Consider the following 113,830-nt stretch of genomic DNA (forward strand, 5'->3'; position numbering starts at 1 on the left):
GCCCGCAATTGGTTGTCAACTACAAAGAGGCGGTAGTCGCTTCCTTCATAATGCCTTTCAACAATATACGGCTTGTCTTCCTCATTGAGGCATTTCTGCACAGCATTCAGCTCATCCCAGCTGCTGATGCCTGTTGCCACACCCTGCCCCTGCCTTCCATGAAGGGGCTTGATTACAAGCGGGAAGCCGACCCTCACTGCAGCTTCAGTTATCCCTTCCAATGTTTCGGCCACTTCCCCTTCTGGTACAGGAATGCCGCTTCCACGAAGCATTTCCTTGGTCATTTCCTTATCACAGGAGGCCTCGACAGCCAAATAAGAGGTCTGGCTCGTAATGGTTGCCTGTACATATTTTTGTTTAGAGCCTGTCCCAAGCCTTAGGAAGCTGTTTTTCCCCACACGTTCAACAGGAATTTTACGTGCTGCAGCGGCCAGATAAATCGACTCTGTGCTCGGGCCAAGCTTATTCTTGTAAAATAAGTCGGCGATCTTCTCAACATAGTGTTTTACCGAAAAGCCTTCCTCGCCCCTGAGGATTTTTTCAGCAATCTCTTTTGCTGACTGAAAGGCGTACAAACCTGATTCCGGCTCTTTGTATTCAAAGGCAATAAAATAGATGCCCTTTTTCCCGCTTGTGATTGTTTTTCCATACTTCACTTCGATGCCTGCCAGGGACTGAAGCTCAAGGGCTATATGCTCCAGTACATGGCCCATCCATGTCCCCTCGCGGAGGCGCTCTGCAAAAGCGCCTTTGTATCCCCTTGAGCAGGTATGCTCCCCGAGTGACGGAATGGCCTCCAGCAGAATGTCAGCGAAAAAGGGAAGCTTATTGGTGGGCTGGAACTCCAGCTCTTCGAGATCGATTTCCACCCACATCATCGGTTTATAGCTGAAATAATTAGGACCCTGCAAATATCGTATGCGCTTTACGTTCATCTTTGTCCCTCTTCCCCATTAAGAAGTAATTTTCTATTGCCCAAATCAAATCTGTATCCGCCGGTCAAAGTGTGCAGCTTAAAATCAGACAGCGTCAGTTCCTCGCTTCCGTTGCTTGAAACAGCGGAATTGACGAACTCCCCTTCCTTTCCATCAAAGACGAACACCTGATGCTCGCCGAAGACTTCAAACTGTCCATTTCTGACGAGGATGGCCGTATTTTCATCAATGCCTATCCCCATCAAATCTGTGTTTTCCGCAATGGCTCCCAAAAGCCTGCCAAACCGGGCCCTTTGGGAGAAGTGCTGATCGATGACCAGGTTTTGGAGAAAACCGAAGCCTTCTCCCAATTCTACCTGCAGGACATCATCTGCCGCTTTTGTCTGGGACGACACGATCATAACTTTCCCCATAATGGAGGCGCCTGCACTCGTCCCGGCAATGGGCATCCCCTTTTTCCAGCTGTTATGTAATGCTTCGTATACCTTTGAACCAAGAATCAGTTCTGCCAGCCTGCCCTGGTCGCCGCCAGTGATAAAAACAGCTGCAAGGCTCTCTATCCTCCGGGCAATTTCCTCCGAATCCGCGTCAGCCCGTGAAGAGATGTCAAGGCAGATCACTTCACCAGCTCCAAGCCTGTTCAGAACCTCTATATATTCACGGCTCACTTCATCAGGGATCCGGGATGCAGTAGGCAGGACCCCGATCGGGCCTGTCCTTGCAGCCGAAATCTCCACAAATTTCTTCAGAATCTCAACTTCATTGCACTTCTCTTCGTTGCCTCCAATGATCAATAAATCCCCAGTCTGCATTCTTTCACCTTTTCCCGTCATGTTTTTGAAGTGATAATGATTTTTAAGACCCTTCTTTGACCCCTGCCTGAACCTCACCCTTCCAGTTTTTTCATTAAATCCCAAGCTTCTATACCCCTGTACGAACCTATATGAAACCGCATCCATTAAAATTTTACAAAATAAAAAAACAGCCCTTTGCAGGGGCCGTTTTCATTCAGATCAATGTATTGCGGTCTTCCATCTGCGGCGGCTCCTCCATCCATCCATTCTTGGCCATGATTCTTCCTCCATCATGTCCATATGTATAGATATCCTTGGCCAGGGCTGCCATTTTCAAAGGCAGGTCATTTCGGAGACTAAAGGCAGTTCCTATCGCATTGCTTCCAAGTCCAAAGCTGCACAAAAGGCTGGTGCAATACAGCATGAGCTTATCAGTGAAAGGGCCTTCAGTCGAAGAGGTCGGATACCCTGCCGAAGTGGATGGGACCTGTATATCGCTATCTGTCAGCTTCTGCCCAAATTCAACAATGATTTTCTGGGAGAGGTCTTTTCCTTTATTGAAATACTCCCTCACTTCCTGCTTCTTTGCAGTCTGTGCAAATCCAGTGATCATTTGCATCCCGGTCACATTGCTCTCAATGGCATGATATAGATGCGCGACTTCAACTGTGTTCAGGGATCTTTTGTTGCCAAAAAGGTCGTTTCCCTTCATATACCCAGTTCCCTCGGCCATTTCGACATCCTTGGGCATTGTAACGGAAGGCGGACGCGGCAGAAGACCCTTCTTGAGCAGGAACTGCGTAAAGTGCTGATAAAATTCCTGTGTAATCTGTGAAAGGTTTCTGTATAAGGTGATGATATCCTCTCTGTACGCCATGCTGAGATGGAGCGTATGCAGCCCCATGCTGATTTCCTTCATCAGCCTCAAAAAATGAATATCAAAATAAGGCTGATACAGAACCGGGGCATCGGGATTGACATCCTGAGAGGTAAAACCTTTAGGGACGACTGCACCATCTTCTTCAAAAATACGCTCAATCCTTTCTTTATAAGGGGTTACCTGAACCAATAAAGACTGCAGCAGTTCCTTTCCTTCCGGATCCCCGGCATTTTTAATAAAATACGGCAGCATATGAATTATCATTGACTTTTGCTGATATGTCATCCATAAAGTACCTAATTCAGAAGATGAGATTGCCGGCTTGTTTCCCATGAGACCACTCCTTTTATATTGCCTGCATAATAGAATATCGTCTCCAAAAGTCTTTCATGGGATTCACCTTCAAAAAATAAAAGCTGCCTCCGCGGGGCAGCCTGTTTGCCTTATTCAGATTCTTCCTCAGTGCCTTCTTCGGTTTCTGTATCTGCATCTTCATTCTGCTCTGTGTCTGTTTCAGTATCTTCATCTTCTGTACCGCTGCATCCTGTAACTGCCATTGATAGTGTTAGAGCAGCAAACAGCATCAAAAACCATTTTTTCATCTTTTATTCCTCCTCTTTTTTAATGAACCGGTTACAAGCTTATCTTACAAAATTAAAAAAGAAATAAAATAGGATTTGCAGGTTTTTTACCTCTCTTAACCATTTCTTATCCTCGCCTTATAAAATTTACCAAATTTTTAAGAAAAGACTCCTGCCATAGCCCCTTTACTTGCGCCCGAACATGCCAAACTATTCAATGATCCCCGTACCCATGATTTTCGAATCTGCTTTTACTTTAATGTCGATATCAGGATAAATTTCATTCCATCTTTCCCACTCATCCTTCTCAACATGGCTGGCTCTGTAAGCAAGCCCAAACCCCATAGGATCTAGAGACTTCTCCTGAAACTTTTTCAGCAAGTCTTTCACTATCCGTTCAATCTCCTTCTCAAGAAGCTGATTATAAACCTCAAGCTCCTTCTCCGATAGATCGCTTCTTGACTCTTCGATCGTACCTTTAACTGAAATGCCTACTTCCACGGCAGCTTCATTTCCAGATTCAGCAATCTTTATATCAGATTTATAATTGTCGATGGAAACCACGAAAAATTTATCCTTCTCTTTAACAGTAATCTGCTGTTTTTCAAATTCGTGCTTGAGGGCATTAAAAGTTTTTGTCTCGTTCTTTGAAAGCCTTAGTACACGTTTATGATTCATAAATATATCAGCCTGGTTAATTTCAAGAAGGCCGTTTTTCACTTTGACCACCGGGAGCACCGGGCTGATCCCCTTGCTCTTGCTTTCCCTGTAAAACTGGAACAAATACTTGGAAATGGTATAAGGAGACTCAGAACCCTGCAGATCAAAGGAGAGAAAAAGTGTATTGGATGCCAGCCTTTCAGAAGGGGGCTTAATTTTCATCACCTCTTCAGCAGTCGGCTTGCCAATCGCTATCCAGGCTATTTTTTGGATGTCCCTTCTTCTGTAGAACCAATCCATTTCCCTTTTGATGCTGGCATCTGTCAATTGGTCACCAAGCAGGATCACCTTCAGATGCCCAAAGTCAAGTTCCTTATCGACTCTTGATTTGATGATTCTTATCGCCTCTGATATCGTTTCAGAAGTTTCTGTTACAACCACAAAGCGGCTGTCATCCGACCTTGTGTCTGCCGTGGGGATGGCAAGCTTCAATGATACTTTGATCAGATCCCCTCCTTCCTCGGACTTATCTATTCCCATTGTCACAACAAAAAACCGATTATCTATATCCTTGAATCCGCAGCCTCCAACAAACACTAAGAGAACGAAAACAGCCGGCAGCAGCCATTTCTTCATTTGTTTTTCCTCCTGGAGAGCAATATAAACAGGACAACCATAATGTACTCGCTCGGCATGCGGATGTTCATCCACCATATTGTAAAGACAGACATATTCTCTTCATTGACAAGAAAAACGCCAATAAAAAACAATGCAGCAAACAGCATCAGCGGAAAATTTGTTAAAAGTGCACCCAGTTTAGTTTTATTCTTATGCATTTTAAGCAGGAAGACACTTTTAACCAGTGCCTGGGCTACATGCCAGTGAACCACAACATTCATCAGCGAGATTCCTATGTAGATCAGGATGAAAATGTAGAATGCCCTTTCAACAAAGGCTAGCTCCATTCTGACTGCATCAGCACTCGACAGCCAGGGATATTCCAGATCGCCCACTCCTTCAAACCCAAAAGTGCCAATTGGAACGAAGTACGTGGTTGCTAGCACTGCTGCTCCTGCAGGCAGGGTCAGCAGAAAGAAGCGCGGCTTTACCTTCCCCTTCATGACTACATTGAAGATGACTAAATTTGCGTATCCGGAAAAGACATATGTTGCAGCAGATACTGACTTCCAGGTCGGCATTTGCCACAGGTGTGTCGCTCCCTCTTTAATGTCCAGCCAGCTCAGCGATCCGCTGAGATAAATTTTAACAAGAAGCAGCACAGCAAGCGGCCCGTTCAGAATGAGGATGATTTCCAGGAGGTACAGCACCTTTTCTGGCTTAGAAGAAGCCGCCCATACAACAAATAGCAGAAAGAAAAGCGCTATCTGCCATTTCTCCATGTCAGGATTGATAAATCTTTCTGTAATGTCCGTAAAAGCGTAAAGTGTGATGAGGCCAGATGCCAGCCAAATGACGGCCAGATATAGGATAAGCGGCTTCCCTGCCCAGCCGGGGATGAAAGAGTTCTTTAGAATCTGCGGCAGACTTTTTCCTTCAAATCTGCCCATTGCCCTTGAAAAGAAATAAGCTCCGATCACGCCAAGAGGCAAAGCAACCGCCATGGACATCACCGCTCCGCCAGTACGTTCCTCAATCAGCATCTTTGGAACAAAAACGATGATATTGGCAAGCATATTTAACAAAATCAGATAATAAAAATAACGGCTAGTCATTCGGACCTCCTCGCTTCTACTGTTTGCTGCCTTCGCCAAAAAACATTTTCAGATACGGCTTTCCGAAGCTGTCCAATCGTACGAGGAATAGAAGCAGGCCCATCAGGCCAATCACCAGGCCAATCATGCCGGTCATGGCAGCCAAAAGAAGGATGACATATTTCATGACCCTCATCGAGAAGCTCATTTCATTGATTGGAATCACAAAATTGGAAATGGCCACAGCTGAGACGATGATAATCATGATGTTGGACACCAGCCCTGCCTCTGTTGCAGCCTGTCCCAGAATCAATCCTCCAACCGTCGTTGCTGTCGAGCCGATCGATTTAGGGAGCCTGATGGATGCTTCTGTCAGCAGCTCCATCATAATCAGCATGAACAGCACCTCCAGATAGGAGGGATAAGGGACTGATGACCGGCTCCCCGCAATTCCCAGTGCAAGCTGGACCTGGAAGACTTCAGGGTTATAAGAAGTAATGGCCACGTAAAGTCCAGGGAGCAGCAGACTTATAAACAGGCCCAGATACCGCAGGGTGATCAGAAATCTAGAAACCCAATAAGGCTGATACAGGTCTTCCATAGAGCTCATAAAGTCGAAAAAAACGGCCGGCAGAATCAGGCCGAAAGGAGATCCTTCAATAAGGATGACTATCTTTCCCTGTGCAAGATTAAGGGCTATGCGATCAGTCCTCTCAGTGATCATGAACACAGGAAAGAGCGTTTTTTCCCGCGGCGTCAGCATTCTATGGATTTCCCCTGCTGACTGGACGATTTTCTGTGAAGCTTTGATGCTTTCTATTTTATCTTTTACCCCCTGCAGGATGTCTGCCTCAATCTTTTCCTTGTCATAGAGAAGCAGAAGGCCCAGCCCGGAAACAGAACCTATTTCATTTTCTTCCACCGTCAGGCTTGTCTTATGATAGCGGTGGCGGATGATATTTAGATTTGTACCCAGGTCTTCGCTCAATGCAGTCTGTGGTCCCTGGATGGTTGTTTCGACTGTTGCGTCCTTGACTCCCTGGCTTATATATTTCTTTAGCTGCAGAACATAAAAAGTTTCCCTGAATAAGAGGATCGCCGAGCCCCTCATCAAATCCTTCAGAGCCTGCCCTCTGTCCTCAAGCTCACTGATACCGGACAGTGAACAAATATATTTTTTATATCCTGTTTCATCCTGCAGCTGGAAAAAAGGCTTTACAAGCTGCTCCTGGATTTTGTCAGTATCGCATATACTTTTTATATAAAATAAATAGACAGAAAAACTCGCCCCTTTTAGCTCCTGAACGGCTGTATCTGATGCATGGCCAGCCTTCTCCTTTAAAAAACGGAGGAGCTCTTCCCTTTTATTGCCGCCCTTGAACATCTCTTCACCAACTTACTTAAGAAATATCCACTATTGTCCCACTGCAAGGAAAATTCATGCAGAAAAAGCCTTTCAAAAAAAAACAGGATTTTTTTTCGATCATTATTGACCAACAGAGAAAAAGGTTATATAATAAATAACGTTGTCCCAGTAGCTCAGCAGGATAGAGCAACAGTTTCCTAAACTGTAGGTCGGGAGTTCGAATCTCTTCTGGGACGTATATAGTGAAAATGCCCGCTGCATATGCAGCGGGCATTTTTTATTGCTACTGAAAAAAAATCAGCCTGTTCGTTCTGAGGAAATATATCATTTTGCACCCCTCCCCCTCCCGTCAGCTGCACATTGAAATTCTCCTCCCGGTTTTTCACTTCTGAAAAAGGGTAATGTACTATTACACAATCATCAAGGAGGTTATATTCATGGCTGAAACAAATAAACACCAGGACAATGACTCAATTGAACAGGAAAAGAAGAAAGAACACAACAAAGATATCGAACCGCAAAGAGAAGGATCCAAAACAGAAAAGAACCAAAAATAATCTCGTATAAGAGGTGATTTCGCATGGCAGGCGAAAAAGACGGAAAATACGAACAGCAGGATATGGACAACCCTGAACAATTTAAAACCGACAAAGAAAGCATCTACGATAAATTCAAGGAAGAGCAGAATGTTGATACCATTCCTCTTGAGGACTTAAAGCAGGAGCAGCACGAGGAGAAGATGGGGAGGAACACGAAAGATAATTCCTCCAGTGAAGAAAAGTATAATGCAGACTTCGAAACGATTGATAAAGATAAAATAGGAGGGGATTCTTATGACTAATAATGATGTGAAAGAAAAAGTGCTTAAAATCTTGGAAGATAATAAAATAGGAACGCTTGCGACTGTAAAAAGCAATAAGCCGCATACACGCTATATGACATTTTTCAATGATGAGCTGAAGCTTTATACTGCAACAAGCAAAGAGACCGATAAAACGGAAGAAATTGAAGAAAATCCGAATGTGCATATACTTATCGGATATGATGGCGAAGGGCTGGGAGATGCTTATCTCGAGATCGAAGGAAGGGCCTCTGTAAATGCTTCTGAAGAGCTTAAGGAAAAGGTCTGGAATGATCATTTAAAGCCATGGTTTGACGGTCCGAATGACCCGAATTATATCGTCCTTGAAATACAGCCGACAGACGTCAGGGTAATGAACAGCAAAGACAGCTCTTTTGAAACTCTAGAATTATAATCTAATGAAATAGAAAGCAGGCAGCTATGCTGCCTGCTTTCTGTTTTCATTTAAATGCTTCCCATCCAATAACAGTCTCAAAATCTTCATAACGCGGCAAATAATAATCCGCGCCAGGTGTAGTATTCTGGAAAAGGCAGGTCCTGATGCCCAGCTCCTTCGCCGGAAGAATATCGAGTTCCCTGTCACCGATGGCAAGATCAATGCTGTTTTTGCCATGCAGATATTCATAAGAAGCTTTATGCGGCTTCCTGGGATATCCATCATCTCCGGCGACAAGATCGGCAAATAAAGAGGACATATTGTGATGCTCCAGGATGGCCAGCACATCCTCCCTCTCTTTATGTGTCATGATGACATTGCACCCGGCCCTTTTCAGCACATCCTTCACTCCTGGAAATGGCTGAAGATCCTGCGGCTTCAGACTTCTTGCCATCTTTCTTATATAGGAAATCTGCTCTTCCTTCAGGTTGTAATGGGTAAAGGCATGGGTAAAAGAAATCTTTAATTGAGACAGGATCTCTTCATGTTCTGCCTCTTCTCCCAGCACATCCTTCAGAATCCGTGTATAAGCGGGATATGTATCAAAAAGTGTACCGTCAAAGTCCCATAGAATATTCATTACTGCTCCTTTCCGGCTATTGCTTTGCTGCCGGCATTGATTATATTCATAATCTGCTCAATCGGCTTTGGCCTGGAGAAGTAGAAGCCCTGCGCCTCATCACATCCGATTTCCATCAGGAATGACAGCTGCTCCGGGGTTTCAACGCCCTCGGCAGTGATTTGCATGCCAAGATGCTTGCCCATCGATACAATGGAAGCGACCAAAGCTTTATTATGTTCATCACTTTCCATCTGCTGAATAAAGGTTTTGTCTATTTTAAGCCGCTGGATCTGCAGCTCCTGGAGGTTGCTCAGCGAATTATATCCTGTCCCGAAATCATCGACGCTCAGCATCAGCCCAAGGTCAAGCAGCTGCATAAAAGCATCCCCTGCCGAATAGGCATCATTCATGGCCACCCTTTCTGTTATTTCAAGCTCAAGGAACTTCGGATCCAGGCCGGTTTCGTTTAAGATGCCCGAGACAGTTTCCACAATATCTTTTTGCAGGAGCTGCTTGATCGAGAAATTCACAGAAATGATATATTGCCTGCCATATTTTTCGTTAATAGCGGAAATTTCTCTGCACGCCTGCCGCAGGACCCAGCTCCCTATCTCGGATATGGAGCCTGATTCCTCAGCTATCGGGATAAATTCAGCCGGGGGAATAAAGCCGATTGAAGGATGCTTCCATCTCAGAAGCGCTTCAAATCCATTCACTGATTGATCGGATACTCTGATCTTCGGCTGAAAGTGTACCTCCAATTCATCCCGCACCAGTGCATGCTTTAAATCTTCTTTTAACGTCATCTTGCGGATGATGCTCTCATCCAGCTCAAGCGTAAAGATAAAATATGTATTTCTCCCTTTATCTTTGGAATTGTACATAGCTATATCCGCCTTTTTCATGATGTCATTAACATCTTTCCCATGCGTTGGATATAAGGCTATCCCGATGCTTGTTGTAATCACAATCTCGTGTTCAAGAATCTGGACAGGCTCTACAACCTTTTCAATCAGATCTGCTGAAAAATCATCCAGCTGCAGATTTTCCTTAACTGGCTTCAAAATGATGAACTCATCACCGCCAAGCCTGCCCACAATATCCTCGCTGCCACAATTCTCTTTCAGCCTGGATGCAATTTTTTTGAGCAGATCATCACCGATATTATGGCCGAGAAGATCATTGACATGCTTGAAATGATCCAGATCGATAAAAACAACCGCAAACTGGATATCCTCTGCCATCCACTCCTCAATCGACTGCATGACCTTTCTCCTGTTTGGAAGCCCCGTCAATGTATCGTGATAGGCAAGGTGATTAAGGTGTTTATTGCTTTCAACCAATTCCTGTTCTTTCCGGTTATACTGCTTCTCCCCGTAAACTGTCGTCACACCGAGGAGCAGCAGGATGGAGAGCACTTCTGTAAAAAATAAGCTGTTATCCCCGCTGCTGTTCAAACTCCTGATAATCTCAATGGTGCTCCCTACAAATGTATAAGCTAGCAGCAGCGCTCCAAAGGAGAGAAACCAGAAAGGCACTTTTAGCTTATTGAATACTTTATCAATATAAATCTGCTGCACAAACCGGAAGCATAGGAACAATGAAATAATGAAGAATAAGCTGGCAATGAGAATATGCTCAGTGCTGACAACTAATGAAGGATTTATTTTTCTGACAAAATAAACATCTATGCCAATTGTCAATCCAACAAAGAAAACACACAGCACCAGATTCTTGAGCGACATTTCCCGGTCATCTTTAACTCCAGCAAATTGAAAAAGAACCATATAAACAGCGAACTGGCACAGAAAAATCGCCAGGCTATTCAGTGTGAATGCATCTGCAGGTTCGATAAATCCGTAAATGCTTAATAAGGTCATCAGTTGCAGCCATACATAAAAGGAGCTGGATAGCGGAAGAAGCAATGTCTGGGAGTACTTTTGTTTTTGATAGATATATCTGCTTCCCAGGAAAACGGAAGAAAAAAAGATAAAAGCCAGCAGCACCATGGCGGCCGCAGAAATAATGTAGCTATTCACAATGATGTCCACCTGTCCTAGTCTATTATTATCAGGAAAAAATTACTATATACCTATGATTATATTACTATCCCTCCCCTTATAGTGTCAAAAAACAGTATGCGGAGTACTGAGAATGAAAGAAGCATCCCAGCGGCTGAGGATGCTTTTCTGACAGTCTATTTTTCTGCTGAATATTGTTCAGGCAGATTGTCGATTTCCCTTGAAAGACTTCCAGTTAAAATATAGAAATACATTTGGAAGTCAGCCCGAAGCGACCAGAGTGGATGTCCAAAAGTTGCCGGCTTATTTCCTTCAATAAAGAAATGGGAGAACCAGGCAAACCCATAAGCAATGACCGGCGCCAGAATGATAAACCAGACATTTAAATAAATGATGGCAAGAGCAATACAGATATATACAAAAGTAGTGCCGATGAAATGCCATGTCCTAGTGGATTTTTTGCTGTGCTGCGAAAGGTAAAAAGGCCAGAACTCATTATAATTCTTAAACTCTTTCATAAATTCACCTCATTTCTGTTTCCGGAAGGCAAAGAAACTCAGATAACCGGCTCCCAATCAGCCTGATTGCATGGTTTCCTTCTTCCGGGCTTGAGAGACCTTCGATCAGGACGGCAGCATATAAAACATCCCGGCCTGAAGCAAAGATGGCGCAATCATGCTCTATTCCAGGCAGCTCCCCGGTTTTATTGGCAATCTTCAGCTCCTTGCATGCAAGGGCCGGCAGCTTTTCTCTGAATTGCTGCGCTTCCATTATATCTAGCATCTTGCTGCGGTTCTTTTCGGAAAATAATTCACCATCTTTTATTGCTCTCAGGCATTTAACCATATCCGCGGCAGTGGTAAAATTGTCAATACCTTTTGCTGCGGCTTCAAAGTCCATCATTTTTCTGCCCAGTACAGTTGTTTGAAGACCCAGTCCATGCATTCTATCATTAATATTTTTCTTGCCCAGCAATTTTATCAGCAGATTGGCAGCTGTATTGTCTGAGACTATAATCATCAAGGTTATACAGTCCAGAATGCTTAGGGAAGCTGTTACTGAAAGAGATTGAATGATACCGGCCCCTCCGGCCTTTTCAATCCCGCCAATACGCACCTGCTCATTGAGATCCAGGACGCCCTCCTCTGCCTGAAAGAAAGCTTCCATCATGATCGGGATTTTGATGAGGCTGGCTGCAGGATATTTCCGCCCGCTGTTCATATGGATTGCCCTCTCACCGTACTCTACTGCCAGACTGGCATTACCCGGACATTGTCTGAGGATATCAGCCAGCCTCTTTTCAAGTTGATTGATATTTTCAGAGAGCAGCCCGGTCATTTAGATGCTGCTGCCTGGGAGCTGTTATGATTTCCGGTCAGATTGGGATCGTATAAATGGCAGGCAACAAACCTTGATTTCTCCGCTTCCTGCCAGACAGGCGTCTTTTCTGCACAAATATCCATGCTGTGAGGGCATCTGGTCCGGAACACACAGCCGCTTGGAGGGTCGATCGGGCTTGGCAGCTCGCCTTGGAGGATGATTCTTTCCCTTTGATCCTCAACATCCGGATCAGGGATCGGAATGGCTGAAAGCAAAGCCCGTGTATATGGATGAAGCGGATTACGGTACAATTCCTTACTGGTTGTGAGCTCCATCATATGCCCCAGGTACATGACGCCGATCCGGTCGCTTATCTGCTTGACCATTGACAGGTCATGGGCGATGAATAAGTATGTCAGCCCTTTTTCCTTCTGAAGCTTTTTGAGCAGGTTCACCACCTGGGCCTGGACCGAAACGTCCAGTGCTGATATCGGTTCATCCGCTATAATGAATTCAGGCTCCAGGGCGAGGGCCCTCGCAATGCCGATCCTCTGTCTCTGTCCCCCGCTGAATTCATGCGGATACCGCCCGGCATGCTCTCTATTAAGTCCGACATCCTCCAGAAGCTGATAGATTTTTTCCATCCGCTCCTGTTTATTCCGGAATAAGCCATGGACTTCCATCGGCTCGGCAATGATTTCACTTACTGTTGATCTGGGATTGAGTGAAGCATAGGGATCCTGGAAAATCATCTGCATCTGCTTGTGGAAAGAGAAGCGCTCCCTGTTTGTCATGCTGTGGACATTTTTCCCATTGAAGATGACTTCTCCATCTGTACTATCGTAAAGCCCGATAATCGTCCTGCCGGCAGTCGATTTTCCGCATCCTGATTCACCGACAATTCCGAGGGTTTCTCCCTTTTTTATATCAAAGGAAATGCCGTCAACTGCTTTTAACACCTCTCCTTTTCCAAGCGTAAAATGTTTTTTGAGATTCTTTACCTCAAGTATGCTGTCCGGCATCGTCAATCTTCCCCCTCCTGCCAATAACGGCGTGCTGCGCATAGTTCCTTTTCATAGATGGTGTCTTTAAGCGGGATAATTTCGATCGTTTTGCCTGTATTCGGCGAATGGAGCAATTTTCCGTTTCCATAGAAGATTCCCACATGATGGATGCTGCCCCTGCCTTCCTGGTAAGCAAAAAACAGCAGGTCGCCCGGCTGGATCTCAGCAAGGTCCACTTTCTTGCCACTTTGTGCCTGATCATGGGCATCCCTTGGGATGATATAGCCGTTTGCCCTGCACATATTATAGCTGAATCCAGAGCAGTCATAACCCCAGCTGCTCATCCCTCCCCAAAGGTAAGGCAAGCCAAGGAAGCGCTCACCTTCGGAAACGATTCCCGCTCCATTCCCCTTCCTCCTTGCTTCCAAAGAAGGATGAAGGATAACATCCTCCTGCCGAAGAAGTCCGTACCCTTCAGGGATTCTAACTTTAAGCCACTCATCAGATTTTTCAACAGCAGGAAGGACAGTTTCAAAGCTAAGTTCCATTAAAGGCTTCTCTTCCTCTGAATACAAAACAGCTTTTTTCGAACTGATAGATGCAACAGGGCCTTTTTTGATATTCCATTCATTCAGCTTCATCAGCTGGCTTTTTGGCATCCAGCCAGGATAGCCTCTTTCATTTTTTCCTGAAGGCTGGCTAAGGATTATGACGCTCGCCCAAGGTCCCTCTTCTTCCAGCAGGATAACCTCCTGGCCAAACAGTGCCTGGGTCTGGATTCTGTTTTCATTGCAAAGCGCGAGGCTAGTTTCATATGTCAGGCCAGCCAGCCATCCCTCTATATCCGGCCAGCTGGAAATTGCTTTTCCATCTATTTCCCTGGCAGATTCAGGTGAGGTCCAAACTGTCGCCACCGGTACATTTACCAGCCATTTATGCTGAATTCCCACTTGAAATTCCTCCTTCTGAATACACTTGCCTGATGCCAAGCCCTGCCGCATCAGGGAAAGTGATTTTCCTTCCGCTGTAGCTGATGCCGCCTTCTACCATATCTTTGGCCAGCATAAGGGGGGCATCAAAATCAAAGCGGGTGATATTTTTTTTGCTTGCAGCAAAATGGGCAGCGGCACTGATGCCTATTTTTGTTTCAATCATGCTTCCCACCATGCATTCGACACCGCAGGTTTCAGCCAGCTGGTTGATTGCCTGGGCCTGGAAAATCCCCCCTGCCTTCATTAATTTGATATTGATCAGATCCGCACTCCTCGTACATAGCACCTGGAGCGCCTGCTTCGGGCTGAACACACTTTCATCTGCCATGATGAGAGTTTCAACGGAATCGGTCACTTGTTTAAGCCCTTCGATATCGTCTGCGGGAACCGGCTGTTCGACCAGCTCAATGTCGAGTAGGCTGTCTTCCATTTTCCTGATGGCCCTGACTGCATCCTTTGCCTGCCATCCCTGATTCGCATCAAGCCTGATTTTCACCTTGTTGCCGACACGCCTTCTGATTTCCTTTATTCGGCTGATGTCTGTCATGATATCATCTTTTCCGACCTTAACCTTCAGTACATTGAATCCCTGATCTATATAGGAAGCAGCATCATCGCCCATTTCTTCGGGATTATTCACACTCACTGTATAGTCAGTCTCGATTTCATTTTTCGCGCCGCCAAGGAATTGATACAGCGGCAGCCTGCAATGCTTGGAAAGGCAGTCATATAGAGCCATATCCACCGCAGCTTTTGCACTTGAATTCCCGACCATCAATGTCTTTATTGCCTGGAAAATAGTTTCATAGTTCAGAAGGCTTTTACCGACAAGATATGGCTTGAACACATGGTGGATGGCCGATTCGATGCTCATGAGGCTGTCCCCGGTGATGACGACTGTAGGAGGAGCTTCTCCCCAGCCTTCAATGCCGTTGTCGCATGTGATTTTAATGACCACAGATTCCGCTGTAGTCACAGTCCTTAAGGCAGTCTTAAACGGCTTGATCAATGGGATGGCAACCCTGAAGGTCTCAATTCGCTCAATATTCATCCTTGCACCTCTTTAGCGTACGCCGCTTTCGACATACAATTGTTTTTCCGCTGTATCCAGCACCGCATCCGCTCCGAGCGGAACAGAGAAGTGAGGCGAGCAATGTCCGATCTTAAATCCTTTCATGGCCGGCCTGCCCGCTTTAATCAGATAGTAATCAATAACTTCATCAAGAGATAAGCTGAGCTCGCGCTGCGGTTCACATTTGTTAAAGTCCCCCACGACAATGCCTGCTGCTTCAGATAATTTGCCTGCCATCAGCAGCTGATTCAGCATCCGGTCGACTGAGCGCGGTTCTTCATTGATATCCTCGATCAGCAGCAGCTTCCCTTTCATATCAATCTCAAAAGAAGTTCCAAGCGTACTTGCGATCAAGCATAGATTGCCTCCAGTCAGGGGACCTTCTGCTCTTCCTTCCACTACTGCTGTCAAAGGTGAAATCTCTTCAGTGTATAAGGAATCTGCAGGCTTGAAAAGCTGGCTGAAATATTGTTTGGACAATGGGTGGACGTCCTCCTTCCCGATATCGGAAGCAAGCATCGGACCGTGAAAGGTAATAAGCCCGGTTTTCTGCCTTACGCTCGTGTGAAGGAAGGTGATATCACTGTAGCCCCAGAATATTTTGGGATTTGCCTTAATAAGGCCATAATCCAGGTCACCTGCAATTCTGGCAGTTCCGTATCCCCCGCCTGCACAAAAGACCGCTTTAATCTCTTTGTCTTCGAACATATCATGCAGATCCTCGAGCCTCTCTTTGTCTGTGCCAGCCAGGTAGCCATTTAGTTTCCTGACAGATTTCCCTTCTCTGACTTCCAATCCCAGCTCTTTAAGAAAATTAATGCCCCTATCAAGGCTTTTGAGGTCAGGCGGGCTGGCCGGTGAAACTACACCGACAGCATCCCCTTTTTTCAAATGTCCCGGCTTTATTTTCATATCATATGCCCCTTTCCATATGCGCTGCCGTTTGCCAGTTAAAAAGGGATGTTCAGCAGAACACCCCTTTTCAATGCTATTCTTTGTCAGCCCATTTTAATTCCAGATATCCGACTGGGTGGCGGACGATACCTGATACAGCTTCATTTTGGAGATATACCTGGTTATAGAAATGCAGTGAGAAAATAGGCGACTCATTATAAAGGATTTTTTCTGCTTCGTACATCATGTCATAGCGTTTCGCTTCATCAGCTTCATTTTTTGCGGATTGAATCAGCTTATCGAAATCGGCATTGCTCCAGCCGGTCCGGTTCATCGAGTGGCCGGTCTGGAAGTTCTCAAGGAAGTTGATCGGGTCAGCATAATCAGCCAGGAAAGAGCTTCTGGAAAGCTGCAGGTTCAGCGCCTTCTGTTCAGTCGCGAACACGTTTGCTTCCATATTTGCAAGCTTTACATCGACCCCAAGATTTTCTTTAAGCATCTGCTGAAGGGCTTCTGCAATTTTTTTATGCACATCATTCGTGCTGTATGTCAGAGTCACTTCAGGAAGCTCGCTGTAGCCTTCCTCTTCCATTCCCTTCTTCAGCAGCTCTTTTGCCTGTGCGGCATCAGTTTTGACCAGGTCCCCGTTCACTTCGCGGAAATCATTCCCGGACGGATCCTTAAAGCCTGGAGGAACAAATCCATAAGCAGGCTGCTCCTGATTCTTGGTTACAAATTCAACGATTTGCTCCTGATCCACCGCCATTGCAAAAGCTTTTCTGATGTTCACATTCTGGAATGGCTCCTTATTCACATTAAAGCGGTAGAAATATTGGCCGGCCTGATCTTCAACCTGGACCTTGCCTTCTTCAAAGAGCTGCTCGCTAAGGTCTGCCGGTACATCTGAAGTGTCCAGCTCCCCTTTTTGATACATCTGGTATTCGGTATTCGTGTCATTCACCATCGCCCAGTGCACTTTATCCAGTTTGACATTTTCCGCATCCCAATACTCTTCATTTTTCTCCATGACCATATTTGTGTCATGCTCCCATTCTGTCAGCTTGAACGGGCCATTTCCTACAAAGGTGTCAGCTTCTGCAAACCATTCCGGATTTTCAGTCGCTGTTTTTTCGTTGACCGGGAAAAATGCCGGATTGGCGATGATGTTTAAAAAGTAAGCCTGCGGGCTAGTCAAAGTCACTTCGAATGTTTTATCATCGACAGCTTTTACGTTCACTTCATCAGCCGATCCTTCACCAGTATTAAAGGCTTCGCCGCCTTCAATGAAATAGCCGAGGAAAGCTGCCGGCGAACCTGTATTCGGATCAAGCAGGCGTTTCCAGGCAAAAACAAAATCCCCTGCTGTGACATCATCCCCGTTAGACCATTTTGCATTATCACGTATATGGAATGTGTATGTCTTGCCATCTTCAGAAACATCCCACTTCTCTGCCGCGGCAGGTTCTGCTTCATGCTCCTTGCCGAGCCTTGTCAGGCCTTCCATGATATTATTAAGCGAGTTCCAGGAAACGGCATCAAAACCGATTGGAGGGTCAAAGGATGTTGGTTCTACACCATTATTTAAGTAAAGCACCTTTTCACTTCCGCTATCCCCACTATCTTTGCCCTCATCTGAAGGTTCGCTTCCTGTATCCGAATTGGCTGTACAGGCTGCCATGACGAATACAAGCGACATTGCCAGAAACAACATGAAAAATTTTTTCATTTTTCTCCCCCTCATTCTATTTTCATCTATCAATGCAGTTTCTTGAAAACCTGCATCTGGATAATTCCGCCGGCGTTCCGGGCAAGCCGGAACGCCGGCGGTGCTATCTTACACGGACCAGCATTTTTTTAGCGCGCTCATCCTGCAGCCAGCAGTCCACATGATGCTCACTGCTTAAACGGCTTTCAAACGGATAGACTTTTTCACAAACTTCCATTGCATAATCACATCTTGCTGCAAAAGGACAGCCCTGCGGCGGTGCGAACAAATCAGGGGGGGATCCAGGTATCGGCACAAGCTCCCCTTCTTCAGAATCAAGGCGCGGCACCGAGTTCAGCAGCCCTACTGTATAAGGATGCTGAGGACTATAGAAAATCTCCCTTCTTGTGCCTGCCTCAACGATCTTCCCGGCATACATAACTGCGACACGGTCAGCTACCTGCGCAACCACGCCAAGGTCATGGGTGATCAATATAATGGATACACCTGTCTTTTGCTGGATTTCCTTGAACAAATCAAGTATCTGTGCCTGAATGGTTACATCCAGGGCGGTCGTCGGCTCATCCGCAATCAATATTTCCGGCTCGCAGACAAGGGCCATCGCAATGACTATTCTCTGCCTCATGCCGCCGCTGAATTGGTGTGGGTATTGCCTGAGCCTTGACTCAGGACTGGGTATCCCCACCAGTTTAAGCATCTCCAAAGCCTTTTTCTTAGCCTGGTCTTTGGAAACGGACTGATGCTGCCGGATTCCTTCTATAATCTGTTCCCCAACTGTAATGGTCGGATTAAGAGCTGTCATGGGATCCTGAAAGATCATGGATATGTCCGCCCCCCGGATCTTGCGCATCTCTGACTCTTTCAGCCGGGTCAGGTCCCGGCCATTGAACAGGATCGACCCCTCTGCGATTCTTCCGGGCGGGGAAGGTATCAGCTTCATGATGCTCTGGGAAGTGACGCTTTTGCCGCTTCCGGATTCGCCGACTATAGCCAGGGTTTCCCCTTTGTATAAATCAAATTCCACCCCGCGGACTGCTTTTACCTCTCCGCCATAGGTGGAAAAGGACACATGCAAATTTTTGATTTCCAATACTTTTTCCATCATGGCTCTACCTCCTCAGCTTTGGATCCAGTGCATCCTGCAGGCCGTCCCCGAGAACATTAAAAGCAAACATCGTCATGGAGATGAAAAAGGCAGGAAAGAACAGCCTCCACCAATGGCCGGAAAGGATAGTAGACAGCCCGTCATTGGCCATTACTCCCCAGCTGGCAAACGGTGCTTGGATTCCCAGGCCAAGAAAGCTCAGGAAAGCTTCTGCAAATATGGCCGACGGCACGGTCAGCGTGAGCTGTACGATGATCGGGCCCATTGTATTAGGCAGGAGATTCTTTCTGATGATCCTCGATGTCTTTGTTCCAAAGGTTTTGGATGCCAGTATAAATTCATAATTTTTGATTTGCATGACCTGTCCCCTGACAATCCGGGCCATTCCAATCCAGCCTGTAACTGACAAGGCGACAATGATGGTCGTCAGGCCAGGGCCCATTACGACTGCAAGAAGAATAACAACCAGCAGATATGGCAGGCCGTACAGGACTTCAATGATCCGCATCATCAGGTTGTCTGCCCTGCCTCCTTTATAGCCGGCAATGCCTCCATAGATGACTCCGATCATAAAATCCAGCAGGGCCGCAATCACCGCTACGAACAGTGAGACCCTGGCGCCATACCAGGTTCTTGTGAACACATCCCGCCCCAATTCATCTGTGCCGAACCAGTGGCTGGAGGATGGAGGGAGATTCTGTTCGGTCAGCTTAGAGCTTTCGACCGAATGGGGTGAAATGACCGGTCCAAAAATAGCCATAAAGAGCAGAAAGATGAGAAATACGAGTCCGGCCATTGCCAGCTTGTTGCGCGACAGCCGCCTCCACGAATCCTGCCAGTAGGAAAGGCTTGGCCTCACTACTGCCTCAGCTTCCCCCTCTTCTTTCGAACGGGGCGTAAACCACTCATCAGGAATTTCCGGGGAAACGCTGCGCTCCTGCTGTTTTCGCAATTCCATTATCGTCCCTCCCTTTTACTCAGCTTAATGCGGGGATCGAGTACGCCATAGGCGAAATCCACCAGAAACAGCATGAAGATAAGTACGGCGCTGTAAAAAACGGTTGTTCCCATGATGACGGGATAGTCCCGGTTTCCGATGCTTTCAATAAAATACTTGCCCATCCCCGGTATGGCAAAGATCTTCTCGATGACAAAGGTGCCGGTCAAAATGCTAGCCGCCATGGTGCCAAGCACCGTGACAACAGGAAGCAATGCGTTTCTCAGTGCATGTTTGAACACGATTTTTACCGGGGTAAGTCCCTTTGCCTTGGCCGTCCTGATATAATCCTGGGTCAGCACTTCGAGCATGCTTGCCCTTGTCAGCCTTGCAATGATTGCCATCGGGCCGGTTGCGAGAGCCAGTGTCGGGAGAATCATATGCCTCCAGCTGGTCCATGTAGCTGCGGGAAGCAGGTCCCAATTGACAGCAACCTGCTGGATCAGCAGCGTTGCCAGAACAAAGTTGGGAACTGATATGCCAAGCACAGCGATGGTCATCGCCAGATAGTCAATGAATCCGTTATGCCTGAGTGCTGCGATGATGCCAAGCACGATCCCCGAAAAGACTGCCAGGAGCAATGTCCACATCCCAAGTTCAAATGACACCGGAAAGCCCCTGCTCAGCATGTCATTGACTGTCTGTGACGACTTTTTGATAGAAGGTCCGAAATCCAGCGTTATAAGCGACTTCAGGTAAGTTGCATATTGGACAGGAAGCGGTTCATCCAGATGATAATAGGCCTCCAGGTTCTTCTGGACAGCTTCGCTCGTCGCCCTTTCTTCGTTGAAAGGAGAACCAGGGATGCTGTGCATCAGGAAAAAGGTAAGCGTGATGATCAGCCATAGTGTAACAAGCATCGATAAAAGTCTTTTGAGTATATAACTATTCATCCCGGCCACTTCCTAACAAAATGCCGTTCTCATGGCCAGCTCGGTCATGACCAGCATAGCCTGGTATGCTTCCAGAATATTTTTTGCCTGGAACCGGACAGTTGTCGTTCCTTTTTCTATTTCCGTACCAGGCATAAGCCCTGCCCATTCTGCCTGGCCGTAGTTTGCAAATTCAATCCTCAGGAGAGGGGCATCCGGCGGGACAAGCGGTTTAACCTTTTCCCTGTTTTCGATAGCAGCGGCGGTTTTTTCTTTCAAAAGCATTCCGGCCTTAGCCGGTGTGAGGGTTTTTACAGCCGAACGGGAAATGGTCTGTTTTACAACGGCTGTCGTTACATTCGGAATAAGCTCTTCGGCTTCTTTGGCCGCCCTGTCATCGCCTGCAACCATGATCACCGGTACTCCAAAATGGCCTGCCACATATGCGTTGAATCCCAGCTCCCCGACTGCTGTGTCATTTATGTATATATTCCGGACACCGAATATCATGGTGTGAGACATTACACCTTCCATGGATGCCCGTGCATGATAGCCAGCGAATATAGCACCTGAGAATTCAGAATTCAAGCCCTGGACCATGCTGAAAGGCTTAACATCCCCTGTGATCAGCTGGGTTTCCGGGTGCATCCTCTCAACAAGAAGGTTATTCATTTTGGAATGGCTGTCATTCACCAGCACCTCAGTAGCACCGCGGTCAAAAGCTTCTGAAACTATAAAATTTGCTTCGTCTGTCATAATGATGCGGCTTCTTTCGTAATTATGCCTGGAAGAATCAACATGGGTATAATCAGATAGCCCGGTTATGCCTTCCATATCAACCGATAGATATATTTTCATAGACTCTCCACACTTTCAAATATTTTGAATTTTCTTACTATTATAGCGGATAAATTACTATATTTCAATAGCGTTATGAATAGAACTTAGGCTATTAAAAAAATCCAGCTGCCAGAGAGAGTCTCTAACAGCTGGATTTTATCTGGGTTCAGCAGAAAAAGCAGCTATACATTTAAATTTATTCCGGCTATTTGCTTGTACTTTATGCTGGCATTCTTAAAAGCAACCATCAGCGCTTTCTGGGAAGAACCAAAATACCGCGCTTCTATTTCAGAAAGGATGCCTTCTTCCTCCAGCATGGATTTCCCTGCAAACAATGACTTAACAAACAGGGAAGTCAGCCCAATTGTTGAAGAGCATTCTGCATCTTCAATCTTATGTGTGTCCCTGTCAATGACGAGTGCAATGAAAAAACCATTGTATTTCTGCATGATCGGATTATTGGAGGATGTCTTGCTGTCTCCAATAATATACACTGTGCTGTCCTGATACATATTGCCCTCCTGCGGCGCGGGGATATTATATGAGGCATTTATGCGGGAACATAAATATTCATTATAATGCACACGCCCTTATGGAAATTGTAATATAACAGAGACTGCTTTGACAATTATTTTTATGGATTTTTCTAAATTTTTTATCTATTCAAGCTTCAATAGTTATTAGAAAGGACCAAAAAGTCCCTTCATCTGTATCTTTCCTCCTTAAACGGATCGGCGGTCATGGAGTAGCCAAGCTCCTCCCAGAAGCCTTCTTCATCGTCTTTCATAAAACGGATGCCGGATACCCATTTTGAGCCTTTCCACAAATAGAAAGAGGCTGGAGGTATGAATCTCAGCGGGTAGCCATGCTTAGGGGATATTTCCTGCCATTCATGGTTTTCATCCTTCCATCTGTATACAAACAGGGCGTCATTGCCTAGAAGGTCCCCCAGAGGCAGGTTTGCAGAGTAGCCAAAACGGTCCCCGTTATAATACCCGTATATCTTTATATATTTGACATCTTCCTTGATATTGACCAGCTGCAGCAGTTCCCTTAAAGCGATGCCTTCAAACCTGGTCCCAAACTTGGACCAGGTAGTCACACAATGCATATCAATGCTGGACACCGTTTTTGGCAGCATCATCATTTCAGCATATGACAGGGAAACCTCCTCTTCTACCTCTCCAAAGAGCCTGAAATCCCAAGAAGCTTCATCAAATTCATAAACATCGCCCTGGTGGAGAACAGGCCATTTTTCAGTTTCAAATTGCCCTGGCGGCAGCACCCGCTTCACTGTCATCATCCTTTACAATTATATTTTCATTAAGAATAACCTTTGCAGCTTCCTCCCGCAAGAAATCCCCTTTACCAATCACTTTTTCAGGCAGTCCTCCCCGCAAATACCCAATGGGATATAAGCCTGGCCAGCGGGATTTTTCCGGTTTAAATCATAATATTTTGAGAGACTAATTACTGCTGATAAAATAGACATGAGCTGATGAACTGCAGCAGCCGCCATTCCAGAAGAAAGAAGTGACAATATGTCTGAGAATAAAAAGTTAAGCGATATTAAATATTCTGTACTTGATCTTTCACCTATCAATGAAGGCAGTACAGCAGCGGTTTCATTGAAGAATACTCTGGACCTCGCACAGCATGCCGAAAAATGGGGCTATACGCGCTATTGGCTTGCAGAGCATCATAATATGGCAGGGATCGCCAGCTCTGCTACTTCTGTTGTGATCGGACATGTCGCCGGGGGAACCTCTAGCATCAGGGTTGGTTCCGGCGGAATTATGCTTCCGAACCATGCACCGCTTGTCATAGCAGAGCAGTTCGGTACATTGGAATCTCTTTATCCGGGCAGAATCGACCTTGGTCTCGGGCGTGCGCCGGGCACTGACCAGCTAACAGCACATGCATTGCGCAGGGACCGCGGAAACGATGGACAGGATTTCCCTGAACAGCTTGAAGAACTCCGGGAGTATTTTGAAGCAGAGTCGCCGGCTGAAAGGAAAAGAGTAAGAGCCATTCCAGGCGAAGGCTTGAATATACCGATCTGGCTTTTGGGCTCAAGCGGCTTCAGCGCCAGGCTCTCTGCCCAGCTGGGACTGCCTTTTGCGTTTGCCAGCCACTTCTCTCCTGATAATACCCTGCCTGCCCTTCAGCTTTACCGAAGCCATTTTACGCCATCAGATGAACTATCTGAGCCTTATGCAATGGTAGGGGTCAATGTGATTGCCGCTGATACACAGGAAGAAGCTGAAAGGCTCGCCACTAGCATGCAGCAGCAGTTCCTTAATTTGATCCGCAATACACCAGGTGCCCTGAAGCCGCCTGTCGACAACATGGATGAACTATGGAGTGAATACGAAAAGGCTCTGCTGCAGCAGCAGCTTGGCTCATCCATTATTGGCGATGCAGAAACGGTGCAGAAGAAGCTGCAGGAATTCCTGGACAAAACTCAGGCTAATGAATTCATGGTCAACGCCCAAATTTATGATCACAAAGCCCGCTTGCGGTCATTTGAAATTGTTAGTGAGATCATGAAAAAACAGTAAACAAAAAGGGCTGCCGATAAATCTCGGCAGCCCTTTTTTGCTTCTATACTAAATATCATCAAAAAAAGATGCGTGGCATTATACTGCCACGCATCCTTCAGTATGATCTGAGAGGGATTCGAACCCCCGACCCCTTCCCTGTCAAGGAAGTATTCTCCCGCTGAACTATCAGATCGTGTCTTAACTACATATTTAATTATATTCATTTTCGGGGCAAAGTCAATACTATTTCAGATATTTTTTCGTTTTAATATATTTTTTATTTTGCGGTTTGGAGAACGTCTCCATTGCCTAAAGAGGCATGTGACAGTTCCCCTTAACCAATTTGTTAAATATGAATCCTCACCCGATGTCCATTCACGCTTCCTTTTTTAAAAATAAACGAACCCCCGCAGCAGCTGCTGCCAAACAGTAAGCCACTATAATCAGACTGTCTTTTAGCAATGGTGCCAGTTTAGCCGCAATGTCCCCCTGGCTTAGATAACTCAGCGCCCTCATGACAGGGGGCAGCAGCCAGAGGAACCAGGAAGCTCCCTTCCACTCATCTGCAGCTGATTCTGCTGCTAATGAAGCTGTAAGTATGAGAACAGCGGCCAGCCAGGCATACCTTTTATCCGCGTTCAGTCCACCAGAGAAAAGCATTGATACAAGCAGGCCCAGAATCGCCAGCATAATATGGGCATAGAAAGCCAGCAGGTAAAAAGAAATCTCCATTTCCAATCTAAAGCTTCCTGTGATCACAGGAAAGTAGATAGCAAATATCATGAGCGGCAGGGAGGAGACAAACACAGCAGCCGCCTTGCCAGCAAGGTATTTCTTTTTGCTGCCCAGGTGTGACATAAGGATAAACTTTTCCTGTTCCTGATCCAAGGAAAAGAAAAGCATGCCCAGCCAGGCTGTACACAAATATAAAGCAATCGATGAGACCGCGTAGCTGCTAAGGACGGGTGCCCCTTCGTAGGTGTACAATACGAAAATCCAGACCAGGTAAACAGTATACGGAGGCAGGAATCTGTAAGATCTGATTACACTTCTGAGCTGATACTGAAGGAAAGCCATCAAAGCGCTCCCCCCCTTTCTATCACTTCAACAATTGAACAGCCAGAATCAAGAAGGCTTTTTAGAAGGACGTCTGATGCCGAAGCTGCTTCTTTAATAATAAACAGGTTATGGTCCAATTGGCTATACTGAACAGCTGGCAACTCTTTTAGGATTGAAATATGCGGGACTAGGGCTTTTATGTATTTTACGGCTTCTGCAACATTATTAACATCAGATACAACAGAACCATTTTCCAATTCAATCACCCTGTCCGCCGCCTCTCTGACAAGGAAGTTTTCATGAGCAGTAAAAGCAATGGCCATTTTTCCTTTAAGGCCTGGAAGGTACCTGAGGAATGCCTGCTGGGCTTCCTCGTCCAGACCGGTCAATGGCTCATCCAGGAGGAGAACATCCGGCTGCAGCAGAAGGGCCTGGATAATCCCAGCCTTCTGCATCGTTCCCTTAGAACAATTCTTCAAGGGAGTTTCCAGAAACCCTTCTGCATTGAATAACTCAGCATAATATTCAATCTCTTCCTCAAGCTCTGACTTCGTTCGGCCTCCCATTCTTCCTGCAGACAAAAGAAACTCTCTCATCCTGAACCGATTTTGATCAGGGAAATGTTCAGGAACAAACCCGATCTTCTTGGTCCTCCTTTTTACGCTTCCGGCAGTAGGTTCAAAAAAACCTGCCATCAGTTTCAATAAGGTGCTTTTCCCAGAGCCATTGTGCCCGATTATAGCTGCCCGTTCACCCTCATCCAGCTTTAAATTAATATTAGTGAGAATCATCTTCCCTTTTATGTTTTTCTCTGCCTCAATTAATTCAATCATATGCTTATTCATAGCAATCCCCTAGTCGATTTTCTTTAAAGCAAGCACCGATATATCAAGTGACTCTAAAATGTAAAAAAATGAAAAAAAGTTAAGCCTCATACTTGAAAAAGAACATCTGTTCGCATATAATAAAAATACAAGAAATGAAAGCCCTAGGATGGCTTAATGGGAGGAAAACTAAATGAAAGGCATTTTATACAGATCAATGGAAAAAAATATGGCTATACAGGTAATCTATCTTTCAGCCAAGAACAAGCTGACACAAAGGAAGATTTTAGTAAAGGATATAAATGGGACTACCGTTCTTGCCTATTGCTTCACAAGAAGGCAAATGAGAATCTTCAAGCTCGAAAACATTCTTTCGCTCATGCCGGAAAAAGAGCAGACATACCGTAAAATCAGCTAATTTCAATATTTGTATTGGGATTAGCTCTTCTGCTTTGGCCACCTATATTTCTCCCCCGCCCCACTCGATTTGCAATCAAGCTATGTTAATATTCAAAAATCTTCCTACACATCCATATTATCACAATTTTAATCATTCAAAAAAGGAGCCCGATTGGACTCCCTTTGTAATTCAGCCTGCAGTCTGCGGCTTTAGTGAATCATCCCTTTTAATAACGAACTGAAGGATGATAAGAGCTGCAAATAATGCAAGGCCGACAATATCTGTGTACCCTTCCGGATAAATGAGGCATAATCCGCCGACAATTCCGATTATGCGTTCAAACCACATTAATCTTCTGAACCAGTAGCCGATTACCCCTGCCCCAATTGCCATCATTCCTGCCAAAGCGGTAAAGACCACCCAAATCAGATAATACCAAGTAGTATCTATCATTAGTAATTCAGGTGACAGAACGAACATATATGGAATGATGAAGGCCGCGATTGCCAGCTTCGCCGAATTGACGCCTGTCTTGATTGGCTCTCCTCCGGAAACCCCTGCAGCAGCAAAAGCTGCAAGCGCAACAGGCGGTGTGATATCGGCAATGATGCCAAAATAAAAAACAAACAAGTGAGCCGATAAATCAGGCACGCCAAGCAAAATGATGGCCGGTGCCGCAATCGTAGACGTGATAACATAGTTCGCAGTTGTCGGTGAACCCATTCCCAGAACGATTGCAGCCACCATGGTCAGCATAAGCGTCGGTATTAAAGCACCGCCGGCCAGATCAAGCAGTCCATTTGCCAGCTTCAGCCCCAGCCCTGTCTTGGTTACCACCCCGACGATAATGCCGGCAGCTGCGGTTGCAGCGGCTACACCAAGGGCAGTTCTTGCACCGTCAACGAGCGCGTCAATAGCATCTTTAAAATTAATCCTGGTTTCTTTTTTGATAGCGCTGACTGCTATTGTAATGAGGATAGACCAGAGAGCGGCCCTAATTACACTCATACCGCTCATAAGCAGGACGACCACTGCCAGGATAGGCAGCAGCAGATAGATTTTGCTCAGCACTTCTTTGCGGTTTGGCATTTCTTCTTTCTTCAGGCCCCTGAGCCCTATTCTTTTCGCTTCAAAGTGGGTCATGATCCATATCCCCGTGAAATAAAGAAGGGCAGGAATCGCTGCTGCTTTGGCAATATCCCAGTAGGTGATGCCTCCGCCAATGAATTCGACCATCAGGAAGGCCGCAGCCCCCATGATTGGCGGCATCAGCTGTCCGCCTGTAGAAGCTGCTGCCTCAACCGCTCCGGCAAATTCCTTCTTGTATCCAAGCTTTTTCATCATCGGGATTGTAAAAGAACCTGAAGTTACCACATTGGCAACTGAGCTCCCGCTGATCGTACCCTGAAGTGCACTGGAGAAGATCGCTACCTTCGCAGGCCCGCCTGTCCTTTTTCCGGCAATGCTGACAGCCAGATCATTGAAATATTGCCCCACACCCGTTTTTACCAGGAACGACCCGAACAGCAGGAACAGGAAAATGAAGGTGGCAGAAACTCCGAGGGGCGTACCCAATATCCCTTCGGTTGTAAAGAACATCGTCTGCACCAGCCTTTGGAGATCCAAGCCTCTGTGCGCAAGGAATCCGGGCATATAAGGACCGTATAAGGCATACGCAAGAAAAAGGGCAGCAATGATGGTTATAGGAAGCCCGACTGCCCTCCTGGTTGCCTCAAGGACAAGGATGATTGCTGTAAGTCCAATATAAAAATCAAGATCAGTCAAACGGCCGACCCTCATAACGATTTCATCAATCATAAGCGGCCAGTATGCCCCTACTGCAACCGCAGCAATGGCAAGGATTAAATCATACCAAGCTACCTTATGCTTTTTTCCCCTGTCCTTTTTCCTCGCCGGGAAAAGAAGAAAAATAAGCGCAAGTGCAAATCCCAAGTGGATGGAACGCTGTAGCTGCGCCGTCAATACACCGAATATTCCAGTGTAAAGCTGAAATAGGGAGAAGGACAGCAAGCCTAAAAAGACAATCCATCCCAGCACTCCCTTCAGCTTTCGCGTCCCCGCTTCGGGATCATATTTTTCGAGCAGCTCCTGCTGCTGTTCCTGAGTCAGTGTTTCTCCTTTATTGCTCAAGGATATTCACTCCTTCCAACTGCTGGTAAATGTTTATTTTATCAATTGTAAATCTTACCCATGTTCCCGGCTCGATAAAACCTGCCATAGGATACTCGGTTCCGTTATATACAATTCTATGATTTGCCCTCACCTTGCCTGTCCGCATATCAAAATGAGGGAATATCCTATTCATATTCCGGATATAGTATTTCCCGTCCTTTTGTTCAAATACCTCACCTGCGGAAGCGTTGTCAGGCATGCCGATCGCAAAATCTTCATACATAAGCTCGTATTGCCGGATCTTCAAATCCTTTGTTGGTTTATAGCTCTCTACCACATCTGAAAGATGGATTGAATGGGTATATTTTATTTTAAAAATTTCTTCCTCGGTGAAAGGGATATAGGCAAGCACTTTGCCTGTATTTTGGTATTGAATTACAAGTGCTTTTTTGTAAGGGATAAAGATAATAATTGCAATGGCAGCAATTAAGAGGGGAAGCAGCAATAATGCTCTCTTCAATCTAGTTCGTTTTTTCATCAGGACCCCCTGTTAGAAAATGGGATGAAGGCCAACACCTTCACCTGGCCCATCTCTCATTGGGCTAAGGCTGACTTAAACTTCAGGTCCTCTTAAAGAGAATTGACCGGCGCGGTAACCTGTTCAGGTTTGCGGCGCCGGCCAGGGTGAAGCCATTTAGAAAAATCAGCAGACTATTCGGCTTTTACGCCTTTTTCGTCAAAATACTTCTGAGCTCCCGGGTGCACATCGATGCCTACCCCATTAAGAGCACTTTCAGCTGTAATCAATTTGCCTTTTGCGTGTGTGATCTTGTCTGTGTTTTCAAAGATAGCCTTAGTAATGTCGTAAACCGTATCTTCAGACAGGTCATTTGCCACGACAAGCATCGCCTGTACAGCAACAGTTGCTACTGCATCAGAGAGTCCGTAAGTTCCAGATGGGACTTCATCCTGGATATAATAAGGGTACTTCTCAATCAGAGCATCAATTTTGTCTTGTTCGATAGGAACAATGACAACTTCTTCAGTTGCTGAAAGACCTTCAACAGCACCAGTAGGAGTTCCGGCAGTTACGAAAGCCGCATCGATAGTTCCATCCTGGATACCTGCAGTAGACTCGTCAAAAGAAAGATCCTGCTTGTCGATGTCATCAAATGTCATCCCATGCACTTCAAGGATCTGTTCTGCATTCGGGTTCGTGCCTGAACCTGGAGCACCGACAGAAACCTTCTTGCCTTTCAAATCCTCAACAGATTTGATGCCGGATTTAGCTGTAGTGACGATTTGAATCGTTTCAGGATAAAGCGTTCCGATAGCGCTGACATTGTCAACAGCAGAACCTTCAAACATCAGCTTTCCATCTTTTGCATATGAGGCAATATCAGTTTGTGAAAAAGCAATTTCAGCATTTCCATCCTTAAGCGTATTCATGTTCTCGGCAGAAGCGCCTGATGTTTCAGCATTGGCCTGGATGCCGGTTTCATCGGAAATGATATCCGCAAATGCGCCTCCAAGCGGGAAGTATGTACCGCCGGTTCCACCGGTAACGATGCTGAGGAATTTAGGCTTTTCTGATCCGCCTTCCCCTCCATTGTCTGAACCGCCTTCATCTGAATTGCCGCCGCAGGCAGCAAGAATCATAGAAAGCGCCAGCAGCAATGCTGCTGAAAGTAGAAAACTTTTTCTTTTCATAGAATTTCCCCCTCTGTTTTTATTTAGAATTTCTCAAGTTTATTTTAACATAAACTTTTGCACAATTGTCAATTACCATCCCCTGGTCGGTCCTAAAACCAATAGCGGGGCGGTTATGCCGGCAAGGAAAACTGTCTTTGCCTTCAATGTTGAAGAGTTATTAATATTCACGGATTAAAATTGGATTTATTATCCAATAATAACATATTACTGCAATAGGCTGAACCAATAAGGTGCACAGATTGGGCAATTCTTAAATTCTTATGTTAGAATTCCTTTTAAAAGGCTTACAAAGCTGTTAATGGAGGTCTGGAATGGAAATTCAAAAAGGAACGATAAAAGAAATCTCTTTTCAGAGCAGGGAGCTGGGAGAAGAGCTGGATATACTTATCTATCTTCCTCCCTCTTATTCTCCTCTTTATAAATATTCCCTTCTCATTGCCCAGGATGGAAAGGATTATTTCCAAATGGGACGGGCAGGACGGGCAGCGGACGAGCTCCTTCACAAAAGAGAAATAGAAAACGTTATCATTGTGGGCATCCCTTATAAAAATGTGCATGACCGCAGAAGCAAATATCATCCGGAGGGAGATAAACACAGGGCGTACATACGATTCCTGGCACATGAGCTCGTGCCTTACCTTGATGCAGAATTCCCTACTTATCAAATGGGGCAGGGCCGCATTTTGGCCGGAGACTCACTTGGCGCTTCAGTCTCGCTCCTGGCTTCGCTGGAATATCCGCATACATTCGGGAAAACAATCCTTCAATCTCCTTATGTGGACGAAAGCATCCTTAAAGCTGCCCGGAGCTTTCCAACCCCCGGCCTGCTGAATATCTATCATGTAATCGGCACGCAAGAGACAGAAGTAAAAACGACTAAAGGAGAAATAGAAGACTTCCTTACACCAAATAGAAGTCTCTCATCCATATTATCTGAGAGAGGTTTTCAATACTTCTACGACGAATTCGAAGGCAATCATACCTGGAAATACTGGCAGCCGGACTTTAAAAGAGCTTTGAAGCACATGCTTTAAGAAAAGCGGAGGCGACTGTTCTATCGAGGAACGTGGACTAAGTACGCCGCGTCCTGCGGCAACGCCCTCAAGCACAAGACGCATTAGCAAAAAAGGCGTCCTCAGCCTTCAATCCTAAGACATTTTATTGATTTTCAAAAACAATCGGCCTTAAAAAAGCACCTGTTATATCATTGAAGTCGGAAAATTTGTTATAATAGATAAACAAATCTTATATATGTGCTTATCATTTTTATCAATGGAGGTATTCAGGATGAAATATGGAATAGTTATATTTCCTGCAAAGAAACTTCAAGATCTGGCCAATTCCTATCGGAAGCGCTATGATCCGCATTATGCTCTTATTCCCCCGCACTTGACACTGAAAGGTGCTTTTGAGGCAACTGATGAGCAGGCTGAATCGCTTTCCGAAAAGCTTCATAAAGCAGCTGAGAATGCTAGGCCTTTTAATATGAAGGTCAATAAGTTCAGCTCTTTTCAACCGGTCAACAACGTGATTTACCTTAAGGTTGAACCAGATGATTACCTGGATGCACTCCACACGGAAATCAATCAAATATTTCCCGGGGGCGAAAATCAGGAATATGCATTTGTTCCCCATATTACAGTCGGGCAAAAGCTCTCGGATGACGAGCATTCCGATGTCTTCGGCTCACTCCGCATGGAGCGTGTCAACTATGAGGAAACAATCGACCGCTTCCATCTGCTCTATCAGCTGGAAAACGGTTCTTGGACAGTATATGAAACATTTCGTTTTGGAAAGGAATTTTAAATCGTGATCGTAAAAAAAGCAGTTGAACAGCAAGAGATTGAAGATGTATATAATATCAGGCGAATCGTCTTTATAGACGAACAGCAGGTCCCAGAAGAAGAAGAGTATGATGAGTTCGAAAAGGAAGCCGTCCATATCATTCTCTACGATGACAGCCACCTCCCGGCAGCAGCCGGAAGGTACAGAGTCGTAGATGGGGTCGGGAAGGCTGAAAGGATTTGCGTCCTCAAAGATTCCCGCAAAATTGGGGCTGGCAAGGCTGTCATGGATAAAATCGAAGAGCTTGCCAGAGAGCAGGAACTTCCTGCTGTTAAGCTGAATGCCCAGACACAGGCCATCCCTTTTTACAGCAAACTGGGCTATGAAGTGGTCTCTGAGGAATTTACGGATGCTGGCATCCCTCACCGCACAATGAAAAAGTACTTATAAAAACCCGGGCGCCCTTATTTCAGGGCGCCTTTCCTATTGAAAAATACTCTTCCCAGTCAATAATTTCCTCCATGTCCGTACATACTATGAAAATAATAAGGACGAAAAGGAGTTATAGCCATGGAATATCTGCATATTTTCGCAGAGCTGGTTGTGGGTTTTGCCGCCCTTTTTTTAATCACTAAGTTCCTGGGCAAAACACAGATCACCCAAATCACAACCTTTGACTTTGTTTCAGCCCTTGTTTTGGGAGAACTGGTGGGAAATGCATTATTTGATAAGGAGATCGGCCTGGGGCAAATCCTGTTTGCCGTCTTCTTATGGGGAGTATTGATTTATTTCACTGAGTATTTGACACAGAGATATAAAAGAATGCGCCGTTTTTTAGAGGGAGAACCATCGATCGTCATTAAAAAGGGGAAGATTGTATACGACTCTTTAAAGAAGAATCACCTTGACATCAATCAGCTGCAGCATCTATTGAGGTCCAAGGATATTTTTTCAATACGCGAATGCGAGTATGCGATACTTGAAACAGATGGGACAGTAAGCGTGCTTAAGAAACCGGAATACAGCTCCCCTGCAGCCAAGGATTTCAAAATCCAGCTGCAGCCGGAAGAGCTTCCAGTCACCCTGGTGCTTGACGGTGAAATTGTCACCGATAATCTGCATATGATCCATTGGGATGAAAGCAGGCTTCAAACCGAACTGAAGGGATGGGGAGCTAAAACGGTCAAAGATGTGCTTTACGCTGAATGGAAAAAGGGAGAGCCCCTGCATGTGCAGACCTTCTAGGCTCTCCCTTTCTTTACGTCCCTTAAATTGATTCGCTGAATAGTGTCCCTTTACCTGTCATGTCCCCGTACACTCTTTCAACAGTCCGTTCATTTACCTTCCTCGCCGGCTTTTCCTCCGAGTATCGGGTCTCAGCAGGACGCGAAAATTGAAACAGCTGCTCCGGCTGGAACCATTGTGTGTCATTTTCCACTCTGTTCACCCTTGAAACTGGATAAAGCCGGAACGGGTCCTGCTTTTTATCCAAGTCCCTCACAGCATACTGATTGTATTGATAATGATTGAAAGGCACGATATACCCCATTGTCCATTCCTCCATTTCAAGGTCTTTTCCAGACTTTGCCGAAAATGTATATTTTCCTTCCTATACCCCTTGGCCCGCGTGATAAACTGAGGAAACTCCTTTTTTTAAATCACTTGTTTTGTTATGATAGACTTCGCCGGCTTCGGCATGTTTACGGGTATAAAATATTTATTTTTTCCAGGTGGAAACCCAGGTTTATGGGTATTCAATACATAATAGATGAACTAGAAAAACGGGGATGACTTTTCATGAAAACTGCTGTTTACCGGCAACAGACTATTAATATAGATAACTACAGCCGCGAAGAATTCCAAAAAATCTATGATGAAGGAAAGAAGGGCAATCTTTTCTGTCCTGCCTGCGGAGAGCGGGTGAGGATGTACTTGGGGATACAGGCTTCCCCCCACTTCTACCATCTTCACTCCAATGCTGAATGCCAGGATGCAGAGGAGACATTGAACGAGGTGAAAAAAGAGCCGGTTGAAGCGGAAATCTCCGCCGGCGGGTTCAGGCTGCCTAAATCGAGGACGATCACTGCTGAGACAATGCCTCCTCCTGTGTTCCAGGAAGCTTCATTTGTAAAAACAGGTGCCCCTTTCCAGTCTATGCCTCTTAAAAACAAAGCTGCCAGCGGATACCTGAAGGATCTCGCAGACAATGGATTCCAACTGGATGCTGCACAATCTGCTGCTGTATCTCATATCGACGGACCCCTGCTTGTTCTGGCCGGGGCAGGCAGCGGAAAGACGAGGGTTTTAACCACCCGTACTGCTTATATGCTCCAAGAGCTGAGAATAGACCCAAAATCCATCATGCTGGTTACTTTCACAGCTAAAGCTGCTGCTGAAATGAAAAGAAGGCTGATTGACTATCCAGGCATAAAGTCTGCCCAGGCACAGCAGCTCCTTGCCGGCACCTTCCACAGTATTTTTTACCGCATCCTCTCCTTTCATGACAGAGAAGGATGGAACTCTCAAAAGCTGCTAAAAAAAGAATGGCAGCGGGAGCAGATTTTAAAAGGGGCTGCAAAAGAGCTGAAAATCGATGAAAAGGACTTTGCTTTCGATCTGGCTCTGCAGAAAATCGGTTTCTGGAAGAACTCTCTTATTCTTCCACAGGACACAAAACCTGCAACTGATTGGGACAAAACGGTTACAGAATTATACAGGCTCTATGAAGAATATAAAGAGATTCACAGGCTCTTCGATTTTGATGATATGCTTCTTGGCTGTTACCGTCTTTTCCAGGAGCATCCCCATATTCTGGAGTCTTATCAAAACCGCTTTCACTATTTCCTTATTGATGAATTCCAGGATATCAATAAAGTCCAGTATGAGCTGATTAAGATGCTTTCCGCAAAAAGTAATAATTTTTGTGCAGTCGGAGATGATGATCAGTCTATTTATGCGTTCCGGGGAAGCGACCCTCGGTATCTGCTCGAATTTGATAAAGATTTCCCGGCTGCCAGCATCGTTGTGCTTGATCAGAACTACCGTTCCGCACATGAAATCGTGTCTGCGGCCAACAGCATCATTGTCAAAAACAAGCAGCGGCGCGACAAAAAGATGAAAGCCCAGTATTCAAAAGCAAGGAAGCCTCTACTCTTTTTCCCGCTTGATGAGGAAGAAGAAGCGACGATGATCGTGACCGATATCCAGGAGAAGATTTCCCAGGGCGGAAGTCCAGGGGAATTTGCGGTATTATTCAGGACCCACGCAGGGATGAGGGCCATTTTTGAAAGGCTGGCCAATTCCAGCCTGCCATTCAGGATTGACCAGGATGCTGAATCATTTTACGATCGTTATTTAGTGAGGACCCTCCTGGCTTTCTTAAAATTGGCTCTTGATGAGGATAGCCAGGAATCCATCAAAAATATCCTCCCTGCACTCTTCCTGAAGCAATCTGTACTGCAGGACTTGAAAGCAGAAAGCATACTGACCGACAGGACTCTTCTCGAGTGCCTTGCTGATGTGAAAACAGGATTTGCTTTTCAGGAGAAAAAGCTGGCAAGGGCTGTCCCATCGATTCGTTCCATCAAGTCGAAGAGTCCTGCAGCTGCCATTGATATGATAGAAAAAGAACTCGGATTCAATGACTTTCTTAAAAAACGCGGGCTGGAAGGCTCCAGTATGGAAAAAGGCTCAGATGATATTCGCGATTTAAAGGTTGCTGCCCACAATTTTGAGAGCATAGCAGAATTTCTTGAGCATGCCGAGCATATGCGCGCCATGAATAAAGAAATGAAAAAGCCCGGCAATATAAGGGACAATAGCATAACACTCAGTACGATTCACCGCTCAAAAGGCCTTGAATATAAGACTGTTTATATTATCGGGGCTGTTGACGGGAGCATCCCCCATGACTTCGCCCTTGAAGCTTACAGGAATGGGGACCCTGACCCGATGGAAGAGGAAAGAAGGCTATTATATGTAGCGGTTACACGGGCACAGGAGGAGCTGTTCATATCTGTCCCGCAGAAAAGGCGGGGCAAAAAGGCGAGGCCTTCCAGGTTTCTTGAGCCGGTAAGGAGCTAAAATGGCATAAGAAGGCAAAGAAGGACTTGGCACGCTCCAAGTCCTTTTCTGCAGATTATTTTTTATTGATCATCTGGCTGATTGTATTGAAATCCAGCTGTTTGCCGTCCGCGACGATGGATTGTACAATTTTATCTTCTGTTGCTTTTGGGACCGGCTTGTTGGCAATTTGGGATACCCTGCGGATTACGCTGCGGACAGTTTTTTCATCCTTGAAATTTGCATTCTGCAAAGAATTCGCCAGCTCCAGAATATCTTTCATATTAACGCCTGTTTTCTTCTCGATATTTTTAAAGAATCCATTATCCATGCTGAATTCAAGCCTCCTTCTTAAACTACTTTATATAGTATGAAGGAGGGCTGAAAAGGTGAAATGAATAAGAAGAAAAGCCTAAAAATTTGCCTTCAGCCGGTTTTAAGGCGTTAAAATCAGTTTGCCGCTCGTTTTCCTCCCCTGCATCTGTTCATGAACAAATGGAGCTTCCTCCAGGGGATAAATTCCGCCGACCGTCAGCTTCAATTTACCTTCTGCCAGGTAGCCGAGCAGTTCCTTCATGCTTGTATGAAGAAGCTCCGGCATTTTCATGATTTGCGGGAGGAAGAATCCAATCACAGACTGGTTCCGTGCCATCAGTGAGGATGGGTACATTCTGTATTGCTCTCCGCTTGCCACGCCATAGACGACAACCCTTCCAAACGGTGCGAGACACTTCATGGTTTTAGCGAAAACCTCTCCCCCGGCCATTTCAAGTGCCAGATCGGCCCCCTTGCCCTCTGTTGCTTCCCTTACTTTCTCCTCCCATCCGCTTTCTGTATAGTCCACCAGAACGTCAGCCCCCATATCCCCGGCCAGTCTGAGTTTTTGCTCTGAGCTGGCTGTCGCGATAATCTTTCCAGCGCCAAATATCCTGGCAAGCTGGACTGCCAGTGTTCCCACACCTCCAGCAGCTGCATGGACAAGAACATTTTCTCCTTTTTGAAGCCTCCCCATTGTCTTTAAAATGTGATAAGCGCTCAGTCCCTGGAGGGGCAGTGCCGCTGCCTCATGGAAGTCAAGTCCTTCCGGAATGGGAATGAGCCCCCTGCTGTCGGCAATGGCAAATTCCGAATATCCGCCGGATTCTATCAGTGCCACTACCCTGGTGCCCGGCACTATATCCGCCTTTTCTCCAACTGCCTTAACCACTCCAGCCACTTCCGCACCAGGAATGAAGGGGAGGGGGGTTTTTACTACATACTGGCCCTCTCTCCTTGCTGTATCGGCATAGTTAACGCCAATCGAGCGGATTTGAATCAGCACCTCATGTCCTCTTGGCTCTGGAACGTCCATTTCAACAAGCTTCAGGACATCAGGTCCTCCATATTCCTTTAACTGAATTGCCTTCATATAAGTTCCCCTCACTTTCCCTGGAATTGCGGCTTCCGTTTTTCTTTGAATGCTGCAATTCCCTCTAAATGATCTTCTGTTCCGGCCATCATCGTCTGGATAAGGCGTTCTTGGTCCAATACCCCCTCAAGTGTAGAGGCATGGGCGCCATCAATCAGCTTCTTCATCATCCCATATGCTTTGACGGGTCCTGATGCCAGCTTTTCTGCCACAGCCAACGCTTCTTCTCTCAGCTCCGTGCCAGGTACAATTCTGCTGACAATCCCCATCTGCAGCAGCCTGTCCGCAGGTATCGCTTCAGCCGTAAAGAAAAACTCCTTTGCAAGATGAGGCCCGATCAGCCGCGGCAGGAAAAATGATCCCCCTCCATCTGAAATAAGCCCCACTTGTGAAAAACTCATCGTAAAGCGGCTGTCATCTGCAGCAATGATCAAATCACATGCGAGTGCGAGATTGAAGCCAGCTCCTGCTGCGAATCCATGAACAGCAGCAATGACAGGCTTGCTGGCGGCTTTTATGCTTAAAATGCACTCATTGAGTTTCCCGATATGTTCATAGATTTCTGCCGGACCTGCCTGCCCCATTGTTTTTACGTCTCCGCCTGCAGAGAAAGATCTGCCTGCGCCGGATAAGACAATTGCTTTAATATCCTCATCCTGATCAGCCTGGCGGAATGCTTTAGTCAGGCCGGTAATCATTTCACTGCTGAAAGCATTCAGGCTGTCCGGTCTGTTCAGCGTTAAAAGCAGAACACTGGCTTTTTTTTCAGAAAGCAGGTGCTGATTATCCATATTCTCTCCCCCAATCGGTTATATAAGGTTTGGACATGAGAAAACCTCAATCGGCATGCACAGCCGGTCCCCATTGCAAAGCTCCTCAAGTTTTCTGCTGCTTCTAGCATACATAGCGGGTTGCTTGATAAATTCTTTCAGCAATTCTCCGGTTCCGGCTGAAGCCTCCCCCATTCAGCTCTATTCTTCTGAATCCTTTTTCAACAGCGGAGGCCAGTTTTTTTACATCTTCCCGTAATGCCAGTTCCGAAGAAAGGGTCCTGAAGGCTTTCTCACATTCCCACAATGCCTCTTCCAGATAAGATCTGGCCAGGTCAATTTTTTGTAAGGATGCTTCTTCCCCGGCTTTATTGATGCTTTTATATGTCCTGTAGACTGCCGACTCGGCCGCATATAAGGATATCGCCATATCAGAAAGCTTCATCAGCGTTTCCTGTTCCTCCGAAATCTGCTGGCCGTGAACCTGCAGGGCCAGGCCTGCTGCAAGCAGAAACGCATGTCTCATCAGGGAGACTGCCTCCCGCTCCATAGCCAGGACTCCATTAAGAGATGCAGGCTGCAGGATGGCGGATGCCGCTTCTTCGGTCAGCTCCCTGAAATCCACTTCTCCCTTTGCAGCTTTCTTAAACAAGCCTGCCGGAATGAGCAGCCGGTTGATTTCATTTGTGCCTTCAAAGATCCGGTTAATTCTGGAGTCCCTGTATATTTGTTCGATGCCATATTCTTTTATGAATCCGGCGCCCCCATAAAGCTGCAATGTTTCGTCTGCTGCATAATCAAGGGTTTCCGATCCAAATACCTTACAGACAGCACATTCTGAGGCATACTCGCTCATCCTCTTCCCTGCAAGGCGGGAATCAGGGCTGTCCCATACATCGCCCAGCGCCTCTTCAAGCAGTCCTGCTGTTCTGTATTGCATAGATTCAGAAGCATAGATCCTCGCTGCCATTTTTCCCACTTTTTCTTTTGTCGCATGGAAGTCAGCGATCTTTCGTCCAAACTGCCTCCGCTCCTGTGTATATTGTGCTGCTTTCTTCAGACTGTATTTGGCAGCTCCCATGCAGGCCGACCCTAGATTGAAGCGGCCCAAATTGAGGACGTTCAGGGCGATTACATGGCCTTTCCCCTGCTCCCCGAGCATATTTTCAGCAGGCACCTCGCAATCTTCCAAGATGACAGACCTGGTTGATGAACCTTTGATGCCCATTTTGTTTTCTTCAGGCCCCAGAACCAGGCCCGGAAAATCCTTTTCTAAGATAAAGGCAGTAAAATCCTTTCCATCAACCTTTGCATAAACGATGAAGGTATCTGAAAAAGCCGCATTAGTGATATAAAGCTTCGTCCCGTTCAGAATATAATGCGTCCCCGCTTCATTGAGGCGCGCCACAGTCTGGGAGGAAAGGGCGTCAGATCCTGCATTCGGCTCTGTCAGGCAATAGGCGCCGATATATTCTCCGGACGCCATCTTAGGCAGATATTTATTTTTTTGCTCTTCGGTTCCAAAATAGGTGATCGGCAGGGTGGCAATGCAAGTATGGTTGGAATGGGCCACACCATAGCCGCTTGAGGCTCCGATATTTTCACCTACAATACCTTTAGTGATCTTATCCAATCCAAGCCCGCCGTACTGTTCAGGAATGCTGTGTGCCAGCAGTCCGAGATCCCCGGCTTTCTTCAGCAGCTCCTTCACCAGCCCGAAATCCTGGCTCTCGATTTCTTCCTTTAAAGGGGCCACTTCCTGCTCAATGAACTGCCTTGCTGAAGTGCCGATCATTTTGTGTTCTTCAGTAAAATCTTCTGGTGTAAACAATTGGCCTTCATCTATCTCCGATAACAGAAACCCGGAGCCCATGTTTTTTGTTTTTGCCATGCTGTTCACTCCTCCTTTTTTTTAAAAAATGCCTTCCTATTTACACCTTTGCTGCCGAGATGAGTCCATTCTTATAAACTGGGACAATATGAATACTGTCTAAGCCGGCCGCAAAGGTAAGTTCATCACTGTGGCCATGGCGGGCCAGAAGGCCGCCGACATATGAATTTCCCAAGACTTCCTCGGCATTGTCCCGCTTTGTCTGAAAGAAGAGCAATGCCGCCAGAGCTGCATCCGTCAGCTCATAAGACTTCCTGCCTGTTTTTTGGAGGCAGTCAATCAAATGTCCTGCTCCATAGAAATCCTCAAGGCTGAATTCCCCTGAATTTCCTGCACAGATGATGACAATGGTGGGATCCCCATCTTCTTCACTGATCGCTTCCGCCACTGCAAAGTTATTTAATAGAGACGAAGCATATACCTTTTTTGCTGCATCTGCCTTTGCAAGGGCAACTGTCCCGTTGGTAGTTGCAAGGATCAGCGTCTTTCCGCTCACCTGCCGCCTAAGAACCTTCGGACTTGGATAAACAAAGCCTGCGACAGGTTGTGCGTCAGATTCCCCGGCAAGAAGCATCCCGCCGGAATCATCCTCGTCAAATCGGACTTTCGCTATTTCACAGCTTTCTGCCGGGATGACATGGGCCGCTCCGTCCTTTAATGCCGAAGTGATGCTTGTGGTTGCAAGCAGGATATCCAGCACAACAGCTATTTTGCTGCCTTCCCGCAGTTTCTGTTCATTGATTTCTTCTTTTTTCAGCAGCAGATGAATCTTGCCCATAGATGCCTCCCGGTAAAATACTGACTTGCATTTCTGTTATGCCTTTTCATAGGCAATACTTGAGCTGTGCTGGATAAGGCTTCTGACAAACCTGTCAAACTGGGAAAATCGCTTATCGGCTGTCTGCCCTTTTTTATAGCGGTAATAGATTTGCTGGCAGATGACAGCAAGCTTAAAGTAAGCGAAGGTCAGGTAGAAGTTCATGCCGCTTATATCCCTTCCGCTTCGCTTTGCATACGCTTCCATAAATTCCTTCCTGGAATAAAAGCCCTTCAAGGCAGTTACTGGCGGCTTGCCCAGACCATATTTCAGCAGATCTGGGTCGTCCTCCTGAATCCAATAGCTCATGGCAGCCCCCAGGTCCGCAAGCGGGTCCCCAACCGTAGACATTTCCCAGTCGAACAGTCCTGTCATAGCTTCCAGTTTATGATCAAACATGCTGTTGTTCAGCTTATAGTCATAATGGATGATGCTATGGCCGCTCTCGGAAGGGATGTTTGCCGACAGCCATTTGATGAGCGCCGCTGCCTCTTTGATTTCCTCGGTCTTCGCTTTCTCGAAACGGCTGATCCATCCCTGGACCTGTCTCTCCATGAACCCTTCAGGACGGCTGATTTTTTCAAGGCCTGTATCCCGGTAAGGAAGAGAATGCAGCTCGGACAGCTTTTCGACCATGGTTTGTGACAGATGCTGGCAAAGCTCCACGGAAGGGGTGATATGCCCGGGAAACTCTGTATCCAATACAATCCCATTCTTTCTTTCCATCAGGAAGAATGGACTTCCGATGATGCTGTCGTCCCCCGTATAGATGAGTGGCTTGGGTGCTGGAGAGAACATGCTGTTCAGTTCCTTCAGTATGATGAATTCACGTTCCATATCATGGGCTTTGGCAGCCACAGGGCCAAGGGGCGGACGTCTCAGGACTGCTTCCCAATCCCCCGACCTCAGCTGGTAGGTTAAATTGGAATGACCGGCTGAAAATTGAAGGACTTCAAGAGGCCCGCCCGGGAATAAGTCCACATTGCTCTCCAGGAATCTGACAAGGCTGTCCAAATCCAGCTCTTCTCCTTTTCTTACCATTATTGTGTCTTTGCCGGCAGGCATGTACAGCGCCTCCTTTTTTAAATTTTCAAATTATTATTCTCGTGTAAATATCCTTTGAGCCCTTCCCTCAGGTCCTCCGGCAAGGAGCTGCTCTGCTGTGCTTCAAAGTCAAAATATACGATGACAGCATTTCCTTTGGCTATAGGCTCTTTTGTTTTCGCACAAAGGATTTCATGCTCCAGCTGAAAGCTCTTATTTCCTATTTTAGAAACATAAGTTGTGATGGCCAGTTTTTGATTGAAATAGCCCTGATTCAGAAAATCGCATTTAGTGGAAGCAAGGATGAAGCTCCACTTCCTGGTATCCATGCTGTAGCCAAGCGATTCGAAGAACTCTATCCTGGCTTCCTCCAAGTAAACGAAGTAACTTGTGTTATTCACATGGCCAAGGGCATCAGTTTCACAAAAACGGACTTTGACCTGCGTTTCCTGCATGGGGCATCCTCCCTTAGCGGTGCTTGAACTCCGCTTTTCTTTTTTCGATGAAAGCCTTGACTCCTTCTTTTATATCCTCCGTGCGGAACACCTCTTCAAACAGGCGGGCTTCAAGCTTTACGCCTTCTTCTAAAGTCCTGTCGAGACCTCCATCCACTGCCTGCTTGATTCTGGAAAGCGCCTGCAGTGAATGGCCGGCTATCTTGGCTGCAAGCTCTCTTGCACTTTGCATGCCCTCCCCCGAAGCTGCGACCTTATTGACAAGGCCGATCCTTGCAGCCTCTTCCGCTGAAACAGGCTCACCAGTATACATCAGTTCTTTGGCCTTTGCTTCACCAATCAGCCGGGGCAGCCTCTGGGTTCCTCCGCCGCCGGGAAAAAGGCCCAGCTTTATTTCCGGAAGGCCGATTTGAGCATGCTCCTCCGCGATCCTGATATCACATGCAAGGGCTAGCTCGCATCCTCCGCCGAACGTAAGGCCATTCAGGACAGCGATGACAGGCTTCGGGAATTGATCTATGCTGTTCAGCACTTCATGCGTAGACATTACCTCATCAATCATGCGGGGATTGCTCATCATCTCCGGAAATTCTTTAATGTCAGCACCTGCAACAAATGCTTTGTCTCCAGATCCAGTGAGAAGGACAGCCACCACCCCGTCATTGGTTCTAAGAGATTCAAAGGCTTCGCCCAGCTCCTGAAATACCTTTTTGCTCAGCACATTAAGCGGCGGATTCATGATTGTCAGTACAGCAGTTTTGTTTTCAAGATGAATATGCACATAATTTCCCATCAGCGCACCGCTCCCTCTTTCCCATACTCATACCAGCCTTTTCCTGTCTTTCTGCCCAGGTGGCCTTCCTTTACTTTTTCTTCAATACAGGCAGCAGGCTTATCCAGCGGATCACCCGTTTCTGCATACCGCTGCTCCATCACATAATAGCCGACATCAATTCCTGACAAGTCCATCAGCTCAAAGGGGCCGATCGGATGGTTAAGCGCCTTTCTGCAGATGATGTCAATATCCTTGTAGTCTGCAATGCCCTGTTCATATAATTGGACCGCTTCACGCTGCAGGGCCCCAAGAATACGGTTGGCGACAAACCCGGAAATCTCTTTTTTCAGGAGGACAGCAGTACGGTTGATGGCGTTGCAGACTTCCATCGCTGTCTCAGCCGTTTCTTCAGAAGTCCGGCTGCTCATGACAACCTCTACGCAATCCATTACAAGCGGCGGAAAGAAGAAATGCATATTGACTGTCTTTTCCGGCCTGTCTGCCGCATCGGCCAGCAGGCTGTTGACAATGGTTGAGCTGTTCGTCGCAAATATGGCATGCGGCGGCGCCATTTCCTCAAGCATTGAAAATACTTCTCTCTTGACCTCGAGCTTTTCAACGACCGCCTCAATGATAAAATCGGCAGACTTTACAGCTCCCCCAAAATCAGATGTGCAGCGGAGCCTGCTGAATGCAGCCTCTATCTGTTCTGATGGCAGTTTCCCTTTGGCTGCCCATTTATCCATAATTCCGCGGAGCTTTTCCTGAGCCTGATCCAATGCTTTTTCCTGCATGTCATGCAGGGTGGTTTCAAATCCTCCCAATGCACAGAGCATGGCGATTTGGTGGCCCATCTGTCCTGCACCAACCACGGTAATATTTTTCACTGTCAAAGCCATCAGCATTTCCCCCTTTTAATATCACTATCAGGTATACCATCCAGCTTGCAGGAAAGAGTCAGTTTCCTTTCCTGATTTAATTGGTGATTCCGTTCAAAACCATATCCGTGAATATGCGCGCCACTTCATAATCCGGGACGCTTCCGTTCGGGCTGAACCACTGGTAGCTCCAGTTAGCGGCACCCAGAATGCCGAATGTAATGATTGAGGCATTAAGATCCTCCCTGAACTCCCCGTTCCTGATGCCTTCTGCTATCAGCGCTTCAATATTGGTCCTGAACCGGTCCCTCTTCGGGATAATCTGGCCCAGCCTCTCTTCACTCAGATTCCTGATTTCCCTGAAAAACACTTTGGCGCTTGCCCCCTGATTTTCGATGCTTCCGATCAGCATGGCGACAACATCATACAATTTACCTTTACAATCGGCATTGCTGTTTTTGAGGATTTTTTCCTGCTGTGACAGAAGATCATCTATATAACGGAGGTGTATATCCATCAGCAGTTCTTCCTTGCTTGAAAAATAATAATAGAAGGTTCCTTTGGTCACTCCGATTGAATCGACTATATCCTGGATTGATGTCTCGCTGAACCCTTTTTTGTCAAATAAGCGGATGCTTTGTTCTGTTATTTTTTCCTTCATAATGATGTCCTCTCAATCTTTGAATATCGCCAGGAATTATACCATGAATTGGATGTCTCTTTCTAAGAATGCCCATCGGAAAGCCTTTTTTCAGCATAGGAGTGCCATGTAAACAACCTGTCTTAACGCCGGCCTGTTCCCGCTTCCTCCCGCAATGCTCTGCGGAGTATTTTTCCAACACTTGTTTTCGGGAGTGCATCCCTGAATTCAATGATGCCCGGCACCTTATACGCAGCCATATTGGCGCGGCAAAATTCCATGATTTCCTTTTCGTCCGCCAGTTTGCCCGATTTTAGGACGATGACTGCTTTCACATCTTCTCCCCTGTACGCGTCAGGAACGCCGATCACCACCGCCTCCTGGACGGCAGGGTGCTCATAGAGCACTTCTTCTATATCGCGCGGATAGATGTTATAGCCGCTCGCGATGATCATATCTTTTTTCCTGTCGACGATGTATAGGTATCCTTCTTCATCAACCCTTGCAATGTCCCCTGTATAAAGCCAGCCGTCCCGCAGCGCATGTGCCGTCTCCTCAGGCATATTCCAATAGCCCTTCATCACCTGCGGCCCCTTTATGATCACTTCTCCAAGCTCACCGGCAGGGACTTCCTGGCTTCCTGATGCCAAATCCACTATTTTATAGTCAGTTGAAGGAAAACCGATCCCTACACTCCCCGCTTTGCGGGCTGCAAATACCGGGTTGCAGTGTGTGGTAGGAGAGGCTTCAGAAAGCCCGTAGCCCTCCAGGATGACAGCACCCGTCTTTCTTTCAAACTCCTTCAGCACCTCGACAGGCATCGGGGCGCTGCCGCTGTTGCAGACCTCAATGCTGTCGATGCCGTATTCCTCTGCCCTGGGGTGATTTGTAATAGCTCCGTACATCGTCGGAACACCCGGGAAGACTGTCGGCTGCTCATTTTTTATCGTTTCCAGCACCTCATCGAGTTCGAACCTTGGCAGCATGATGGATTCTGAAGCAGTATAAATCGAAAGATTCATGCAGGAGGTCATGCCAAACACGTGGAACAGCGGGATGACAGTCAGATAGCGTTCTTCACCGATATCAATAGTCTGCTTGAAAAACTCGTAAGACTGCACCACATTGGCGATAATATTTCTGTGGGTCAGCATGGCTCCTTTGGAACGGCCAGTCGTCCCCCCTGTATACTGAAGTACGGCTGTATCATGCTCCGGCTCCATCATAACCGGTGCAAAGTTTCCTTTGCCCCGCTGCAGGAAGCTCTCAAAGGTGCTGTCTTCGCCAAAATCCACGGCGGACGGCTGGAGGCTTACTGCTATGATTTCTTTAAGTGGCGTATTGCTGCGTACACTGCTGACCTTCGGATAAAATGCATCAAGGGCAATCATTCTTTCTGCACCCGAATCATTTAAAATATATTCGATTTCCCTTTCCACACTCATCGGGTTCACTTGGGTGACGATCCCGCCGGCGGCAAGGATGCCGTAATAGGAGATGACATATTGCGGACAGTTCGGGAGCATGACAGCGACCCTTCCTCCTTTCTCAAAACCGCCCGCCTGCAGGGAAGCCGCGAACAGTCTGACATGCTGCCGAAGTTCCCGGTAGGTGATCTTCTTTCCGTAAAAAGATAATGCGATATGCTCCGGATATTGTTCTGCCGTATCATCAAGCATTGTCGGGAGGGTTATGTCAGGAATCTCCACTTCTCTTGAAGCTGAATCGGGATAATGGGCAAGCCAGTTCTTTGTGCTCATCTTTATACCTCCTGTATATAAAGCATAGTTTAATAGCGAAATACCAAAGAGTAATGAAAAGGCTTACAATTCTTTTCACAGTCAGCAGACACGTCTATCTGCTACATGGCGTGAGTGCCTCCATCTACCACCAGGACATTGCCTGTTACAAAGCTTGATGCTTCCGATGCAAGGAAAAGTGCTGCCCCCTTCAGATCCTGGTCAGTACCGAAGCGCTTGAGGGGTGTTGCATCAAGGATAGGATCTTTTCCATGTTCAATAATGGCCTGTGACATTTTTGTAGGAAAAAAACCAGGGGCAATGCTGTTTACATTAATATTGTATTTCCCCCATTTAACTGCCAAATCTTTTGTCATGGTAATGACTGCACCTTTGCTCGTGTTATAGCCCAGCGTATCCATGACACGCGGGTCTGTCCCTCCCAGGCCTGCAACTGAAGCAATATTGATGATTTTGCCGCTCTTCTGCTCTATCATCACCCTCCCTGCCGCCTGGCTCATCAGGAAGGTCCCGGTTACATTGACATCGATCACTTTCTTCCATGCTTCCAGAGGCATTTCTGCAGCAGGCGCCCCCCAGGTTGCACCAGAATTATTGACAAGGATATCAATCGTGCCAAACTCCTCCACTGTTCTGTCCACTATCTGCTGAACCTCGTCCGGATTGGAGATATCACACTGCAGCGCCAGGGTTCTAACACCAAGGCTTTCGAGATGGGCAGCGGTTTCCCTGCAGGCCTCAAGCTTACGCGAACAGATGACGATATTGGCGCCTGCTTCTGCCAGCCCTTCAGCAATCTGGGCCCCAAGGCCTCTTCCCCCGCCTGTGACAATCGCCGTTTTCCCTTTAAGATCAAAAAGTCCCATCACATTCATATAAAAACCTCCATTTAGTTATTGATGCTTCCGCAATTCCAATTTTGCGATCTGTGCCCTGTGCACTTCATCAGGACCGTCAGCCAGCCTCAGTGTCCTGGCATTTGCCCACTGTGCAGCCAGCGGGTAATCATCGGAAACGCCCGCTCCTCCCATAGCCTGGATGCTTCTGTCCAAAACCCGGAGTGCCATAGAGGGAGCAGTGACTTTTATCATGGCAATTTCTGCTTTTGCTTCTTTGTTACCGACTGTATCCATCATATAAGCAGCTTTAAGCGTCAGCAGCCTGGCCTGCTCAATCTCAATCCGGGAGTCTGCAATCCATTCGCCTATCACTCCCTGGCTTGACAGCGGCTTTCCGAATGCAGTCCTTGTCTGGACCCTCCTGCACATAATTTCAAGTGCTCGCTCAGCCGCCCCGATCAGCCTCATGCAATGATGGATCCTTCCCGGGCCGAGTCTGCCCTGGGCAATCGCAAAACCTTTCCCTTCCCCCCAGATGATATTTTCCTTTGGGACTCTGACGTTTTTGTATGTAATCTCTGCATGCCCGTGCGGTGCATGGTCATAGCCGAATACAGGGAGCATGCGTTCAATCGAGACTCCCGGTGCATCAAGGGGCACAAGTATCATAGACTGCTGCTCATGCCGTGCTGCCCTTTTATCTGTCTTTCCCATCACAATAGCCACACGGCACCTTGGATCTCCTGCACCGGAAGACCACCACTTTCTGCCGTTTATGACATATCCATCTCCATCCCGCTCGATGCTTGCCTCAATATTTGTTGCATCCGATGAAGCAGTCCCGGGTTCGGTCATGGAAAAGCAAGACCTGATCTCGCCTGCCAAAAGAGGATCAAGCCACCGTTTTTTTTGTTCATCGCTCCCATATCGGACCAGCACCTCCATATTCCCTGTATCAGGGGCGCTGCAGTTAAAAACCTCCGGACCAATCAGGGATCTGCCCATGATTTCGCACAGCGGGGCATATTCCAGATTTGACAGGCCAGCTCCATATTCACTGTCAGGCAGGAACAGATTCCACAGACCCTCCGCCTTCGCCTTCTCCTTCAGCTCTTCCATAATTTGCGGAACCCCGCTCCAGCGGGAATCCTGCTCATTAAGCTGCTTTTCATACAAATGTTCAGCAGGATATACATGCCTTTCCATGAATTCTGTAAGCTTATCCTGCAAATCCTTCACTCTGCCTGAATAAGAAAAATCCATTCTTAAAAAGCTCCTTCCTTAACTTACTAACCGGTCGGTATGTAAAATAGTATACTCTTTTCAGAAAATTATTCAACTATTGTTCTAAAAATTCTGTCTTTATAGATACAAAAAAAAGAACTGCCCTTAGGCAGCTCTTCTTCCTCACTTTTAGTTATAGAAGCTAGCTCCAACAACAATCAACAAAATGAACAATACAACGATTAGTACGAAAGTTGATCCTCCGTAATAGCCGCCGCCACCGCCGCCGCCGTAGCCGCATCCGCCATATCCGTAGCCCATCAAAGTCACCTCACTTTGTCTTTACTCACTTATAACATATGAGAATTGACAAAAGTTGTGTGGGCAAGCTCCCAGTATTGCTCTCAATTTTCTTTTTGGACTTTCAAAACTGGCTGAATCTGTTTGCGGAAAGTTTCAATCTCTGCAGAAAACTGTCTGCAGGCTTCAGAGAATTGGGGTGCTTCTGCAGACAACTGCTCAAACTGTTCCTGCCACTTTGCCATGCAAGCCAGTATGTTTGCAGCAGACACTTCCTGTCCGGCATTACCAGTTGCCTTCGGCTCATCCACAGCGGGCCGAAAGCATTCCAAATCTTCATAGACGACAGGCTGTTTGACTTTTTTTAAAAGAACACTGATCTGCCCATTTGTTTCAAGCTGGGCAAACTCGACATCTTCAGGCTCGAAAATACTTTTCAGCCTCAGCTGCTCCAGAAGTTCATCCATCGTATACTTTTCCTTTTTCACCTTTTCCTTCAGCAATCTGCCATTTTCAATGAATACGGTTGCTTTTCCTTCCACAGCAGCCCGGAATTTAGGAAAACGCAGGGATAAAAGGGATACAATCAAGGGGGTTGCGGACCAAATCAGGAGCGCCGGGAGGCTGGATGCCAGGCGGAGCCTTGGATCCATCGAGATGCTCCCAGCAATATCGCCGATTGTTATGCCCACAATATACTCATAAAAAGATAAAGAAGAGAGCTGTTTTTTTCCGAGCACTTTAGTGATAAAAAATAGCGCGATGATGATTAAAACCGATCTTATGATTGCTGCTCCAAAGTCCGGCACCATGCCAGCCTCCTCTTATTAACCCTAATGGTGATCCATAGCACCATGCTATCCAATATCCCCGAATCCCGGCTTATCCTTTAGGCTTAAACAGCAAAGCGCCGATAAACCCAAATACAATAGCAGCAGATATACCAGAGCTTGTCACTTCAAACATTCCCGTCAGGACACCCACAAGGCCGTGCTGCTCTGCTTCCTGAAGGGCGCCGTGGACCAGTGAGTTGCCAAAGCTGGTAATAGGAATGGTTGCGCCTGCACCGGCAAAATCAGCAAAAGGCTCATAAAGCCCAAGCCCGTCCAATACCGCGCCAATAACGACAAACAAACTTAATGTATGGCCCGGAGTCAGCTTGCCTATATCCAGGAAAAGCTGTCCGATCACACAAATGACCCCTCCTACAACAAAAGCCCAAAAAAACATTGCTAGCATCCACAAATCTCCTTTCTGAACTCCGGTTCCTTATTTACTGAGTCATTTCAATCGCTACGGCATGGGCAATGCAGGGAATGCTTTCCTTCTGCTGGAAGGTCAGCGGGGACAAGAGAGCGCCTGTTGCCACCACAAGGATCCTTTTCAATTCCCCCTGCTTCATCCTGTTCAGCAGATGTCCGTAAAGCACGGAAGCTGAACAGCCCGCCCCGCTTCCTCCTGACTGTACTGGCTGATCATCTTTGTAGATTAAAAGGCCGCAGTCCGCAAACCTGTTCTCATCAATGTTAAGCCCGTCATTCTGCAATAGCTCAAGGACTGTCTCCCTCCCAATCTTTCCAAGGTCTCCTGTGACGATCAAGTCGTAATAGGAAGGATCAATTTCCATATCCCTGAAGTGGGCTGAAATCGTGTCAGCAGCTGCAGGTGCCATGGCCCCTCCCATATTAAAAGGATCGGACAGTCCCATATCGATGACCTTTCCAATTGTGGCAGAAACAGCAGCCGGCATATCTTTTTGCCCTGTATTTTCGCCCACAAGAGCAGCGCCACCGCCCGTCACGGTCCATTGGGCAGTAGGAGGCTTCTGCCCCCCATATTCGGTTGGATAGCGGAACTGCTTTTCTACGGCAGAGTTATGGCTTGAAGCGCCGGTAATGATCTTCTTTGCTCCTCCGTAATTGATGATAAAAGCAGATAATGCCAGACCTTCCATTGAAGTCGAGCATGCTCCGAATACTCCAAAATACGGAAGCTGGATCGTTCTTGCTGCAAGGCTGCTGGGCGTAATCTGGTTAATCAGGTCCCCGGCAATAAAAAACTGTACATCATCTTTCTCTACAGAACCCTTTTGCATGGCTGTCTTTGCTGCCTCTTCCATCAGGACTCTGTGCGCCTTTTCGTAGGAGTCTTCCCCCATCCAGAGGTCATCGTGAAGGATATCAAAGTCCCTGGCAAGGTTGCCCTTTGCTTCAAAAGGCCCCCCAGAGACGCCAGTGGAAAGAATGACAGGCCGGTTTTGAAAAATCCAGGATTGTTTACCTTTCAGCATTCACAGCACCCCCCACATGACTAATAGTGTTTTAACCAGAGCTACTACAAAAGCGGAAAAAACCCCAAATAAGATAACTGACCCGGCGAGCTTAAACATATTTCCTCCTACCCCAAGCACAAACCCTTCAGTCCGGTGCTCTATGGCAGCAGAAATAACTGCATTTCCAAAGCCTGTAACCGGTACAGCGGAACCTGCTCCGGCATATTGGCCGATATGGTCGTATACTCCAAAGCCTGTCAGCAGCATGGATATGAAAATCATAGTGGCGACTGTAGGGTTTCCTGCTGTCTGCTCTGTAAAATCAAAGAAATATATATAAAAATAAGTAATGGCCTGGCCAATCACACAGATTACCCCGCCCACCCAAAACGCCTTCAGGCAGTTCTTCAGGACCGGGCGCTTTGTTTCATGCTTTTGTTCAAGCTGTTCATATTTCTTCTGCTCGGGTGTCTTGCTCTTTGCCACTATTTTCGCCCCTTTCTATGTGAGCTCTTTTTTCATATTGATGATTTTTTCAAGCTTATCCTTGGCCTTTTTGCGCGGGAAAGCCGGGTCCTCCATCTGTTCCTTCAATTCCACAGCCTCAAGGAAGATTTTATAGTCGCTGGATACAATGAAGTCTTCTTTAGGAAACTTTTCTTCCAGTCGCTTATTGATCGTCTTTTCAATTTTTTTCATGCGGAAGCGCTTAAGATGCTTCACCTTATAAGCCACAAGAACTTCCTCTTCGCCTACAACCACCGCAACATCATAAACCTCTTCGATTGCTTCGATTTCCTTTTTAACCCTTGGCGCCAAATCCTTCCGCTCCTCTTTCTTTTCATCAAGAAGCAAAGGCTGCGGGTTCGTCGTTTTTATTAGTGCCAGACGGCTTTCCGCGGTCTTTTGCTCGTTGCTGCAGCCGCTCACATACAGAATGGCGGCCAGGATGACCATTGACCTTCTAAACATCTGTTTTCTGTTCATATGCAATCCTTCCTATGTAAAGTGGATTTATTCGCTCTTATATTTTCCTCGCGGCAACAGCAATTTATGAATAAAACCAACTTGTAAAAAATGACAATGAGAAAAACAAATGAGGCTGGACAGTAATCAAAGTTGAAAAAAAATTAAAAAGCCGCTAATGCGGCTTTTGAATAGGCACCTTATTGCCTTCTTATTCAGCTGTTCCCCTTCTTTTTGCCGCAATTGCAGCCCTTCTTCTTTTTTTTCTTTTTGACAGGCCGGGACACTGTCCCCTGAACCGGTTTATCAGCATTTAACATAAGGATGCCTCCATTATTTAAATTTCAGTACACAGTGCCAGTTTATGCATGCAAACCAGCGCCTGTGCCGGCACAGTGCCATAGTTCAAAGATATCAGATAAGCCGCTGAATGACCGATTCAATAACTGCAGCAGCACCGGCGATGGCAAGGATAAAGATGACAGGGGCCGCTGCCATGGGGAAATAAAGATAGGAGAGGTAAAGCAATGCAGAGGCCCATACGCCTGTGCACCAATAACAGCTGATAAGCTCGCCGATAAAGCCTCTGATCAATCCCGGCCTCGTCACATAATACATTTCTCCTTTTTCCACAACCTCTTCCAAAAAAATCTGCCTGAAGAATTCGGTAATCGAATCAAATACAATCAGCCTTGTCAGCCGGAAGGCGGCAAAGGCCAGCACAGTGAATTCCCATAGTGATATGAACATCATGTACCCCTCTTCTGAGTTTTTTCCTACAGCTGATGCAGTACTATACTTTATGCACAGCAGAAAAAAAACTGCCTAATTTTCAGAAACAAGGCGTTTGTCCGTAACCCATAAGCCCTTCCGGCAATATGTTATTAGTGTAGTATCACAAGAAATAAAGGAGGAAAAGATAATGGGTTGTGGAAAAAAAGACGATGTTTATAGCTCAAAAAGCTGTGTCTGCGAAGTGGTTCGTGCGATAAAAGATATTCAAGATAATGCCGAAGATGTATGCGAGTGCCCGACAAATTGTTTCCTGGAGCCGCTTGGGACACTGGTTTCTCCGTCAAAAAGGCAAAATGCCGATACACGCGTTTTTGTCCTGAAAACAGCTGACGGGTCACCATTCCATGCTTTCTTCAGAGGCAGCGATTGCTCTTGCGTATCTATCTTCTTCCGTGTAGAAGATGTTTTTGATAACTGCTGCGCAGTGCTCCGCGTCCTAGAACCGCAAAAAAGAACACATGATGGCTATGATACAGTAGATCTCACAGAAGACTGCTGCATCGACCTCAAAAAGGTCTGCCAGGTAGACCGCTTTGTCAAGACGAATGACTGCATCACAGTCGACCTGAAATGCTTCTGTGCTGTGCAGTGCATCGCCGATGTCAACCTAGACATCTGTGACTAGCACCTTGGCCATTCTGAATGGCCCATCTGAGTTAGAACCTTCTTTGCATAAGTCAGGCAAGTCAAACACTTGGCGTTCGCCGGCTTTGACCGGCGGACCGCTTTGTTTTTGTATTGAAATGCGGAGGCGGCTTGCCCATTAAGGAGCGCAGACTAAGAACGCCACGTCCTGTGGCAACGTCTGCATGACCCACATCCTGTGGGCCTCAAGCATAAGACGCGGTAGAATAAAAGGCGTTCTTTGCCTTTAATTCTACCTTGGCTTATGACTAGAGGCTCCAGCCGCTGCAGCTGGACAAATTGAAATGCGGAAGGCGCTTGCTCAGCCCCGAGAATCATAATCATATGATTCCTATTCATTAAAAAGCCAGCCCGAAGGCTGGCTTTTTTGCGTGCTTATTACTTTGTGAAGCCAATCATCTTGATTTCTTTTATAGACTTTACAGAGATCGTTTCTAAGGATTGATCCATAAGCTTTATTTCTACCCTATCTTCTGAAGGCATGCTCTGCACAATCCCTCTGTATGTCTTTTCTTCCGTTAAAATCAGGCAGGGAACCGGCGGCAGCTGCTTGGGAAAATGGATCAGATAATCGAGCCTTTCTTCGACATTCATTTCTTTGAATGGCTTTACTCTCTGAAAAGAAAAGAACCCCTGCTTCCGTGATTCTTCTTCCTTCTTTTCAAGCTGAGCATCCTGATAATCTCTGATTGCAGACTGGACATCATCATTACTTTCAGGCAAATCAGCTTCATGACTGGCTGGACCGAAAATCGACTCTTCCCTTTGTACGGCCGGCTTGCTTTTTTTGTAATTATCGCTTGCCTGACGAGCAGCAGCCTGTTTTTTAGCATTTTTTGCAGAATAAACCTCCTGCATTTTGATTTCGGGCATTTTAAAGTGTGGCTGATGAATATAAAGCATAGGTTCTTTTGTTTTTTTCTCCACCCTGTGCACCTCCGCATTGTTTCTCCTTCATATATGTATGCAAAATGGGCAAATTCGTTTACATGGTGACCAAGTATCTTAGACTCGCAGATATCGCGGCAGAGAAATAAAATCATCAGTTGAGCAGCTTTACAAAGGATTAACACGGGGGGAATATATGGTTCACAATCATGTGCTATTGTTGGAATATACGGAACCTTAGTGCGGGATTGCAACCTGCGCTTCAGGTTTTACCCCCCATTTACATATAGAAAAGGCAGGCCAAGGAAATGGCCTGCCAATTTTTTTATTAGCCCATGATATGGAAACCGGAGTCAACATGGATGTTTTCCCCAGTGATTCCTCTGGACATATCGCTGAATAAGAACACCGCAGTATCTCCGACTTCTTCTTGTGTGGTGATGCGGCGCAGAGGTGCCTTTTCTTCAATTTCCCTCAAGATTGAATTGAAGTCGCTGACACCTTTTGCAGACAAGGTACGGATCGGGCCAGCAGAAATAGAATTAACCCGTATACCTGATTTGCCAAGATCTGATGCAAGATATCTCACGCTTGCATCGAGCGACGCCTTGGCAACTCCCATAACATTGTAATTCTGCATAACACGCTCTCCGCCCAGATAGGTCAGTGTGACAATGCTTCCTCCATCGGTCATCAATTCTTTTGCTTCCTTTGCCACTGCTGTCAAAGAATAAGAGCTGATATTATGGGCAAGCAGGAATCCGTCCCTGGTCGTGTTCATGAAATCCCCCTGCAGCTCTTCTTTATTGGCAAAGGCGATGCAATGGGCGACGCCATGGATGGTTCCTGCCTGGGCTTTAATTTCTGCGAAGCATTTGGCAACTTCTTCGTCATTTGTCACATCACACGGGATGACAAGGCTATCTGCATTTTCCAGTGAGCCTGCCAGCTCTTTTACGCTCTTTTCAAGGCGTTCTCCTGCATATGTAAAAATCAGGCGCGCTCCTGCTTCATGCAACGAACGGGCAATTCCCCATGCTATGCTGCGTTTATTGGCCACTCCCATTACAACATATGTTTTTCCTGCTAAAGACAGAGTCATAGTCGGTGCCTCCTATATTAATACATGTTATTAGTACCTAGTACTAATATTACTACATAATCAGCTAAAAGGAAAGTGCTGTTAAAGAATATAAGAAAGCCGGCCATCTTAAACGGCCGGCTTTCTATGATGCTGATTAACACCATTCGCAGAACTCAAGCTCACGCTTCAATTCATCCACATACTCTTTAGAACCTGTAACGATCAGCCTGTCATTCATCTGAAGCTCAGTATCCCCATGCGGGACAATTGAATCCATTCCGCGGAAAATGCGGACAAAAATAACATCCCCGGTAAATGGAAATCTCCTTAAGGTCATGCCGTCAAACTGGCTGTTCAGCAGCTTGATCTCATACAGGGATGTTTCCTGATTGGTCAGGATATTCATCACGCTAGGAGATTCGATTAGAGCACGCAAAAGCGCCTTTGTCGATAAAAGCACTGAGAAGACTTCCACTTCCTGCTCACGAAGGGATTCTTCCAGGTCAGGGCTTTCGATGCGGCAGATGACCCGCTCTACTCCCCGTTCCTTGAAAGCGACGGATAATGTGGCATTAGCTTCTTCATCACCTGTAGAAATCACAACAATATCCGAATTGAAAACATCTGTACCCTCTAGGACACCCACTGTGAAATCATCAACCTCTTCTATCTCGAAAAGGGAATCGGCAATCTGCTTATCAGACTTCTCTTGCTTTTTATGGTACAGCTTTGGTTCATACAGCGAGGATTTCAGTTCACTGTAAACCGGAAGTGTAAGCTGGTTGGCGCCAATAAAGGCGACCTTGAGCATTTTTTCCTCTGCAGCTTCTTTCGGGAAAAGCTTTTTGAAGACAATCGGAGTCAGCACACAGGTAATGATTGCAACCAGGATCAGCGTTCCGCTCATCTCTGCTGTGATGATCTCCATCCTTTCTCCGATGGTTGCTGCCGCAATGACAAGAGACAGCGTGGATGTCAGCAGGAACCCTGATGCTATCACAGTTTTTGCTTCATACCATTTCTTGAGAATAAGAACTGGGACAAGCTTGGAAGCAAGCAGGGCAATCAGCAGAAGCGGAATAAGCATAAGCATCTTCTGATCGCTGAATAACGTCCACACATTAAGGTCAACACCGACCATTACAAAGAAAATAGGAATCAGGAAGCCATAGCCGAATGAATCCAGTTTATGAATCATTTCCTGATTTGGTGCAAGCAGGGACACAAGCACACCTGCCAGGAATGCACCGAGTATATTCTCCGCGCCAACCGTTTCAGAAAGGCCAACCAAGAGCAGAATGAGTGTAAAAACTGCTCTCGTGCCAATTTGAACTGTACCGGTTGACATCGCCTCAATGAAATTGCGTTTCTGGAACTTCTTTCCGACAAAAAACAGGATGACTCCGGCTCCGAATAATACGAGCAGAAGCCAGGTATTGCCTTCACCGCCATCATTAAGCGACACAAAGACAGCCAGGAGGATCATTGTCGCCAAGTCGGCAATGACTGCGATCAGCAGGATGATCTGCCCGATCCCCGTTTTCATCAGATGGGCTTCTTTCAATGTAGGCACTACCACCCCAAGGGATATGGTCGAAATGATCAGGGTCATCAGGAAAGCATTATCAATGAATCCTGCCAGGACAAACAAATAGGAAAGCAGCAGCGATACAGCGAAAATCCCGACAAACACAATGGACGCAACAAGAAACGTGTTTGGCTCAGGCTTTCCATTTGGCAGGACTGCTTTTTTCTTGCTCTTTTTGAAAGCCGAAAAGTCAATTTCAAGCCCGCTTAAAAACATCAGGAAAATAAAGCCGAGGGTCGAGAGGGTTTCCAGCCACATGTCTTCATGAACCAGGTCAAACCCGCTTTTTCCTATGATCAGGCCGACAATGATTTCCGCCACGACGACAGGGATAAAGTTTAACTTCAATCGATGCAGCACAATAGGTGTGATAAACGCTGCAAGAATGACTATAACAAGAGAAGCAACAGATGCTCCATGCTCCATATCTATTCCTCCTCCGATTTAAATCAGATAGCTCATGAACAATGTGGCCATCCCAAAATAAATTAAAATACTGATAATATCATTTATTGTTGTAATAAAAGGTCCTGAAGCAACTGCCGGGTCGATCTTCATACGGTGCATGATCAACGGTACGAGCGCCCCTGCGAGTGTTGCAACAATCAATGTAGAGAAAATGGAAATGCCGACAAGCAGGCCAAGATAGATATCGCCATGCCAGAGCCATACAGCGAGACTGACCAATATCCCGCAGATCGTCCCTGTAATGACCCCTGTCCCTGCTTCCCTGAAAATAAGCTTCGATTTGTTCTCCCTTTCAAGGTCGCCTGTTGCAATCCCGCGTACAGCAACTGCCAGGGCCTGTGTGCCCGTATTACCAGCCATGCCGGCGATAAGCGGTATGAACACAGCCAGTATGGACACCTTGCTCAGCGTTTCTTCAAACCGTCCAATCAGACTGGCAGTCATCATCCCCAGAAACAGCAGGATAATAAGCCATGGCAGCCTCTTTCTGGCAGCAGCAAATGGACTTCGATCAAGAGTATCCATGTCAGAAACCGCTGCTAGCTTGGAATAATCGTCTGATGCCTCTTCTTCCATGACATCCATTACATCATCAACTGTTATGATTCCCAATAAATGATTCTGAAAATCCACTACCGGCAAGGCCAGGAAATTATAATCCTTAATTTTTCGGGCAACATCCTCCTGATCTTCGCCCACCGACACTGAGACGACCCGGTCATTGGTGATTTCCGCGATCATCGTATCGTCATCGTTCACAATCAGATCACGGAGGGAAATGACCCCTGCCAGCTTTTTGTCTTCATCCACTACGTATACATAATAGATTGTTTCGGCCCGGGGGGCTTCATTTTTCAGGATATACATAGCAGAACGGACCGTCTGATTGGCGGAGATCGAAATGAATTCGGTCGTCATGATGCTTCCTGCCGTATATTCTTCATAATGCAGCAGGTCTTTGATTTCCTGTGCCGCATCACTGTCCATTATGGTCAGATAGCTTGCAGCCTGGTCTTTGTCCAATTCATTCAGGACATCGACCGCATCATCAGCATACATATTTGACAGCATATCTGCTGCATAGCTTGGATTCATTTCAGCCAGTACATCTTTGTATTCTTCCTCATCCACTTCCAGATTTTCAAAGAGACCTGCCATCTCTTCCGGGGACAGGAATTGATAGATGACTGAACGGGCTTCTTCCTCCAGCTCCTTAAAAAATGAAGCTTGATCATAAGGGTGCAGATCAAGGAACTCCTCCCTGAAAACATCTAAATCTTCATTTTGTAAAGACTGGAGCAGCAGCTCGCGGTTATATTGCTCCGAGGGTCTTTCTTGCATATCGGGCATGATTTACCCCTCCTTCCGGGTATACTAAAACAGTCTTTACTATACTAGCAAATGTTTGTTTTTTTGTCGTCATTAAAATCTTCCCACAGGAATATTTTGAGGATTTCAAATATACTGAGTAAGACCTGCTTAAATGATAGGCGGAGGAGGAACAGAATGAAAATTGATATCATTGGGGATATACATGGATGCTTTGCTGAATTCAAAACACTCACTATGAAGACGGGCTATTCCTGGGAAACCGGCATCCCCATCCATCCTGATGGGAGAAAGCTTGCTTTTGTCGGTGACCTGACTGACCGGGGCCCCGAGTCGCTGAAAACGGTTGAGATTGTCTGGGAGCTTGCCAGGCGGCAGGAAGCCTATTATTCACCGGGCAACCATTGCAATAAGCTTTACCGCTTTTTCCTGGGCAACAAAGTCCAGATTACCCACGGCCTTGAAACCACTGCTGCTGAATATGAAGCCCTTCCCCATAAGGAAAAAAAAGAAATAAGAAGAAAATTTATGGAACTGTACGAAAAGGCTCCCCTCTATCAGGTGCTTGACGGGGGAAAGCTCGTCATTGCCCATGCGGGGATCAAGGAAGAATATATCGGGAAAAATAATGCAAAGGTGAAAACTTTTGTATTATACGGAGACATTACCGGGAAGAACAATGCAGATGGCACTCCTGAAAGAAGGGACTGGGCAAAGGCGTATAAAGGAGAGAGGGTCATTGTGTATGGACACACGCCCGTGAAGGAACCGCGAACCGTCAATTCAACCTTTAATATTGATACAGGTGCCGTTTTTGGCAACAAGCTTACAGCCTTGAGATACCCGGAAATGGAATTGGTTTCTGTCGGCTCCTCCATGCCTTTCAATGCAGAAAAGTTCCGGGACATCCTTTAAACATCTGCCGGCATAGTAAAACGGCCGCCTAAAAAGGCGGCTGTCTTCTATTCCAGCAGTGCCTTCATATCATCAGGCAGCCCGGCTGAGAAGCAAAGCTCCCTCTCCAGGAACGGATGAAAAAAACGGAGCTCCCGGCAATGAAGGGCTTGGCGGCTGATTTGATTTTTATTCCCGCCATACAGCCCGTCTCCAAGCAGGGGATGGCCGAGATGGGAAAGATGGACCCGAATCTGGTGAGTTCTCCCTGTTTCAAGCACCAGCTCCGCATAAGTGAACTCTCCGGTTCCTTTTACTTTATAATGTGTGCAGGCATACTGCCCTTCAAGGAAATTGACTTCCCTTTCAATGATGCTGTCCTTTTTGCGCGCAATCGGTGCCTCAATGGACCCTTCTACCGGGAATAGCTTTCCTTCTGCAAAGGCTTCATAGGTTCTCTTAACCCTGCCTTCCCTCTGCAGTGTGCTCATTAAGTGATGGACATGGCGGTGCTTGGCAACCAGGACCAGCCCTGAAGTGTCACGGTCAAGCCTTGTCACAATATGGACCGTCGATGCCAGATCGATTTTCCTGTAATAGCCGATAAGTGCATTCGCAAGGCTTCCGCGTGGATGCTCTCTTGAGGGGATCGTGCTCATAGCGGCTGGCTTGTTGACAACCAGTACATAAGGATCTTCATACACGATAGCCAGGGGAATGTCTTCTGCTTCCATCCCTGGACTCGGCATTTCAGAAGGAAACCTGAGGGAAAGGCAGTCCCCCTCATTTAGCGTATAGCGCACATTTTCCTCATTGCCGTTCACTTCGATTTTCCCGCCGCTGAACTTTATATCAGTCAGGGCAGCTTTGGAAATTTCACGCTGCTTCAGATAATCTTTAATGGACTGTCCGCTGTCCTGCTTATCGATTCTCCAATTTAATGTGAACGAATCCATGGACGGGCCCTTCCCTTCTTAGTTGTCGGTAATAAATGAATCATGCACCCTTTTCCAGAATGGGAATGGACGGAAACGGGCAAACCTGATCTTCTCATCCGCCACCCTGAACTGGATCGACTTTACATCCTTGTGCAGGAGCGTCAGATGGTCAATTGTAATCTGGAAGTCCGGTACATTTACCGGCTTCAGCATGCACGTATGATGGGCCGGCAGGACAAGCGGTGAACCCAGCGTCCTGAATACCCTGTTATTGATTGAAGCCATTTCCGCAAACTGGATGGCAGGCAGCGAAGGATGGAGAATGGCCCCTCCAAGCGCTTTATTATAAGCCGTACTTCCTGATGGAGTGGACAGGCAGAGCCCGTCTCCCCTGAAGCGCTCGAAATGCTGTCCCCTGATTTCCACGTCCATTACCAATGTGCCCTCGATGCTCTTGACTGTCGACTCATTCAGGGCCAGATATCTCGTTTCCCTTCCTCCATGCTGGTAGCGGATAATCACTTCAAGAAGCGGATATTCAATCACCTGGTACGGCGTTTTGGCAATGGCAATCACCAGCTTTTCGATTTCTTCCGGCACCCAATCAGCATAAAAGCCAAGATGTCCTGTATGTATGCCGACGAAAGCCGTTTTTTCCAGCCTGCTGCTGTACCGGTGGAAAGCATAGAGAAGCGTGCCATCCCCGCCTATGGATACAACAATATCCGGCTGATCCTCATCATATATTAAATCGAAATCCAGTAAATACGTTTTCATTTTATGCATAAGTGTATTTGATTTGGAGTCGCCTTTAGACGTAATGGCAAATTTCATTGTGCTTTTTCTCTCCTTTTCAAAATCCCAGTTTGACCTTTGCCCTTGTAGTGGACAGAAGCCTTGCCGCCGTCAGCTTCCGCCTTCCTTCTGATGCTCTTTCTTCCGGGTGAAGAACGCCTGTGCATCCTGGATTTCTCCTCTGATCAGGGACATTTCTTCGTCCAGGCGGAAGGCAGCCTCAGCAGCCCTTTTCAGCCTCATCTGTATATCCTTTGGAAATTGGCCGCGGTATTTATAATTCAATGAGTGTTCTATAGTCGCCCAAAAGTTCATGGCCAGCGTCCTGATCTGGATTTCAACAAGGATTTTTTTCTCGCCATTGATCGTTTGGACAGGATATCTTATGACGACATGATAGGAACGGTAGCCGCTTGCCTTTTTGTGGGAAATATAATCCCTTTCCTCTATCAGCTCGAAATCGTTCCTGCGGCGGAGCATTTCAACAACCAGTTTTATGTCATCCACAAACTGGCACATCATCCTCAAGCCCGCAATATCCTGCATCTCGGTTTCCAATTTATCAAGAGGTATCCCCTTTTGATTGGCTTTATCCAATATGCTCGCAATCGGCTTTACCCTGCCTGTCACAAATTCAATCGGGGAACTTGAGGAATCAAGTTCAAACTGGCCCCTCATCCCTTTCAGTTTTACCTTCAATTCCTCGACAGCCTGCTTATAAGGTGCTAAAAATTGATCCCAATGCTTCATGCGCATCTTCACCTCATCCCATTTTCTCTATTTTCCGGAGGAAGGCCGGGTTGCACCAGCCTTTCTGCCGGGGGCTATTGCGCTTTTCAGAAGGCGGCTTCCACCTTTGCCACCATTTCATCTCCATAATTGCTGTTGCCTTTAATATTCTCGATCAGATAGCCGAGTTCCTCCCTGAATTGAGGAAGATGCAGCCTGCCAGGGCCGTTTGCCAGATAGGCATCCGCCCCTGCTGCGAGGGCCTGGCTCATGGCAGCCCATATGCCTTCTGATAGGACTATGTATGTATATTCATCATTGCTTTCCGCAATATAAACAAATGCCAGGTTATCTGAATCGACCAGCATCTGTCCATTCGCCTTAAGCCCATTAATATCCTGTTCTGTCTCCAGCAGCAGCTCATTCGTTTCTGTCAGTGCCGCATTGGTTATGTCTATTTTTTTATTCATGAATTCCAACCTCCCATACTCTCCCCTATTTTATCACAGGTTGTTTCTATATCCTAAGGATTGAAGTCTGTCTGAAAGAAAGAGATAATAAAAATGACTATACTCAGGGGAGCACACATAATATGAGCCATTCACAGCACATTGAAATAGAATACAAGAACATGCTGGAGCAGCATGAATTTGAGAAGGCGGCAGCCTTTCTGCAGGTTAAACCGGCAGATTTTTTCTCGCAGGAAAACCATTATTTTGATACACCGGACTTTAAGCTCAAGGACAAAATGAGCGCGTTAAGAATCCGTTTTAAAAACGGGACATATGAAATGACGCTCAAGCAGCCGGCAGACGAAGGGCTTCTCGAGACAAATATAGAGCTTTCGCAAACGGAAGCGGATGCCTGCATGCAAACAGGAAGCATCCCGGACGGCCTCATAAAAGAGGCGCTTGAAATCATGAAAATTCCTGCTGCTGAACTTGAATACTTTGGATCCCTTTCTACCAGACGGGCCGAAAAAGCTTATAATGGCGGCCTGATGGTTCTCGACCATAGTTCCTATTTAAATTGCGAGGATTATGAATTAGAATATGAGGTAAGTGACAGCGAAAAAGGAAAGAAGGAATTTATCCTTTTCCTGAAACTCCTAAACATTCCCGAAAGAAAGACCGAAAATAAAATTAAGAGGTTTTACCGTCAAAAATTAAACATGCACACTGCTGAATGATTAAAGCTTTGGCAGTTATATAAAAGGAGACAGCAATGAACATTGACCAACTGAAAGTGATGCTTGAACTCCAGGCCCTCCAGAATTTCGGCGGCAACAGTACTCCTTCAGACTCCGGCTTGGGCAGTGTCTTTACCAGCATCATGAATGAAATGATGGCATCGGATGAGGCACCCGGCGGACAGGAGTCTGCAGAAACCGGACGAGAAACATTCCTGTCTGGAAAGATGGCTGCGGCACTTCCTCCAGTAAGCTTTACAAAGCTTTCCGGCGGAAATGGGGAACCTTTTTCAGATATCATCAATGAGGCAGCAGAGCTGTACAAGCTTCCTGCCAAGCTCATCCACTCTGTCATCAAACAGGAATCCAACTTCAATCCCGGTGCTGTCAGTGCTGCCGGGGCTTCCGGGCTGATGCAGCTCATGCCGGAAACAGCCAAAGGCCTTGGCGTCAAAAATATATTTGATCCCCGCGACAATATATTTGGCGGCAGCAAATATTTGCGTGAAATGATGGACAGATATGGGGGCAACATTGAAAAGGCGCTTGCAGCATACAATGCAGGCCCGGGAAATGTCGATAAATACGGAGGCATCCCTCCTTTTAAAGAAACTTTGAACTATGTAAAAAAAGTGACCGGCAGCTTCTTAGCATAAGAACCTTGCGAGAAAGCCTTCTGCAGACCAGGCTATGCGGAAGGCTTTTTTTTTGCGGGAAAAACCTTCATATTGAGCTGACAATGGTTCACGCTGGAAAAATTCCGTGATATTGGTTAAAGTAATGAATGCCGCCACTTTGTGCTGCTTGTCCTCAAGCTATTTGTTTGAGATATAAAAAGGGCGTTGTTAAAATAAAGAAAGCACAGGAATATTAAAAGATAATGTTTCTGCTATAACTAATCTTTTGGAAACTTACTCATTAAACTCGAAAAGGAGTTTTTATAATGGCCGAGAAAATGACTGTACCGTTCGATGCTATTGGCGAAGAAAAACTTCACCGGCTTGTTGATGTTTTTTACAGCCTGGTTGGACAGCACCCTGATCTCGCTCCTATCTTCCCTGATGACCTGACTGAAACGGCCAGAAAGCAAAAACAGTTCCTGACACAATATCTTGGAGGACCTGCTTTATATACATCCGAACATGGGCACCCTATGCTAAGAGCCCGCCACCTCCCCTTCGAAATTACGGAAACAAGGGCAAAGGCATGGCTGTCATGCATGGAACAGGCTATGGATGCAACAGGATTGGAAGGCGACTTCAGGCAGCATTTCTTCTCCCGGCTCGCATTAACGGCACAGCATATGATCAATACACCAGAAAAAGATATGATGAAAGGTGAGAGCAAGTGAGGGAAAAAGAAACTTCTCAATTCATCCATGCATCTCCTCATTGCCAGGGCATCGAGAAAAAGCGGATTGAGATTTACATGTTCGTCGATCCTCTCTGTCCCGAGTGCTGGGCGCTGGAACCGATTATTAAGAAACTGATGATAGAGTATGGAAGCTACTTTTCCTTTAAGCATGTCCTTAGCGGCAGGCTTGCCTCCCTCAACATGGGAAGGAAGCAGAGGCTGGAAAGCCTCGCGGACTATTGGGAAAAAACCGCAAGCCGTTCAGGGATGTCATGTGATGGCAATGTCTGGTTTGAAAACCCTGTCTCGTCCCCGCATCTGGCTTCCATCGCGATAAAGGCAGCCGAGCTGCAGGGAAGAAAAGCAGGGATCCGATTTCTGCGGAAGCTGCAGGAGGTGCTTTTCCTTGAAAAGCAGAACATTTCAAACTTCGATGTCCTCAAATCCTGTGCACAGAATGTCGGGCTTGACGTTGTCGAATTTGTTGCCGATATCCACTCAGACAGCGCTGCTAAAGCTTTTCAATGTGACCTGAAAATCACTTCAGAAATGGATGTACAGGAAATACCTACTCTTGTATTTTTCAATGAAAATATTGAAGAAGAAGGAATTAAAGTCACAGGCTATTACCCTTATGAGGTGTATGTGCAGATCATTGAAGAAATGCTGCAGATGAAGCCTGAACCTTCTGAGCCGCCATCCCTTGAAGCATTCCTAAGATACTTCAAGCTGGTAGCAACCAAGGAAATTGCAGTTGTATACAATATGACGGTTTCACAAGTAGAAAAAGAAATGAAAAAACTCCAATTGAAGCAGCTGGTCGAACAGCTCCCTGCAAAATACGGGACTTTTTGGAGATATTGCGGAGAATAACACAGGATATAAGAAAAGCCCTGCAGATGCAGGGCTTTTCTTATATTTCAGGATGGGAGTGTATGTTTCAATAATAGAAAGGGGGTTTGATCGTTTGTGAACTATGTCACAAATACATCATATCATACTGGCTGCAGAATGAACAATAGATTGTTCATCTCTTCACAAAATTGTCACGAAATTATCCCCCGCTTTTTGCATATACATATACAAGCCCTGAAGCCTAAAACCATAACCAGGAGGTTAAGTATGCTTAAAAGCAAAGTCATCTTATTTCTGATCATACTGGCAGTCACTGCTGCTTTCATTCTGAATATATTGGGCCTCATGAAAATGCTGCCCCTCATCATCACCTCCCCTCTTTTATTCGTGGCCCTACTAATCCTGGTGCTGTATATAAATGAAAGGAGGCGGTTTAAAGGTTTTTAAGCGGAAGTGCGGAGGTGACTGTTCAGGTGTGACCAGCAAGTCTGGAGCAGTTTTAAAGGGATGCCGAGGTGAAGGTTTGCAGAGTTGCTAATATATGGCGGAAGTTGCTAATATAATTGAAAACTTGCTAATATATGGTGAAAGTTGCTAGTAAACCAGGAAAGTTGCTAATAAACAGGAAAAGTTGCTAATATCGTCCTGCAGCAGCTTCCTTCCTGCCCGATGCCCGCTCAACTCCGCCAGTCCCTCCCATCCCTGCTCGCAAATAAGAACGGAAACCCGCAAATAAACTCAGCAGAGTCGCAAATATATCCCAAAACTCGCAAATATATTAAAAATCCCGCAAATATCCTCACAAACTCGCAAATATACGCCCCCCTCCTCCCAATCAAACTATCTCCAGTCCGCAAATAAGCGCCAAATCTCCAGATTCAGCGCATTACTCACCTTAAGTCTTCACTGCCGCACTTCTCCCATATACATCAGCCCATCAAAATGCTTCACCGGCAGCATTTCTTCATTTCATATTACAGTCCTAACTTGCAAACAGAAATATCAAAACATTAATTTTACCACTAAAAAAAGCACGCTAAATCATATACGATTTAACATGCTTTTTGAGTGGTTTCTCACATTGTGTGGACTTCACAAAGGGAATAAGTCCATCCCCTTTTCTGTTTTACTGCTTAACCCTGTTCAAAAGTTCTTCCATCTCGTTCAGCTTCTCCTCGAATACCTTGCAGGCATCTGCAATCGGAGCAGGGCTTGTCATGTCAACACCCGCTTTTTTCAGCACTTCGATCGGGTAATCCGAGCTTCCTGCTTTCAGGAAGTTGATATACCTTTCGACTGCCGGCTCACCTTCTTCGAGGATCTGCTTGCTTAGTGCAGTTGCGGCGCTGAAGCCTGTAGCATATTGATAAACATAGTAATTGTAATAGAAATGAGGGATCCGGGACCATTCCAGCCCGATTTCCTCGTCGATGATGATATCTTCTTCGCCGAAATACTTTTTATTAAGCTCATAATAATCCTGTGTCAGTGCCTCTGCTGTTAATGCCTCATTATTTTGGGCTTTCTGGTGGATCTGATGTTCAAATTCAGCGAACATGGTCTGGCGGAACACCGTGCCCCGGAACCCTTCTAAATAATGATTCAGCAGATAAAGCCTTTTTTGGTCATCATCAATCGTTTTCAGCAGATAGTCGTTAAGGAGGGCTTCATTGCATGTGGAAGCTACCTCTGCCACAAAGATTGAATAATTTCCGTAAGGATATGGCTGCGTTTTTCTTGTGTAGTAGCTGTGGACAGAATGCCCGAATTCATGCGCAAGGGTGAACAGATTGTTCACATTGTCCTGCCAGTTCATCAGAATATATGGATTTGTGCCATATGCACCTGAAGAGTAAGCCCCGCTTCTTTTTCCTTTATTCTCATGGACATCGACCCAGCGGTTTTCAAACCCTTCCTTTAATACTGAAAGATATTCCTCTCCCAGCGGCTCCAGTCCTTTTAGTACATAATCCTTTGCTTCATCATAAGGAATTTCCATCTTCACATCTTTGACAAGAGGTGTGAAGAGATCATACATATGAAGCTTTTCAAGGCCCAGGACCTCTTTTCTCAGCTTAATGTAGCGGTGGAGAAGATGGAGGTTGTCATTGACCGTATTGACCAGATTTTCATAGACACTTTCAGGGATATTATTATCCGAAAGTGCAGCATGGCGCGCAGAATCATAATTCCTGACACGCGCATAGAAATTATCTTTTTTGACATTGCTGCTCAAGGTGCTTGAAAAAGTATTCTTGAATTTACCATAAGTATCATATACCGCCTTAAAGGCATCCCTGCGGACCCGCTGGTCGTCACTCTCCAGGAAACGGATATAGCGGCCATGTGTAACCTCGACTTCTTCCCCGTTTTCATCTTTAATGGATGGAAATTCAAGATCGGCATTATTGAGCATGCCAAATGTGTTCCCTGGTGCATCAAGGACTTCTGAAGCCTGTGCCAGCAGTGCTTCTGCTTCTGCAGATAATACGTGCGGCCTTTGAAGGTTGATTTCCTCCAAAGAATGCTTATAGAGTCTTAGCTCTTCTTTTTCATCAAGGAAGCTGCTGATCTTCTCTTCATCGATTGCCAGAATCTCTGGCACAATATAAGCAAGGCTGCTCGCTGCCTGGGAATACAGATTTTTAATGCGGTCATCCAGTCCCTGGTAAAAGGAATTGGTCGTATCCTGGTCATATCTCATATGGGCATATGAGTAGAGCCTGCCCAGCCTTTCAAGGAGATGATCCTGGTATAGAAGCGCTTCATACAGCTTGTCTGCGCTGTCCCCCAACTTGCCCTGGAACCCGCCCGCATCAGGAAGCAGCTGCTTCACTTCCTGGAATTCTTTTTCCCAGGCATCGTCAGTTGAAAAAATATCTTCAAGCCTCCATGTATCTTCCGGCTTTATTTCACTTCTTGAAGGCAATTTCTTTACCGCAGTTTCATTTGCCATGTCTATATCCTCCATTTCAGTTATTTCGTGGTCCGAATAAAAATTCGGTTCACTAGTTATTTCTACCTTTAAAGGGAAATTCCTTCTTTATTATAAATCTCTCCTTATTGTATGTCAGTTGCTGTTTTCATTATTCCCCATTTCATATGGGAAGGGAGTGTCTTCAGATCTCGCCATTCCTGTATAAAAGCGCATTCTTAGTATTCCGGCTTCATCCATTGTCTTAGGGATAGTCCATTCGTGAGCCAGCCTGTATCTCCCCTCTCCTTCAAACTGAAAGACTCCGGATGCTGATAAATGGCAGAAATATTCTGTAACAGCCAGTCTGTATTCTCCTTCAGAAAGAGGGAGCTCCCTGACTTTCACGTCTCCAGCACGTATGCGCCGCTTCAGAGACTGCAGGATTTCATTCTCAGTCACCTTCTCTCCAGGTTTCAGGCCTATGAAACAGTCAGTATGCAGATACGCCTGCCAGACTAGCGGAGGTGTTGAAATCCAGAGAGAATGAAGGACAGGAATGCCGATATGCGGCGGGAGCAGGGAGAGATGTAAGCCTGCTTGATATATGGCCATGTAGAAGGGATGTTTGAATGTATTGGGGGTCAGCGAATAGGTTTGCTGGAGCTTGCAGATTTCCTTCTGCCAGTCTGCCGGCGGAAAACGGACAATCCGCGGGGCAGTTATTAGATTTGGAAATTTCATTTGATGCAGCGGTATGACAGAGAAGTCTGTCAGGACATTACGGGTGGTAAGCGGGCAGATGTTGGAGAGGAAAATAAAGCTCTGTACATCGGGGCAGTAAGAAAGCAAATGATATGGAGCATCTGATGAACGATTGACAAAAGAATAATGGAATTCAGAGAAGCTTGCTTTTCGGGCTGAGGTCCGCCTGATCTCTTTTCCTCCGAGTATCCAAATGGGCGTGAAGCCTGCCTCTTTGTAAGCACTAGTCCTGCTGGCGAACAGCGATTCTGGAATAGGGGAGCACTGGAATTCAACGGCAAATTTCTTCCCGGCATATACAAAGCATATATCAGGGCGCTGTTTGATGCTTTTTATATAAGTTTCCAGCCTGGCATGCACATTATTGGCTATCAGCCACCGGTAAATATCCAGCTTTCCCTTCATATGGTACTCTGACTCATTTTCAAAGGATGCTTCACAGGAATGTTCCTTATAATGGGCAAAGTGGGGTATCTTCCTGGTTCCAACCTTAAGCATTACCTTTTCCCTGCATACTGGACAGAGGAAGCTGCCCTCCTTTACCTTGAGCTTCCGCAGTGTTTCCCTATCCGTGAAGTCAGCAGAGTTGATAAACTTGCCTGATTTACGGATTGCTGTCAGCATAATTCTCCTCCTTTCTTTTTACATTACTATATAATTCGCTGTTTGAAATCGATATCCTGCCAGAGATTACCCCTTCATAGAAAAATGCCGCAGCAGCTGCTGCGGCATTCTCCTCATAATATGTTAGTTATGGTCATAAATCCTAAAGCAGTGGTGACAGCAGGCGTGCAGTTGATTCAAGCAGCCTGTACCCAATATGCCGCTTTCCGAACAGAGCACCTGTAATTTCCTGAGAATCATTAAGATCAAGCAGATATTCAGAAGCAAGCTTTTGTGAACTGTGAGTTTTAAAAAGAAAAGCATTGACTTCAAAATTCAGGTGAAAGCTTCTCATATCCATATTCGATGTTCCGATAGAAGCCAGCTCATTGTCGACAATCACAATCTTGCTGTGCATAAAGCCTTTTTGATACTCATAAATCTTGACGCCTGCATCAAGCAATTCAGGAAAATAAGACCTTGATGCATGGAAAACAATACGCTTATCCGGTCGATGCGGCACCAGCAGGCGGACATCCACCCCGCTCAGGGCAGCCACTTTGATGGCGGTGAATATGTCTTCATCAGGGATGAAGTAAGGAGAAGCAATCCAGACGGACTCTTTCGCAGAAGTAATCATCGAGAAGAAAATATTCTTAATGACACTCCATTCATTATCCGGGCCCCCGGCAATCAGCTGTACTCCGCCATGATTGTTCTCTTCGGGAACCGGAGTAAGATATTCAGCTGTCAAAAAGCTGTCATTGGTCATATAATACCAATCCTGCAGAAAAATGAGCTGCAGTGTACGGACCGCTTCCCCCTGCAGCATGAGGTGGGTATCACGCCAGAAACCGAAATGCGGATTGCGCCCCAGATACTCATCACCGATGTTAAGGCCGCCCATAAAACCTGTATTGCCGTCAATGACAATGATTTTACGGTGATTCCGGAAGTTGAATTTGCTGTTCAGGAGCGGCATTTTTACTGGACCGAATGCAACTGTCTCCACCCCGGATGACCTGAGGTCGCGAATATACTTCTTGGACATTTTCCAGGAGCCCACCGCATCGTACAAAAATTTAACCCTGACCCCTTCCCCCGCCTTTTGCATGAGTATCTCTTTAATCTCCATCCCGATTTGATCATGGCGGACAATATAATATTCCATATGGATATGATGGGTGGCATTCCGGAGAGATTCAAGGATCTGATTGAAGGTTTCTTCTCCATTTGTAAGGATTCTTGTGCTGGTAGCAAAGGAAATGGGGCTGTTCCCGATTTCATGGGCCAAACGGAAAAGCTTTCTTTGATGCTCCCCCATCTGCCGTACTTTTTCAGCATAATTTCTCCCATGGTTTTCCTGGACTTTCCTGAAAGCTTCTTTGTCCAAGAAATATTTTTTCCGGAACATCTTTTCCTTCCGGTAGTTCCGCCCGAAAAGGAGGTAGAAAATAAATCCGAGCAGGGGGAAACCGCCTAAAACCACGAGCCAGGTCAAAGTCTGTGAGGGGTGGCGGTTTTCAAGGAAAATGATGAACCCGATAAATATGACGGATAAAGTTACCAACAGGCTGAAGTAGCCCAGAAAGCCGCCATTGACCGGAAAAAATTTATTAATGGCAAAAAGGAGTAAGATCAGGAATCCGCTGAATATGGTAATCCTTACGGCGTTTTTCATTATGGCTGTCACCTGTCCCAACCGGCAAAATCATGCTGCCTTCTATATACAAAGAAAACACCGATTTCATTCAGAAATCGGCATTGTTTAATCAAAATATTTCCTGAGCTCCCCGAAGACATCTCCATCTATTATAAGCTTACCGTATTCTTCAATCCGGTGGATCGTCGTCTGGGTTTCATGCCCGAATTCAAGCAGGATGCTCAAAGCATTATCAATCTGCTCTTCATCAAGATCTTCCTCATCAGGAAATTCAACATACAGATAGTATTTATTTTCAAATGAATAAAGCTTTGTTTCCAAGGAATCCAGGCTGGAAGTTTTGGAAAGGGAAATGATATCTTCAAAATCATCAAATTTCAGAAGAAACTCAAGATTATCTTCATAAGAAGAGTCTTCTTCATCTTCATGCTTTGTGAAATGCTGATCCAGCAAATCCTCGATCCTCTCTTCAACAGGCAGATCTTTCAGCTTATCCTCAGGAACGGGAAGTTCAAATTTCTGGCCGTCTTTGGAAAGCTGCGCCTTGGTGACCAGCACCTCGAGCCCTTTATCCAAAGCTTGTACCTGAATCCATAAAGGCCCTTCCACCATGAACTCTTCTTCCTGATGCACTTCGTCCATCATTTCCCAAAAGAGTTCCTCGCTCCGCTCGCGGTTGTACCAGATTTCATCCCGGTCAAAGCCTCTCTCTTCTATATCAATATAAGAAATGTAAAACTTGACAGTATTATCATTAATCCGTTCAATTTCCATTCAGAACTCTCCCTTCCGGCGATTGTTGAAGGGACTAAATACCCCCATAAGATGTTGTTTATATCCTTTACCCAATATAGTTGGCTCTAATCTTTCTAGGAAGGTAACAGTATTGTTGCCTTATACTCCTATTTTATGACAAAAAGGGGATAAAGGGAATTAAAATGAAGCAGGTTTCAAAAAACCATTGTATGCCTATATGCTTCATTTTAGTACATTTAATCTTACCAAAAATTTTAATTGTGTACAAACAACTGGCTTGCCGGAAAGCCAATATGGCCCATATAATTAATCAGTCAAGGAAAGGAACAAAATAAAAAGCCCCTTATCTCAAAGAGATAAAGAGCTGATTCATCAGTTAACCATACGCTGTGCTTCCCGCAGCTGATACGTGCGTACTTTGCGCGGAAGGAATCGTCTGATTTCATCTTCGTTATAGCCAACCTGAAGGCGCTTTTCGTCAATAATGATTGGACGGCGCAGCAGGCCGGGATTATCCTTAATTAACTCAAACAGCTCTTGAAGCGGCATGGTTTCCAGGTTCACGTCAAGTTTTTGGAACGTCTTTGATCTCGTAGAGATAATTTCATCCGTACCATCTTCCGTCATACGGAGGATTTCCTTGATTTCATCAATTGAAAGGGGTTCGGAAAAAATATTCCGCTCTTTATAGCCTATTTCATGCTCCTCAAGCCATGATTTCGCTTTCCTGCAAGATGTGCAACTTGGTGAAGTGTATAATGTGACCATTTTACAAATTCACACTCCTTAAATTAGACATATATAAAGATCTTTTACAAGAATTATACTCAGAAAATATGAACCCTTAATTAAAATTACTTTAAATTAGTAATTTATATTAATTATTATACACCATTAAAGATGCATTTGGTATCCCTTTTTAGAAATATGCTAAAAGACTTATGCAAAGGTTCTACAGTTCATTTTTCTTAAGCATTCTACTATATAAGACGTATGAGAAAGATAAAAGTTTCAAAAATTTTAATAGATTCCATCTTTCCCCGCTTGATGGCCATATTTATGTAATACTTATAATGGCCCGGTGCCGCATTTGACCTTTATATGTTTTATACCCATACTGTCCAGGCAGTAAACCTTATTTTAAATTCTCAATTAATTTATGAAAATGAAAATGCTGCTATCAAAAATAGCAGCACTTTTCCTAGAGCCCTTTGAGTACATCTCCAGAACTTTTGTCTTCTTCAAATGTCAGTACTTCCTCTACCGGCTGGTAGGATTCTCCGTAGAAATGAGCATCTTTATACGTATGAATCAGCTCATATGTCTTCTTCATGCTCTCGTAGATCAGTTCTTCCGATTCATTTCCAGGGGCCCAATAAAGGATTTCCATACTGTTGATTTCCTTTGTTGCCAGGGAACGCCTTCTATATCCGATCGATTGGGCATGCTCAAAGCCTTCCCGCTTGTAAAACTTGAGCCTTTTTTCTGTGTCGGTGTCTTCATAATCGACCGGCTCTACTTCAAGGATGATCGGCTTTCCCTTTTTCTTAAGCTTATCAAGGAGTTTATGGCCAAGACCCTGTCCCCTGGCTGCCTTTGAAACAAACAGGTAGTCGATGAACACGAAGTTATCCAGTTCAACATACATCAAAACATGGTTCTTTCCTTCGTCCTTATGGTAGATTTCAGAGCGTTCCTTGAGCAGCGTCTCCATATGCTCGCGGGATTTCATTTCTTCGATAGGGAAATATTGATTCAATTTTTCATACCAATGCATATTTTGGCTCCTTTTATTTAATAGTCCAGTCCGATAAGCATCCATCTTTCTCTACACTTCCCCGGCTGCTGCAGAGCTTAATTGCCCCGCTCTGAATCTCACATGTAAAATACACTAATAATTTGCCAAAATGTAAAGTATTTATACAATAGACCTTTTCTAATAACTGCTGTTCTTTTACAATAAATAGAAAGGACACTGGCATTTGGCATTATAAATTATTCGCAGCGCTGCTGTGAAAAGAAAGATGGAGGTTTATATGATTGAATTTGCTGCGGATTTATCGATTGTTGCCCTGCTCGTGATTGGGATTACTGCTATAATTGGAGTTGCAGCGAATGGAATCGGCGAGAAGCTGTTCGGCGGTAAACGAAAATCCGAATTTGTGGATCAATCCGCAAAGGTGCAGACTGGGTGGAAAAATGTAGGCGGCAGAAAGTAAAACTGATCCTGCCATATACTATGATACCGCATACAGCTTCTGTGTCAAATAACATCCTGCTATTAACGCTCTTTAGGATATAACAGCCATTAGCATGCGGTCTTGGCCTGAAAATGGCCGCTCAATTGAACAGAGATGAAGCCGGGTCAATTGCCCGGCTTTTCTTTTTTATTCCCCTGGTGTATAGTCAACGCCTTCTGTGTAGGAATTGCCTGCATTCCAAAGGAGATATTCATTGATCCCCTGGTCTTTAAGGGCTTTAATCTGAGCTTCTACCTCTTGCTTTCCGTATGCCTTGTAATTCCCTGCCCCCAGCCACGATGCCGTAAAGTCCTGGAGCCATGGCCTTGATACAGGCGCCTCTTCCAGCTCTGCAAGCTTCTTCTTCTCAAGCTTAGAATATTCTGCCACAAGATTATATGGCTCCAGATCTGGCTTGCTGATCCCGAAATAGGACGTCCAATGACTCGGATAAATCATTGATGAAATGACATCAACATTGGAGGAAATCTTAGAGAAATTCTGGCCGATTCCTGGTGCTTCCGGCAGTGTTGCGCTGTAGCCAAAGATATCAACAGAAACTTGTACATCATAAGGCTTAAGCTTTTCCCTCGCATAAGCTACAAAGTCAGTGACAGCCTGAACCCTTTTTTGAACATTATCATCAGCGCCATTATACTCTCCAGTAGAATAAGTTAAAGTCTCTTCACGTTTTTCAAACCCTTCAGGAAAACGGACATAATCAAATTGAATTTCCTGGAATCCCATCTTAGCGGCTTCAATGGCTATACCGACATTATAATCCCAAACCTCTTTCAGGAATGGGTTTACGAATGATTCACCTCTGCCATTTGACCAGACCTTATTCCCGTCCTTATATGACCATTCCGGCTTGCTATTGGCCAATACGCTATCCTTAAAGACAACCACACGGGCTATAGGATAAATCTTCTTCTCCTCCATTGTTTTCAGAACCGTTGCAGGGTCTTTTATATAGGGTTTGCCGATGGAGCTGTACGGGGATTTCCCTTCAGGAATATAGGTCAGATTGCCCCAGTCATCCTTTATATCGATAACCATTGCATTTAAGTCAGTTTTGCCGATCAAATCTACTAACTTATTAAATTTTTCTCCGCCGGCAGAATGCCCGGTAACATAGACTCCTCTTACAGCGTCAGGGTATTCAAAGGTATAGCCTGAGTCATATTTAAAACGTGCCATGGCTGCTGGCAGTTCTTTTTTCATTTCTATGTATTCTCTTACGGGCATGGAGCTGTTTGTCAGCTTTTCACTCTCTTCCGCACTGGCATGTATTGTGATGAGCGAAGACAAAGCAGCAGCAGCCGCAGTCATTTTCAGAGCCTTCATATTCCGTCTCCCTTCTATCCTTGTATTTTCATTATAAAGGCAGCCTGCTTCCATTTACATATGTAAAAAGCAATAACATAGTACTCATTCCCTTTCTTCTTTCCTATTACACTTGAAATAAGGATTTTTTAAGATTTTAATAGGAATAATGAATATATAGAAAATTTATAATAGTAATTGTTGTCAAAATGTTGTATTATTATTACAAGAAAAATGCGTTAATGAGAAAAAGGGTTAAAGTGATACTTCAAATTCCGAAATAGGTCGTTTTTACAGCTTAGCTATTTTACATCACCTGCAACGATAATTCTAAAATTTTTGCTGTTCTTTTTATTTGATGTAATTAAAAGCCAAAAGACGATCTCGGAATGAGATCGTCTTTTGTTATTTTTTGTATTGGGCCTTATATTGTGCTGCTTCCTTTTCAGAGCAGTAAACATAATGTCCTGGTGCAATTTCCCGCATCTCCACTTGGTCACTGTCCGTATAATTGTGGACAGCAGGATCATAGCTTGTACGCTTTCTGGTCCTCTCAGTTTCTGGATCCGGAAGCGGAATGGCAGAAAGAAGGGACTGTGTATAAGGATGGAGCGGGTTATTGTAGAGATCATCGGCCGGAGCAATTTCAACCAGCTTGCCGAAGTACATAACTCCAATCCTGTCACTGATATATTTAACCATGGAAAGGTCATGGGCAATAAACAGATAAGTCAGCCCTTTTTCGCGCTGCAATTGCTTCATCAGGTTTACTACCTGTGCCTGGATGGAAACATCGAGAGCTGAAATCGGCTCATCAGCAATGATGAATTCAGGCTGTACGGCAAGAGCGCGGGCAATCCCGATCCGCTGGCGCTGACCGCCTGAGAACTCATGCGGGTAACGGTTAGCGTGCTCTTTGTTCAAGCCGACCGTTTCAAGAAGCTCATACACTCTTTCCATACGCTCTTTCTTGCTTGTGGCAAGGCCATGGATGTCAATGCCTTCAGCAATGATATCAGCTACAGTCATCCTAGGATTCAGGGAAGCGTAAGGATCCTGGAAAATCATCTGCATTTTGCGGTTGAATTTCTTCAGCTCTTTAGCAGATTTCCTTCCGTGGACGTTCTCTCCTTCAAAAAGGACTTGTCCGTCTGTAGCATCGTACAGTCTGATGATCGTTCTTCCGGTCGTCGATTTTCCGCAGCCTGACTCGCCTACAAGGCCAAGCGTTTCACCTTTGTAGATGTCAAATGAAATGCCGTCTACTGCCTTTACCATATTAGGGCGGCCGACATTAAAGTGCTGCTTTAGATTTTTGATTTCAATTAACTTTTCAGCCATTTTATTTGCCCTCCTTCACTAAAACAGGCTTATCGAATGTGGAAGAGAGCTTGCGGATCCTGCGCTTGACAGCTTCAGGCGGTTCTACTTCCGGTGCATCCGGATGGAGCAGCCATGTTTTTGCAAAGTGCGTTTCAGAAATCTGATACATTGGCGGTTCTTCTTCAAAATCTATGGCCAATGCAAACTGGTTCCTCGCTGCAAATGCGTCTCCCACTGGAGGGTTAGTTAAATCAGGAGGAGTACCTGGAATTGCTGCAAGTTCAGTCTTTCCATCATTATCAAGGCTAGGCATGGAAGCCAGAAGCCCCCATGTATAAGGATGGCGCGGATCATAGAATATTTCATCAACTGTTCCCATTTCTACAATCTGGCCGGCATACATAACAGCAACACGGTCTGCTACATTGGCAACTACACCAAGGTCATGAGTAATGAAGATAATGGAAGTATCCATTTTGCTCTGAAGATCCTTCATTAGATCCAGAATCTGAGCCTGAATTGTTACATCAAGCGCTGTTGTAGGCTCGTCCGCGATCAAAAGCTTTGGACTTGCGGCAAGTGCGATGGCAATCATAGCACGCTGTCTCATACCGCCTGAGAACTCATGAGGATATTGGTTTACACGCTTCTCCGGCATTGGAATCCCAACAAGGCGCAAAAGCTCTGTCGCCCTATCCTTAGCAGCAGAAGATGACATATTCTGGTGCTTGATCAGCACCTCCATGATTTGGCGGCCAATTCTCATTGTCGGGTTCAGAGAAGTCATTGGATCCTGGAAAATCATACTGATTTCTTTACCGCGGATCTTTTCCATTTCCTTTTCCGATTTTGGAACGATATCGTCGCCATCAAGGAGAATTTGTCCTCCAGCAATTCTGCCTGGCGGCATTGGAATCAATTTCATGATTGTCTGGGAGGTAACACTTTTACCTGAACCGGACTCGCCGACAATCGCGAGGGTCTCACCTTTATGAAGATCGAAGGACACGCCGCGGACAGCCTGGACTTCTCCTCCATAAGTTTGGAATGAGACTCTTAAATCTTTTACTTCGAGTAATTTTTCCATTTATCTCACTCCTTATTTGCGTAGTCGCGGATCTAGCGCATCACGAAGTCCGTCGCCGATTACGTTAAATGCAAAGATGGTCAAGCAGATAAACGTTGCCGGGAAGAACAAGCGCCAAGGATAATATCTAAGTGCCGGAAGGCCGTCATTTGCCATGGTTCCCCAGCTCGCTACAGGCGGTGTCAGACCAAGACCCAAATAGCTAAGGAATGCCTCAGTAAAGATAGCTGATGGCACTGTAAGTGTCATGGTTACAAGAATAGGGCCCATTGTATTCGGGATCAGGTGCTTGAACATGATGCGCGAAACATTTGCTCCCAAAGTTCTTGAAGCAAGGACATATTCCTGATTCTTAAGTGAAAGGACTTGTCCACGGACAATACGTGACATATTGATCCATCCGGTAATGGTCATGGCAAGGATCATCGTGCCGACACTCTGGCCTAATACAACCATAAGAAGGATAACAAGCAGCAAGTAAGGAATCCCATAAAGGACATCCGCTGCACGCATCATATATTCATCTGTGCGTCCGCCTTTGAAGCCGGCGATGCCGCCCCATAGTACGCCAATGAAGAGATCAATTAATGCAGCTGCCAAACCGATGAACAGGGAGATTCGTGCACCTTCCCATGTACGGGCAAATACATCGCGTCCCAGATCATCTGTACCGAACCAGTGCTCGGAAGATGGTGACTGATTTTTATTGCCTAGATCGTTTGATGCATAATCATATGGTGTCATATATGGTCCAAAGATCGCCATAAATACAAGGATGGCCAAAAGCACAATCCCAAACATGGCAAGCTTGTTTTTTCGGAATCTAAGTGTAACATCTTTCCAGAAAGATAGGCTTGGTTTACTGATTTTTTCTGCATCAGTTGTTTGTGTGCCAACAACTCTGAATTTATCTTTTGATAACTGTCCCATAATTTACTCTCCTTTCTTCCCGCCTGCAAGTTTGATGCGCGGGTCAATGAGTCCGTACGCAATGTCGACAAGGAGAATAGACACTAACAGAATGATACTGTAGAATACGGTAACTCCCATAATAACAGTGTAATCACGGTTTCCGATGCTTAATACAAAGTGGGAGCCGAGTCCCGGAATACCAAAGATCTTTTCAATTACGAAGCTGCCTGTAATAATACCTGCTGAAAGAGGTCCCATATAGGAAACGACAGGAAGCATAGCATTTCGGATTGTATGTTTAATGGTAATAACACCCTGGCTCAAACCTTTAGATTTAGCCGTTTTAATATAATCATTCGAGAGCACTTCCAGCATGGAAGAACGCGTCAGACGGGCGATAAACGCCATTGGAGATGCCGCAAGCGCCAACGCAGGCAATATCGTATGCATGAAGGACTCCCACCTGGCTACCGGGAAGACGCCAAGTTTAATCGCAAGGAAATATTGCAGGAATGTGGCCATGATGAAGGAAGGAACCGAGATCCCCATAACTGCAACGATCATTGCAGTGTAGTCCTGCCACTTATTGTGCTTGAGGGCTGCAATAACCCCTAAAACAACACCGATTGAAACTGCGATCAGAATCGCCTCGATACCGAGCATAAGAGATACAGGAAAACCTTCGCTGATTAAATCATTGACAGTCTGGCTCTTATACTTAAAAGATGGGCCAAAATCCCATTTTATGATTCTTAATAGATACTCCCCATATTGAACATACCATGGCTGATCGAGCCCGTAGTGGGCATTCAGGTTTGCTTCAATTTCGGGAGGCAGTTGTTTTTCTGATGTAAATGGATTCCCTGGTGCAATGCGCATAAAGAAAAACGTTGCTGTGATGATAAGCCACAGCGAGACAATCATATAGATTAAGCGTTTTCCAATATATTTCGCCATTGTCAAACACCTCCAATTTTATTTCTGCTTCATTCAGAAACGAAGGTATATGGGGGAAAAACCCCATATACCTCTCGTTTAGACAGCTATTAGTATTAGCTATTCTTATTCAAAGTACGCCCATTTGTATTGAACGTCGCCAAGTCCGGAAACAGCTACGCCTTTAAGGCTTTCATCCTGAACCCAGTTGTTTGTGTAGAAATAGATAGGAGCTACAGGCATATCTTCCATGAAGATTGCTTCAGCATCTTTAAGCAGCTGCTGACGTGCTTCTGCATCAGCTTCTGTTGCAGATTGCGCTAACAGATCCTGGAATTCTTTGCTTTCCCATCCAGTATCGTTGTTACCTCCATCAGCATCACGGTAAAGCTCAAGGAAGTTGATTGCATCGTTGAAGTCTCCAAGCCAGCCCATACGAGCTACCTGGTAGTCAAGAGCGTGAACCTTATCAAGGTATACAGCCCACTCAGAGTTATCAAGTGTTACTTCTACGCCAAGGTTCTGCTTCCACATATCCTGGATTGCCTGAGCAATCTTCTGGTGTGCTTCAGAAGTATTATAAGAAAGAGTTACTGCAGGAAGCTCAGAAGCATCCTTGTAGCCAAGCTCTTCCAGACCTTTTTGCAAGAATTCTTTAGCTTTTTCTACATCATTGTCAGCAAAATAGCCTTCTTCATTTTCAGCGAACATTGACGGCGGAACGATAGCCATCGCTGGAAGCTGTTCACCCTGAAGGATGTTGTCGATAAGCTCCTGACGGTTGATTGCATATGTGAATGCCTTACGGATATTCACATTGTTGAAAGGTTCTGCAGTTGTGTTGAATTTGTAGTTGTAAACACCAGCGATAGGCTGTGTTACAAGGCGGTCTTCGTCTTTAAGGGCCTGCATAGCATCAGTCGGAAGTGCTCCAGTCGGTGCTCCTGCCCAGTCAAGCTCGCCGTTGTCAAGCATTGACAATTCAGTGTTTGGATCATTTACCATGATCATTTCGATCGAGTTAAGCTTTACAGTATCTTTATCCCAGTAAGTATCGTTCTTTTCAAGAACAATCTTGTCACTGTGTGACCATTCAGTCATCTTGAATGGACCATTTGAAGTATAATCGTCGCCTGCATCGTTTGCCCAGTCAGGGTTTGCTTGTGCAACCTTGCTGTTGATCGGCAGGTACGTATAGAATGCAGTCAATTCATCAAAGAATGGAGTAGGATTTGCCAAAGTTACTTTAAGCGTTTTTTCATCTACAACTTCGATTCCTACGTCATCAAGTGAACCGCCGCCAGTGTTGGCAGCTTCAGCACCTGCGATGTAGTAAAGCTGGTAAGCATACTCAGACTGGTTGGCAGGATCGATAGCCCACTTCCATGCATATGCAAAGTCTTCTGCCGTTACAGGATCGCCATTAGTCCATTGAGCATCCCTTAATGTGTAAGTATAAACTTTCTGATCTTCAGAAACTTCAATTTTCTCAGCTGCTGCCGGTTCAGGCTTTCCATCTGGATTGATGCGTGTCAGACCTTCGAAAGTCTGGCGAAGAACAGTACCGGAAGTTGCATCCTTTGCAAGGCCCGGGTGAAGTGAAGGCGGTTCAGAGTTAATGTTAACCGCTAAGTCCTGAGGTACGTCTTTCCCTCCGTCTCCATCGCTTCCGCTGCCGGCATCATCGCCGCCGCCGCTGCACGCTGCAAGGAACATGCTTAGAACAAGCAACATACTAAAAAAGATCGATAATCTTTTGTTCACGGTGTTACCCCCCTATATAATTTCCACAAATGCCTTTTGCAGGAATCTGTCCACGCTTCCATAAACAACTGTCCGCCTTGGATATATTGCTCAAATAGTCAGTAAATTAACTGTAAAAATAAACTGATTATCCGCGCAGCAAAAAAAGTAAGCTTATAACTCAAAAGACAAAGATTATCCTCTATTCTGACAATTCGAGAGAAAAATCAAAAGGATAAGCCAAAATTCTGTAAGCTATAAACTTACTACTAATCTCTTTATCCATAGGTTTTCAGAACTATATGCAAGAATGTTACAGATTCGTAAAGAATCATTTGTTACGTTTATTATATGTATTTTAAAACTTGTTTGCAAGGGGCTTTTATTTTTCAATGGAGGGTATAGTGAGAAAATTGTCGAAAAAATACTTTTAAATCAAGAGTTTGCTAGTTTTAATTTTTTTGAAATTTTTCTTAATTCCCCTTTTGCCGAAGGTTATTTGGACCTTGATTTTTCCCATATTTTTCTTGTTTTCCTATACGAATTCCAGGTGTGTTATTTCGAATTACCTTGATTTTTTCTGCAGTTTTGGTATATTTTAATGTATAAAACCAATACTGTTGATGATAAAGCAATGACAAAGAGTAGTACATTTGCTCAGGGATTAAAGAGAGTTTGTGGCTGGTGGAAACAAACATCCCGGCAAATCGAATGGACTTTAGAGCTCCGGCTGCGAAAGGCTGCTTCCTGCTGCCTATTAGCTTCCGGCGTATCCCGCGTTATGGGAAGCCCGGCCTGCAGGCAAGCCGGGGTTAAGAGGCCTCAGCCGAGGCACTTAGGGTGGCACCGCGGACCATTCGTCCCTATTTTTCAGGGGGACGAATGGTCTTTTTACGTCTTTTGCGGAATTTCCGCCACTTTTTCGGCTCACTTTTTGTCTGCTGATACATCCAAGGAGGAATATATATGAAAACCATTTTTTCCGGCATCCAGCCCAGCGGCACTCTTACACTGGGAAATTATATAGGTGCCATGAAGCAATTCGTGGAATTGCAAAACGAATATAACTGCTATTTCTGCATTGTCGATCAGCATGCCATCACTGTCCAGCAGGACCGGATGGAGCTCCGCAAAAATATCAGGAGCCTTGCAGCCCTCTATCTTGCTGTCGGGATCGACCCTGAGAAAGCAACACTTTTCATCCAGTCTGAAGTCCCTGCCCATGCACAGGCCGGATGGATGATGCAATGCGTTTCCTATATCGGGGAGCTTGAGAGGATGACCCAGTTTAAAGATAAGTCCCACGGAAAAGAAGCAGTATCTTCCGGCCTGCTGACCTATCCGCCGCTCATGGCTGCCGACATTCTTCTATATAAGACAGACCTGGTTCCTGTAGGGGAAGATCAGAAGCAGCATTTGGAGCTTACAAGGGATTTGGCAGAAAGATTCAACAAGAAATATAATGACATCTTTACAATCCCGGAAGTGCGGATCGCAAAAGTAGGGGCAAGAGTTATGTCCCTCCAGGATCCGGCTAAAAAGATGAGTAAATCTGATTCTAACAAAAAGTCTTTCATCTCTTTGCTTGATGATCCAAAGCAGATTGAGAAAAAAATTAAAAGCGCAGTTACGGACTCTGAAGGAATTGTAAAGTTTGATAAAGAAAATAAGCCTGGAGTTTCCAATCTCTTATCTATCTACTCCATCCTTTCCGGCAGGACTATAGACGAGATCGAGGCGCAATACGAAGGAAAAGGCTACGGAGACTTTAAAGGCGATCTTGCAAAAGTGGTTGTCGATACAATCGTGCCAATCCAGGAAAAATACACTCAGCTCATGGAATCAAGCGAGCTGGATGAAATCCTGGATAGAGGAGCCGAAAAGGCTCAATTCACTGCCAATAAAATGCTGGCCAAAATGGAAAACGCCATGGGGCTCGGCAGAAAACGCCGATAATGAAAAAAAGGAGCTGTGATCAGCTCCTTTTTTCATTAAACCAAAGAGGGCATGGTTTTGTAATCCCTCTCCCCATAAATCAGGTCTTTAAATGGGGCTGTTGATTTCCGTTCCAGACACTTCGCTTTCCGCGGGGCGGAGTTGAGCCTCCTCACCGCAAGCGGTTGCGGGGTCTCAACTCTTCCGCTATTTCCCGCAGGAGTCTACGTGCCTTGCACTCCAATCAACAGGGTTTTCAAACTTTATTTGGTCTTTAGGAAAAAGATACTCCTTTTTCCTTCAGTATAGAATTATGCATATTAATTCACTTTCGAGCCATGCTCCATTTCCCACAGTTTCTCAAAAAATGGCTGCCCTTTAATGATATTTTCGCAAAAAGCTTCATGTTTTCCTGACCATCCCAGCTTCGTTTCCTCATACAGTGACTTCCAGGCCTGTTCGAATTCCAGCTGCTGGATTATAGTATATTTCTCTGGATTCCACTCTGTATACCAATAGCGGATTTCAGCTGTATTCCCAGATGAATGAAGCTGATCAAGAGCCATAAAGAGCAGCTGCTTCAGCTGCCTTTCTTTTCTGGTAAGGCCGTTCATCATTTCCGGGGCTGGCGAAAGGATGTGAAAATCCTTTAAACAGGATTGGTCGTTAAATGCATATTGGATGGTTTCCTGATTATCAAGCATTTCGTAAGCAAGCTGCTCCTGCCTTGGAATCAGCCGGCTTTTGCGGATGGGTATATTATAGCTGATCGTATCGACTGCCAATATGCCTGAACCGTCGGAGACGACAAAACAGTAATCAAGCTGTGTCCGTTCGTGGTTTTTTCGCAAATATGCTTTTTGGTAGATGTCGTTCAGCAGCTGTTGCGGCAGTTCTGATAAGTCGTTTTCTATGTAGTTGAAAAGGAGCGGCTCTACCTTTAACAATGGGACCTGATCAAGCAATTCCACACTGTCATCTTTTCTCCATTCATGAAAGTGGCATACATTATATCCGTTTTCTTCTCCTTCAAACCAGTTCACCCATACATCATGAAGATACAACATCTTATAACCCCTCACTTCAAGTAACTATTTGTCACTCAGTATGAACAGGAAATAGTTAATTTATTCCTCCACGTGCAACAGTTTACTCCTCAGTTCCCTGCGGAAAGTATATGGCCACTGTAATAATGACAATGCCGGCCGGGAGCAGGCCGCACTCAGGCCTTTTAAGAATGTATGAAAAATAGTCACTCAATTCATGCCCGGCAATTAAGAGATTTAAATAAGCCACCGAGCTGATCCCGCCTGCTACAGCCAGTCCAAAACCAGTAATAAAAATAAACAGCCTGAAGATCATTGGGCTGGATCCCTTCTGGCTTGTCCCATATATACTCCTGCTCTCTTGTTTTTTTACATATATATGATAGAAAGCGTTAAATCATACGGCAAAAACAAAAAAGACCCCCAAAAGGATCTTTAATTGCGGATTTCATTAAAAAAGGGTGAGCACCTGAAGTGTCTCGCCCTTTATGGTTCCGGCTGATGCCAGCCGCATTATCTATTTGACTTAGGGTTAAATGCGTCCTTCAGACCCTCGCCAACGAAGTTGATTGATAGTATTGTCAGTGTCAGAACCGTTGCGGGCGGTATCCATATCCACCACTTGCTGGTCAATACATCCGGACTTCTTGCATCCTGAAGCATATTGCCCCAGCTCGGAATGTTCATCGGTACACCGAAGCCGAGGAAGCTTAAGCCAGTTTCCGCCACGATCATGGCAGCAAGTGTCAATGTAGCCTGTACAATAATGGTAGACATTACATTCGGCAATAGATGCTTGAAGATCGTTGTAACTGACGAACAGCCGATAGAGATGGAACTCATGATATACTCGTTTTCTTTCTCTACCATTACCTTGCTTCGCACCAGACGGGCTATTCCGGTCCAGCTCAGCACACTAATGACGAAGATGAGTGTAGCTGTACTTGATTCTATGAAAATAGACTTTAGCACGATGACGAAAAGCAGGAACGGAAAGTTCATCATAAAGTCGGTGAAGCGCATAAGCACATTGTCAACCCAGCCTCCGAAGAATCCGGCTGTGGCTCCTACGATCGTTCCAATCACCACTACCGAAATGGTGATGGAGAAAGCAAGAGTCAATGACGTTTTTCCGCCATGGAGGGTCCTGGCAAATACATCTCTCCCAGACTTATCTGTGCCAAAATAGTGTTCTGCTGAAGGCTCTTTGCTGATTTCAGTCAAATTCAGCTTAGCCGTTTCCTCAATCGGCATGGACAGCGGCTCGGCAAATATTGATACTAAGACGATGAGCACAAGATAGCAGAGACTGATCATGGCAAGTTTATTCTTTAAAAATTTCCTGCGGGCGAGAGCCCATGGCGACTGGCTCTTGGGAGGCTTTACAGGCTCCTCAATAGCCGTTGTACTTTGCTGCGAAATTGTTGGTTCCATAACTCTCACCTACCTAACTTAAACGTATGCGCGGATCTACTATTCCATATAGTATATCTGCCACTAAATTTCCAATAAGCGTCAGGATGGTCAGCATCATGGTGATGGCCATCATAACGGAATAATCACGTGAGTTTACTGATTCTACAAACAGGTATCCGATTCCCGGATATGTAAAAATGGTTTCGGTAATAATAGCTCCCCCGAAAAGACCTGCAATGTCAAAGCCCAGCAGTGTAATAATCGGAATGACCGAATTTCTGAGGATATGCTTATTATAAATCGCGGATTCTTTCGTACCCTTTGCTCTGGCTGTACGAACATAATCTTTGCGAGAGCTTTCGATCATATCATTGCGCAGGAACTGGGTATATCCAGCCGTAGCCATGGTGCCCAATACAAGCGCAGGAAGAATTGTATGCTTGATTTTACTCAAATAATATTCAAAAGATCCTGGTTCAACGCCTGAACCGATACTTCCAGTCGCCGGGACCCATCCCAGCTGGAAAGAGAAAACGTAAATCGCCACTAGGGCTGCAACAAAGCTTGGAATGGCCAAGGCCAAATAGTTTATTCCTGATATTAGATAATCTCCTGGACTGTAGGCAAATCTGCCTGAGAACCTGCCCATCATAAAAGCTAGAATATACGTAATCATGAGTGAAGTAAAACCTAAGAAAACTGTGTTCGGCAGCCTGTCGCCGATCAATTCCATTACATCGCGCTTATGGATGAATGAATCCCCAAAATCCCCTTGAACCACTCCGCCTATCCAGCGGAAATACTGTGTATGGATTGGGTCATTCAAGCCCATCTTTTCACGCATTTCCTCGATATATTCCGGATCGGAATTTAGCGGGTCGATTTTTCCAGAGAGGGCGTCCCCTGGCATAAGCTTTGCCAGGGTAAACACCACAATGGAGATAAGGAAAATTATTGGGATCATACCTATAAGTCTTCGGATTGTGTATTGCAGCATACTCCATTCCCCTTATCTAAACCTTATTTCTTATTACTCAACAATGTGCCAGTTGTAGAACTCATCTGTGCCGCCTGGAGTTACTTTGACTCCGCCAACACGTTTGTTGATTGCCCATGCATCTTCCCTTTGGTCGAAGAAGATTACAGGAAGCTCTTCGTTAACAAGTTTCTGCCACTCGTTGTATACTTCTTTACGGTATTCGATAACATCCTGGTTTTTATCTTCAGGGAATTGAACACCCTTCTTGATAAGCGCATCGGATTCTTCATTCAACCAGCGCCACATATTCCACTTGTCAGTTGACAGCCAAATGCCGGATGGATCTGGATCATATGAAAGTCCCCATGCACCATGGAAAGTTTCAACAGATGGATCATCTGCTTCGATAGTGTCATAGAACAGGTTGAAGTCTTTCAGGGAACCGCCGTTAAGCTGAGCCTTGACTCCAACTTCACCCCAAGATTGAAGAATGAACTGAGCACGCGCTTCAGAAGTTTCAGCACTTGCCATCGCATCGAAGTTGATAGAGAAAGGCTTTCCGTCTGGATCTTCACGGAATCCGTCGCCGTCCACATCTTTATAGCCGGCTTCATCCAACAGGCTCTTTGCCTTTTCTGGATCATAGTCATAAGTGTTGATTTCTGAATCGTCGATCTTAGCCCATGAAACGGACGGGAATGGAACGTTAAGCGGTTTACCTAAACCGTTTGTGAAAGCATCGATATAAGCTTGGCGGTCCAGTGCATAAACCAATGCCTGGCGCACGCGCTTGTCAGAGAATTTAGGGTTATCCATTACAACTTTTCCTGATTTTGCATCATAGCGTCCCTGGTCGATACCGATATAGCTGTAAGACATAGCATCGATTGTTACAGGGTTGATATTGCCAAGTTCTTTAATTTGTCCCCACTGGTCAGAAGGAGCCTGGATAACATCCACTTCGCCGTTTTCGATCAGGCCGGCAGCAAGGGATGGATCAATGATTTTGTAGACAACGCCGTCAAGCTTGGCAGGGCCTCTCCAATAATCATCATTACGCTCATATTCAATCATTTCGCCAGGAACGATGTTCGTTACTTTAAACGGCCCGACACCAATCGGGTTTTTACGGACTTGGTCAGAGTCAGGAAGTTCTTTAGAAGAAATATCTCCATAATAATGCTTTGGTTCTGGAATAGACCAGATGTTGTCAATCAGGTTGACAGAAGGTTCTGTAACTGTAACTTCTACTGTCAGGTCATCAATAACCTTGATACCTTCAATCGTGTCAGCTTTTCCATCTTTGTATTCCTGTGCACCCTTAATCATCGCCACGTTTGCGAAACGTGCTCCCTCATATGTAGGATCTGCGATCAGGTACCAGGCATATTCCATATCTTCAGCAGTCAATGGTTCGCCGTCATGCCATTTTACGCCGTCTTTCAACTTGAAAGTTACAACAGTGTTGTCTTCATTGAAAGTCCATTCAGCAAGGTTAGGGATCGGCTGCAGCTCATCATTGTAAGCAACTATTCCTTCGTGCATGAACTGAAGGGCATTTGCATCGTCTTCCCCTTCATAATAGGCATAAGATAAAACGCCTTTAAACGCCTGAGTATAACCAAATGTTACTTTTCCGCCTTCTACTTCAGTTGTTTCTGCATCTTTGCCGTCGTCTTTTTTCCCTGTATCTTCGCCTGAAGTATTCTCATTTCCGGAGCAGGCAGCAAGGAACATGGACATTACCAGCAGGACTGAAAATAGCCAAAATGCTGATTTCTTCATCGTTTTCCCCCCATAATTATCGGTTCTTTTTTTTTAAAATGGCCAAGCTTTAGTTATATAAGTGACATGCAACCCTATGTCCAGGCTTCACCTCCTTTAATTGAGGCTTGATCTTCGAGCACTCCGGCATTGCGTGTGCACAGCGCGGATGGAATGTGCAGCCGGAAGGCGGGTCGATCGGGCTTGGGACATCGCCTTCAAGGATGATCCGGTCTTTCTTTTTGCGCGGATCAGCCTCAGGGATAGCCGAGATCAGAGCCTGTGTATACGGGTGCAGCGGCTCTGCATATAAACTGGACTTATCTGCTACTTCAACAAGGCCGCCGAGGTACATGACGCCAATCCGGTCGCTCATATGCTTCACGACGCTAAGGTCGTGGGCAATGAAGAGGAAAGTAAGGTCAAACTCTTCCTGAAGCTCTTTCAAAAGGTTCAGCACCTGGGACTGGACTGATACATCCAGGGCGGAGACCGGTTCATCTGCGATGATGAGCTTAGGCTTCAGTGCCAGGGCCCGCGCGATTCCGATCCGCTGCCTCTGGCCGCCGGAGAATTCGTGCGGATATTTATAATAGGCATCTTCCGGAAGGCCTACCCTTGCCAGAAGTTCCATGACCTCAGGCTTCAGGTCCTTTTCTGAACGTTTTGTATAGTTGCGGATCGGCTCGGATATAAGATGGCCTACCATCATCATCGGGTTCAGGGAAGCATATGGATCCTGGAAGACCATCTGGAAATCCTTGCGAATCTTCCTGAGAGTTGTTCCGCGGAGATTTGTAATATCCTGGCCGTCGAAAATGATTTCCCCTTCAGTAGGCTCCAGAAGCCTCAGGATTGTCCTTCCTGTAGTGGACTTCCCGCAGCCGGACTCGCCGACAAGGCCGAGAGTCTCGCCTTTTTTGATTTCAAAAGATACATCGTCTACTGCTTTAACGGCAGCTACTGTTCTTCTCAGGATTCCGCCCTTGATAGGATAGTAGGTTTTCAGATTCTTGACTTCAAGCAGCGTTTCATTGGCGCTTTTGTCTTTTTTCAGTGCCGGGGATGTTGTTGCTGTCGTCATTATAATGTCACTCCTTCTTTCGGCCTGCTAGTTTCATAGAGCAGGCATGCTACCTCATGCCCATCTTCATTTTCAGCCAGCAGCGGGGTGACGGCAGTACATTCCGGCATTGCCTTTGGGCACCTGGCTGCAAACTTGCATCCCGTTTTAGGCATGTTTTTCAGTGATGGGACAATCCCCTTTATGGTGCTTAGCGATTCGACTTCTTCATCCATTTTCGGGATGGCGCCCATCAGCAGCTCTGTATATGGATGCTTCGGGTTATGGAAGAGTGTGTCGACATCTGTGCGCTCTACAATTCTTCCTGCGTACATGACAAAGACGTCATCGCACATTTCTGCCACTACCCCGAGATCATGCGTGATCAGGATGATGGACATATCATTTACTTCCTGTATTTCTTTCAGGAGCTCAAGGATCTGGGCTTGTACGGTTACATCCAGGGCAGTGGTCGGCTCATCTGCAATCAGAAGCTTCGGCTGGCAGGCAATCGCCATGGCGATCATAACCCTCTGCCTCATTCCTCCGGACAGCTGGTGAGGATACTCATCAACTATTTTTTCCGGACGGGAGATGCCAACGCTCTTCAGGAGTGCGATGCTTTTTTGCCTGGCTTCTTTTTTTGATAATTTCATATGGTTGAAGAGCACTTCCTGCAGCTGGAACCCTATTGAAAACACCGGGTTGAGCGAGGTCATCGGCTCTTGGAAGATCATTGCGATATCCTTGCCCCGTATTTTATTGATCTGGCGTTCACCCATGTCTTCGAGGTGAACCCCATCGAAGACGACCTCTCCTGATTTGATTTTGCCGATCCCCTTCGGAAGCAGCTTCATGACGGAAAGGCTCATGACCGATTTACCGCAGCCGGATTCCCCTACGATGCCTACTACCTGGCGCGGCTTGACTTTGAAAGACACATTATCGACTGCATTGTAGTATTTTCCATCGATAGAAAAAGCAGTCTCTAAATTATTCACCTCTAGCAAAGGTGCATCTGAATTGGAGTGTGATTTAAAGCTCATGGGACACCTCTTACCTTTTTGAATTGTCTGTTAATTCATTGTATTTGATTAAAATACTATTACAGATTTATTACAATTGCAAGATTTTTTTAAAATTTATTAACTTTCATTATTTCAGAAAAAACAGAAAGCCCTTAGTTTAGGGCTTTAAAGCGCTTTAATATACTAAAAAATTATAATTTGGTCTCCTAAAGTTTCGGGTTTTAAATTAAAAGAAACTTTTGTAGAAAAGTTATTCTTTTCGAAATATTGTTTCACAATCCAGTATCCTGCAGCATATCCGAGCAGGTCCGGGTATCTGCCTTTTCCGAAAAGGATCTGATCATGAACATGATCCTTTTTGGTTTTTTTCAAGTTTTCTTTAATATATTTCTCCCACCAGTTTCCAAGCTCTTTTTCCGTATAGCGGGTGCACCATGCTGCCACATATTCTTTGCCGCAATTCATTTCAACCGCATATTCCGCCATTCCTTCCAGCACCATGGAGTCCATAAGGGTGTAGTCCTGGAGTTTTTTCTTTTGCTCCCTGATCCGGCAGACGTGATGGTACTCATGGATAAAAAGGGATTCCAGCTCCTTATCATCCTGGGCATGTTCAAAGAAAAGAAACATCTTATCGGGAAATGAGACCCCTGATTTTACCGTTCCTGAACGCCTGGCCCTGCTCCCGCTCCTGTTCACCGGAAAGATATAAACAGGTATATCCGGCCCGTTCCACTTTTTCCGGTATTTCTTAAAAAGCCCGCCTGCTGATTTCCAAGTGCCTTGGCCGGCCAATTCTTCGTACACCCTGAAATTCACCCGATCCGGCCTGTACATCCCAAACCGTGTTAGATAACCATAAATAGGCTCCGGCTCCTTTTCCCCGAATTCATCCAGAAGCCGGCTGCAAATTTTCTCGGGCTCCCAGAAATCCTGTTCAAGCCATTTATCTGTTTCCATGATCCCCAATCGCCCTGCGCCTCCCTGTAAGATAATCTTTATATTCTATTGGCTGACGGCAGGAATGTTTCCCTGAAGACTTACAGAAATGCAAAAAGGCAGCACAGGCCGGAACCGGCGTGTGCTGCCTTTTTTGTTTCTATGTTTTATTCTGTATACTGTTTGAAAACGATGGTGGCATTATGGCCGCCAAAGCCCAGCGAGTTGCTCATTGCAGCCCTGATATCTTTCTTTCTGGATTCGTTTGGCACATAATCCAGGTCGCATTCCGGGTCAGGCGTTTCATAATTGATGGTTGGAGGGAGAATAGCATCCTTCATAGCGAGAAGCGTGAAGATTGCCTCTACCCCGCCTGCTGCCCCAAGAAGGTGGCCTGTCATTGACTTGGTTGAGCTGACGGCCAGTTTGTAGGCATGGTCCCCGAAAACTTCCTTGATGGCAAGCGTTTCAAATTTGTCGTTATAATCTGTGCTTGTGCCATGTGCATTGATATAGTCAATATCCTGCGGGGAGAGACCGGCATCATCAATCGCCATTTTCATCGCCCGTGCTCCGCCCTCTCCGGCAGGAGCTGGAGCCGTAATATGATAGGCATCGCCAGTAGAGCCATAACCCACGATTTCTGCATAAATTTTGGCGCCCCTTGCCTTTGCATGCTCAAGCTCTTCCAGAACAACAATCCCAGCGCCCTCGCCGATGACAAAGCCATCTCTATTTTTATCAAAAGGGCGGCTCGCGGTTTTAGGATCCGGATTAGTCGACAATGCGGTATTGGCACAGAAGCCGGCAACAGACATACGTGTGATCGGAGCTTCAGCCCCCCCTGTTACCATGGCGTCCGCGTCACCCCTCTGGATGACCTTGAAGGCATCTCCAATGGAATTGGTCCCTGTCGCACAGGCTGTGACCGTACAGGAATTAAAGCCTTTCGCCCCGAGGGTGATGGATACCTGCCCTGTCGCCATATCCGGGATCATCATAGGGACAAAGAACGGGCTTACCCTTCTGTATCCTCTGTTTAGGAAGGTTTCAAACTGATTTTCGAATGTTTCCATACCGCCGATCCCCGAACCGATCCAGACGCCAATCCTTGGCGCATTCTCATCATTGATCGTTAAATCGGCATCCTTTACCGCCATCAGCGCAGAAGCTACTGCATAATGAGTAAAGCGGTCCATTTTCCTTGCTTCTCTTTTATCAATGAACTCATGGGGGTCAAACCCTTTGATTTCAGCTGCAACCTTTGCAGGATACTCATCGCTGTTGAGCCTTGTCAGAGGCCCTACACCTGAATTTCCCTCTATTATATTCTTCCATGCAGTTTCTGCATCATTACCGACTGGAGTTACTGCTCCGATTCCTGTCACGACAACTCTTCTATTTTCCATTATTTACACATCTCCTTCTTTGCCAAGGATACTTTTTCTTCATACACTTCCGGCCGGCCCGGCTTTCAGGCTGGCATTCTGTTATCTGCCCCAGCGCATAGCAATGGCGCCCCATGTAAGTCCGCCCCCGAAACCGACCATGACAAGGAGATCTCCGTCCTTGATTTTTCCGGCTTCCAGTTCATCGACTATCGAGATCGGAATGGAGGCTGCTGATGTATTTCCATACTTATGGACAGTTTTGGACATTTTCTCTTCCGGCAGCTCAAGGCGCTGGCGTGCAGCTTCCATGATTCTTATGTTCGCCTGGTGAGGGATAAGGAAATCCACATCTTCCTTGGACAGCCCCGCTTTTTCCAGGACATTCAGGCTGCTTTCCCCCATTTGCCTGACGGCGAATTTGAAAACTTCCCGGCCGTTCATGTAAATGTGGTCATTCTCATTCTGATACAAGTGCTTTCCGCCAGTGCCGTCCGCCCCAAGCTCAAAGGACAGGATTCCCTTATCATCCGATACCGGTCCTATCACTGCAGCGCCTGCCCCGTCGCCGAAAAGAACCGCTGTGTTCCGGTCTTCCCAGTTGGTTATCTTTGACAGCTTTTCCACGCCTATGACAAGGATATGTTTATACGCACCGGTTTCAATGAACTGCTTTGCAGTTATCATACCATACATAAAACCTGCACACGCAGCACTGATATCCATAGCAGCAGCCTTGACAGCGCCAAGCCTCTCCTGCAGCATACATGCAACAGTCGGGAACGGCTGGTCCGGAGTTACTGTTGCCACCAGAATCATATCAAGGCTTTCTGCAGAGACCCCTGAATTTTTAAGGGCGGCAACCGCAGCATTATAGGCTAAGTCGGAAGTATCCATATCGTCACCCGCTATCCGCCTCTGTTCTATCCCTGTCCTTGTTCTGATCCACTCATCGTTTGTATCAACCATTTTTTCCAAATCAAAATTTGTCAGTATCTTTTCCGGAACGAACTTTCCGATTCCAAGTATGCCTGCATTCATGGAAACCCACTCCTTCTCACAATTTAAAAGCCAGCCGGCGAATCAGCCGTATTTATACTCATATTATTATCAATTATTATGACTTGGTACTAATTTTAGCAAAAATAATAAAGAAGAAGCAACCTTTTTACTCGAAAATTTCTCTTACGCCACGGCTTCTGCCCTATCACAGGAAATCCCGCGGCATACGTTATTATAAAGATATTCAGGGGAAGGGGAATGCACGATGGACACGGACAGCAGGGAAGAAAAGCAGCATTCGGAGCTGGACGGATTCTCCAGGTTCATGTTCGGCCCGAGGCAAAGGGTACAGGATGATATGGCAAATGAGGCTTCAGAGAGCAAAGGCCCATCAGTGAGACCAATGGGGGATTGGATACTAGGCGGCCCGGAGCGCAAGCCGGCAAACGGACGGGAAGATGCGCGGGAGCCTGGCCAGATTGAAAAGATTCTCGATGGTGTAGACCTTGGACAGCTGATGGACAATATTGATACTCTGATGACTTCAGCCGGACAGCTGAAGCCGCTTTTTAAAAAGGTGACACCTCTATTCCAGCAGCTCCTGAAAAAAGGATAAGAAGAGTTTTCCATTAATTTGAATAAAAAACAAGCTGCCTGATTATGGGCAGCTTGTTTTATGTATTGATATCCGTTTTATTCCCCGCTTTGGGCATCCTGCCTGCCTAGCTCGTATGCCTCATTCATAACTTTTGTGAAAAGTGTCATAAATGGCTGGATCATCTCGAGCGACAGCTCAATACCTGCCTTTTCCAGCTCCTGCTGGGCTTCAGGCATATATTTCATGGCTATTTGCATAAACTCCATCGTTTTATCATTGGATTGCATAAGGACATTCCCTCCTTTTCCTCAACTTTGGCCAGGCAATTTGCCTGTCTCTTTATACCTTTCAATAGATGAGTTTAGCTCATCCCGATAATTTGGGTCAACATCCGGGCTGTATTTTCCAAGCGAAATCACACCATCATCAAAATCAAATGACAGATTCCCCGATTTAAGCTCCCCATTATTCATCCTTTCAGCCACCAGCTCATAAAGTGCATCTACATGCTGGATCGTACTCGTAAGGACGGTCGATTCCCCGAGGTCTGACTGGTCGGATATATAGCCGATCGCATACAGACCCAGTTCTTTTACTTTTTCGATCACAGGCACATTAAAGCCGTCGCCGGCAGGGTAAATCACATCAGAATGATTCCTGGCCATGACATCCAGAAGCTCCAGGGCCCTCTGTTCATTATCCCATTCTCCGACATAGCGTATCTCCACCTCTGTATCTTCATTCTGGTAGATGGCTCCCTCATAAAAACCCTCGACCTCAGGCTGCCATTCAAAGGCTGCCATCACTCCAACTTTATTGGTTTCTGACATTTCTGCCGCAAGCATCCCTGCAAAATAACCCATAGCATACCCTTCAAAATTCAAGCTGGTGGTGTTCTCATTATTGGCATCGCCATTAAAGCTGACAAAATGGATGTCAGGGTATTCATCCGAAATTTCATTGAAATATAAGGCGTACTCGTTTCCGTGGCCAAAAATAAGGTTTACCCCCTTCTGGGCGTACTCCCTTACAGCACGCTCAACAACGGGAAGAGAGTTCATTCCTTCTTTATAGAATACATCCACATCGAATTTGGACTGGATTTTCAGCATCCCTTTATAGCCTTTCGTGCCCCAGACCTGGTCATTGATCGTATCGGGCACCAGCAGCCCTGCTTTCTTCAGCTCTCCGCGGGGAGAAGCTTGTCCGCATGACGACAGCACCAGAAGGAGCAGCAGAATCGGGCTTATGAATTTCACAAAACGGAGCATGTATATCTGACCGCCTTTCCAAGTGCACTGATAAAGGCTCTCTAAATGGTGCCGCTGGCCATTAGAACAGGCCAGCAAAAAGGCAGTAGTGCAGCTTCAGTATTTAAGGACGGCACCGGCTGTTCCGGCACCGGATGAAAGAGTCATAAGACCCATAATTTCCTCGTCTTTTTTCATTTTACCCTTAATTCAGCGGAATGAAAATATTTTTCCTCCATTAGAAAACTTTGGGGCTGCCCGGCCCGCTTAGCCGGCTGGAAGAATCCGCGCTTCTTTTCACATATTCCTGCTGCTTATCCAGTACAATATGATAAGGTATTTGTTCTTTGATGATTTTCCTGTCTGCTTCAGGAGCAATTGCGGGACTGCAATCGGCGGGCTCCTTCATGCCAAGATGCTTGGCACATTTTCCCCAGCGGCCTTTTTCACCGCTCCATAACAAAAGAGACCCGGTTTCTTCTGTTGCGGCTGCTTCAATAATTCCTTCAGCGGCTTCCGCTGCATGTATTGCATCCCCTTTATGTTCAAGCATGGTGTTATCCTTATTTTCCAGCCCCTCGATTGCCCTCTGAAAAGCAAAAGCAGAAGGCTGCCATAGCCCGAACAGGGTAGGAAGATATATTTTCAGGGCTCCAGAATGGCAGTTCCCCTCGTTCCCGGCTTCATAATACTGGACGGGCATCAGGATAACAGGCTTGGAGCGTGTTTCTTCTATTGATGCCTCTAAATGTCCAAACATCCCTTCCCATAAGGAAAGCTCCGTTTCTTCCCTGAAATAAAAGTCATAAAGCGAAAGGAAGATGAGATGAGGTTCCTCAATGGAGCCATTTGCCTTCCAGTCTGCTTCGCTGAACACAGTAAAATTGGCATTGCGTCCAACCAGCAATTCTTTATCTGCTGTATACCTGTCATCCCCCCTGGAGCCTGGAACAATCCCTGTCACTTCAAGCCCGCGGTCCAGCAGCTTCATCGCCAAATGGAAACCCAAAAATTCGTATGCGCCTACAACAATTGCCCGATTCATTGCACTTCCTCCCTGATACACCTACTTTTAGTATCCTATGCCGGGGAACTGGAAATATTTCTCCTTGGCTTGTAATCTCAAAGGGGATTGGCGCTGCTGCCAGACTGAAACCGAAGTTAAAAAATTGCTTTCTCTTATCATGAAGGCTTTGTTAAACAAGGTACACTCACACAGCATCATGTAAAAAAAGCCTATTGGATAATAGGCTCCTATAAAATCTTCTCATATGATTTTAAAAATTTGGCCATCTGGCTGCCAAGCTGCTGCTTTTTATCTGGGAGCATATAGCAGATTGATATGGGCGCTTTCTCATCCTTCCACTTGACAGAAAGTTCATTCAGCAGGCTTGACTGTTTATATGCCCTGCCTCCTGACAGTACATGGATGATTTTCACCGGGATCGGCGTGCGGTCCATTATTTCCTCTGCCGGCATGCTACGTTCTGCCAGAGCCCGGGGCGAGTCAGACTCATGTGATATGGCAAGCTCCTTAAGAAGCTTTTTATAAAAGAATTTATGTTCCTTTTCCTGCTCCAGATGGTCCTTGAGTGAAAGGACAGGGTTCAGGAGGATGACAGAGCGGATCTTCCCTTCCATTTCCTTCATAAGCTTCAAGGCAGCCAGCGCTCCCATTCCTTCTGCGATAATGTGGATTTTTTCATTGATGATTTCTGTCCTCAGGACATGCTCATATAAATTCCTCGCCATTTCTACCGCTTTATCGCTGCCCCAATTCCTCCCGTACAGATTGGAATAGAACACTGTATATCCTGCTCTTCTCAGCAGGCGGAGAATCGCTGCCTTTCCTTCATTCTGCGTCCAGAAGCTGCTCTTTTCGTCAACGAAATGCCTCTCATCCCCAATGATCATGATACCGAAACCTTTTGGCCGCTCAGGATAGTGGATCATATTCCATTCGGTATCGAGTTTGAAGTTTCGGTGTTCCATTATAAAAACTCCTTTTACATATGTGATCATAATTAATGTATGAAAAGCATGGATAAATGCAAGGGAATATGCCTACCATCAGTGAAAAAGAGGAAACAGCCCCCGGCCCGCGGACAGTCATGGCTAAAAGGCGTTTATTATTTTTTCAGGTTGTGGTAATATGATATAAGATTACATAATGAGGTGAAAACAGTGAAATACTTTTGGACTCTTTTCTGGACTTTCCTGCTTGTAGAAATGCTGACATATGTAGTCAGTTCCATGATTGGCTCAACATTTGATTTTGTAACCGGTGCCATCCTCGCTGCAGGTGCCACTATCCTTATTCTTGTTCTGTCCGCCATTATCCCTGAGGAATCTGCAGGCAAACAAGGCTTGCATTAATCAGCCGCCAAAACCAGGTCATCCTGCATGAAGCAGGATGACTTTTTTTGGCTGCGGCCCTTCAGGACTTCCTTAAAGCATTAAGTCTGATGCCCCCATCTTCAATTCCTATTTCGACAGAGCTGTTATCCCGGATCCTTCCGGAAATGATTTCCTTTGCAAGCCTGGTATCGATATTCCTTTGGATGAATCGTTTAAGCGGGCGCGCCCCATACACCGGATCAAATCCATTTTGTGCAATATATTCTTTTGCTTCATCCTTTATACTTATTTTAATATGCTGGTCTTCAAGCCTCCTCTGAAGGTCCAGCATCAGCTTGCCGACAATCCCTTTAATGTCTCCCAGCGACAGGGGCTTGAACAGGATCATTTCATCGACTCTGTTAAGAAATTCAGGACGGAACCGGCTTCGTAATTCGGTCATGACCCTATCCCTTGTCTCCTCCGGGATTTCTTCGCCTGCCTGTTCGAGCAGATAAGCAGAGCCGATATTGGAAGTCATAATAATGACTGTATTCTTGAAATCAACCGTCCGGCCCTGAGAGTCCGTTACCCGTCCATCATCCAGCATCTGCAGGAGAACATTGAAAACTTCAGGGTGGGCCTTTTCAATTTCATCAAGAAGAATGACTGAGTACGGCTTTCTCCTTACTGCTTCTGTAAGCTGTCCGCCTTCCTCATATCCTACATACCCGGGAGGTGCGCCGATTAGTCTTGAAACCGCATGTTTTTCCATATATTCGGACATATCGATCCGGATCAGCTGTTCTTCATTGTCAAAAAGGGAGTGAGCGAGTGCCTTGGCCAGCTCAGTCTTTCCTACTCCGGTTGGCCCCAGAAAGATAAAAGAGCCGATCGGCCGGTTCGGGTCCTGGATGCCGGCTCTTGCCCGGAGAACGGCATCAGCTACAAGGCTGACCGCTTCCTCCTGGCCGATGACGCGCTGATGGAGAGTATCCTCAAGCTTGAGGAGCTTTTCCCTTTCACCCTCTACAAGCTTTGTGACAGGGATTCCGGTCCATCTCGCCACAATGCCGGCAATTTCATCTTCTGTTACCTCTTCGCGGAGGAGACGCTCTCCCTGCCTTTCCCCTTCCTCGGATTCCAGCTTCTTCAGCTCTTTCTCGAGAGCAGGGATAGATCCGTGCCGCAATTCCGCCGCTTTGTTGAGATCATAATTATTCTCAGCCTCCTGAAGATCCAGGCGGTATTTCTCCAATTGCTCTCTTTTTTCCCGAACCTTTTGGATAGCTTCTTTTTCAAGCTCCCATTTCGTTTTCATGGAGTATGCCTTTTCTTTCAGTCCTGCCAGTTCTTTCTGGAGGGCTTCAAGGCGTTCGCGGCTGCTGTCATCACTTTCTTTTTCGAGAGCCGCTTCTTCTATTTCAAGCTGCATGACGCGGCGTGACACTTCGTCAAGCTCAGCAGGCATAGAATCGATTTCTGTCCGGATCATGGCGCATGCCTCATCAACAAGGTCAATCGCTTTGTCCGGCAGGAAGCGGTCTGTGATATATCTGTCAGAAAGAGCTGCTGCAGCGACCAGGGCACGGTCATGTATGTTGACGCCATGGTGGATTTCAAATCTCTCCTTAAGCCCCCGCAGGATGGAGATGGAATCCTCTACATCCGGTTCGCTTACCAGCACCTGCTGGAACCTGCGCTCAAGCGCCGGATCTTTTTCAATATATTTTCTATGCTCGTTAAGTGTAGTGGCACCAATGCAGTGCAGTTCTCCTCGTGCAAGCATCGGCTTCAGCATATTCCCTGCATCCATTGCCCCTTCGGTCTTCCCCGCCCCTACAATCGTGTGGAGTTCATCAATGAAGAGGAGAATCCTGCCCTCACTTTTTTTCACTTCATTCAATACCGCTTTCAGCCTTTCTTCAAACTCGCCCCTGAATTTGGCCCCTGCAACAAGGGAACTCATATCGAGTGAGAATATCGTTTTATCCTTCAGCCCCTCCGGCACATCCCTGCGCACAATCCGCTGGGCCAGACCTTCTACAATGGCTGTTTTGCCAACGCCCGGCTCGCCGATAAGAACGGGATTATTTTTCGTCTTCCTGGAAAGGATGCGGATAACATTCCTGATTTCACTGTCTCTGCCGATTACAGGATCCACTTTTCCTGCCTTTACTTCCGCAACAAGATCTCTGCCATATTTCTTCAACGCTTCATAAGAAGCTTCCGGGTTTTGCGAGGTCACTTTTTGATTCCCCCTGATAGCCATAATGGCCGTATTTAATTCTTCAAAGCCAGCACCAATACCGGCCAGGAGCTTGCCAGCCTGGGTTTTTCCGCGCACAGCAGCAAGCATCAGATGCTCTGCTGAAAGATAAAGATCTTCAAGCTCCTGCATCATTTTCTCCGCCTCAGCGAGAAGCCTCTGCAGGGCGGCAGTTATATACAGTTTACCTTGTTCTGCTCCTCCGCCTGATACCTGGGGTTTTCTTTCCAGGCTATCCTCAAGACCGCTGCTGAAGCTTTTAGCAGAAGCCCCGGCTCTCTCAAGGATCGTGCTGACAAGGCTGTCTTCCTGTTCCATGAGGCTCAGGAACAGATGGGCTTCGTCTACTTCCTGATGCTGCATGATCGCTGCCTTTGACTGGGCATTCAAGAACCCCTGCTGCATCCTTTCCGTCATTTTGTTAAGATCCATTAAAAAACCTCCTTTGACCTTTATTGACCTTTATTTATATTATAGACTTTTGTACATGTATGTAAAGAATTTAGATGCCCTCTTATCTATTGCCTTTTCACTCTCGTTAAAAACAAGCTTTTACAGGTTATGCACCAGCAAAGCATACGGCCGGGCAGTTTTGGGAACATATGAAAAAAAACGAGGGGAATGATCCCCCCGCTTCTTAAGGCTTTCGCTGGTATGTCCAGATCCGGTTATGATTGGAAGCTTCCGGAAATGTGTCTCCCGCTTTCATTTTCAGCTGCTTCGGGTTATTGACATTGCTCCCGGTTTCACCGATTTCGATATAGATCCCGTTATTGGGAGCCTTCTGGCCCGGACGGAATTGGCGGTTCTGCCCCATCGTGCAACTCCTCCTTATAGTCAAAATCATTATTATTATATCCATCCACAACCGTGTTAAAGGAAGAAACAATTCCCACGCCCTGATATCGCTTTACACGTCCGGCTGGTTATAGTTAAATGAATAAGGATAAAAAAGAAAATTGGAGGATAAACAATTGGATTTTTTCACTTTAGTCAAGTATCTGCTTTTAGGATTATTCCAGGGATTCACTGAGCCTATCCCCATCTCCTCCAGCGGACATTTGGAAATTGCCGAGCACTTTATGGATTTAAAAATAGAAGGCATGAGCTTTGCCCTGCTTGTTAACGCTGCTTCTTTGATTGCGGTTCTCATTATATACAGGGAAGATATCATCAGGCTTGCCAAAAACGGCCTTGTGTACATAACAACAAAGGATAAAAGGGCAGAAGCTGATTTTCGCTTTATCATTTATCTGATCATCGGCACCATTCCTGCCGGCGTAATCGGCATCCTGTTTGAGGATTACATCGATGAGCATCTCGCCAATATTAAAACCGTGGGAATCACCCTGGTAGTAACTGGTCTTGCTTTGTGGCTGATCCGCAATATGAAAGGAAGGAAGAATGATGCAGGGCTAACGGTCAAGGATGCGGTCATTGTCGGCCTTGCTCAGGCAGTTGCACTCATTCCCGGCATCAGCCGGTCCGGGGCGACCATCGTAGCTTCCATGGGCCTTGGCATGAAGCAGGAAACTGCGCTTAGATTTTCTTTCTTGCTGTATATTCCAGTCAGTGCCGGAGGAATGATCCTTGGCCTTAAGGACCTGCTCGGCGACCCAAACTTAGGATCACTGGCCCTCCCCTACGCCATTGCCTTCATCGCTTCTTTGGTGGCATCCTATTTTTCACTGAAGTGGTTCATGAATATCATGGCTAAAGGGAACCTTATTTATTTTGCCATCTACTGCTTCATTGTTGGGCCAATCGTCTATTTTCTATCATAAGTCAAACTGACTGCCCTAAAAAATGATACCTTTGCCACAAAAAAAACCCAGAGTCCGCGGTCTCTGGGTTTTAAGTATTTATAAGAGCTCTGAGAGCAGCGCCTTCTGGGCGTGGAGACGGTTCCCCGCCTGCTGGAATACAGCAGAATGGCTGCCATCGATTATATCTGCAGCAACTTCCTCACCTCTGTGCGCCGGGAGACAATGGAGGAAGGTATAATCTTGTTTTGCAGCTGCTGCAAGCTGGGCATTTACCTGGTAAGACTTGAATATCTCAAGACGCTCGGCATTTTCCTGTTCCTGGCCCATGCTGGTCCAAACATCAGTATAAAGGATGTCAGCACCTGCAGCTGCTTCAATGGCACTATTCACTACTTCAATTTCCGCGCCGGTTTCTTTGCCAAACTGCTTTGCCAGCGCCAGCACCTTTTCCTGGGGTTCATATCCTGGCGGTGCTGCAATTGTCAGATTCATGCCTACCTTGGCTGCTGCAATCATCAGGGAGTGGGCTACATTATTCCCATCACCTGCATAAACAACCTTTAATCCTTCAAGCCTTCCTTTCACTTCATAGATGGTCAGCAAGTCGGCCAGCGCCTGGCAGGGATGGTAAAGATCCGTCAGCCCGTTGATAACCGGAATATCTGCATGCAGTGCAAGCTCCTCAACCATCCCATGGGAAAAGGTCCTGATCATAATCGCATCAACATACTGGGAAAGAACTTTTGCTGTATCTGCAACGGTTTCCCCTCGCCCAATCTGCAGATCATTGCTGTTCAGATAAAGGGCACTCCCTCCGAGCTGGATCATACCAGCCTCAAAAGACACCCTCGTTCTTGTTGATGGCTTTTCAAAAATCATTCCCAATATCTTTCCATTCAAAGACTTGGAATCCTTGCCCAGCAGGGAGGCATTCTTCATCTTCCTGGCCTTCTGGACAAGACCCAGAATTGTATTTTTAGAGAAATCAGCCAGGGTCAAGAAATCCTTCCCCTGGATATCGAGGCTTTTATCAGCTGCTTGTGCGGTTATCATACATGTGTCACATCCTTAATGATTTGATTATGCCATTCCTGAAGAGGGCATACTTCCCATTCTTTGACCTGGAGAGATTCCAGGAAGGCATTGAGCGTTTCCGGCTGTGTAAAGACAGGGAGGCGGTTCTTGACAGCAAATTCTCTCAGCACAAAATCTTCCTGTGCTTCTCCCCTGCTGAAGACAGCAAGGATGTTTGCATCCATATCCCGGTCTCCACCTGCCGTCTGAAGAGTTATTCCTAAAAGGTCCAATGTCTCTTCAAGACCTTCCATACGATCTGTTTCGCCTCTTCCCGTCATGATGACAGCTGCTGCTGCATGCTTTATTTCTTTATGAAATGCTTTTTTCACAGCTTCATTCAATGAAGTGGCCAAAGCAATTCCTTCTCCTGTCGACCTCATTTCCGGTGATGTTTTTGGATCAAGCCCTTTAAGGGCATAATTTGAAAATACCGGATATTTCACACAGACAAACGGCAGATTATCGTACACCGGCCCTTCTGATTCGGGCAGTTTATATTTCCCAAGCAATATTTTTGTCGCAATTTGTACAAGAGGGACATTTGCCACCTTGCTGACAACCGGCACAGTCCTGCTAGCCCTCGGGTTTACTTCAAGCAGGTATACTTCCTCTCCGTCAACAATATACTGGATGTTCATCAAACCTTTATAGGCCAGATCCTTAACAATTTTTTTCCCATACTCGAACATTTTTTTCTTAGCTGTCCCGGAAACGGACTGTGCCGGCAGTACGGAGAGGCTGTCCCCGGAATGGACCCCTGTTTTTTCGATATGTTCCATGATGACCGGGACAAGGATGTTGTCTCCATCAGCTGCAAGATCCAGCTCTGCTTCAGCAGCATGCAAAAATTGATCACAAAGCACAGGGTAGGTGATTTCCTGCTTTTCCAAGAAGCTCGACAGCTCGCTGCTGCTCCTGATTATGTGCATTCCTTTTCCGCCGATGACAAAAGAAGGCCTGATCAGGACTGGGTAGCCGATTCTTTCTGCTGCTTCTCTCAGCTCTGTGTCCCCTGCAGCAGTCTCTCCCTTGATCCTCGGAATCTCCAGCCTATCGAGGAGGCGGTAGAAAAGGTCGCGGTCTTCGAGGTCATCAATGACTGCCGAACGCGTCCCAAGCAGGTTGAGCCCTGCCTTTTCCAGCTTATCGGCCAGGTTAAGCGCAGTCTGTCCCCCCAGCTGGACGATGACATCTTTAATGCCTTCTGAATCGGCAACATTAAGGACTGCCTCCGGTGTCAGCGGTTCAAAATAAAGGCGGTCGGCTGTTGCAAAGTCTGTGCTGACCGTTTCAGGGTTATTATTGATCATCACTGTTTCAATGCCTTCTGCCTTCAGGGCAAATACCCCGTGTACAGAGCAATAATCGAACTCGATTCCCTGCCCGATGCGGATAGGTCCGCTTCCGATGATCAGCACCTTTTTGTTTTCGCTTGGCAGCTGCTCGTTTTCCCCATAATAGCTTGAATAATAATAATTGGACTGTGCTTCAAATTCAGCTGCACAGGTATCCACCATTTTGTATGAAGGCAGTATTCCCAATTGCTTTCTCTTCTTCCTGACTGACAGAGCATCTTCCTTCCATATGGATGCAAGATACTCATCGCTGAATCCTTTTTCCTTGAACACCTGCATCTGTTCTTTACAAACCGTTTCAAGAGAACAGGATGCAATTTCCTTTTCAAGGCTGGCAAGGCCGGCAAAGCATTGAAGATAAAAGAGATCGATTTTTGTAAGCTCATGGATGGAATGGATATGATGCCCTCTGCGCAGGAGCTCCATTACGATAAAGAACCTTTCATCAGTCTGGCCCTTCATCCTGGTGATGAGGCTATCATCTGTCAAGCCGCCCAGCCCGTAGTTTTTCAAATCCAGATTGCCGCCTTCAAGCGACTGTACTGCTTTTAGCAGCGCCCTTTCGATATTGCGGTCAATCCCCATCACTTCCCCCGTTGCCTTCATTTGAGTGCCAAGCCTGCGGTCCGCTTCTGAGAACTTATCGAATGGCCATCTCGGGAATTTTACGACCACATAATCAAGGGCTGGTTCAAAGCTTGCATACGTATCGCCAGTAACCGGGTTGAGCAGCTCGGACAGGCTGTACCCGACAGCCAGTTTGGCAGCCATCCTTGCAATTGGGTATCCTGTCGCTTTTGAAGCAAGCGCAGACGATCTGCTGACCCTCGGGTTCACTTCTATCAAATAATATTTCTTGCTTTCGGGATCCAGGGCAAATTGAATATTGCATCCTCCGATGATTCCGAGTGCGGAGATGATCTTGATAGACGCAGAGCGCAGCATCTGATATTCTTCATCAGTCAGCGTCTGGGAAGGTGCGATAACAATCGAATCCCCGGTATGGACGCCTACTGGGTCGATGTTTTCCATATTGCAGATGGTGATGCATGTATTATCTTTGTCGCGCATCACTTCATACTCAATCTCTTTATAGCCTGCAATGCTTTTTTCCACAAGGCATTGGGAAATCGGGCTTTCGAGGAGCCCTCCCTCGACGAGAAGCATGAATTCTTCCATCGAATGTGCGATCCCGCCGCCTGAGCCGCCGAGCGTATAGGCAGGGCGGACAATAATCGGGAAGCCAGAAGCTTCGGCAAACCGCTTTGCTTCCTTTGCTTCCCTGACAATTTCACTGTCCGGTACAGGTTCATCCAGTTCTTTCATCAGCTGACGGAATTCCTCCCTGTCCTCGCCCTTTTTTATGCTGGCAATCGGGCTGCCGAGCATTTTGACTTTATATTTTTCCAGCACTCCTGTTTCGCTCAGTGCCATTGCCAGATTCAGGCCTGTCTGGCCCCCCAGCGAAGCCAGCAGGCCATCCGGGCGTTCTTTCATGATAATTTTTTCAAGTGAATCAACGGTGAGCGGCTCAAAATAAATCGTGTCCGCATAACTGTGGTCTGTCATGATTGTCGCAGGGTTATTATTGACGAGTATGACTTTATAGCCTTCCTCTTTCAGTGCCATGCAGGCCTGTGTCCCTGCATAGTCAAACTCTGCGGCCTGGCCGATGACAATCGGGCCAGATCCTATTACTAGTATTGAAGTGATCGTCTGGTCTTTAGGCATAAGCTGTAACTCTCCCATGTGCTGCATTGATTATTTCAATAAACTCATCAAATATATATTCTGCATCCTGCGGCCCGGGATGGGCTTCCGGATGGAATTGGACTGTACTGAGCGGAAGTGATTGATGAACAAGACCTTCAACTGACCGGTCATGGAGATTATGAAATCTTGTCTTCAAGCCGGTTCCCTTCAGGCTTTTCTCATCCACAACATAACTATGGTTCTGGGATGACATCATGACTCTTCCTGTGCGGGAATCCGCTATTGGATGGTTGGCCCCCCGATGGCCAAATGCCAGCTTCTTAGTGTCTGCACCAAGTGCCAAAGCTGCAAGCTGATGGCCCAGGCAGATTCCCAGGACTGGAAAGCTGAATATCAGCTTCTTGATTTCAGGCAGCATATCTTTCAGCTGCTTTGGATCACCAGGTCCATTTGAAAGCAGGATTGCATCCGGCTGCAGACCATTGATTTCCTCAAAGCTGGTGTTAAAAGGTACGGTTGTGATGCGGCATCCGCGTTTAAGCAGTGATTCAGCAATCGATTTCTTATTTCCATAATCGATCAGGACGATATGGATGCTTCCGGCACCGGCAGGAGTATGCACGGTTTGCGAGACAGCTCTTACTTTTAAGGAGCTTTTTTCATGTGAACAGCAGGTTTTTTCTTTTTGAAGCGACATAACAGCCGGCATTGTGCCTGCATTTCTGATTTTTTTTACGACTGCTCTTGTATCGATATGTCCCAGGAGCGGTATTCCCCATTTCTTCAAATACGCTTTAAGGCTGTATTTAGACTGGTAATGATGCGCACCTTCCGGGGTTCCATAGATAATGACCCCTGCAGCATGCGGCTTTCTGCTCTCAAAATCAGTTTCATTTACTCCGTAGTTTCCTATTTGCGGATAGGTGAACACAATAATCTGGTCTTTGTAGGACGGGTCCGTCAAAACCTCCTGATAGCCGGTCATGCCGGTGAAAAAGACAATTTCCCCCTCTGTATGCTCCGGCGGGGACTCAGAAATCCACTCACCTTCATATGTTTCTCCGCTGTTTAAATGTAAGTAGCCCTTCATTGTGCAAACACCTCTGCTAACGCATAAATATTATTTTTTATTAATTTTTATACATAACCTTCAAAATAAAACAGCTTTTTCAGCTGTATGATATATTTCTTGCTTCTCTTATGAATGGACTGATGCAGTAGTCCGCAGTGTATCTGCAATAATGCCTGCAGCTTGCTCTATCTGTTCCAATGTGCATGTTAAAGGAGGAAGAAGCCTGATGACATGTGTTCCAGCCGGTAGGGCGATCAGACCTTTTTCTCTCAGCATCTGAAGAACAGGCTGAGCTTCAACCAAGAGTTCGATCCCTGCCATCATTCCGAGGATGCGGATATCCTTCACTCCCGGAATATCTGAGAGCGTCTCCTGCAAAACATTCTTGAAGCTGCCGCTCAGTTCTTTGAGGCTTGACTTGAATCCTTCATCCATGACGGCCTCCAGAGTCGCGGAAGCTGCAGCTATCGCTATCGGGTTCCCGCCGAAAGTAGATCCGTGGCTCCCCGCGCCAAATGACTCTGCCAGATGTTCTTTTCCAAGCATGGCGCCTATCGGCAATCCGCTGCCCAGCCCTTTTGCCGATGTTATCATATCAGGCTGAATATCAAAGTGCATATACGCAAATGGCTTAGCCGTCCTGCCAATCCCTGTCTGGATCTCATCGATGATCAGGAGGATGCCCTTTTCTTTGCAAAATGCAGCAAGCTCCCTTACAAACACTTTATCTGCAATATGGATGCCGCCCTCTCCCTGCACCATTTCAAGCATGACTGCCGCTGTTTCTTCGTCTGCTGACTTTTTCACTGCATCTATATCATTGAAAGGAACATACACAAATGTTTCAAGCATCGGCCCATAGCCGTGTTTGATCTTCTCCTGGCCAGTAGCTGACATGGCCGCAAATGTCCTGCCATGGAAGGAGTTGAGAAAGGTAATGATTTTCGTTTTCCCGGTTGCCTTCCGGGCCAGTTTGATGGCCGCTTCATTTGCCTCGGCCCCGCTGTTGGCAAAATACGCCCTGTCCATCCCGGCATATTCACATAAAAGTGAGGCTGCTTTCTCCTGGCCTGATTGTTCAAAAAGATTGGAAACATGCCAGAAGTTTCCCAGCTGTTCCTTGACAGCTGCTTCTACCGCCACTGGACGATGCCCAAGATTGCAGACGCCGATACCTGACGTGAAATCGAGATATTCTTTTCCGGCCTTGTCGATGATGGTGCATCCGCTTGCTTCTGCTGGTTCGATATCCCAGCGCTGGTATACAGGAAAAAGATTGCTCATGCCATTGTCCTCTCTTTGCAATTAATTTGTGTTCCGCCCCATGCACCGCCTGTATAAAACGGCTTTACCCCTGAAATGATCCGGACGCTTTTCACTCCCTGCCGGATTGCAGCCAGGGCCGATTCCACCTTCGGGATCATCCCGCCTGAGATGGTTCCATCCTGTATATATGCTGAAGCCTTTTCATCATCCAGCCTATCTATTAAAGCCCCTTCTGCCTTGATGCCTTCTACATCAGTCACAAACAGGCATTGCTCTGCATTCAGGGCCAGGGCCACGGCAGCCGCTGCGTAATCTGCATTGACATTGAGCTTCTGGCCTTCCTTTGTTTTAGCTAATGGTGTGAGAACTGGAAGATACCCGTTTTGCAGGAGAAGCTGCAGCACTTCAGCCGAAACATGATCAATCCTGCCGACAAAGCCCAGGTTTTCCTTATCAACATATTCTGCTTGGAGGATACCGTCCGGACCATTTATTCCAAGAGCATTGAACCCATTCTGCTGAAGCAGATCGGCCAATTTCCTGTTGGATTGGCCGGCAAGGACCATTTCAGCTGTTTCAAGGGTTCTTTCATCCGTTTTTCTCAGCCCCTGTACAAATTGGGACTCTATTCCTTTAAGCCTCAGCATATCATTGATCTCAGGACCGCCTCCATGAACAAAGATCATCTGATAACCCTGGATATTCAGTTTCTTAAGGCTGTCAAAAAAATCGCTTGTCAGCTTTTCTAAGATACTGCCTCCGCATTTAATGACAATTAGACTCATCCGTGCCCCCTTAAGTGCGATAGCTCGCATTGATTTTGACGTAGTCATAGGATAAATCACAGCCCCATGCTTTTCCCCGGCCTTTTCCATTATGCAGGTCGACCGAAATCTTTATATTTTCCTTCTGGAGATAGGCATTTGCCTCTTCTTCCGAAAATGCTTGCGGTTCACTGTTTTTCAGCATGCATATCGGACCAATCCAGATATCCACATTTTCAGGATCCAGGCTGATATTGCTCTGTCCGAGGGCGCCGATGATTCTGCCCCAGTTTGCATCTGCTCCATATACAGCAGTCTTAACAAGATTAGATCCTACGATCTGCTTTGCTGCTGCGGCCCCCTCCTGATCGGAAACAGCACCTGCAACTTCTGCCTCAATCAGCTTCGTCGCCCCTTCACCGTCCTTTGCGATCTGCTTTGCAAGATTCTCACAGCAGGACCCGAGGAGGCCAAGGAATACATCCCATTCAGGGTGCTCCGGAGACAGAGGCTGATTCCCGGCAAGTCCGTTGGCCATAACCAGGACCATATCATTTGTAGAGGTATCACCATCAACCGTAATCTGGTTGAAGGTACTGTTTGTGACTTCCTTTAATGCTTTCTGCAGGACTGATTGAGAGATGCAGGCATCGGTTGTAACAAAACCAAGCATTGTAGCCATATTAGGATGAATCATGCCTGAGCCTTTGGCTGCTCCGCCCATCCGGATCGGAACACCGTCAATGTCTGCTTCATAAGCACAGCTTTTCATGACTGTATCGGTCGTTAATATGGCAGTCTGGAAGTCTTCTGCACTTTCTGCTCCATTTTTTGGCTCAAGCGCCGCTATTCCCGCCTGGATTTTCTCCATTTGCAAATACTCGCCTATCACACCAGTGGAAGCAACCGCTACCGAACATTCCTCAAGGCCGAATTTCCCGGCTGCCAGCTTCCTCATCTCAAGCGCATCCTTATATCCCTGCTGCCCTGTACAGGCATTTGCACAGGCACTGTTCACGATCACCGCCTGCAGCACTCCTCCGGCGGCCAGGCTTTCCTGGGTTACCTTCAAAGGGGCTGCCTGGAAAAGGCTTGTTGTATAAACAGCCGCACTGTTTGCCGGGACTGTGCTGATAATGGCACCAACATCCTTTTTACTGTACCTTAGCCCTGCGTGTACACCTGCAGATTTATACCCCTTTGGGCTGATAATGCTGCCATCCGGAATCTCCCTCACAGCACTTTCTTGCGACAATGCTTGCATGATTTGCCTCCTAAGAATTTTCTTTTAAAAAATACTATGCATTTGGCACCAGTAATTGAACAGTCCATAATGCTATAATCGACCAGTTCTTAACGGACGTTTGCCATCATGGAAATACTGGTATGAATTCAAGCCCCGCATTTTCCGGAAATCCGAACATCAGATTGGCATTCTGGACAGCCTGGCCGGCAGCCCCTTTCATCAGGTTATCAATGACTGCTACTATGGTAAGCCTTCCTGTCCGCTTATCTGCGCTAAGTCCGATATCACAATAATTGCTGCCTGTGACCTCCTTGGTGGCAGGGTAATTTCCCTGCTGCCTTACCCTTATAAATGGCGCAGCTTCATAAGCTTCCCGGTATGCGCTTGCTGCTTCTTCTGCTGTAATGCCTTCCTCCAGTTCACCATACATGGTTGCCATGATTCCACGTACGGCAGGAATCAAGTGTGTGCTGAAAGTGATTGGGGAAGTATCTTTATTCCACAGCTTGAGCTGCTGTTCAATTTCAGGTGTATGCTGATGCTCATTCACTTTGTAGATCTTGAAGTTTTCGCTCATTTCCGCAAACATGGTCCCTTTTGAAGGAGAACGGCCGGCACCCGATATCCCTGATTTTGCATCGATGATAATTCCCTGCGGCTTTATAAGCCCCCCTAAGAGTGCTGGAGCAAGGCCCAGCAAAGCTGCTGTTGGATAGCATCCGGGATTGGCTATGATATCCGCCCCCTCGATCTTTTCTCTATTCCACTCGCTCAGACCGTATACAGATTCTTCAATCACCGAAACGTCCGGTGGATCTTTCTTGTACCAGGATTTATACTGATCCCCCGGCAGCCTTAAATCCCCGGACAGATCGATGACTTTAATATCCTTTCCTGCAAACTGGCCGGCAAGCTGGCCAGATGCACCTGAAGGAGCTGCCAGAAAGACCACGTCAGATTGCTCTGAAATCTTCTCTATATCAATTCCCTCTAAAGTTTGCCTGTTTATCTCAAGCAGATGCGGATATTCATTGGAAACAGGTGCTTCCCCCCTGGTAGAGTGTATGGATTGAATCCGGAAATAAGGATGGTGCTGTAAAATGCGGAGAAGCTCTGCCCCGCCGTATCCTGTTGTACCGATAATGGATGCCTTCATGGGCTCCCTCCCTCACCTTTGTATATTTAATCAAATATATTTATAAATATGTATAATGTTTCTCTTATTATAGAAATTTAGCAAAACAAAATCAACCATAAATATGTTAATTTTTAATTAAATATTCAAAATCATGAATGAAAATTCATATCGTGCCTGATTCAAATAAAAAAAAAGCCGCCCCGAAGGGTGGCTGTTCAACAAATCTATTGAGAAAGACTGATAACATAAGCAGCCAATTTATCTGCTGCTTCCGAAGATGACCAGACAAGATTCTTCCCGAAATAGGGATGCATATCTTCAGGCAAAAGGGGAGTTACGGCAGCATGGATATTGTCAAGACGGGACAAGTCTTCCGCCTCTTCCAGGTTCCGGACAATTACAGCTTTCGGATAGCACTCCTTTTTATATCCTTCGATAAGGATGATGTCAGGCCCGAAAGCAGACATCAGCTGAATAAGCCGCTCCAGGGGCCAGTCCAGCCTGTCAGCCTGGATCAGGATGCTGCCCTCCCCTTCCGCGAGGCTGGCCAGCGCACCAGCTCTCATATGCAAAGAGGTATCTTTATCCTCAAGAACATCCGGTTTCCCCCCATGTCCATGATGCTTGATCGTCACGGCTGCAAACCCTCTCTTTTGCAGCTCTCTTATTACTGCCTGGACAAGCGTTGTCTTCCCGCTGTTCTTGAAACCCACAATCTGAAAAACAACGGGCTTTACCATGGCTGGCTGCTTCCCTGGTCATCCTCGAGCAGCAGCACATGTACTTCATCGCCCCTTTGGTATCCCCTTGTACCGCCGGGAAGCACCATAAGAGCATCTGCCCCCGCCAGGCTCATGACAATATTCGATTTATCCACGCCGCTTGGCACTGAGATGAGCCGGCCATTCTCGTATTCAAGCCTGCTCCGCACAAACCGTGTAAATGGATTCGGTTTTGGGAAGTCTTCCCCAAGAGCAGCCTGCACCATCCGTAAATGAATTTTATCCGTATACAGCATTCCCCGGATCACCGGCCTTACGAACAGCTCGAAACCCACATAGCAGGCAGATGGATTGCCTGACAGCCCAAATAACAGCTTTCCGCCAAGGCGGGCTACAGTTGTGACACTTCCAGGGCGCATGGCCACCTTGTTAAAAAGCACTTCAGCGCCAAGCTTTTGGTATATAGCCGGCAGATAATCATAATCCCCTACCGACACACCGCCTGTAGTGACCAGGATATCGGTTTTTTCAAGCGCTGCCTCTATGGCTGTAAAGCACGTATCAAAATCGTCCGGGAGCTTCCCATAATACTCGCAGGCGGCGCCCGAGCGCTCAATCTGCGCCATCACCATATGGGAATTGCTGTTTCTGATTCGGCCCGGTTCAAGCGCCTCATCCACATCAAGCAGC

115 protein-coding genes, 2 tRNA genes and 1 other annotated feature (2 of these 118 only partly in view) are annotated in these 113,830 nt (G+C 46.1%); of the genes, 23 read left to right on the plus strand and 94 right to left on the minus strand.

Annotation, left to right across the window (positions count from 1 at the left end):
- The 7 genes from cphA to CYJ37_RS17250 form a co-directional block, all read right to left on the minus strand.
- On the minus strand, positions 1 to 935 hold the start of the coding sequence (cphA, locus tag CYJ37_RS17225; protein ID WP_101550813.1) for a cyanophycin synthetase. 1,690 nt of this gene lie to the left of the window's left edge; only the first 935 of its 2,625 coding nucleotides appear in the window; it begins with the start codon at positions 933 to 935; its stop codon lies off the left edge, out of view.
- Positions 932 to 1,852 (minus strand): cyanophycinase, encoded by a 921-nt coding sequence (locus CYJ37_RS17230; RefSeq protein WP_009794188.1) that lies wholly within the window; start codon positions 1,850 to 1,852, stop codon positions 932 to 934. Before CYJ37_RS17230 ends, cphA begins: the two co-directional genes overlap by 4 nt.
- Before the next feature lie 91 nt (positions 1,853 to 1,943).
- Positions 1,944 to 2,942, minus strand: coding sequence for a DUF3231 family protein (locus tag CYJ37_RS17235; RefSeq protein WP_094768197.1), 999 nt, complete (start codon positions 2,940 to 2,942; stop codon positions 1,944 to 1,946).
- A 110-nt stretch (positions 2,943 to 3,052) separates the two neighbouring features.
- The gene (locus CYJ37_RS27350) at positions 3,053 to 3,211 is read right to left on the minus strand and encodes a hypothetical protein (protein ID WP_165352508.1); all 159 of its coding nucleotides are present in this window, start codon (positions 3,209 to 3,211) and stop codon (positions 3,053 to 3,055) included.
- A 189-nt stretch (positions 3,212 to 3,400) separates the two neighbouring features.
- Positions 3,401 to 4,486 (minus strand): Ger(x)C family spore germination protein, encoded by a 1,086-nt coding sequence (locus CYJ37_RS17240; protein WP_009794185.1) that lies wholly within the window; start codon positions 4,484 to 4,486, stop codon positions 3,401 to 3,403.
- Complete coding sequence (locus CYJ37_RS17245; protein WP_101550815.1) at positions 4,483 to 5,583, minus strand: hypothetical protein; 1,101 nt, start codon at positions 5,581 to 5,583, stop codon at positions 4,483 to 4,485. The genes CYJ37_RS17240 and CYJ37_RS17245 overlap by 4 nt, the downstream gene beginning before the upstream one ends.
- A gap of 16 nt (positions 5,584 to 5,599) precedes the next feature.
- Positions 5,600 to 6,946 (minus strand): spore germination protein, encoded by a 1,347-nt coding sequence (locus CYJ37_RS17250; protein WP_009794183.1) that lies wholly within the window; start codon positions 6,944 to 6,946, stop codon positions 5,600 to 5,602.
- A 144-nt stretch (positions 6,947 to 7,090) separates the two neighbouring features.
- On the opposite strand from CYJ37_RS17250, the gene CYJ37_RS17255 reads away from it, so the two are divergent.
- The 4 genes from CYJ37_RS17255 to CYJ37_RS17270 all read left to right on the plus strand — a co-directional run bounded on the left by CYJ37_RS17255 (position 7,091) and on the right by CYJ37_RS17270 (position 8,184).
- Positions 7,091 to 7,164, plus strand: a tRNA-Arg gene (locus CYJ37_RS17255).
- Positions 7,165 to 7,365: 201 nt separating this feature from the next.
- Entirely contained in the window at positions 7,366 to 7,485 is a 120-nt protein-coding gene (locus CYJ37_RS17260) for a hypothetical protein (RefSeq protein ID WP_022543627.1), read from the plus strand.
- A 23-nt stretch (positions 7,486 to 7,508) separates the two neighbouring features.
- Positions 7,509 to 7,769 carry a hypothetical protein gene (locus CYJ37_RS17265; protein WP_009794180.1) on the plus strand — a complete coding sequence of 87 codons (261 nt, stop codon included), beginning with the start codon at positions 7,509 to 7,511 and terminating at the stop codon, positions 7,767 to 7,769.
- Positions 7,762 to 8,184 (plus strand): pyridoxamine 5'-phosphate oxidase family protein, encoded by a 423-nt coding sequence (locus CYJ37_RS17270; protein WP_094768200.1) that lies wholly within the window; start codon positions 7,762 to 7,764, stop codon positions 8,182 to 8,184. Before CYJ37_RS17265 ends, CYJ37_RS17270 begins: the two co-directional genes overlap by 8 nt.
- 46 nt (positions 8,185 to 8,230) lie before the next feature.
- On the opposite strand, the gene CYJ37_RS17275 is transcribed toward CYJ37_RS17270, so the two are convergent.
- From CYJ37_RS17275 to CYJ37_RS17345, 15 genes are all read right to left on the minus strand, one after another.
- Positions 8,231 to 8,806, minus strand: coding sequence for an HAD-IA family hydrolase (locus CYJ37_RS17275; protein ID WP_009794178.1), 576 nt, complete (start codon positions 8,804 to 8,806; stop codon positions 8,231 to 8,233).
- Positions 8,806 to 10,827 carry a putative bifunctional diguanylate cyclase/phosphodiesterase gene (locus CYJ37_RS17280; protein ID WP_101550817.1) on the minus strand — a complete coding sequence of 674 codons (2,022 nt, stop codon included), beginning with the start codon at positions 10,825 to 10,827 and terminating at the stop codon, positions 8,806 to 8,808. Before CYJ37_RS17280 ends, CYJ37_RS17275 begins: the two co-directional genes overlap by 1 nt.
- 158 nt (positions 10,828 to 10,985) lie before the next feature.
- Positions 10,986 to 11,327: a DUF962 domain-containing protein gene (locus CYJ37_RS17285; RefSeq protein WP_101550819.1), complete on the minus strand. Its 342-nt coding sequence runs from the start codon at positions 11,325 to 11,327 to the stop codon at positions 10,986 to 10,988.
- Between the two features lie 4 nt (positions 11,328 to 11,331).
- Positions 11,332 to 12,147, minus strand: a complete 816-nt coding sequence (locus CYJ37_RS17290; RefSeq protein WP_101550821.1) for a serine hydrolase — start codon at positions 12,145 to 12,147, stop codon at positions 11,332 to 11,334.
- A complete protein-coding gene (locus tag CYJ37_RS17295) occupies positions 12,144 to 13,151 on the minus strand; it encodes an ABC transporter ATP-binding protein (RefSeq protein ID WP_101551143.1) in 1,008 nt (335 codons plus the stop codon). Before CYJ37_RS17295 ends, CYJ37_RS17290 begins: the two co-directional genes overlap by 4 nt.
- A gap of 2 nt (positions 13,152 to 13,153) precedes the next feature.
- Entirely contained in the window at positions 13,154 to 14,083 is a 930-nt protein-coding gene (locus CYJ37_RS17300; protein WP_101550823.1) for a C40 family peptidase, read from the minus strand.
- Positions 14,067 to 15,176 (minus strand): mandelate racemase/muconate lactonizing enzyme family protein, encoded by a 1,110-nt coding sequence (locus CYJ37_RS17305; RefSeq protein WP_009794172.1) that lies wholly within the window; start codon positions 15,174 to 15,176, stop codon positions 14,067 to 14,069. Before CYJ37_RS17305 ends, CYJ37_RS17300 begins: the two co-directional genes overlap by 17 nt.
- 12 nt (positions 15,177 to 15,188) lie before the next feature.
- The gene (locus CYJ37_RS17310) at positions 15,189 to 16,109 is read right to left on the minus strand and encodes a S66 peptidase family protein (protein ID WP_009794171.1); all 921 of its coding nucleotides are present in this window, start codon (positions 16,107 to 16,109) and stop codon (positions 15,189 to 15,191) included.
- A 76-nt stretch (positions 16,110 to 16,185) separates the two neighbouring features.
- Positions 16,186 to 17,817 (minus strand): peptide ABC transporter substrate-binding protein, encoded by a 1,632-nt coding sequence (locus tag CYJ37_RS17315; RefSeq protein ID WP_094768206.1) that lies wholly within the window; start codon positions 17,815 to 17,817, stop codon positions 16,186 to 16,188.
- A 103-nt stretch (positions 17,818 to 17,920) separates the two neighbouring features.
- Positions 17,921 to 18,919 carry an ABC transporter ATP-binding protein gene (locus tag CYJ37_RS17320; RefSeq protein ID WP_035402756.1) on the minus strand — a complete coding sequence of 333 codons (999 nt, stop codon included), beginning with the start codon at positions 18,917 to 18,919 and terminating at the stop codon, positions 17,921 to 17,923.
- Positions 18,920 to 18,926: 7 nt separating this feature from the next.
- Complete coding sequence (locus tag CYJ37_RS17325) at positions 18,927 to 19,880, minus strand: ABC transporter permease (protein ID WP_101550825.1); 954 nt, start codon at positions 19,878 to 19,880, stop codon at positions 18,927 to 18,929.
- The gene (locus CYJ37_RS17330; protein ID WP_022543623.1) at positions 19,880 to 20,812 is read right to left on the minus strand and encodes an ABC transporter permease; all 933 of its coding nucleotides are present in this window, start codon (positions 20,810 to 20,812) and stop codon (positions 19,880 to 19,882) included. Before CYJ37_RS17330 ends, CYJ37_RS17325 begins: the two co-directional genes overlap by 1 nt.
- A gap of 12 nt (positions 20,813 to 20,824) precedes the next feature.
- Positions 20,825 to 21,649: a M55 family metallopeptidase gene (locus CYJ37_RS17335; RefSeq protein ID WP_009794166.1), complete on the minus strand. Its 825-nt coding sequence runs from the start codon at positions 21,647 to 21,649 to the stop codon at positions 20,825 to 20,827.
- Positions 21,650 to 21,813: 164 nt separating this feature from the next.
- Positions 21,814 to 22,143: a DUF3870 domain-containing protein gene (locus CYJ37_RS17340; RefSeq protein ID WP_022543622.1), complete on the minus strand. Its 330-nt coding sequence runs from the start codon at positions 22,141 to 22,143 to the stop codon at positions 21,814 to 21,816.
- Between the two features lie 191 nt (positions 22,144 to 22,334).
- Positions 22,335 to 22,925: a molybdopterin-dependent oxidoreductase gene (locus CYJ37_RS17345; RefSeq protein ID WP_022543621.1), complete on the minus strand. Its 591-nt coding sequence runs from the start codon at positions 22,923 to 22,925 to the stop codon at positions 22,335 to 22,337.
- Between the two features lie 247 nt (positions 22,926 to 23,172).
- Here CYJ37_RS17345 and CYJ37_RS17350 point away from each other — a divergent pair, with 247 nt between their 5' ends.
- Complete coding sequence (locus CYJ37_RS17350; RefSeq protein WP_009794162.1) at positions 23,173 to 24,192, plus strand: LLM class flavin-dependent oxidoreductase; 1,020 nt, start codon at positions 23,173 to 23,175, stop codon at positions 24,190 to 24,192.
- A gap of 103 nt (positions 24,193 to 24,295) precedes the next feature.
- Here the strand turns inward: CYJ37_RS17350 and CYJ37_RS17355 are convergent.
- The 3 genes from CYJ37_RS17355 to CYJ37_RS17365 form a co-directional block, all read right to left on the minus strand.
- A tRNA-Val gene (locus CYJ37_RS17355) sits at positions 24,296 to 24,367 on the minus strand.
- A gap of 182 nt (positions 24,368 to 24,549) precedes the next feature.
- A complete protein-coding gene (locus CYJ37_RS17360) occupies positions 24,550 to 25,254 on the minus strand; it encodes a hypothetical protein (RefSeq protein ID WP_022543620.1) in 705 nt (234 codons plus the stop codon).
- Positions 25,251 to 26,078, minus strand: coding sequence for an ATP-binding cassette domain-containing protein (locus CYJ37_RS17365; protein ID WP_009794160.1), 828 nt, complete (start codon positions 26,076 to 26,078; stop codon positions 25,251 to 25,253). Before CYJ37_RS17365 ends, CYJ37_RS17360 begins: the two co-directional genes overlap by 4 nt.
- Before the next feature lie 172 nt (positions 26,079 to 26,250).
- Here CYJ37_RS17365 and CYJ37_RS17370 point away from each other — a divergent pair, with 172 nt between their 5' ends.
- Positions 26,251 to 26,475, plus strand: a complete 225-nt coding sequence (locus CYJ37_RS17370) for a hypothetical protein (RefSeq protein WP_009794159.1) — start codon at positions 26,251 to 26,253, stop codon at positions 26,473 to 26,475.
- Positions 26,476 to 26,646: 171 nt separating this feature from the next.
- On the opposite strand, the gene CYJ37_RS17375 is transcribed toward CYJ37_RS17370, so the two are convergent.
- From CYJ37_RS17375 to CYJ37_RS17385, 3 genes are all read right to left on the minus strand, one after another.
- On the minus strand, positions 26,647 to 28,608 hold the full coding sequence (locus CYJ37_RS17375) for a TRAP transporter permease (RefSeq protein WP_101550827.1): 1,962 nt from the start codon (positions 28,606 to 28,608) through the stop codon (positions 26,647 to 26,649).
- On the minus strand, positions 28,598 to 29,128 hold the full coding sequence (locus CYJ37_RS17380) for a DUF1850 domain-containing protein (RefSeq protein WP_101550829.1): 531 nt from the start codon (positions 29,126 to 29,128) through the stop codon (positions 28,598 to 28,600). Before CYJ37_RS17380 ends, CYJ37_RS17375 begins: the two co-directional genes overlap by 11 nt.
- A gap of 173 nt (positions 29,129 to 29,301) precedes the next feature.
- Entirely contained in the window at positions 29,302 to 30,300 is a 999-nt protein-coding gene (locus tag CYJ37_RS17385) for a TAXI family TRAP transporter solute-binding subunit (RefSeq protein WP_009794156.1), read from the minus strand.
- Between the two features lie 314 nt (positions 30,301 to 30,614).
- Between CYJ37_RS17385 and CYJ37_RS17390 the strand changes: the two genes are divergently transcribed.
- The 4 genes from CYJ37_RS17390 (at position 30,615) to CYJ37_RS17405 (ending at position 33,333) form a co-directional block, all read left to right on the plus strand.
- Positions 30,615 to 31,337, plus strand: coding sequence for an alpha/beta hydrolase (locus tag CYJ37_RS17390; protein ID WP_094768213.1), 723 nt, complete (start codon positions 30,615 to 30,617; stop codon positions 31,335 to 31,337).
- A 253-nt stretch (positions 31,338 to 31,590) separates the two neighbouring features.
- The gene (locus CYJ37_RS17395) at positions 31,591 to 32,109 is read left to right on the plus strand and encodes a YjcG family protein (protein WP_022543619.1); all 519 of its coding nucleotides are present in this window, start codon (positions 31,591 to 31,593) and stop codon (positions 32,107 to 32,109) included.
- Between the two features lie 3 nt (positions 32,110 to 32,112).
- Positions 32,113 to 32,538, plus strand: coding sequence for a GNAT family N-acetyltransferase (locus CYJ37_RS17400; protein WP_101550831.1), 426 nt, complete (start codon positions 32,113 to 32,115; stop codon positions 32,536 to 32,538).
- A gap of 120 nt (positions 32,539 to 32,658) precedes the next feature.
- Entirely contained in the window at positions 32,659 to 33,333 is a 675-nt protein-coding gene (locus CYJ37_RS17405) for a DUF421 domain-containing protein (RefSeq protein WP_009794152.1), read from the plus strand.
- A 22-nt stretch (positions 33,334 to 33,355) separates the two neighbouring features.
- Here the strand turns inward: CYJ37_RS17405 and CYJ37_RS17410 are convergent, their stop codons facing one another.
- Entirely contained in the window at positions 33,356 to 33,637 is a 282-nt protein-coding gene (locus CYJ37_RS17410) for a hypothetical protein (protein WP_022543618.1), read from the minus strand.
- A gap of 248 nt (positions 33,638 to 33,885) precedes the next feature.
- Here CYJ37_RS17410 and CYJ37_RS17415 point away from each other — a divergent pair, with 248 nt between their 5' ends.
- Positions 33,886 to 36,171, plus strand: a complete 2,286-nt coding sequence (locus CYJ37_RS17415; RefSeq protein ID WP_101550833.1) for a UvrD-helicase domain-containing protein — start codon at positions 33,886 to 33,888, stop codon at positions 36,169 to 36,171.
- 55 nt (positions 36,172 to 36,226) lie between these two features.
- On the opposite strand, the gene CYJ37_RS17420 is transcribed toward CYJ37_RS17415, so the two are convergent.
- From CYJ37_RS17420 to CYJ37_RS17515, 20 genes are all read right to left on the minus strand, one after another.
- Positions 36,227 to 36,481: a stage VI sporulation protein F gene (locus CYJ37_RS17420; RefSeq protein ID WP_009794149.1), complete on the minus strand. Its 255-nt coding sequence runs from the start codon at positions 36,479 to 36,481 to the stop codon at positions 36,227 to 36,229.
- Positions 36,482 to 36,586: 105 nt separating this feature from the next.
- Complete coding sequence (locus tag CYJ37_RS17425; protein WP_009794148.1) at positions 36,587 to 37,558, minus strand: quinone oxidoreductase family protein; 972 nt, start codon at positions 37,556 to 37,558, stop codon at positions 36,587 to 36,589.
- Between the two features lie 11 nt (positions 37,559 to 37,569).
- Positions 37,570 to 38,349: an enoyl-CoA hydratase/isomerase family protein gene (locus tag CYJ37_RS17430; RefSeq protein ID WP_101550835.1), complete on the minus strand. Its 780-nt coding sequence runs from the start codon at positions 38,347 to 38,349 to the stop codon at positions 37,570 to 37,572.
- Positions 38,350 to 38,452: 103 nt separating this feature from the next.
- Positions 38,453 to 40,219 carry an acyl-CoA dehydrogenase family protein gene (locus CYJ37_RS17435; RefSeq protein ID WP_094768221.1) on the minus strand — a complete coding sequence of 589 codons (1,767 nt, stop codon included), beginning with the start codon at positions 40,217 to 40,219 and terminating at the stop codon, positions 38,453 to 38,455.
- A gap of 40 nt (positions 40,220 to 40,259) precedes the next feature.
- Positions 40,260 to 40,997 carry a 2-phosphosulfolactate phosphatase gene (locus tag CYJ37_RS17440; RefSeq protein ID WP_101550837.1) on the minus strand — a complete coding sequence of 246 codons (738 nt, stop codon included), beginning with the start codon at positions 40,995 to 40,997 and terminating at the stop codon, positions 40,260 to 40,262.
- A gap of 36 nt (positions 40,998 to 41,033) precedes the next feature.
- Positions 41,034 to 42,101: a phosphotransferase family protein gene (locus CYJ37_RS17445; RefSeq protein ID WP_101550839.1), complete on the minus strand. Its 1,068-nt coding sequence runs from the start codon at positions 42,099 to 42,101 to the stop codon at positions 41,034 to 41,036.
- Positions 42,102 to 42,118: 17 nt separating this feature from the next.
- Positions 42,119 to 42,535 carry an acyl-CoA thioesterase gene (locus tag CYJ37_RS17450; protein ID WP_101550841.1) on the minus strand — a complete coding sequence of 139 codons (417 nt, stop codon included), beginning with the start codon at positions 42,533 to 42,535 and terminating at the stop codon, positions 42,119 to 42,121.
- Between the two features lie 13 nt (positions 42,536 to 42,548).
- Positions 42,549 to 43,328 carry an enoyl-CoA hydratase gene (locus CYJ37_RS17455; protein WP_009794142.1) on the minus strand — a complete coding sequence of 260 codons (780 nt, stop codon included), beginning with the start codon at positions 43,326 to 43,328 and terminating at the stop codon, positions 42,549 to 42,551.
- The gene (locus CYJ37_RS17460; protein WP_101550843.1) at positions 43,328 to 44,215 is read right to left on the minus strand and encodes a 3-hydroxyacyl-CoA dehydrogenase family protein; all 888 of its coding nucleotides are present in this window, start codon (positions 44,213 to 44,215) and stop codon (positions 43,328 to 43,330) included. The genes CYJ37_RS17455 and CYJ37_RS17460 overlap by 1 nt, the downstream gene beginning before the upstream one ends.
- A gap of 70 nt (positions 44,216 to 44,285) precedes the next feature.
- On the minus strand, positions 44,286 to 44,849 hold the full coding sequence (locus CYJ37_RS17465) for a TetR/AcrR family transcriptional regulator (RefSeq protein ID WP_101550845.1): 564 nt from the start codon (positions 44,847 to 44,849) through the stop codon (positions 44,286 to 44,288).
- Positions 44,850 to 44,971: 122 nt separating this feature from the next.
- Positions 44,972 to 46,588 (minus strand): long-chain-fatty-acid--CoA ligase, encoded by a 1,617-nt coding sequence (locus tag CYJ37_RS17470; protein ID WP_101550846.1) that lies wholly within the window; start codon positions 46,586 to 46,588, stop codon positions 44,972 to 44,974.
- Between the two features lie 101 nt (positions 46,589 to 46,689).
- Positions 46,690 to 47,463, minus strand: a complete 774-nt coding sequence (locus tag CYJ37_RS17475) for an SDR family oxidoreductase (RefSeq protein ID WP_009794138.1) — start codon at positions 47,461 to 47,463, stop codon at positions 46,690 to 46,692.
- 18 nt (positions 47,464 to 47,481) lie between these two features.
- Positions 47,482 to 48,690 (minus strand): acyl-CoA dehydrogenase family protein, encoded by a 1,209-nt coding sequence (locus tag CYJ37_RS17480; protein WP_101550848.1) that lies wholly within the window; start codon positions 48,688 to 48,690, stop codon positions 47,482 to 47,484.
- Positions 48,691 to 48,840: 150 nt separating this feature from the next.
- A complete protein-coding gene (locus CYJ37_RS17485) occupies positions 48,841 to 48,972 on the minus strand; it encodes a YjcZ family sporulation protein (protein WP_009794135.1) in 132 nt (43 codons plus the stop codon).
- An 83-nt stretch (positions 48,973 to 49,055) separates the two neighbouring features.
- The gene (locus CYJ37_RS17490) at positions 49,056 to 49,763 is read right to left on the minus strand and encodes a DUF421 domain-containing protein (protein ID WP_101550850.1); all 708 of its coding nucleotides are present in this window, start codon (positions 49,761 to 49,763) and stop codon (positions 49,056 to 49,058) included.
- A gap of 70 nt (positions 49,764 to 49,833) precedes the next feature.
- The gene (gene spoVAE, locus CYJ37_RS17495; RefSeq protein WP_022543615.1) at positions 49,834 to 50,190 is read right to left on the minus strand and encodes a stage V sporulation protein AE; all 357 of its coding nucleotides are present in this window, start codon (positions 50,188 to 50,190) and stop codon (positions 49,834 to 49,836) included.
- 34 nt (positions 50,191 to 50,224) lie between these two features.
- Positions 50,225 to 51,241 (minus strand): stage V sporulation protein AD, encoded by a 1,017-nt coding sequence (gene spoVAD, locus CYJ37_RS17500; RefSeq protein WP_009794132.1) that lies wholly within the window; start codon positions 51,239 to 51,241, stop codon positions 50,225 to 50,227.
- Entirely contained in the window at positions 51,242 to 51,712 is a 471-nt protein-coding gene (gene spoVAC, locus CYJ37_RS17505) for a stage V sporulation protein AC (RefSeq protein WP_035402683.1), read from the minus strand. It abuts the gene before it with no gap.
- Between the two features lie 12 nt (positions 51,713 to 51,724).
- Complete coding sequence (locus CYJ37_RS17510; RefSeq protein ID WP_022543614.1) at positions 51,725 to 52,210, minus strand: YhcN/YlaJ family sporulation lipoprotein; 486 nt, start codon at positions 52,208 to 52,210, stop codon at positions 51,725 to 51,727.
- A gap of 393 nt (positions 52,211 to 52,603) precedes the next feature.
- On the minus strand, positions 52,604 to 52,939 hold the full coding sequence (locus CYJ37_RS17515; protein WP_022543613.1) for a DUF1360 domain-containing protein: 336 nt from the start codon (positions 52,937 to 52,939) through the stop codon (positions 52,604 to 52,606).
- Positions 52,940 to 53,111: 172 nt separating this feature from the next.
- On the opposite strand from CYJ37_RS17515, the gene CYJ37_RS17520 reads away from it, so the two are divergent.
- The gene (locus CYJ37_RS17520) at positions 53,112 to 53,609 is read left to right on the plus strand and encodes a CotY/CotZ family spore coat protein (RefSeq protein ID WP_101550852.1); all 498 of its coding nucleotides are present in this window, start codon (positions 53,112 to 53,114) and stop codon (positions 53,607 to 53,609) included.
- A gap of 398 nt (positions 53,610 to 54,007) precedes the next feature.
- On the opposite strand, the gene CYJ37_RS17525 is transcribed toward CYJ37_RS17520, so the two are convergent.
- From CYJ37_RS17525 to mgtE, 4 genes are all read right to left on the minus strand, one after another.
- Positions 54,008 to 54,556 (minus strand): spore coat CotO family protein, encoded by a 549-nt coding sequence (locus CYJ37_RS17525; protein WP_101550854.1) that lies wholly within the window; start codon positions 54,554 to 54,556, stop codon positions 54,008 to 54,010.
- 289 nt (positions 54,557 to 54,845) lie between these two features.
- Entirely contained in the window at positions 54,846 to 55,619 is a 774-nt protein-coding gene (gene fabI / locus CYJ37_RS17530; RefSeq protein ID WP_009794124.1) for an enoyl-ACP reductase FabI, read from the minus strand.
- 136 nt (positions 55,620 to 55,755) lie between these two features.
- Entirely contained in the window at positions 55,756 to 57,615 is a 1,860-nt protein-coding gene (locus CYJ37_RS17535; protein ID WP_101550856.1) for a monovalent cation:proton antiporter family protein, read from the minus strand.
- Between the two features lie 18 nt (positions 57,616 to 57,633).
- Positions 57,634 to 59,007, minus strand: coding sequence for a magnesium transporter (gene mgtE / locus CYJ37_RS17540; RefSeq protein ID WP_009794122.1), 1,374 nt, complete (start codon positions 59,005 to 59,007; stop codon positions 57,634 to 57,636).
- 156 nt (positions 59,008 to 59,163) lie between these two features.
- On the opposite strand from mgtE, the gene prpE reads away from it, so the two are divergent.
- Positions 59,164 to 59,901 (plus strand): bis(5'-nucleosyl)-tetraphosphatase PrpE, encoded by a 738-nt coding sequence (gene prpE, locus CYJ37_RS17545; RefSeq protein WP_101550858.1) that lies wholly within the window; start codon positions 59,164 to 59,166, stop codon positions 59,899 to 59,901.
- Positions 59,902 to 59,948: 47 nt separating this feature from the next.
- Here prpE and CYJ37_RS17550 read toward each other — a convergent pair whose 3' ends face one another.
- From CYJ37_RS17550 to CYJ37_RS17565, 4 genes are all read right to left on the minus strand, one after another.
- Entirely contained in the window at positions 59,949 to 60,836 is an 888-nt protein-coding gene (locus CYJ37_RS17550; protein ID WP_101550861.1) for an RluA family pseudouridine synthase, read from the minus strand.
- An 18-nt stretch (positions 60,837 to 60,854) separates the two neighbouring features.
- Positions 60,855 to 61,652 (minus strand): NAD kinase, encoded by a 798-nt coding sequence (locus tag CYJ37_RS17555; protein WP_009794119.1) that lies wholly within the window; start codon positions 61,650 to 61,652, stop codon positions 60,855 to 60,857.
- 72 nt (positions 61,653 to 61,724) lie between these two features.
- A complete protein-coding gene (locus CYJ37_RS17560) occupies positions 61,725 to 62,363 on the minus strand; it encodes a GTP pyrophosphokinase (RefSeq protein WP_009794118.1) in 639 nt (212 codons plus the stop codon).
- An 86-nt stretch (positions 62,364 to 62,449) separates the two neighbouring features.
- On the minus strand, positions 62,450 to 62,812 hold the full coding sequence (locus CYJ37_RS17565) for a hypothetical protein (protein ID WP_022543612.1): 363 nt from the start codon (positions 62,810 to 62,812) through the stop codon (positions 62,450 to 62,452).
- A gap of 122 nt (positions 62,813 to 62,934) precedes the next feature.
- Here CYJ37_RS17565 and CYJ37_RS17570 point away from each other — a divergent pair, with 122 nt between their 5' ends.
- The 5 genes from CYJ37_RS17570 (at position 62,935) to CYJ37_RS17590 (ending at position 66,186) form a co-directional block, all read left to right on the plus strand.
- Positions 62,935 to 63,531, plus strand: a complete 597-nt coding sequence (locus CYJ37_RS17570) for a CYTH domain-containing protein (RefSeq protein ID WP_101550863.1) — start codon at positions 62,935 to 62,937, stop codon at positions 63,529 to 63,531.
- 35 nt (positions 63,532 to 63,566) lie between these two features.
- Positions 63,567 to 64,187, plus strand: a complete 621-nt coding sequence (locus tag CYJ37_RS17575; RefSeq protein WP_094768236.1) for a lytic transglycosylase domain-containing protein — start codon at positions 63,567 to 63,569, stop codon at positions 64,185 to 64,187.
- A 287-nt stretch (positions 64,188 to 64,474) separates the two neighbouring features.
- The gene (locus tag CYJ37_RS17580; RefSeq protein WP_009794113.1) at positions 64,475 to 64,882 is read left to right on the plus strand and encodes a globin domain-containing protein; all 408 of its coding nucleotides are present in this window, start codon (positions 64,475 to 64,477) and stop codon (positions 64,880 to 64,882) included.
- Positions 64,879 to 65,757, plus strand: a complete 879-nt coding sequence (locus tag CYJ37_RS17585) for a ClpXP adapter SpxH family protein (protein ID WP_009794112.1) — start codon at positions 64,879 to 64,881, stop codon at positions 65,755 to 65,757. The genes CYJ37_RS17580 and CYJ37_RS17585 overlap by 4 nt, the downstream gene beginning before the upstream one ends.
- 249 nt (positions 65,758 to 66,006) lie before the next feature.
- The gene (locus tag CYJ37_RS17590; protein WP_009794111.1) at positions 66,007 to 66,186 is read left to right on the plus strand and encodes a hypothetical protein; all 180 of its coding nucleotides are present in this window, start codon (positions 66,007 to 66,009) and stop codon (positions 66,184 to 66,186) included.
- A gap of 679 nt (positions 66,187 to 66,865) precedes the next feature.
- On the opposite strand, the gene pepF is transcribed toward CYJ37_RS17590, so the two are convergent.
- The 6 genes from pepF to CYJ37_RS17620 all read right to left on the minus strand — a co-directional run bounded on the left by pepF (position 66,866) and on the right by CYJ37_RS17620 (position 74,217).
- Positions 66,866 to 68,695: an oligoendopeptidase F gene (gene pepF / locus CYJ37_RS17595; RefSeq protein ID WP_101550865.1), complete on the minus strand. Its 1,830-nt coding sequence runs from the start codon at positions 68,693 to 68,695 to the stop codon at positions 66,866 to 66,868.
- Positions 68,696 to 68,809: 114 nt separating this feature from the next.
- Complete coding sequence (locus CYJ37_RS17600; RefSeq protein WP_101550867.1) at positions 68,810 to 70,042, minus strand: competence protein CoiA; 1,233 nt, start codon at positions 70,040 to 70,042, stop codon at positions 68,810 to 68,812.
- 142 nt (positions 70,043 to 70,184) lie between these two features.
- Positions 70,185 to 71,702 (minus strand): cardiolipin synthase, encoded by a 1,518-nt coding sequence (cls, locus tag CYJ37_RS17605; RefSeq protein WP_009794107.1) that lies wholly within the window; start codon positions 71,700 to 71,702, stop codon positions 70,185 to 70,187.
- 87 nt (positions 71,703 to 71,789) lie between these two features.
- The gene (gene mecA, locus CYJ37_RS17610) at positions 71,790 to 72,458 is read right to left on the minus strand and encodes an adaptor protein MecA (protein ID WP_094768239.1); all 669 of its coding nucleotides are present in this window, start codon (positions 72,456 to 72,458) and stop codon (positions 71,790 to 71,792) included.
- A 354-nt stretch (positions 72,459 to 72,812) separates the two neighbouring features.
- Entirely contained in the window at positions 72,813 to 73,208 is a 396-nt protein-coding gene (gene spxA / locus CYJ37_RS17615) for a transcriptional regulator SpxA (protein ID WP_009794105.1), read from the minus strand.
- A gap of 433 nt (positions 73,209 to 73,641) precedes the next feature.
- On the minus strand, positions 73,642 to 74,217 hold the full coding sequence (locus tag CYJ37_RS17620; RefSeq protein WP_022543610.1) for a GNAT family N-acetyltransferase: 576 nt from the start codon (positions 74,215 to 74,217) through the stop codon (positions 73,642 to 73,644).
- 259 nt (positions 74,218 to 74,476) lie between these two features.
- On the opposite strand from CYJ37_RS17620, the gene CYJ37_RS17625 reads away from it, so the two are divergent.
- Positions 74,477 to 74,659, plus strand: coding sequence for a hypothetical protein (locus CYJ37_RS17625; protein WP_022543609.1), 183 nt, complete (start codon positions 74,477 to 74,479; stop codon positions 74,657 to 74,659).
- Positions 74,660 to 74,827: 168 nt separating this feature from the next.
- Here the strand turns inward: CYJ37_RS17625 and CYJ37_RS17630 are convergent, their stop codons facing one another.
- The 6 genes from CYJ37_RS17630 to CYJ37_RS17655 form a co-directional block, all read right to left on the minus strand.
- A complete protein-coding gene (locus tag CYJ37_RS17630; RefSeq protein ID WP_035402745.1) occupies positions 74,828 to 76,027 on the minus strand; it encodes a putative glycoside hydrolase in 1,200 nt (399 codons plus the stop codon).
- Positions 76,028 to 76,411: 384 nt separating this feature from the next.
- A complete protein-coding gene (locus CYJ37_RS17635; RefSeq protein WP_009794101.1) occupies positions 76,412 to 77,347 on the minus strand; it encodes an ABC transporter ATP-binding protein in 936 nt (311 codons plus the stop codon).
- A gap of 1 nt (position 77,348) precedes the next feature.
- On the minus strand, positions 77,349 to 78,416 hold the full coding sequence (locus CYJ37_RS17640) for an ABC transporter ATP-binding protein (RefSeq protein WP_009794100.1): 1,068 nt from the start codon (positions 78,414 to 78,416) through the stop codon (positions 77,349 to 77,351).
- A 12-nt stretch (positions 78,417 to 78,428) separates the two neighbouring features.
- Positions 78,429 to 79,346 (minus strand): ABC transporter permease, encoded by a 918-nt coding sequence (locus tag CYJ37_RS17645; protein WP_009794099.1) that lies wholly within the window; start codon positions 79,344 to 79,346, stop codon positions 78,429 to 78,431.
- A gap of 3 nt (positions 79,347 to 79,349) precedes the next feature.
- On the minus strand, positions 79,350 to 80,285 hold the full coding sequence (locus tag CYJ37_RS17650; protein ID WP_009794098.1) for an ABC transporter permease: 936 nt from the start codon (positions 80,283 to 80,285) through the stop codon (positions 79,350 to 79,352).
- A gap of 105 nt (positions 80,286 to 80,390) precedes the next feature.
- Positions 80,391 to 82,028, minus strand: coding sequence for a peptide ABC transporter substrate-binding protein (locus CYJ37_RS17655; RefSeq protein WP_022543608.1), 1,638 nt, complete (start codon positions 82,026 to 82,028; stop codon positions 80,391 to 80,393).
- Positions 82,029 to 82,632: 604 nt separating this feature from the next.
- Positions 82,633 to 82,875: a binding site (T-box leader), on the plus strand.
- A 98-nt stretch (positions 82,876 to 82,973) separates the two neighbouring features.
- Here CYJ37_RS17655 and trpS point away from each other — a divergent pair.
- Positions 82,974 to 83,963 carry a tryptophan--tRNA ligase gene (gene trpS, locus CYJ37_RS17660; RefSeq protein ID WP_009794094.1) on the plus strand — a complete coding sequence of 330 codons (990 nt, stop codon included), beginning with the start codon at positions 82,974 to 82,976 and terminating at the stop codon, positions 83,961 to 83,963.
- A gap of 299 nt (positions 83,964 to 84,262) precedes the next feature.
- On the opposite strand, the gene CYJ37_RS17670 is transcribed toward trpS, so the two are convergent.
- From CYJ37_RS17670 to CYJ37_RS17715, 10 genes are all read right to left on the minus strand, one after another.
- Positions 84,263 to 85,009, minus strand: coding sequence for a YjbA family protein (locus CYJ37_RS17670; protein WP_009794093.1), 747 nt, complete (start codon positions 85,007 to 85,009; stop codon positions 84,263 to 84,265).
- Positions 85,010 to 85,091: 82 nt separating this feature from the next.
- Complete coding sequence (locus CYJ37_RS17675; RefSeq protein WP_009794092.1) at positions 85,092 to 85,304, minus strand: hypothetical protein; 213 nt, start codon at positions 85,302 to 85,304, stop codon at positions 85,092 to 85,094.
- A gap of 197 nt (positions 85,305 to 85,501) precedes the next feature.
- Positions 85,502 to 86,422: an oligopeptide ABC transporter permease gene (opp4C, locus tag CYJ37_RS17680; RefSeq protein WP_009794091.1), complete on the minus strand. Its 921-nt coding sequence runs from the start codon at positions 86,420 to 86,422 to the stop codon at positions 85,502 to 85,504.
- Positions 86,423 to 86,435: 13 nt separating this feature from the next.
- On the minus strand, positions 86,436 to 87,401 hold the full coding sequence (opp4B, locus tag CYJ37_RS17685; protein WP_022543607.1) for an oligopeptide ABC transporter permease: 966 nt from the start codon (positions 87,399 to 87,401) through the stop codon (positions 86,436 to 86,438).
- Between the two features lie 33 nt (positions 87,402 to 87,434).
- Positions 87,435 to 89,168, minus strand: coding sequence for an oligopeptide ABC transporter substrate-binding protein (gene opp4A, locus CYJ37_RS17690; protein WP_101550869.1), 1,734 nt, complete (start codon positions 89,166 to 89,168; stop codon positions 87,435 to 87,437).
- Between the two features lie 49 nt (positions 89,169 to 89,217).
- Positions 89,218 to 90,231 (minus strand): ABC transporter ATP-binding protein, encoded by a 1,014-nt coding sequence (locus CYJ37_RS17695; protein ID WP_009794088.1) that lies wholly within the window; start codon positions 90,229 to 90,231, stop codon positions 89,218 to 89,220.
- Entirely contained in the window at positions 90,231 to 91,256 is a 1,026-nt protein-coding gene (locus tag CYJ37_RS17700) for an ABC transporter ATP-binding protein (RefSeq protein WP_009794087.1), read from the minus strand. Before CYJ37_RS17700 ends, CYJ37_RS17695 begins: the two co-directional genes overlap by 1 nt.
- A gap of 165 nt (positions 91,257 to 91,421) precedes the next feature.
- On the minus strand, positions 91,422 to 92,198 hold the full coding sequence (locus CYJ37_RS17705; RefSeq protein ID WP_101551147.1) for a DUF2268 domain-containing protein: 777 nt from the start codon (positions 92,196 to 92,198) through the stop codon (positions 91,422 to 91,424).
- Between the two features lie 146 nt (positions 92,199 to 92,344).
- Positions 92,345 to 93,586 (minus strand): beta-ketoacyl-ACP synthase II, encoded by a 1,242-nt coding sequence (fabF, locus tag CYJ37_RS17710; protein ID WP_009794085.1) that lies wholly within the window; start codon positions 93,584 to 93,586, stop codon positions 92,345 to 92,347.
- A gap of 81 nt (positions 93,587 to 93,667) precedes the next feature.
- Positions 93,668 to 94,606: a beta-ketoacyl-ACP synthase III gene (locus CYJ37_RS17715; RefSeq protein WP_009794084.1), complete on the minus strand. Its 939-nt coding sequence runs from the start codon at positions 94,604 to 94,606 to the stop codon at positions 93,668 to 93,670.
- Positions 94,607 to 94,832: 226 nt separating this feature from the next.
- On the opposite strand from CYJ37_RS17715, the gene CYJ37_RS17720 reads away from it, so the two are divergent.
- Positions 94,833 to 95,183 (plus strand): hypothetical protein, encoded by a 351-nt coding sequence (locus tag CYJ37_RS17720; protein ID WP_009794083.1) that lies wholly within the window; start codon positions 94,833 to 94,835, stop codon positions 95,181 to 95,183.
- Positions 95,184 to 95,260: 77 nt separating this feature from the next.
- Here CYJ37_RS17720 and CYJ37_RS17725 read toward each other — a convergent pair whose 3' ends face one another.
- From CYJ37_RS17725 to CYJ37_RS17740, 4 genes are all read right to left on the minus strand, one after another.
- The gene (locus tag CYJ37_RS17725) at positions 95,261 to 95,452 is read right to left on the minus strand and encodes a ComZ family protein (protein WP_009794082.1); all 192 of its coding nucleotides are present in this window, start codon (positions 95,450 to 95,452) and stop codon (positions 95,261 to 95,263) included.
- A gap of 21 nt (positions 95,453 to 95,473) precedes the next feature.
- Entirely contained in the window at positions 95,474 to 96,436 is a 963-nt protein-coding gene (locus CYJ37_RS17730; protein ID WP_009794081.1) for a BMP family ABC transporter substrate-binding protein, read from the minus strand.
- A gap of 217 nt (positions 96,437 to 96,653) precedes the next feature.
- Positions 96,654 to 97,460 carry an NAD(P)-dependent oxidoreductase gene (locus CYJ37_RS17735; protein WP_009794079.1) on the minus strand — a complete coding sequence of 269 codons (807 nt, stop codon included), beginning with the start codon at positions 97,458 to 97,460 and terminating at the stop codon, positions 96,654 to 96,656.
- 209 nt (positions 97,461 to 97,669) lie between these two features.
- Positions 97,670 to 98,407 (minus strand): hydrolase, encoded by a 738-nt coding sequence (locus CYJ37_RS17740; RefSeq protein ID WP_022543605.1) that lies wholly within the window; start codon positions 98,405 to 98,407, stop codon positions 97,670 to 97,672.
- Between the two features lie 192 nt (positions 98,408 to 98,599).
- On the opposite strand from CYJ37_RS17740, the gene CYJ37_RS17745 reads away from it, so the two are divergent.
- Complete coding sequence (locus tag CYJ37_RS17745; protein WP_022543604.1) at positions 98,600 to 98,791, plus strand: YjzD family protein; 192 nt, start codon at positions 98,600 to 98,602, stop codon at positions 98,789 to 98,791.
- Positions 98,792 to 98,852: 61 nt separating this feature from the next.
- Here the strand turns inward: CYJ37_RS17745 and clpB are convergent, their stop codons facing one another.
- Positions 98,853 to 101,453, minus strand: a complete 2,601-nt coding sequence (gene clpB / locus CYJ37_RS17750) for an ATP-dependent chaperone ClpB (RefSeq protein ID WP_101550871.1) — start codon at positions 101,451 to 101,453, stop codon at positions 98,853 to 98,855.
- A gap of 205 nt (positions 101,454 to 101,658) precedes the next feature.
- Positions 101,659 to 101,838, minus strand: coding sequence for a YjzC family protein (locus tag CYJ37_RS17755; RefSeq protein ID WP_009794074.1), 180 nt, complete (start codon positions 101,836 to 101,838; stop codon positions 101,659 to 101,661).
- Between the two features lie 157 nt (positions 101,839 to 101,995).
- On the opposite strand from CYJ37_RS17755, the gene CYJ37_RS17760 reads away from it, so the two are divergent.
- Positions 101,996 to 102,805: an undecaprenyl-diphosphate phosphatase gene (locus CYJ37_RS17760; protein WP_022543603.1), complete on the plus strand. Its 810-nt coding sequence runs from the start codon at positions 101,996 to 101,998 to the stop codon at positions 102,803 to 102,805.
- A gap of 78 nt (positions 102,806 to 102,883) precedes the next feature.
- Here the strand turns inward: CYJ37_RS17760 and argF are convergent, their stop codons facing one another.
- From argF to CYJ37_RS17805, 9 genes are all read right to left on the minus strand, one after another.
- Positions 102,884 to 103,840, minus strand: coding sequence for an ornithine carbamoyltransferase (gene argF, locus CYJ37_RS17765; RefSeq protein ID WP_101550873.1), 957 nt, complete (start codon positions 103,838 to 103,840; stop codon positions 102,884 to 102,886).
- Positions 103,837 to 106,950: a carbamoyl phosphate synthase large subunit gene (locus tag CYJ37_RS17770; protein WP_101550875.1), complete on the minus strand. Its 3,114-nt coding sequence runs from the start codon at positions 106,948 to 106,950 to the stop codon at positions 103,837 to 103,839. The genes argF and CYJ37_RS17770 overlap by 4 nt, the downstream gene beginning before the upstream one ends.
- Positions 106,943 to 108,022, minus strand: a complete 1,080-nt coding sequence (locus CYJ37_RS17775; RefSeq protein ID WP_009794070.1) for a carbamoyl phosphate synthase small subunit — start codon at positions 108,020 to 108,022, stop codon at positions 106,943 to 106,945. The genes CYJ37_RS17770 and CYJ37_RS17775 overlap by 8 nt, the downstream gene beginning before the upstream one ends.
- Positions 108,023 to 108,130: 108 nt before the next feature.
- On the minus strand, positions 108,131 to 109,288 hold the full coding sequence (locus tag CYJ37_RS17780) for an acetylornithine transaminase (protein WP_101550877.1): 1,158 nt from the start codon (positions 109,286 to 109,288) through the stop codon (positions 108,131 to 108,133).
- A complete protein-coding gene (gene argB, locus CYJ37_RS17785; protein ID WP_101550879.1) occupies positions 109,285 to 110,055 on the minus strand; it encodes an acetylglutamate kinase in 771 nt (256 codons plus the stop codon). Before argB ends, CYJ37_RS17780 begins: the two co-directional genes overlap by 4 nt.
- Before the next feature lie 10 nt (positions 110,056 to 110,065).
- Positions 110,066 to 111,298: a bifunctional ornithine acetyltransferase/N-acetylglutamate synthase gene (gene argJ, locus CYJ37_RS17790; RefSeq protein ID WP_101550881.1), complete on the minus strand. Its 1,233-nt coding sequence runs from the start codon at positions 111,296 to 111,298 to the stop codon at positions 110,066 to 110,068.
- 106 nt (positions 111,299 to 111,404) lie between these two features.
- A complete protein-coding gene (gene argC, locus CYJ37_RS17795) occupies positions 111,405 to 112,436 on the minus strand; it encodes an N-acetyl-gamma-glutamyl-phosphate reductase (RefSeq protein ID WP_101550883.1) in 1,032 nt (343 codons plus the stop codon).
- A 206-nt stretch (positions 112,437 to 112,642) separates the two neighbouring features.
- Complete coding sequence (mobB, locus tag CYJ37_RS17800; protein WP_094768254.1) at positions 112,643 to 113,158, minus strand: molybdopterin-guanine dinucleotide biosynthesis protein B; 516 nt, start codon at positions 113,156 to 113,158, stop codon at positions 112,643 to 112,645.
- Positions 113,152 to 113,830 carry the 3' portion of a molybdopterin molybdotransferase MoeA gene (locus CYJ37_RS17805; protein ID WP_101550885.1) on the minus strand. The gene runs 587 nt beyond the window's last position, so 679 of the gene's 1,266 nt are visible here — the last part of the coding sequence; the start codon falls outside the window, past its right edge — the gene reads right to left on this strand; its stop codon occupies positions 113,152 to 113,154. Before CYJ37_RS17805 ends, mobB begins: the two co-directional genes overlap by 7 nt.

Origin of the sequence: Bacillus sp. UMB0728 (genome assembly GCF_002858875.1) — a bacterium.
GTDB classification, from domain to species: Bacteria; Bacillota; Bacilli; order Bacillales; family Cytobacillaceae; genus Bacillus_AB; species Bacillus_AB infantis.

What these genes read in the sequence shown, in the direction of transcription:
- CYJ37_RS17415 (WP_101550833.1), top strand. Translation starts at nt 33,886, where the DNA reads ATGAAAACTGCTGTTTACCGGCAACAGACTATTAATATAGATAACTAC.
- argJ (WP_101550881.1), bottom strand. Translation starts at nt 111,298, where the DNA reads ATGCAAGCATTGTCGCAAGAAAGTGCTGTGAGGGAGATTCCGGATGGC.
- CYJ37_RS17420 (WP_009794149.1), bottom strand. Translation starts at nt 36,481, where the DNA reads ATGGATAATGGATTCTTTAAAAATATCGAGAAGAAAACAGGCGTTAAT.
- CYJ37_RS17740 (WP_022543605.1), bottom strand. Translation starts at nt 98,407, where the DNA reads ATGGAACACCGAAACTTCAAACTCGATACCGAATGGAATATGATCCAC.
- CYJ37_RS17490 (WP_101550850.1), bottom strand. Translation starts at nt 49,763, where the DNA reads ATGGTGCCGGACTTTGGAGCAGCAATCATAAGATCGGTTTTAATCATC.
- CYJ37_RS17440 (WP_101550837.1), bottom strand. Translation starts at nt 40,997, where the DNA reads ATGGGCAAGATTCATCTGCTGCTGAAAAAAGAAGAAATCAATGAACAG.
- fabI (WP_009794124.1), bottom strand. Translation starts at nt 55,619, where the DNA reads ATGACTCTGTCTTTAGCAGGAAAAACATATGTTGTAATGGGAGTGGCC.
- CYJ37_RS17395 (WP_022543619.1), top strand. Translation starts at nt 31,591, where the DNA reads ATGAAATATGGAATAGTTATATTTCCTGCAAAGAAACTTCAAGATCTG.
- CYJ37_RS17240 (WP_009794185.1), bottom strand. Translation starts at nt 4,486, where the DNA reads ATGAAGAAATGGCTGCTGCCGGCTGTTTTCGTTCTCTTAGTGTTTGTT.
- CYJ37_RS17715 (WP_009794084.1), bottom strand. Translation starts at nt 94,606, where the DNA reads ATGAATGCAGGCATACTTGGAATCGGAAAGTTCGTTCCGGAAAAGATA.
- CYJ37_RS17450 (WP_101550841.1), bottom strand. Translation starts at nt 42,535, where the DNA reads ATGCAGGAAACGCAGGTCAAAGTCCGTTTTTGTGAAACTGATGCCCTT.
- CYJ37_RS17385 (WP_009794156.1), bottom strand. Translation starts at nt 30,300, where the DNA reads ATGAAAAGAAAAAGTTTTCTACTTTCAGCAGCATTGCTGCTGGCGCTT.
- CYJ37_RS17650 (WP_009794098.1), bottom strand. Translation starts at nt 80,285, where the DNA reads ATGGCGAAATATATTGGAAAACGCTTAATCTATATGATTGTCTCGCTG.
- CYJ37_RS17720 (WP_009794083.1), top strand. Translation starts at nt 94,833, where the DNA reads ATGGACACGGACAGCAGGGAAGAAAAGCAGCATTCGGAGCTGGACGGA.
- CYJ37_RS17245 (WP_101550815.1), bottom strand. Translation starts at nt 5,583, where the DNA reads ATGACTAGCCGTTATTTTTATTATCTGATTTTGTTAAATATGCTTGCC.
- CYJ37_RS17455 (WP_009794142.1), bottom strand. Translation starts at nt 43,328, where the DNA reads ATGGGAAATTATGTGCATATTCATCTTGAAAACAAAACTGCTGTACTG.
- CYJ37_RS17445 (WP_101550839.1), bottom strand. Translation starts at nt 42,101, where the DNA reads ATGCCTGCCGGCAAAGACACAATAATGGTAAGAAAAGGAGAAGAGCTG.
- opp4C (WP_009794091.1), bottom strand. Translation starts at nt 86,422, where the DNA reads ATGGAACCAACAATTTCGCAGCAAAGTACAACGGCTATTGAGGAGCCT.
- CYJ37_RS17755 (WP_009794074.1), bottom strand. Translation starts at nt 101,838, where the DNA reads ATGGGGCAGAACCGCCAATTCCGTCCGGGCCAGAAGGCTCCCAATAAC.
- CYJ37_RS17410 (WP_022543618.1), bottom strand. Translation starts at nt 33,637, where the DNA reads ATGGGGTATATCGTGCCTTTCAATCATTATCAATACAATCAGTATGCT.
- CYJ37_RS17590 (WP_009794111.1), top strand. Translation starts at nt 66,007, where the DNA reads ATGCTTAAAAGCAAAGTCATCTTATTTCTGATCATACTGGCAGTCACT.
- mobB (WP_094768254.1), bottom strand. Translation starts at nt 113,158, where the DNA reads ATGGTAAAGCCCGTTGTTTTTCAGATTGTGGGTTTCAAGAACAGCGGG.
- CYJ37_RS17460 (WP_101550843.1), bottom strand. Translation starts at nt 44,215, where the DNA reads ATGCTGATGGCTTTGACAGTGAAAAATATTACCGTGGTTGGTGCAGGA.
- CYJ37_RS17565 (WP_022543612.1), bottom strand. Translation starts at nt 62,812, where the DNA reads ATGAATAAAAAAATAGACATAACCAATGCGGCACTGACAGAAACGAAT.
- CYJ37_RS17380 (WP_101550829.1), bottom strand. Translation starts at nt 29,128, where the DNA reads ATGAAAAAACGAACTAGATTGAAGAGAGCATTATTGCTGCTTCCCCTC.
- CYJ37_RS17580 (WP_009794113.1), top strand. Translation starts at nt 64,475, where the DNA reads ATGGCCGAGAAAATGACTGTACCGTTCGATGCTATTGGCGAAGAAAAA.
- CYJ37_RS17600 (WP_101550867.1), bottom strand. Translation starts at nt 70,042, where the DNA reads ATGCTGACAGCAATCCGTAAATCAGGCAAGTTTATCAACTCTGCTGAC.
- CYJ37_RS17570 (WP_101550863.1), top strand. Translation starts at nt 62,935, where the DNA reads ATGAGCCATTCACAGCACATTGAAATAGAATACAAGAACATGCTGGAG.
- CYJ37_RS17730 (WP_009794081.1), bottom strand. Translation starts at nt 96,436, where the DNA reads ATGCTCCGTTTTGTGAAATTCATAAGCCCGATTCTGCTGCTCCTTCTG.
- argC (WP_101550883.1), bottom strand. Translation starts at nt 112,436, where the DNA reads ATGAAGGCATCCATTATCGGTACAACAGGATACGGCGGGGCAGAGCTT.
- mgtE (WP_009794122.1), bottom strand. Translation starts at nt 59,007, where the DNA reads ATGCCCGATATGCAAGAAAGACCCTCGGAGCAATATAACCGCGAGCTG.
- opp4A (WP_101550869.1), bottom strand. Translation starts at nt 89,168, where the DNA reads ATGAAGAAATCAGCATTTTGGCTATTTTCAGTCCTGCTGGTAATGTCC.
- CYJ37_RS17260 (WP_022543627.1), top strand. Translation starts at nt 7,366, where the DNA reads ATGGCTGAAACAAATAAACACCAGGACAATGACTCAATTGAACAGGAA.
- CYJ37_RS17295 (WP_101551143.1), bottom strand. Translation starts at nt 13,151, where the DNA reads ATGCCGGACAGCATACTTGAGGTAAAGAATCTCAAAAAACATTTTACG.
- argF (WP_101550873.1), bottom strand. Translation starts at nt 103,840, where the DNA reads ATGATAACCGCACAAGCAGCTGATAAAAGCCTCGATATCCAGGGGAAG.
- CYJ37_RS17485 (WP_009794135.1), bottom strand. Translation starts at nt 48,972, where the DNA reads ATGGGCTACGGATATGGCGGATGCGGCTACGGCGGCGGCGGTGGCGGC.
- CYJ37_RS17575 (WP_094768236.1), top strand. Translation starts at nt 63,567, where the DNA reads ATGAACATTGACCAACTGAAAGTGATGCTTGAACTCCAGGCCCTCCAG.
- CYJ37_RS17645 (WP_009794099.1), bottom strand. Translation starts at nt 79,346, where the DNA reads ATGGGACAGTTATCAAAAGATAAATTCAGAGTTGTTGGCACACAAACA.
- CYJ37_RS17310 (WP_009794171.1), bottom strand. Translation starts at nt 16,109, where the DNA reads ATGAAAATAAAGCCGGGACATTTGAAAAAAGGGGATGCTGTCGGTGTA.
- CYJ37_RS17250 (WP_009794183.1), bottom strand. Translation starts at nt 6,946, where the DNA reads ATGTTCAAGGGCGGCAATAAAAGGGAAGAGCTCCTCCGTTTTTTAAAG.
- opp4B (WP_022543607.1), bottom strand. Translation starts at nt 87,401, where the DNA reads ATGCTGCAATACACAATCCGAAGACTTATAGGTATGATCCCAATAATT.
- CYJ37_RS17315 (WP_094768206.1), bottom strand. Translation starts at nt 17,817, where the DNA reads ATGAAAAAATTTTTCATGTTGTTTCTGGCAATGTCGCTTGTATTCGTC.
- CYJ37_RS17700 (WP_009794087.1), bottom strand. Translation starts at nt 91,256, where the DNA reads ATGAGCTTTAAATCACACTCCAATTCAGATGCACCTTTGCTAGAGGTG.
- CYJ37_RS17725 (WP_009794082.1), bottom strand. Translation starts at nt 95,452, where the DNA reads ATGCAATCCAATGATAAAACGATGGAGTTTATGCAAATAGCCATGAAA.
- CYJ37_RS17520 (WP_101550852.1), top strand. Translation starts at nt 53,112, where the DNA reads ATGGGTTGTGGAAAAAAAGACGATGTTTATAGCTCAAAAAGCTGTGTC.
- CYJ37_RS17430 (WP_101550835.1), bottom strand. Translation starts at nt 38,349, where the DNA reads ATGGATAATCAGCACCTGCTTTCTGAAAAAAAAGCCAGTGTTCTGCTT.
- CYJ37_RS17515 (WP_022543613.1), bottom strand. Translation starts at nt 52,939, where the DNA reads ATGTTCATATCACTATGGGAATTCACTGTGCTGGCCTTTGCCGCCTTC.
- CYJ37_RS17780 (WP_101550877.1), bottom strand. Translation starts at nt 109,288, where the DNA reads ATGAGCAATCTTTTTCCTGTATACCAGCGCTGGGATATCGAACCAGCA.
- CYJ37_RS17475 (WP_009794138.1), bottom strand. Translation starts at nt 47,463, where the DNA reads ATGAATGTGATGGGACTTTTTGATCTTAAAGGGAAAACGGCGATTGTC.
- CYJ37_RS17405 (WP_009794152.1), top strand. Translation starts at nt 32,659, where the DNA reads ATGGAATATCTGCATATTTTCGCAGAGCTGGTTGTGGGTTTTGCCGCC.
- CYJ37_RS17365 (WP_009794160.1), bottom strand. Translation starts at nt 26,078, where the DNA reads ATGAATAAGCATATGATTGAATTAATTGAGGCAGAGAAAAACATAAAA.
- CYJ37_RS17235 (WP_094768197.1), bottom strand. Translation starts at nt 2,942, where the DNA reads ATGGGAAACAAGCCGGCAATCTCATCTTCTGAATTAGGTACTTTATGG.
- CYJ37_RS17275 (WP_009794178.1), bottom strand. Translation starts at nt 8,806, where the DNA reads ATGAATATTCTATGGGACTTTGACGGTACACTTTTTGATACATATCCC.
- CYJ37_RS17340 (WP_022543622.1), bottom strand. Translation starts at nt 22,143, where the DNA reads ATGTATCAGGACAGCACAGTGTATATTATTGGAGACAGCAAGACATCC.
- CYJ37_RS17775 (WP_009794070.1), bottom strand. Translation starts at nt 108,022, where the DNA reads ATGAAGGGCTACTTACATTTAAACAGCGGAGAAACATATGAAGGTGAG.
- prpE (WP_101550858.1), top strand. Translation starts at nt 59,164, where the DNA reads ATGAAAATTGATATCATTGGGGATATACATGGATGCTTTGCTGAATTC.
- CYJ37_RS17325 (WP_101550825.1), bottom strand. Translation starts at nt 19,880, where the DNA reads ATGGAATTGCGAAAACAGCAGGAGCGCAGCGTTTCCCCGGAAATTCCT.
- CYJ37_RS17290 (WP_101550821.1), bottom strand. Translation starts at nt 12,147, where the DNA reads ATGACCGGGCTGCTCTCTGAAAATATCAATCAACTTGAAAAGAGGCTG.
- CYJ37_RS17510 (WP_022543614.1), bottom strand. Translation starts at nt 52,210, where the DNA reads ATGAACAGAAAACAGATGTTTAGAAGGTCAATGGTCATCCTGGCCGCC.
- CYJ37_RS17555 (WP_009794119.1), bottom strand. Translation starts at nt 61,652, where the DNA reads ATGAAATTTGCCATTACGTCTAAAGGCGACTCCAAATCAAATACACTT.
- CYJ37_RS17470 (WP_101550846.1), bottom strand. Translation starts at nt 46,588, where the DNA reads ATGAGCACAAAGAACTGGCTTGCCCATTATCCCGATTCAGCTTCAAGA.
- CYJ37_RS17320 (WP_035402756.1), bottom strand. Translation starts at nt 18,919, where the DNA reads ATGGAAAAAGTATTGGAAATCAAAAATTTGCATGTGTCCTTTTCCACC.
- CYJ37_RS17770 (WP_101550875.1), bottom strand. Translation starts at nt 106,950, where the DNA reads ATGCCTAAAGACCAGACGATCACTTCAATACTAGTAATAGGATCTGGC.
- CYJ37_RS17640 (WP_009794100.1), bottom strand. Translation starts at nt 78,416, where the DNA reads ATGGAAAAATTACTCGAAGTAAAAGATTTAAGAGTCTCATTCCAAACT.
- CYJ37_RS17695 (WP_009794088.1), bottom strand. Translation starts at nt 90,231, where the DNA reads ATGACGACAGCAACAACATCCCCGGCACTGAAAAAAGACAAAAGCGCC.
- clpB (WP_101550871.1), bottom strand. Translation starts at nt 101,453, where the DNA reads ATGGATCTTAACAAAATGACGGAAAGGATGCAGCAGGGGTTCTTGAAT.
- CYJ37_RS17425 (WP_009794148.1), bottom strand. Translation starts at nt 37,558, where the DNA reads ATGAAGGCAATTCAGTTAAAGGAATATGGAGGACCTGATGTCCTGAAG.
- CYJ37_RS17480 (WP_101550848.1), bottom strand. Translation starts at nt 48,690, where the DNA reads ATGGATTTTTCTTATTCAGGCAGAGTGAAGGATTTGCAGGATAAGCTT.
- CYJ37_RS17560 (WP_009794118.1), bottom strand. Translation starts at nt 62,363, where the DNA reads ATGAAGCATTGGGATCAATTTTTAGCACCTTATAAGCAGGCTGTCGAG.
- CYJ37_RS17330 (WP_022543623.1), bottom strand. Translation starts at nt 20,812, where the DNA reads ATGAATAGTTATATACTCAAAAGACTTTTATCGATGCTTGTTACACTA.
- CYJ37_RS17550 (WP_101550861.1), bottom strand. Translation starts at nt 60,836, where the DNA reads ATGGATTCGTTCACATTAAATTGGAGAATCGATAAGCAGGACAGCGGA.
- argB (WP_101550879.1), bottom strand. Translation starts at nt 110,055, where the DNA reads ATGAGTCTAATTGTCATTAAATGCGGAGGCAGTATCTTAGAAAAGCTG.
- CYJ37_RS17635 (WP_009794101.1), bottom strand. Translation starts at nt 77,347, where the DNA reads ATGGCTGAAAAGTTAATTGAAATCAAAAATCTAAAGCAGCACTTTAAT.
- spoVAE (WP_022543615.1), bottom strand. Translation starts at nt 50,190, where the DNA reads ATGCTAGCAATGTTTTTTTGGGCTTTTGTTGTAGGAGGGGTCATTTGT.
- CYJ37_RS17670 (WP_009794093.1), bottom strand. Translation starts at nt 85,009, where the DNA reads ATGTTGTATCTTCATGATGTATGGGTGAACTGGTTTGAAGGAGAAGAA.
- CYJ37_RS27350 (WP_165352508.1), bottom strand. Translation starts at nt 3,211, where the DNA reads ATGAAAAAATGGTTTTTGATGCTGTTTGCTGCTCTAACACTATCAATG.
- CYJ37_RS17335 (WP_009794166.1), bottom strand. Translation starts at nt 21,649, where the DNA reads ATGAAAATATATCTATCGGTTGATATGGAAGGCATAACCGGGCTATCT.
- CYJ37_RS17285 (WP_101550819.1), bottom strand. Translation starts at nt 11,327, where the DNA reads ATGAAAGAGTTTAAGAATTATAATGAGTTCTGGCCTTTTTACCTTTCG.
- CYJ37_RS17265 (WP_009794180.1), top strand. Translation starts at nt 7,509, where the DNA reads ATGGCAGGCGAAAAAGACGGAAAATACGAACAGCAGGATATGGACAAC.
- CYJ37_RS17350 (WP_009794162.1), top strand. Translation starts at nt 23,173, where the DNA reads ATGTCTGAGAATAAAAAGTTAAGCGATATTAAATATTCTGTACTTGAT.
- CYJ37_RS17305 (WP_009794172.1), bottom strand. Translation starts at nt 15,176, where the DNA reads ATGAATATTGAGCGAATTGAGACCTTCAGGGTTGCCATCCCATTGATC.
- CYJ37_RS17625 (WP_022543609.1), top strand. Translation starts at nt 74,477, where the DNA reads ATGATTGAATTTGCTGCGGATTTATCGATTGTTGCCCTGCTCGTGATT.
- CYJ37_RS17535 (WP_101550856.1), bottom strand. Translation starts at nt 57,615, where the DNA reads ATGGAGCATGGAGCATCTGTTGCTTCTCTTGTTATAGTCATTCTTGCA.
- trpS (WP_009794094.1), top strand. Translation starts at nt 82,974, where the DNA reads ATGAAAACCATTTTTTCCGGCATCCAGCCCAGCGGCACTCTTACACTG.
- CYJ37_RS17630 (WP_035402745.1), bottom strand. Translation starts at nt 76,027, where the DNA reads ATGAAGGCTCTGAAAATGACTGCGGCTGCTGCTGCTTTGTCTTCGCTC.
- CYJ37_RS17270 (WP_094768200.1), top strand. Translation starts at nt 7,762, where the DNA reads ATGACTAATAATGATGTGAAAGAAAAAGTGCTTAAAATCTTGGAAGAT.
- CYJ37_RS17620 (WP_022543610.1), bottom strand. Translation starts at nt 74,217, where the DNA reads ATGCATTGGTATGAAAAATTGAATCAATATTTCCCTATCGAAGAAATG.
- fabF (WP_009794085.1), bottom strand. Translation starts at nt 93,586, where the DNA reads ATGGAAAATAGAAGAGTTGTCGTGACAGGAATCGGAGCAGTAACTCCA.
- CYJ37_RS17675 (WP_009794092.1), bottom strand. Translation starts at nt 85,304, where the DNA reads ATGATCTTCAGGCTGTTTATTTTTATTACTGGTTTTGGACTGGCTGTA.
- spxA (WP_009794105.1), bottom strand. Translation starts at nt 73,208, where the DNA reads ATGGTCACATTATACACTTCACCAAGTTGCACATCTTGCAGGAAAGCG.
- CYJ37_RS17465 (WP_101550845.1), bottom strand. Translation starts at nt 44,849, where the DNA reads ATGAAGGAAAAAATAACAGAACAAAGCATCCGCTTATTTGACAAAAAA.
- CYJ37_RS17435 (WP_094768221.1), bottom strand. Translation starts at nt 40,219, where the DNA reads ATGGCAAAAACAAAAAACATGGGCTCCGGGTTTCTGTTATCGGAGATA.
- CYJ37_RS17390 (WP_094768213.1), top strand. Translation starts at nt 30,615, where the DNA reads ATGGAAATTCAAAAAGGAACGATAAAAGAAATCTCTTTTCAGAGCAGG.
- CYJ37_RS17370 (WP_009794159.1), top strand. Translation starts at nt 26,251, where the DNA reads ATGAAAGGCATTTTATACAGATCAATGGAAAAAAATATGGCTATACAG.
- spoVAD (WP_009794132.1), bottom strand. Translation starts at nt 51,241, where the DNA reads ATGCTGAAAGGTAAACAATCCTGGATTTTTCAAAACCGGCCTGTCATT.
- cls (WP_009794107.1), bottom strand. Translation starts at nt 71,702, where the DNA reads ATGAAAAACGCCGTAAGGATTACCATATTCAGCGGATTCCTGATCTTA.
- pepF (WP_101550865.1), bottom strand. Translation starts at nt 68,695, where the DNA reads ATGGCAAATGAAACTGCGGTAAAGAAATTGCCTTCAAGAAGTGAAATA.
- mecA (WP_094768239.1), bottom strand. Translation starts at nt 72,458, where the DNA reads ATGGAAATTGAACGGATTAATGATAATACTGTCAAGTTTTACATTTCT.
- CYJ37_RS17735 (WP_009794079.1), bottom strand. Translation starts at nt 97,460, where the DNA reads ATGAATCGGGCAATTGTTGTAGGCGCATACGAATTTTTGGGTTTCCAT.
- CYJ37_RS17705 (WP_101551147.1), bottom strand. Translation starts at nt 92,198, where the DNA reads ATGGAAACAGATAAATGGCTTGAACAGGATTTCTGGGAGCCCGAGAAA.